We start from the raw sequence: 115,343 nt of genomic DNA, 5'->3' as shown, positions 1-115,343 counted from the left end.
GTTCGAATCCTTCTCCCTCCACCATTTCAAGTGCCACAATCTGTTTGCAATACCCCGTGGAGGGGTTCCCGAGCGGCCAAAGGGATCAGACTGTAAATCTGACGGCTCTGCCTTCGAAGGTTCGAATCCTTCTCCCTCCACCATCATTCAGAAAACCCGGCCTTGCGCCGGGTTTTCGCTTTTCCGGCCCGCCCAATTCTTTCCCTTACACCTCGCAATCAGGATAAAAAACGGGAGGCCAGCGCCTCCCGTTTCGTCAGTCACGGTCGCCCCCGTTAGAGGGTGAAGCGATAGAAGACATCCACCGCCTGGGCGACCCCGCTCATGGCCTGAAGATAGAGTCGCGGCAGCACCTCGTAGCGCAGCTTGAACTCGGCGATCGGGCTGAATACCCCCACCCCGTACTGGAACTGCAAACCGGGCAGCAGATAGGCGGAGAGAGTCACCTGGGTGTCGTCGCCACTGCCGGCGGTATCGAGGGAAACATCGCTCATCCCCAGCGCCTCGCCGATGCTCGACACCACGCCGTTGGCCTGGCTGACCGCGCCGGCTACCAGCAAGCCGTTGAAGCCGCCATCCTCGCCGCCCGTCTGCAGCCCCTTGCCGCGCAGCAGATAGGAGAGCTGTTCGGACTGGGCCATCTGGGGTTCGGAATAGACCTTGATCTCCGGCTTGGTGGCCGGCCCCGTCACCCGTACCCCGACCGTCACCTGATCCTCTATGGTATCCGGGTCACGATAGGCCTCGATATTGAGGAAGGGGCGATCGAGGGGGCCGGAGAAGATGATCCTTCCCTCCTTGATGATGAGGTTCTGGCCATAGGCCTTGAAGCGGCCGTCGGTCAGCACCAGCTGGCCGTTGCCCGCCAGTGGCTTGCCCGGATCCTGATTGATACTGAGCCCACCGGAGACATTGGTCTTGAGCCCCATCGCCTCCAGTTTCACGTCGTCACCGAGCCGGATCGCCACCTTCATCAGCAGTGGCAGGCTGGCCTGGGGAGGCGGTGGCGGCAGATCGTCGTACACCACGGTCACGTCATCGGAGACGGCAACCGCCGAGTCCGGCAAACTCTTGACCAGGATCCGCGCCCAGGGAATATCCACCTTGCCGGTGATGCGGGTCTCCTCCCCCAACGAGATGGCGATGTCCGGGGAGACCCGCACCCGGCCCATGCCCGGGTATTGCGCCTCCAGTTCATCCCCCTGGATGGTCAGGCTGCCACTCACCGGCATCTTGGCCCAGCTGAGCCAGCCGCCGAGGGCCAGCGGCCCCTTGCCCACCAGCATGGAGCCATCCAGCTCGGCGCGGTTGCCCTCGATCTTGAGGCGGGTCACCAGTTTGGAGAGGGTCACCATATCGGAGTGAGTCTGCACTTCGCCATCCAGCAGATTGAGCTGACCGAACAGCAGGGGGGATGCCAGGGTTCCCTCGAAGCGGGCGTTGGCAGAGATCACCCCTTGCAGGGAGCGCACCTCGGGAATGAGGGGGGCAAAGGTGTCGAGCTTGAGATCGTCAAACTTGAGCTGGCCCCCGAGCTGGCCGCGACCGGCGGGCTCCCTGATCAGCAAGTCGGTATCGATATTGCCGATCTGCTGCGAGGCGAAGTCGAGGCGGATCGCCGCCTGCTGGCGCTCGAACTCCACGGCCAGCGCCAACTGCTGATAATCGGTCTTGATCTCGTCAGCCACAAAGCTGCCCGGCGTGGTGCGCACCACCGCATGCAGGGTTGGTTGGCTGCCGCGCCAGCTGGCACGGCCATCGGCGGAGAGCACCGCCTGCCAGCGGAAGTTGTCCGGCAGCCAGGGGCGCAGCCGCTTGAGATCAAACCCGTTGAGGGCAAACTCCAGCGCCCCCTGCTCGGCCGATACCTGACTGCCCTTGATGCAGAGGTTGGCCCCTTGGGAGTCAAGACAGAGATCCCCCATCGCCAAGCGCTGGCGCGGCAGATCGAGATCCAGCGCCCAGGGGTTGGTCAGACTCCAACGCCGCAAGGGGGTCTTGAGCTTGAGCTCGGAGAGGGTCCCGCGCCAGTGATCCCCGCGCACGCCGCCACCCAGCTTGAGATTGGCGGCCACCGGATCGCCCTTCATCGTCAGGGTGAGCTGATGGCGCGCCAGATCCCCGTCGAGGGCCAGAGCCAACTGGCTTAGCTTGGTCTCTCCCTGGGTCAGGCTGGCCACGGTGAGCGCCAGCTCACCCGCAGGCTTGTCACCCACCAGGGCATTGCCCTTGATGGCGATCCCCTTGATGTTGGTGCCCGCATAATAGAGGCGATTGGCCAAAAGCTCAGTGGTCACCCGAGGCGCCTGCTGATTGCCCCCCAGGCGCACCTGCCCCTTGATGTCCCCCTTCAGACCGGGATAGAGCCCCGCCAGATTGGGAGCATCGAGATCGGCCACCAGTTGCCATACCTGCTGGCTGATCTGTCCCTTGGCCTGCAACCGGTTGGGGCCGCTTTGCAGCGACAGCCCGGGAATGCGCCACTCCATCTTGTCATTGCCACTCGCCTCCCCCTTGATGGCCAGCGGATACTGGTTGAGCTTGCCATCCACCCTGAGGATGGGCAGGTTCAGCTCCCAGCGGCCCGCCTCGTTCATCACGAAACGGCTCTCTATCTCTCCGGCCAGGGTGCCCTTGAGCTCCGGCACCAGCTCGGCCGGATTGATCCCCTTGAAGCGGGTGCTCCCTTGCCAGTGGACTCCCTTTTGCCAGGCCAGCTTGCCATCCAGGGTCAACTCCCCCTTGAGAGCCTCGAGCCGCAGGGCCAGTTTGCTCAGCTGTTCGAGATCCCCCTTGCCATCGAGGGCAATCTTGAACGGGGGCACATCCGTCCCCTTGCCCGACGTCTTGAGGGCAAACTGATAGCCGGAGAGCTTGCCCTTGGCGGTCAGGCTCCCCTTGTCCAGCCGGTAATTCGGCTCATCCTTGGCCGGCTTGTGCAAGGGCCAGCCGAGGCTCTTCCAGTCGAGTGCCAGATCAAACTGCAGATCCGGGTCGAGGGCTGCCAGCGACCCCTTGAGGCTGGCGGCTACCGGCCCCTTGGCCTGCAAGGCCAGATCCAGCTTGCCGACCGACCCGCTCAGGGCCAGGGTGGCCTGCTCCCCTTTAAGCTCGCCATCGAGCAAGCCCTTGCGCGCCTTGGCATCCAGGGTCAGATCCAGCGGATAATCATCGCCCAGGCGAATATTCCCCTTGAGGGCGAGATCGGCCATGGCGTGGCGCAGCGAAAGCTCGCGCAGTTCGATGCGATCCTCCTCGGCGCCGGCCGAGAGGTGCAGCTTGTCGACGGCTTCGATCAGATCGCCCTGCTGATAACGAAAACGGGTCAGACTCACTCCTTCCAGCTGGACGGGAAATGGCAGGGAAATGGCGGGCAGCTCGATGGCCGCTGCTTTATCAGCCTGAGTTGACTCGCTGTTGATTGTCCCGCTCGCCTTATCCTGAGCCTTGCCCTGAGCCGTTTTCCCGGCCTTGGCACTCTCTTCGGCCGCTGCTTTGGCTGGCGGCGTGTCAGCCAGGGTGACGCTCAGACCATCCAGCACGGGGCCGCGCACTATCAGCCCCTTGCGATCGAGGGTCGCGCCTATATCCAGCGAGCCCAGGGTCACGGCCACACCGGGCACGGCCAGATCGAGATCGGCCACCTGCAGGGTGTCTACCTGGATTTTGAGGGGCAGTGGTTGCCAGACAAAGGGTTCGGAGGGCTCTGGCGGCGTGGGTTCGGAGTCGGCGACCTTCACCACCGGATGGGTGACCACCAGGGATTTGATCCAGAGCTTGCCCTGCAGGAGCTTGCCCAGATCCCAGTCCAGCACGGCGCGCTCGACCGAAACATCCACCAGCTCATCCTGCCAACCGACCCCTTCCAGGGTCCAGCCATAACCGAGCTGGCCCGCCACCAGCTCCCCCTTGAGGGAAGGGAGAGCGCCCTTGGCCTGTTGCCACAGCCACTTGTTGCCCTGATGGGTGAAGCCCAGCAGGCTGACGCCGATGAGCAGCAGAAAAACGAGGCCCATCAGCCAGAGAAAAAGACGCTTTACCCAGATCATAATTCAGGCCCCAAGGCGAAATGCAGCCGCACGGGCTTATCCTCTTCCGATACTCCGACCGCCAGATCGAGTCTGACCTGACCGATGGGGGTAACCCAGCGCACCCCGATCCCGGTGCCGATTTTCCACGGCTCGCTGTAATCGACGGTGGCGGTACCGCCATCCACGAACAGAGCCCCCAGCCACTTCTCGCTGAAGCGGTAGTTGTACTCCAGGCTGGCCACGCTGGTATAACGGCCCCCGGTCAGCTTGCCATCCGGCCCGGTCGGGGAGATGGTTTCATAGTCAAAACCACGCACCGTCTGATCGCCCCCGGTGAAGAAGCGCAGGGATGGCGGCACCAGGGAGAAGCTGTCCCCTATGATGGCCCCCTGCTCGGCCCGCATCAGGAAGCGATGATCCTCGCCCAGGGTGCGCAGCCACTTGCTGCGGCCCCACACCCGCACGAAGCTGATGTCGGATCCCCAGGTGGGATCGGAAAACTCCAGGGTGAGCTGCTGGCGATCCCCCCAATCGGGCACCAGGCCACCACGCACCCGCAGCCGCGACCAGGAGACGCCGGGGATCACCAGCAAGCTGTTCCCCTCGTCCATGCCCTGGGTATAGACCTCGTTCTCCAGGCGGATGAAGACGTCGCGATCCCAGCTCTCCGGCCGCCGGGTCCAACGGTGCACCCCTATGGTGGTGAGATCGGAGCGGGTGTCGTTGTTGTCCTTGTACTGGTAGCCACTCTGGATGGAGTAGTAGTCCCGCAGCGGGTTGCCCACCGGGATCTGGTAGTCGAAGCTAAGCTCCGCCTCCGGCGCCGACACCTTGGCGGTGGCAAACAGGCGGTGGCCGTAACGGTTGACCCAGGGCTTCTCCCAGGTTGCGCTCATCCGCGGCCCCACGTCAGTGGCATAGCCCAGACCCGCTTCTATTTCGTGGTCGACCCGGTTGGCCAGGGTCACCGAGATGGGCACCCGGTAATCGGTCGCTTCGCTGATCTGGGGCTTGATATCCACCTGACGGAACAGCTTGGTGGAGGAGATATCCTGGGACATCTCGGCCAGGCGGATGGCCAGATAGGGTTCGTCATCCTTGATGGTGATGAGCGGTTTGATCAGCTTGAGCGCTTCGGGGGTGGCGTCATAGCGGATATCGCCAAAACGGTAGCGATGACCGGACTGGAACAGGATGAAGATCTCCGCCGTGCCCTTGTCGGGGAACACCTTGACCTGGCTCTTGCTCAACCTGGCGTCGAAATAGCCGCGCGCCAGCCCCAGACTGCCGAGATCGGCCTTGATGGATTCATATTTGGCATGGTTGAGGGGCTCCCCCTCTTTCAGGGGCAGCTGATCCAGCAGCTCGCTGTAACGCTCGTCACTGCTGGCATCCCCTTCCAGCAAGACGTCGAGACGGGAGACGATGACCGGCTCCCCCTTGTCGATGGTGACGATGACCCGGGATGGCTTCTTCTCGTCGCGGCTGAGGGTGATCTTGGGCTCGTAGTAGCCATACACCTGCAGCGCCTTTTGCACGCTCTCGATGATCTTGGGGCGGGCAGGACGATACTGGCGCTCCTGATAGACGGGCAGGGCGTTCAGATAGGCTTCAACGTTGTCCTTGTTGTCCCCTTTCACTCCCTTGACCTGATAGGTGAGCTTGGCCGCCAGCGCTGGCGCCGCCAGGAGCGACAGAAACAGGCCCAGCGCCAGGATCAGCAGGCCGCGACGACAGGCGGTGCCGGAGAGTAAACGCCCTGCCGGCAGGGATGGATTGCATCCGGTCAAAGGTCGATATTCCTGAAAGTTGGGTAACGAATATAAAGACGCACACAGGCACAGCCCAGTGCAGCTGCTCGCCCGCCAAGCGGGGAACGCAGTCATGCACGGGGTCGGACCAAGAGCGCACCAACATATGGCGAACCCTATCCTAACATAGGCTTTCGCCAACGACAGAGCCGCCGGCCTGGCAAATTCGCCATAGATTTTAAGATGTTGGCCACAAATTGCGCAGCCAGGTGCCCCCTTTGGCCTCGCTCGCCGACCCAGGATACCGCTAGCCATCTGAAACCGGATAAATATCCATCACTCCCGGCCCACGTCGAACAGCGCGTCCGTGGGTGTGCCACGACAAGGCTTGTCGGAACCTGCCGGTCGATTGAACAGCCTGCCTCTCAAACCCCGCTATCCCGCGACAAGGCCCGCGCCACGCGGGATTGAGACTGGCTCGTTCAGTGCAATCGAATTATCCCGCTGCCCTTGTCTGACACCCTCGCGCACACTCAAGCCATCAACCGAAGGAGATCCCATCATGCATGCTCGTAGCGAACAGATGGCTGACTACATTGCCGACCGGCTCGAATTCATCACCTTTCTCGCCTGTTGCAGCGCCCTGCTGGCGCTGCTGACCGGCATGAACGGCCAGCAGGCGCTGGCCTTTACCGCACTCAACCTGCCATTTGGTCTCGCCATCCTGCTGACCATGGCGTTGCTGGCGCCCCTGCCCGCTTACTGGCGCCTGCCCGGCATCACACTGTTGCTGGTGGCAGCTGCCTTGCTGACGATGCAGCTTGGTGGCGAATGGCTCAACCCGCTGGCCATCTGGAGCCTCTATGCCCTGCTGGGACTGGAAATCCTCTGGCAGGCTCGCCCCAGAGCGCAACTGGCCACCAGCAGCCACCCCTGATGGCGGCAAGGCTCTGTCAAGCGTTACCCGGACGGCTGACGCGGAGGGCAATTTGGGGTACCCTTGCGCCCCCGATTTGCCATCCACCCGTTAACCCGAGGAGCGCCCCATGAAAAAAGCCTGTGCCCAGCACATCCTGGTCAAGACAGAGAAACAGTGTCTGGAGATCAAGGAGAAGATCGAGAAGGGCGCCGACTTCGGCCAGATGGCCAAGCGTTTCTCCACCTGCCCCTCCGGCAAGCGCTTCGGCGATCTGGGGGAGTTCTCCAAGGGGGACATGGTCAAATCCTTCGACGATGCCGTCTTCAAGGGGGAGTTGCTCAAGGTATTGGGGCCGGTGCGCACCAAGTTCGGCTTTCACCTGATCAAGGTTCTCTACCGCAACTAAGGGCCGCCGTTTACCCGGTGTCCCCAGCAAACCCGGCACTCAGCTCACGCCTCCCACTTTGAAAGGGGCCAACAACGGCCCCATCCCGATTCCTTTGCTGCGACACGCAGATTGCATTCCCTGTATTGGGCAAGAAAAAGCCTGTGAATAACGGTCGTAGCATCCCCTCAAAAGTGCCGCTGATGGGCAAGGATGCTCGCTGTACACCCACCTCATCAAGTGCGCACGACACCTCTTTTTTTGTCCCGATAAATCGCAGTTTCGTGCTGTACAACGTCAATCCGAAGCATAATCTTCGTGGCCATAAAATGGCACTTGTCAAAAAGCAGATGATTGCTCCGCAATTCATTTCAAAAAGTCTGTTTTATATATTCTTTTTATACTTTCCCAAATGATAAAACCCTTGATTAGCATCAAGGATTTTTAGCTGCCGCCCCCCAAATATAGGGCCAAAAATAATTATTCCAACCATCACATATACGGGGAGTCGCAATGAATGACCAAACCGAGTTAATACCAGTAAAACTGGCCTTTCCGCTATGGAAAGGGATCCTTACCCTTTTGTTCGGTTGCATTATTTGGTTTATTCCCGCACCTGCCGGGCTCGCAGAAAATGCCTGGCATATGTTTGCTATTTTTGCCACCACTATTTTCGCCATCATAATAAAAGTCATGCCAATGGGGGCCGTCACCATGATAGCCCTGATTGTCGCAGCCCTGACGGGGGTGACCCCGCTGACAGTCAAGGGGGATCAGCAGGTTGCCGCCCTGTCCGGCTTCGCCAATGGCACCATCTGGCTGATCGGTATTGCCATGTTCATTTCCCGGGCGGTGATCAAGACCGGTCTGGGCAAGCGCGTCGCCCTCTGGTTTATTTCCAAGTGTGGTTCCAGCATGCTGGGGGTCGCCTACGGGCTGGCACTCTCAGACCTTGTGCTGGGCCCGGGGATCCCGTCGGCATCGGCCCGGGGCGGCGGCATCATGTACCCCATGGCGTTGTTGCCCAAATCGATGAAGCTTGAGTGGAACTAACTGAGGACTCGGTGATCTGATCATCACCATCCTCTTCAAGTCTGCATTATGGGCACGTCGCTTCACCCCATCACCAACTGGCCTAAATACAACAAGTCTTTGATTAATCGTGGTTCACTCACCTTCTGGGTTGATGCCGAGGCCATGAGCAACTGGTTTCACCACGACCATCATGGACGGCGGGGCCGTAGCCAGCTCTACACCGACCAAACCATCGCCACCTTCCTGATGCTCAAGGGGATGTTCAACCTCACTCTGCGGGCAACCCAGGGACTACTAGACTCCCTGTTCGAGTTGATGAATGTGCCGTTGTGTGCACCGGACTATAGCTGTGTCAGCAAGCGAGCACGTACGGTGACAGTGGCCTATCGACAGCCCCCAAAGGGACGCATTACCGACTTGGTTATCGACTCAACCGGGCTGAAGGTGTTTGGTGAAGGCGAGTGGAAGGTCAGAAAACACGGCGCCGAAAAACGGCGAGTCTGGCGCAAGTTGCATCTGGCAGTAGACCCGGTAACCCACGATATCGTGGCGGCGGAGGTGTCATTAGAAAATGTCCATGATGCCGAGGTGTTGCCGACCTTGCTCAATCCACTGCGGCGCAAGCTGGGACGAGTTTATGCAGATGGCGCCTATGACAGCAAAGCCAGCCATCAGCTTATCTCGCGCAAAGGGGCGACAGCCTGTATCCCGCCTCGCAAGAGCGCGGGGTTATGGAAAAAAGGACATCCAAGAAATGACGTTGTGCTGGTGATACGCAAGGAAGGGCTGGCGCACTGGAAGAAGATATCGGGGTATCACCGTCGCTCACTGGCAGAGACGGCGATGTATCGGTTCAAGCAGTTGCTGACGGGGAAAATCAGTCTGCGTAACTACAATGGTCAGGTGGGAGAAGTCATGGCGTATGTCAGCGCCATAAACAAACTGAATACCTTGGAACTACCTGTCAGACAGCCCCGAGTGTAGCGGTCACCCAGGGCAGGCGAAGTCATGACTTTCTGGCTAATTTGGGAAACAACGCCGTTTTGCTCACTAAGAATGTTTCGCCATGGCTCAACTCTATTTTCATAATGAGCCAACACTAAATTATTGCCCGAGATTTTCATAAATAGACAAATTTATAAAACGGACATATTGAAAATATGCCCCCCCTAAACATCAGTAAGGGGAAGCTGTTTCAACGCCCTTACTAACTAAATGGGATTAAAAAATATAGTAATATAATTTCAACAGGAATATATGGACAAACAAATCACTCTTCACCAATAAGTCATCACCTTACTCTAAATAACTATTATCGCCACTGTGCAATCGGTTCGGAAATAATTCCATTTTCAAAATTAATTTCATGCTGCCAAAAACGCTCACCTTTAAATGGAGGTTCGTGTGCAATAACCACCCTTATTACCTCGCCTATCTTACTAAGCTCATTTGCCAAACAATATATATGGTAACTAGGATCTCTAAGTATGAATTGTTTTATAGCAATCAATACTCCATCTTTGCTAAAAAAATGAATACTATCCATACTCAGAGCAACAACACTACCTAATCGCTTATCATAAATCGCATCGATAAAATCACCTAACACTGTAATTTTTTTATTATCCAACACCCAAGAAACATTATCATCATTCAGTTCGATATTCATATTCACTCCTGTGGCAAAGGCACATCTTCAATTATTTTAAGGTATGCTTGTTCTGTATACCTATTTTTTTTGTTAGGAACTGCATTTTCGAAGTCTTTGTATAGAAGTCGTATTTGCTCTCCACCTCCGGGGTAGTATTTGTAAGAGCCATCAGACATTTTTTCTATTTGTGGTCCAACAGGGCCATATTCTATATCAAATGGACGCTGAACTTCATAGGTCACTCTTCTATCAAGAGTTCCTTTCCACTCTTCCTTTATTGCTAAGTTGTCTCTACCAAAACTAGCATTTGGAATTTCATTTGGAGTACCGTATTGCCCTGGGAATTGTGCCCTTCCTTCGTTAGTGATCATATTAAAACGCTCCCCTGGTTGGATAACTCGAGTTTTGGGAGTAAAACCAACTGGCCATGGAGAAGCATTGTCTCTCACATTTTCGAAAGCACTAACCAATTCATGATCATCTTTGAACTGCCCGGCATGATGCTGCTCGAATTGCCTGAATACATCCTGTTGTTCAACCGGGATCCGGGTTCTAGGTATATCCAGAGGACACTGCCCTGGCACATTATTTAACCCCAGCGGGTCCACCCAACCGGTGGGGTTAGGGGCGTACTGGTAGTTGTTGAGTCCACCGGCCAAGCCTATCGGGTCAGGAGTGATAAATCTACCCGTCCCGGGTTGGTAGTAGCGGTGGCGGTTATAGTGGAGGCCCGTCTCGGCATCATAGTACTGCCCTTGAAAACGCAGGGGCGTCTCAACTTCGGCCAGTTCCTGTTTCCATACATTGCCATAAGCGCGATAGCGCACCTGCCAGGCGGTTGCACCATTTTCTCGCGTCAACGCCAGCGGGGTACCAAGGTGATCCAGTTGATAGTGGAATACCTCTGCGCCTTGCCCTTCCCCTTCCAGCTGCACCAGCGGCTTGAAGCTACCGGGCTCGTAGACAAAACTGCGGTAACCACCATCGCTGCAACTTTCGGCAATCAGATTATTGGCCTGCCACAAAAACTCGCTAACCTGGTCGCCCTGTTGCTCATTTTGCCCAACGAGCGTTTTGCGAATACGGCGGCCAAAGGCATCGTAGTCGTAACGGGCGATGCTCCCACCTGGCAACTCGACTCTGATCAGCTGATGCTGACAGTCGTAGTGATAACGGGTAACAAGTGACTGGCCCTTGCCTCGCCGCTCTACCGCCAATCGGCCAAATTCGTCGTATTCGAAGTGGCGATCCCCGCTAAAGAGCAAGCGGTTGCCCTGGGTACTGGCGGCATCAAACCGATTGCCCTGAGTCTGGCTCAACAGGTTTCCTGCCGGATCATGCAGGAATCGCTCGGTCAGCTCACCGCGTACCTCCAGCAAACGGTCCAGCGGATCGTAGCGATAATGCAATTCCCCCTGGGCACTGTCGTTGATGTGCAACAGATTGCCTGTGCCGTCATAGCCATAGCGCCGTTCGCGGGCAATCTGTTGTCCGCGTTGCAATCGCAGAGCTGTCAGACGTCCCTGCTCGTCATATTCGTATTGTTGAGTCAATGCCCCCTGGCTGCGACGCATCTCCAACCCGCCGACTATCTGATGGCGGGTGAGTTCGGCACCATTGAGATCGACACCGCTCAGGGCGCCATGCTGGTAGTGGTAAGCAAGCTGGTTGCCATCGGGCAACTGCCAGCTGGCCAACCGTCCCATCTGATCGTGTTTGAAATAGCTGGAGGCCCATCCCTGATGCTCAGCCAGCAGATTGCCGCCGGCATCGTATTCAAAGGCCAGCGGCCAGGCGCCATCATCGACCCGGATCAACTGGCCATATTGGTCATAGCTGAACTGGATTTCACGGCCGTCTGGCAGGCATTTCTTGAGCAGGCGCCCCATGGCATCACGCTCATAGCGGGTCACCAGTTCGGTGCCCTGCTTGCCAAACTCCACCTTCTCGCCAAGGTGGCCGTTAAGATCGTAACGATAGGCGGTGGTACGGCCATCGAAACCGGTTTCCCGCTCCACCAGACCGTTGGGGTAGTAGTGGATACGGTGCTGCTCACCGTGTTCGTTCTCTATTTCGCTCAAAAAGAGCTTGGCGTTGTCGTAGCGATACTTGAGCTCACTGCCATCCGGGTTGATGCGACGGCTCACCAGATGCAGGCCGGGATGGTATTCGTAGCGCGTCTCGCGGCCCTGCTCATCCCACTGGGCCGTCACCTTGCCGTAGGCGTTGTACTCATAACGGCGCACACCGCCCCCCGGCAGATGCACGGCTTGCAGACGATCGGCGGCATCCCACTCATAACGGGTAATGGCCCCACGGGGATCGCGACGCAGGATCTGACGACCCCGCTCGTCATAACGCCAGCGGGTTACACCGCCATCGGCCCCCTTCTCTTCAATCAGCTGCCCCTGTCGGTTCCAGAGCAGTTCGATACGGCTGCCATCAGGTTGTTCCACCAAACAGAGCTTGCCTTGTGGGGTGTAACCGTAACGGGTCTCGCGCCCCAAGGGATCCCGTCTTGCGATCACATCCCCTTGTACATTGCGCTCAAAACGCCACTCACGCTCCCCTTGTACCACCTTGCGTACTCGCCCATCCCAATATTGATAGGCGGTCTGGTTGCCATCAGGAGCGACCTCGAGAACCAACAGTCCTTCATCGTCATAGTGATACCGGGTCTCTCCACCCAGCGCATCCCGTGCCAGTACCTTCTGGCCCTTGTCGTTATAGACAAACTCGGTGATGGCACCGTCAGGATCCTGCTGACGAACGAGGCGGGCATTGTTGTCATGCTGATACACCTCCTGGCTGCCGTCGGCGTTGATGACCGTCACTTCGCCCTTGTCGTCATCCCAGCCATAGGTGACATCGAAACCGGCCACATCACTCCAGTGACGGATGGCACGCGCCTGAGAGCCTTCCCGCTCCCACTCCCAGAAGAAACCGGCCCCGCCCGCCAGACGGCGCTCCAGGATCACTCCATCATCACGGTAACGGTAACGTTCGCACTCGCCCCCCCCATTTTCAGCGGCAACCAGATGACCGGCATCATCATAGTAATAACGCTGCAGCGTTGCCTGAGGCAGCCAGTTGATCCCGTCAAACCGTTGCAACTCGACAGCGGTCAGGAAAGCCTGTTGATAAACGATGCGAAGAGCCAGCCCACCTTCATTTTCAATCCAGCAAGGGCGCCCCTGGTTATCGGAGCGAACAGTCAATCGATTCCCGTAGGCATCGGAAAGCGCAGTCAAACGACCTGTATTGCCATGCCAGGTAAAGTGCAAGAAGGGGGAGCCCGCCTTGGCCACAATCACCTCGTCGGCGTTATCTCCCAGATAAACCACCGCTTCCGACAACAGGTTGGTGACCATGGGCCTGCTTACCGATGGCAGAGGCAGTTCAGTGGCAAGAGATTCGTCATCCCGCCAGATCAGGATATCGCCGTGACGTTCAAGCCGGTGTGCCAAGGAGTGACTCCAGCCTGGTCCCATACCTGTTGTCTGTGCTATCGCAGAGGTGCGATAGAGGCGGCCAAAGGTGAAGGGCAACAGACCGGGAAGTTGGGCATCCTGCAGCGCCAGCAGCTCTTCGCCCGTCACCATGGAGACCGGACACTTGTTCTTGCACGTCTTTGCTTCCGGCTGATGGGGATGGCCCGCAGGAGTCTCGGCCTGCCTGGAGGCATCCGGTGTCTGGCTACGCTGTTTGATTTCGGCGTGCGGCTGGAACTTGCGCGTGGCCGCCGTCCCCTGCTCAACCAGAGTGTTGGCATTGCCATCTACCAACCTGAGATCGGCTTTCTTGGCCGGGCTCATGGGCGCCGAACCGGTTACCAGCACCTTCTTCGCTTTCTGGGCATGCTGCGCCAGGTTGTGCTTCTTCGACATATTGACCAGGGAGGTGACGAGGCGCATCACCCGGTCGCTGTTTTTCGCCATGGAGGCGGCTTTGGCACCATAGCGGGCTGCCAGGCCGGCCCCACCGGTCAGCACCACACCAATGATGACGTCGATCAGCACCGACGAGATCACCTGCGCCCCAAATTCTGTCTGCTCGTCCGGTGGCAACAACTTGACCCAGCACACCAGGGCATAGGCATAGAGATAGAGCAGCGCCTCATCCTGCAGCACCAGCATGGCCGCCTCCATCTGAGAGACCCCCGCCTGGGCCATGGCCGCAGCATCGACCCCCAGTTCGGCCAGCTTCTTGGCATTACCCACCGGATCGGCCAGCAGGTTGTAGATGGTTTTGAGATCGTCCCACACACCAACCAGCGCCTTGCCAATCCCGCTGGCAGCGGCCAGGGCATGACTCCCGACCCCGCTACCATTGGCGGTATAGCGTCCCCAGGCGGCCTTGTGCTCGCTGTTCCACTCTTTGGTCAGCCAGGCTTCGAGATCTTTTTGTACCGGTGCGTAAGAAGTGAACAACGCATCGAGATCACCCTTCTTCACATTGGGATAAAAGGTCACTCGATAGGACTTGCCCGGAGTGAGCTTGCCCACTTCGGCAATCCCCTTGGCATCCAGCGTTCCCTCCTTGACGACCGCTTCACTGGCAAATTGCCCGCGCATCACCTTGCCCGCCTCCACCTTGTAGGGGGTATTGCCGATGGGGATAAAGCGTACCGATTCAAACATGTGCACCAAACGCAAGGTGCCGCTCTGCGGACATTGGGTCACCACGGACTGCGCCTTGTTGCTGCCCGATGATGCCGTTATCTTCTTGTCACCGACCTTGATGGTCTGTTCCATGTCCATGCCGAGCATGTCGCCCAGAAAGAAACTCTCTGCATCCTGGCGGTACTCTTTGAGGGCATTGCGATAATCGGCAATCACCTGGGTGAAAATGGCCTGGCCGGGATTACTCATGCTTGAACCTCTTTGATCAGCGCAGCTTCCAGCGCCGGGAATAGATCACTGTCAGGGGATGGATGACGGGCAATGAAACGGGCCACCTTGAACCGTAAATTGGCCTCGGGAAAGGACCAGTAAAGCTGACCATTCTGGTCGGCCAGCTGTTGCATCAGGTTATTGATCAGGATCCCCTGATCTTGTTTGGCCAGGGTGCTGGCCACTTGTTCCGGGAGCTCCCACCAGGGGAAGGGACGCGGTTTGCAAGGCTCCGATCCTTCCCAACGAAAGGCGTGCCCATCACACCAGAGCGATTCAAGCTCAGGTAACAGGGTGGTAAAGCGGTCACCAAGCAGCTCGATGATCGAAGCCAGATAAGCACCATCCCAATAGCGAAAAAAAACCGCCTCTCCCTGATGCCAAACCTGGGTCAGCCCTTGCAAATGGCCATAGAGGGTATTAACCGGCTGCGCCGTCGAGATCAGGAATCCCCAGTCACGCGCCCCGGCATTGGCCGCCCACTCGATGAATGGGCTCTCTTCATCCAGTTCAACCAGATAAGGCATGACAGGATGCCAATCCCCATAGACAGTCCCGAGATAAAGACCTCGAGGGGTGTGGCGGCCATCCAGTCGATAGTAATGCTGCAAGGGGGCCGCTTCGCTGGCGCCGGCCAGCACGGCATAGAGAGGTGTGCTACGGGATGAATTGACCCACTCGGTTAATGGCAGCGCCTCAGATTTCACACTCACCCTCCTTGCACTTCTCGCACTCCTCGCAGAAAGGTGCCGCACTCTTCATGGTGGCAAGCTGAGCCTGTGTGAGAGGGACTTTGGGAATGGGGGGGACGGCAACACCATGGGGACCGATGGGAGATTGCCCCGCCCAGCCAGAACCTGAGCCAGGACTGCCGCCCGAGTTCATCTTGATGGTCGGGCCGACCAGGGTAACGCCGCCGCCATCGACCTTGATAAAGCAGCCACCGACCTTGACGGTGAGCTCGCTGCCCGCCTCCAGTACCACCTTGGCACCGGCCTTGACGTGCACCTCCTGCCCGGCCTGGGTTAGCCAGCTCTGCCCCAGTTTCTGGTGCATGCGGGCATCTACCGTCAGCGAGTGGTCACCCTTGATATGGTCACGCTTCTCACCCTCCACCGTCAGGTGGTCATTGGCCTTGATGCGGGTCACCCGCTCGTTGTCGATGTCTCTGTGCTCATCGTGCTTGATGTGCCAGGCCGCATCATTCTCAAGCGCTACGTTCAGGTCTTTCTGCCCGTGCAGATAAATCTCTTCCTGCCCCGCCTGGTCTTCAAAACGCAGCTCGTTGAAGCCCTCACCCTGATGAGTCTCGGTGCGCAGCACGGTGCGGGTCTTGTTGGCCGGTAGCTCATAGGGCGGCCGGTTGGTGGCGTGATAGGTGCGCCCCGTCACAATAGGCTGGTCGGGGTCCCCTTCTAGGAAACTCACAATCACTTCATGGCCGATGCGCGGAATGGCCATCATGCCGTATTGACCACCCGCCCAGCCTTGGCTCACCCGCACCCAACAGGAACTCTGGTCGTTACTCGAACCGTAGCGGTCCCAGGGGAATTGCAGCTTGACCCGGCCGTGCTCGTCGCAGTAAATCTCCTCCCCCTCCGGGCCCACCACCATGGCAATCTGCGGGCCATCCACCATGGGTTTGTGCGGCGCTTGCGGGCTGCCAATACGGGCCCGCCAGGTAGTGCTCGCCTTCACCACACCAAATTCGTTGTGGTAGACGGTCTGGCCGCTGCCCCCCTCCTCTTCCAGCGCCTGCGGCTGTTGGCCGGTGTGACGGATATGGACGATTTGCCAGTCGCTGTTGAGGCTGCCATTGGGGTGTTCGGTGAGTGAGAAGGTCTGCCCCGGCTGCAAAGCTGCACTGTTGGATTTGCCGCTACCGGTCACCGCATCATTGCGCAGGGCATCCAGCCTATGCTGGACAAACGCCTTGCCGCTCGGGTCCTGCTTGTAACGGCCCGGGTAGTCGAAGTGCTGGTAGCTCTGGCGCTGATGCTCAAGCTCGGCCCCCAGTTTCTTGTGGGAGAGCCCATAGGCCGGGGTCTTGAAGCTGTAGTCTTTGAGCTCCACATCCGAGGTGCGCACCGCCTCGCGGTAGTGGAACTGACGCACGTAGGCACCTTGCTCGAGGGAACGGTTGCCAAGGTTGAAGAACAGCTCGGGGCCGCCAGTTAATGCAGCCGCGTCGTCGGCAAACACGAGACGGTGTTTGCCTTGCTCAAACTCAAAGAAGTAGAACATCCCCTCTTCGGCAGCGAGGCGATTGAGGAAGTCGAGGTCGGTTTCCCGGTACTGGACGCAGTATTCGCGCTGGGCATGTTCATTTTTGAGGGCAAAGGCATAGTCGGTGATGCCGTGCTCCTGCAACAGGATGCTGAGGATTTCATCGGGCTTTTGCGCCTGGAAGATGCGCGAGTTGTGGCGAAGCCCCAGCCGCCACAGGGCCGGTTGCACCAGCAGCTGGTAGCGGGTGCGGCGAAAACCGCTATCCCCCTGGGCAAAATCACTGACCACCCCGCACACCCGGCGCTGCAGCTCGCCGTTATACCACACCAGCAACTCGCACGGCTGATCCAGCACGGCGGCAAAATCGATGTCCGACTGGGGGCTTGCCAAATCAAGGCGCAGCTGGAACGGGTCGTTCAGCGCCTCTTCCAGGGCAAACTCGGCCACCACGAAGGTCCCCTCGGGCAGCGCCCCCACCTTGACGGTAAATTGTAATCCTGTGCTATCTGCCATCGGTGAGCGCCCTCAAGAAAGTGTGTTGCCCCGGGTGACGGGGTCGTTGAAGCCGTGCGAGAGAGTCGCAATCGTCCCGATGGCATTGACACCATGGCTACCGCACACCCTTGACGGCGAGCGGCAAGATGCGACCCCATTTTTCTTATGCCTGCACACGAAGCGCAGACAGGCATAAGAAAAATCGTGGGCAAGGGAAATCGGATGCAATGGAGGGCAATTGGCGAGGCAGCATTGCACCTCTGATTTCGGTGGTTCCAAGAGCAAAAGGGCACCGCAAGCAGTGCCCTTGAACATCAGCTTACGCCTCGATCGGAGCACGCCAGTCGTCAGCACCGGAAGTACCGGCAACGGTGTGTTCCCAGTCAATCTTGCGGTATGCCATGGAGACCTGGATCAGCTGGGTGAAGTCAGACTTCGCCGGATCCTGGCAGTGCGGCATCTGGCAGTCGATATCCACGATGGTGGCATCGGTCAGCACGGTAGAGAAGAAGTGCTCCTGCTTGCCCTCAACGGAGGTGCGATACCACTTCAGGGTCACTTTCGGCAGCATCTCACCGGACGCCAGGGCGTTGTACATGAGCGGAACCGCTTTGTTCAGGGCCACGGTGAACTTGAACGGCTTGTGGACACGCTGACCAGCCGGCTGGCCGGATTGCGGGTCGGTCGGTACGGTCACGACGTGCTGGAACTCTTGTACCAGCATCTCGTCTTCGTGGCCTTGCACGAAGATGTTGCCGACGGAGTCAGAGGTGAAGGCACCCGCGGTGATGTTGCCCTGGGTTTTACCTTCGATGCTGATATAACATGGAGTTGGCATGGATATGCTCCTGATAGATTAGTGAAATGAGATAGCACTCGAGCGAATCTGTTAGCAGCGTCCATGCCACCTATAAAAAACATTAATTATCAATTAGTTATAAATCATTCGCGCTAATCACCATGCAACAACAAGCAATTTTTTGCTTTATCTCACTCAATACATCGTCAATCGTTGCCCATCCAGTTTTTAAATCTGGTAAATACGCAATACATTGCGCAGTTCAGAACGATTCACTGCAATGACGATAATTTAGCCACTCGCAATATTGCACCGGCACAGGTGCACGCTTTCCGCGTTGATGCCAGCAGCCCAAATCACCATGATGCGAGTGTCCTCCTCACACCTCAGGACAATCGTGGTGCTGTCACCGTCATAGATACACAAGGGTCAATGAACTGCTTCCGTGACTTTTCCTGCGCCCCCGGAGACCCCCACTGATGAAAAAGAACCGTCACCGAGTGACGCCTGTTTTTCCATCCCAACTGTGAAGTGCATCCGATGAGTCATGGGAAATTGCGTCACGCAAGGGATAGGTCGAGAGGATGCCTACAGCCAGTTACAGAAGCGGGCATGTAGACAACATGAGCCAATCGCAGGAAGCGGGACTATGGGTAGCAAACGCTCACAAGCGCCCGGCGGGATTGGTATGCAACGACCGATACAGGAAGAAAGACCAAGACAATCAAATAAAAAAGCCCACCCCTTAAACAGATCGGGCTTGGAATGTGGCGGAGACATTTCACCAAGCAAGCTCTTGCGCACGCTACCTGGCAATCCCTTCGCGCTTCTCCACCAGAAAGTCCATCAGCGCCCGGATCTTGGCCGGCATCTGGGCCCTCGACGGCACATAGAGATAAAACCCCGGGAAGGGGGGGCACCAGGGTGCGAGTACCCGCACCAGTGAGCCATCATTCAGGTACTGGCGCACCCGCAGATCCAGGTGTTTGACCAGGCCAACTCCCTGCAAGGCAGCCTGCAGCATGCTGTCGTCGTCGTTGAACACGGCGTTACCCTTGGGATCGACGATCTGGGTGTGCAGTTCCTCATCGGGGGAGGTAAACGACCAGCGGTCGATGGTGCTACTGGAGGTAAAGCGGTAGGCCAGGCAGTTGTGCCGGGTGAGATCCCCCGGGGTCTGCGGCGTGCCATGCTGCCTGAAATAGTCGGGGGCGCCGACGATGGCCATGGTCAAAGGAGGAGTGATGGGCACCGCCACCACGTGTTCATCCAGGCTCTCCCCCAGGCGAATCCCGGCATCCATCCCGTCGGCGATGATGTTGGAAAACCCGTCCGCCATCACCAGCTCCAGCCGCAGCTTGGGATGGCGCGCCAGAAACTCCCCCATGTGAGGCTCGATCAGCAGCCTGGCGGCGATGCGCGAACTGTTGATACGAATAAGGCCCGAGGGCTCAAGGTGGGAGTCATTGAGCTCGCTCACCACCCGCTCGATCGCCGTGAGGGAGGGTTGCAGCACGTCCAGCAGGCGCCGTCCCTCATCGGTCAGCGACATGTCGCGGGTAGTGCGGTTGAGCAGCCGTACCTGCAGCTGCTGCTCCAGCCCCTTCAGGTGCTGGGAGAGGGCGGCGCGCGTCACCCCCATCTCGGTGGCGGCCTTGGTGAAGCTGCGGTGACGGGCGATGTGGGCAAACCACGTCAGTGACGCGACGAGTGAAGGTTCTATGGGCATTTGTTTAGTCTAGCTAATCAGTCATGTCTTGATAGGTGCGTATATCTAGCTCAATAGACTTACTACTATTAGCTCGAACTCGCGTCAAGCATGACGACCCTGAACCTAACGGAGAGCCCGACCATGTCCCACGTCACCTTCCCCAATCGCAACGGCCAAGGCATCACTATGGCTGCCATCGTTCACTTCCCGCCGCACTTCGATGAGCGCAAGCAGTACCCGGCGGTCGTGGTCTCCCACCCCGGCGGCGGGGTGAAGGAGCAGACCGCGGGCCTGTACGCCAGCAAGCTGGCCGAGCAGGGGTTTATCGCCATCGCCTTTGACCGCTCCTATCAGGGCGAGAGCTCGGGCGAGCCGCGTCAGCTGGAGAACCCCCATATCAGCACCGAGGACGTCAGCGCCGTGGTGGACTACCTGACCACGCTGCCCTATGTCGATCAGAACCGGATCGGGGCCATGGGTATCTGCGCCGGTGCCGGCTACAGCGCCAATGCCGCCATCCAGGATCGCCGCATCAAGGCGCTCGGCATGGTCAGCGCGGTCAACATCGGCCAGATGTTCCGCAATGGCTGGGACAACAGTGTCAAGGATGCCGATGCCATGGGGTATCTGGCGTTCGGCTCCCAGGCCCGCACCGCGGATGCGGCAGGTAGCGGCTACGCCACCATCCCCTTGGCGCCCCTGCGTGAAGAGGATGCCCCCAACGAGGAGCTGCGCGAAGCCTGGGAGTACTACCACACCCCGCGCTGCGAGCACCCCAACGCGCCGGGCTTTGCCCTGACCCGCAACCTGAACCAGATCATCACCTACGACGCCTATCACAAGGCGGAGGCTTTCCTGACCCAGCCGATCCTGGCGGTGGCAGGCAGTGTGGCCGGCAGCAAGTGGATGAGCGATGACCTGCTGGCGCGCGCCGCGAGCACAGACAAGACCCTGCATGTGGTGGAGGGGGCCAATCACATGTCCCTCTACGACGTTCCCCGCCATGTCGACGAGGCCGTCGCCAAGCTGGCCCCCTTCTTCCTGCGAACCCTGAACTAATCGGCCCGCGAGAGGGGGAGGCCCCTCCCGCTTATCGAGGAGCATCATCATGAGCCATGTATTGAACCTGACCTATCAGAACCTGGGCTGGCAGACGGCGGCCGACCTCTACCTGCCGCCCGATTTCGACGAGCAAAAGCGCTACCCGGCCATCGTCAGCACCCACCCCATCGGCAGCTGCAAGGAGCAGACCGCCGGCAATGTCTACGCCAAGGGGCTGGCCGAGGCGGGATTTGTGGTACTGGTGCCCGACGCCAGCTTCCAGGGCGCCAGCGGCGGTGAGCCGCGCTTTATCGAGGATCCGGCAATTCGGGTCTCCGACATCCGCTTCGCGGTGGACTACCTGCAATCCCTCTCTTATGTGGACAGCGATCGCATCGGCGCCATCGGCGTGTGCGGCGGCGGCGCCTACACCATCCATGCGGGCATCACGGATCACCGCCTCAAGGCGCTGGTCTCCATCACCGGGGTCAACTATGGCCGCCTGATCCGCGAAGGCTTCGCCCAGTTCAAACCTCTTGAGCTGGCCCAGAGCATTGCCCGGATGCGCACGGCACAGGCGCAAGGGGACGCCACAGAGCCCGCCGATCTGCTGCCAGCGTCGGTGGCGGCGGCCACCGCGGCAGGCATCACCGACATCGACGTGCTGGAGGCCACCGAGTACTACAAGACGGCGCGCGGTCAGCAGCCTCATGGCGCGACCCGCCAGCTGATGTCCTTCACCGGCGCCGCCATGGGATGGGATGCCTTCCTCCATGCCGAGGTGCTGCTGACCCAGCCGTTGATGGTGGTCATCGGCGACAAGGCGGGGGGCTTTGGCGCCTATCGGGATGGCTGGGAGATCTACGGCCGCGCCGCCTCCACCGACAAGCACATAGTCGTGGCCGAAGGCTGGTCCCATTACGACCTCTACGACAAAGCCGAGCCGGTGGCCATCGCCATGGCAAGCCTCGTGCCCTTCTTCCAGCGCACTCTGTGATCCCGCGGTGGGGGCATCCCCACCCATTCAAGCAACAAGGTAAACCGATATGCGAAACGTACTGATCCTCGGCGCCAGCGGCCAGATAGCCCGGTGGGTGGTCAAGGGGCTCGCCGGGCAGGGCGACATCCGCCAGACCCTGCTGCTGCGCGACCCAAAGAAGTTGAGCGGCCGTGAGCCGGCCAACGCCAAAGTGGTGATCGGCAGCGTGCTGGACAAGCCGCTGCTCAAGGAGGCGATGGCAGGACAAGAGATCGTCTACGCCAACCTCAGCGGCGACAACCTGGACAAGCAGGCTCAGGCGGTCATCGCCGCCATGCAGGCCGCGGGAGTGAAGCGCCTGGTCTTCGTGCTGTCCCTTGGGATCTACGACGAGGTGCCCGGCAAGTTCGGCCAGTGGAATCGCGGCATCATCGGCGAGGAGCTTAAACCCTACCGCCGTGCGGCAGACGCCATCGAGGCATCGGGGCTGGATTACACCATCTTGCGCCCGGCCTGGCTGACCGATGAGGATGACGTGGACTACGCTCTGACCGCCAAGGGCCAGCCCTTCCAGGGCACTGTGGTGTCGCGCAGGAGCGTGGGGGATCTCATCACCCGGATCCTGGTCTCGCCCGAACTGCATCTGGGGGAGAACCTTGGCATCCACCAACCCGGCAGCGAGGGCGACAAGCCGTACTTTATGTAATGTGAGGTCAAGGATGATGAACTGGGTCTTTATCACCCTTGGTGCGCTGGCCGCCGCCGTGGTGGTCGTGCTGCTGGCGGTCTCTTTTATCGAGCGTCGGCAAGCGAATGAGCTGGCCGGGCTGGAGGCAGAGAGTCAGCAGATGGCGAGCCCCCGCACAGCGGTGGTCTATTTCTCCCGCTCGGGCAATACGGCGCTGGCCGCCCGCCACCTGGCAACTCGACTCGGTGCCCAGATCTTTGCGCTGGATGCCCCCGCCTACCGGCTCGGCCCCAGGGGATTGGTGCAGGCCCTCGGCGATGCCAATACCTTGAAGCGTGCGCCAGAGGCCCTGCCCGATCTCGTGCCGCGAATCCTCGATCTGAGTCCGTTCGATACTGTGTGGCTCGGCTCCCCGGTCTGGCTCTACAGCCCGGCGCCGCCTATCTGGGCCTTCGTCGAGCACAATCGTTTCGATGGCAAGGACGTGGTGCTGTTCAACACCTACAACAGCCATTTCGGCGAGGAGCACATCGCGGCGCTCAAGGCCAAGGTGCTGGCCAGTGGTGCCAGATATTTTACTCATCGCCATGTGCTGCGGGGACGGATGACCCGCCAGCTGACACCCGATCAGATGGTGGCGACAATCGACGACTGGCTGCCCAAGCGCCATCCCTGAGCGCCCGGTGCCTCTAAGGGGCAAGTCGTCGACCCTCATGGGAAGAGGCGGCGGGGAGCCAAGAGGGCCAATGAAAAAGCCCACGCATTGGCGTGGGCTTGGTAAATGGCGGAGAGACAGACCGCCATGAAACAGTCCAACCCAATTCAAACAAACAAGAATAATCATTTAATATCAATGAACTATAACCAAACCCCGTCCAACCCCTTTCAATGCCATACAACAAAAGCACACACTCAATGGCATACTGAATGGCATACTGATTTCAACAAGAGGTGGCATAATGGCAACACTCACCGACACCAAGGCCCGCAGCCTGAAGCCCGAAGAAAACCCCCTCCCCCATGGTGGGGTCACTGGCTTGGCCCTTCATCCATCAACGATAAAAGGAAAGGGAAAATGGGTGCTGCGATATGTCAGTCCCATCACAGGCAAACGCCGTAATGCTGGTTTAGGCTCCTACCCCGATGTCTCGATTTCAGATGCAGGTAACCTGGCTCGTTTAATGCGTGAGCAACTGTCCAAAGGGCTAGACCCCCTAGAAATGAAGAAAGAAGAAGCCACTAAGCCAGCGATACCCTCTGTCGAAATTGCGGCTCGCCAGGTGCACCAACAGCTACTCCCTGGTTGGCGCAATCCCAAACATGGGAAGCAATGGCTCTCGACCCTGGAACAATATGCCTTCCCTGTAATCGGTCGGCAGCCTATCAACACCATCACCCCGGCACATATCGCCAGTGTACTGCAGCCAATCTGGCTGGCGATCCCGGAAACAGCCACCCGCGTAAAGCAACGCCTGCATGCTGTAATGGCTTGGGCGTGGGCTCATGGTTTCTGCCAAGCAAACCCTGTCGATGTCGTGGATAAACTCCTGCCAATGCAGCCCAGTAAAACAATTCGCACTCAGCACCAACCTGCTATGGATTGGCGGATACTGCCAACGTTCTACCAGCAGCACTTGGCAAACGCAGAGCGTTTTGATGTTAGCCGTGCCCTACTTTCATTCGTTATCCTGACAGCCTGCCGCTCTGGCGAGGCCAGGAAAATGCGATGGGATGAGCTCGACCTAAACACAGCAATCTGGACTATTCCGGCTGACAGGATGAAGGCACAAGTCATTCAGCGCATTCCATTATCTCTTCAAACTATGGCCATATTAGGAAAGGTACGGGGTCTACACGGCGAATGGGTTTTCCCCTCTCCACGTAAACAAGTACCGCTGACAGATATGGCCTTGACTACTCTGCTCAGAAGAGTCGAGGCTCCCAGCACGACTCCTGGCCGAATGGCAACTGCTCATGGCTTTCGCTCAAGCTTTCGGGACTGGTGCAGCGAGCAAGGTTATGCGCGTGATCTCGCTGAACGGGCATTAGCTCACAAAGTTCAAAATAAGGTCGAAGCGGCCTACCATCGGACTGACTTGCTGGACCAGCGACGTCCTATGATGGATGCATGGGCCAAGTTTGTAGCTGGCGAACAACCGGCCAAATCGGAGACGCGGCCTTGATAGGCTGTAGGAGATTGTATTCACCTGACAATTGCCCATAAAAGGGCCTGGTCATATGGCTTCGAACCGAATAACTAAACGGTATCTCTGCAGGATGAACACTTTCGTATCAAGGGGAGGACAACCTGGTATGAGTCGGTAGAGCAGATGCAGACAGACCTCGATAGCTACCTGGAGCACTACAACACCCAGCGGCCACATCAAGGCAGGATGATGGAGGGTCAGACCCCCTACAACATGTTCAAGAAGGGTCTGAAATTGATACCGATGGGAGTATGCATTAACGTAGCGTAAACAAGACACCGGTTTGAGGCTGGGGTCAGTTGATAACTAGATCTGTACAGCAAATAACTTGCTAGTACGAGTAGACAACTTGATACTAGATGTGCACATATTTTGGGTGTGTGATGGAGACGATATGTTACAACTGGACGTTGTTTCAGGAGAGTTAACCTGGCATGGCAAACAACTGGCGCGATTGAGTCGGAGTGAGACTCTACTTCTTGAACATTTTATTACACATGCAGAATTATTATTATCTCAAGATAACTTACTAGATGCAGGTTGGCCACAGACTATTGTGGCGCCAAATACGCTAGTCGTCGCAATAAAAAACATTAGAAAGCACATATCAAAAACCAAGGCATCCATTGAAACAATTCACCGTCGGGGATATATATTTCACACTGGAGATTGCACTGTTTGTGTTATAAACACCATGAGCAATCCAGTAAACGCAGAAACGGTAATGAGCCCCCCAGGTACATTAGGGCTACACCATCACAAGAATATAAATGAAGATTACAATCCCCATATAAATATCCTAGAGGATACGAAAAAAGACTCCGTTATCGAAACAGAGCATTTAGAATCATTTAAAAAAAAGTCAAAAATATTGTTCCAGTCATTTTCATTAAAATTGAGGAGGGGCATTTTTTACATTGTACTTGCAGTAACAATTATTGGCTGCTTAACTATACGCAGCCTAAAACATGAATGGTTTTGCTACAGGTTAGATAATGCTAATGTTTGTGGGATTTTCAAGCTAAGTGATTCTCAAATATCAACAATTAAAAATGAAACAAATAATTCCGATGGGGATTTTCTATATGGATATGAAAATGACTTCACCACCATTAAAATATATAAAATATATTAGCATCGCTTGTTTACTAACATACTCAACCCATCCATTTATCAATGGCATAGGATGTAATTTTCACGCACAATCCAATGAAGCGAAAATTAGTTTTTACACAACCTGTAAATTTGGACTAATTGATAGCGTAGTGCAAAACAATCTAACAAAAAAATCTGTCAAATTGAAAGGGCTATATGGCAAAAGTGGTAATACCATTTTTTTTGTCACGTATAAAACAGAAATTTTCCCACAGCAGAAAGAAGAATTTACTGATATAACAGAATTATATACAACCAATCGCTTTTTTGTTTCGAAAATAATTAGAAACAGCGATGGCACTGACTGGGTCTTACTGCAATATCCTTATTTTACAATACATAAGTCAAAACATATTGGTTCTCTATCATTTCTATAAGTGATAACGGCTCTCATTAGTTTAAGAATATAAACGCCATCATATTTTCTATAAGAATAGATACTTAGCAAAAGTTAAAGCTCAGCCTCTTCCATAGCTTTATATTGATGGTTGTTCCTATACTCCCCTTCCTGTTATGGACGATATACGCCAGCATGTCGTCCTCTTCTATAATAACTTATGTAGGCTGCCATCCAACACTGATAAAATGACTTTTATTATGATACACCATAAAGACATACCTGATTACCCATGATCAGCAGTCACCACGAACTATACTGATCTTACTCACAGTGGACTGACCCCGCCCCAGTAGACGATCCTGCCCTAGAGTTTGAGCATAGGAGGATCTTATGGGCACACCACGATTTACACCTGAGTTTAAAGAGGAAGCAGTGCGTCAGATCACTGAGCGTGGTTATTCAGTGGCAGAGGTGTCTGACCGGCTGGGGGTTTCTGCTCACAGTCTCTATAAATGGCTGAGGGCCATCAAACCGGATAATTGCGAGCAGCATGCCCGCGATTTACTGGAAGCAAAAAGTGAGATCCTGAAGATACGGGCGCTGTTAAAACGCACCGAAGAAGTGCGGGATATTCTGAAAAAGGCCGCGCGGTACTTTGCAAGGGAGCACGACTGAAGTACCACTTTATTAATGAGCACCGTTCTGTATGGGGTGTCATGACAATGTGTCGGGTACTGAATGTCGCCCGGGCCGGATTTTATGCATGGCTGCATAATCCGGTCTGTGCACGTAATAAAGACAACCAGCGTCTGCTGACACTCATCCGCGATTCATATGCTCTGAGCGGCGGCGTGTATGGCTATCGCCGGGTTCATGGTGACCTGAATGAGATCGGCGAAACCTGCGGTAAAAATCGGGTGGGACGGCTTATGCAACTAAACCGGATCAAAGCAGTTCGCGGCTATAAAGCGCCACGCAGGGTATCCGGTAGACCTTCCGTCGTAGCGCCTAATCGTATCAGCGACAATTTACTGTTAGCCTGGCCAATCAGGTTTGGGTGACCGATATCACCTATATCCGCACTTGGCAGGGTTGGCTGTATCTAGCTGTGGTCATCGATCTTTTCGCTCGTAACGTGGTGGGCTGGTCGATGCAACCGACCCTTTCACGCGAGCTCGCGTTGTATGCACTGATGATGGCCGTATGGCGACGTAAACCAGAAACAGAGGTCATCGTGCACTCGAACCAGGGTAGCCAATATGGTAGTGACGTGACGACTGGCAGCGTTTCTGCCGGGCCAACAACCTGGCACGTAAGTATTCACCGGAACAGTATTGACACAGGAAAAATGAGACGATCGTCTCTTGATCCCACTTTCCTGCTTGCTTGATCCTGCTCCTTAGATACGCTCCCCCCATGAGCAAAAACACCATGCATTCCGCGGGAATGCCCACCACTCTGGAGCAGGCCAACGAGCTGATTTATAAGCTCCTCGACCGCATCGCCGAGCTGGAGGACCGCCTCAATCAGCACAGCGGCAACTCCTCCAAGCCGCCTTCCAGCGACGGCCCCGGTGCACCGCCGCCGGCCCGCAAGCGTCCGGCGTCCGGCAAGCAACGGGGGGCGCAGCCCGGTCACAAGGGACATCGCCGCGAGCGGCATCCGCTTGATGCCCGCCTGACCCTGGTCCCGCATTACCCTGCCGCCGATTGCGCTTGCTGTGGCGGGGACATGGTGGCCCATGCCAAACCCTATCAGGTTCATCAGGTGTTCGAGCTGCCCGAGGTGAGCTATCTCGTCACCGAACACCAACTGTATCGTGCGACCTGCTCACGGTGTATCGGCACGACCCAGGCCGCACTGCCAGACAACGTCAGCAGCAGCCAGATGGGGGCCAATCTGCTCAGCTACATCGCGCTGCAAAGCGGCCAGTTTCACCAGAGCGTCAGCCAGATACAGCAGCAGCTCAAACAGCATTTCGGCCTGAGTTTTAGCCGGGGCGCCATCAGTGAGGCGCAGGGGCGGGTGAGTGCCATGCTCACCCCGACCTACCAGGCCATCAAGCAGCAGGTGCAGACGGCCACCCACGTTCATGCCGATGAGACCCGGCATCAGCGGGGTGGAGAGCGCCGCTGGATGTGGCTGGCGCTGAGCAAGATAGCCGTCTGCTTCATGACGGCCTATGGCCGTGGTCAGGAGGCGGCCAAGCGGCTGCTGGGCGCCGAGTTTGACGGGGTGCTGGTGACCGACCAGTACGCCGGCTACCGGTTTATCGACGCCGACCAGCGGCAACTGTGCTGGGCCCACGTGGCCCGCAATCTCGTGGCCATCGCCGAGAGTAGCGAGCAGTGCAACCAGCCCATCGGTGCCCGGTTGGTCTTGCTGGCGGATGCGGTGTTTCGTACCCGGCACCGTTGGGAAAGCGGTGCGTTGAGCAAGCAGAAATACCTGCGCAGGCTCGCGCGTTACCGGCAAAGCTGGCGAAGCCAGTTGGAGCGCGGCGCCCTGTTGTGCAGCAAACGCTACCGTGGACGATGCCAGTTGCTGCTGCGGGATGACGAGATGCTGTGGCGGTTTATGACTGACGACGAAATAGCGCTGACCAACAACGAGGCGGAGCGGGCGCTGCGTGGCTATGTGCTCTGGCGCAAGGGTAGCTACGGCGTGTGGTCTCACCGGGGCGAGCTGTTTCGCCAGCGCATCCTGTCGTTGGTGGAGACCGGCAAGCGATTGGGCCGCTGCCCACAGGAGTGGTTGAGGGCCGTGGTCAGGGCGTGCATCGAGAAGACAGATTATCCCATCCCGGCAGAACTGATGCCGTCAACCCCGTCCTGGTGAATAGATACCCTGGCACCAAGTATGAGCCGACGTGGCAACTGCTGGGATAATGCGGTTGCCGAATCGTTCTTCAGTTCGCTGAAAAAAGAGCGCATCAGAAAACGGATCTACAAAACCCGTGATCTGGCCCGCGCTGATATCTTTGATTACATTGACGCGTTCTATAACAGGATCCGACGCCACAGCCACCTTGGTGGCGTCAGTCCGGAGGCCTTCGAACAGGCCTCGTCGTGAGGACAGAATATGTCTACCGTCGTGGGGTCAGTCCAGTACTGCCGTTTTTCGAAGCCCACGAGGCACGGGTCTATACCATCCTGTCGGAAAATGGACGCGAGTTCTGTGGGCACCCAGACCATCATCCCTACGAGCTGTTCCTGCAACTGGAGGGGATTGAGCACCGGACAACCAAGGTACGCAGGCCGCAGAGCAACGGCATTATCGAGCGACTGCATCGCACACTGCTGATGAACACTTCCGTATCAAGGGGAGGACGACCAGGTATGAGTCGGTAGAGCAGATGCAGACAGACCTGGATAGCTACCTGGAGCACTACAACACCCAGCGGCCACATCAAGGCAGGATGATGGAGGGTCAGACCCCCTACAACATGTTCAAGAAGGGTCTGAAATTGATACCGAAGGAAGTGCGCACTAAAGTAGCGTAAACAAGACACCGGTTTGAGGCCGGTGTCAGGTGATAACTAGATCTGTACATATAAAGTATTTCAATAAACTTCCATGGCTTTAGATCATTAAAAACCATATACACTATTATATAAAAAGACACCGGTATGACTCCGGTGCTTAACCATATATTAAGTGATATCACCTATGACTCATACGCAAGCTTATTGGTTTTTGAGTACATACTTATAATTGATTCTTTTAATAGCGGCTTTGAAAAATAAAAGCCTTGCACAAGTCTAACCCCTATTGATTGTAAAATTTCTAATTCATCCTTTGTTTCACACCCTTCAGCGACAAGAAACATATTAGTCCCCGAGGCATAGTTTATGATGGAGGATAATAGTCGTCTCATTGATGGATAGTCAGTAACTTTATTAACTATATTTTTATCAATTTTTATGGCATCAAAAACACCCGTACTTAAAGTGGAGAAAAAGGCATAGCCTGTGCCGAAGTCATCCAGATAGACCCTAACCCCCAGAGACTTTATTCTATTTATCACTAGCAAAAAAGACTCTTGATCTAAGATAGGAACTGATTCTGTTATCTCTACATTCAAATAATAAGGTGGAACTCCAACACTTTCAATAATATCACTAAGTAAGTGCTCTATATACTCGCCATTAAAAATTAATTGTGAAGGAGAAATGTTTACCGCAATAGGTAACCCAATTTCTATAACAACTTGAGCGGCATTCTTAACCATAAATTCGAAGATTTCATTCATATATCCATATTCTTCAGCCCAATTTATAATATCCATGGTACTGAGACTTGGGTACCTCAACAATGATTCAAAGGAAACAACCTCATGTGAATGGATGTCAAAGATTGGTTGATAAACTGGATAACAATCTGCTAGGATTTGCTCAATACTAAAAGAGCGATGTAGGTTATATACCTCTTGACTTTTTCGATGATCCATAGTTTTTTCATAGCATACCGGATGCTTGGCATGTGAGCGCTTTGCGAAAAACATTGCAACATCAGCCTTATCCAATAAAAGGTCAATTTTTTTCTCTTGATTTGGATGTAGGCAAAAACCAATAGACATTCCTATAGAAAACTCCTTATCACTAATACGCATTGGTTTTCTGACTTTATCCATTACAGTTTGGCATTTTTCAATGGTTGATAACTTATCACCTGTAATAATAAATGCAAATTCATCACCACCTAATCTTGCCACATCGGGCATATCAGAAAGAACCGACTTAATCCGTGAAGCGACAATTTGCAATACCAAATCGCCACAAGTATGTCCCATCATATCATTTATTTCTTTAAATTTGTCAAGGTCAGCATATGCAACTAAACACTCTACATTGCTGTCGATCTTGCGTTTAAGTGCTCGAATAAAACCCTCCCTATTCAATACCATTGTCAATGGGTCTATCAAACGACTCTGTTCTAATTTTAGAACTGATACCTTCAAGCTATCAACATAATCGGCCTCTTGTCTACGCATAATTAAAATGATACTAGTGCTGATGCATATACTATAAAACAAAATAAATTCGTAAAATGATAAATCCAAAGCAACATTAACGGCTGCAAACAATGCGGAAACCATTGATACAATAACTATTTTAAAATAAATATGGCTTTGAATAAAAAGACATATAAATGATGCCATCATAACAAGTGCAAAGTTTTCCTTAGAAAGATCATGAAAATAAACATTAACAATGTAGAATACCCCTGATGATAAAAACACTAAAAGACTGAAGTTCATCATCTTTATTCTTTTGTCGTTTGGGATAAACATATCAGACAAAAATAAATATGATGTAAAGAAAGTAAATGCCATCATATTTGCAGCGAAAAATTGATAAATTAAAGATAGGGAGGAACTAGGAAACACTAATGCCGATAGACTTGCAATTGATGTACATAACGCACCACCAATATGTAGTAATATGTATGATATAACCGCACCATACTTAGTGTAAATTGAGGTCATATCAAATAGTTTAAGCAAAAAATAGAAACCAAAGATAAACATTCCATTATTCAATGCATACATTAATAGTGATACATAATAGCTTCCCATACCAACTGGATAATTTTCGAAGCTGAAAAAAACCAAATTAAATCCGATGACTGTCATAAACGCAGTTAAAAAAGTCACTATTTTTGGCACAATGGAATAAAATGCCCATAAAAAGAATACCATATAAGCATTTGGAGCCCAAATTATACTGTATTCTGAATGATGATGACCGTCTGTTGATAATATATGGAAAACATTCTGGTATATTAAATTACAAATAACCAATGAACTGATAGATAATGATATAACTTTCCATGATACATTATTCATAGCATCACCTTTATGTCAGAGCTATCAATATCTTTGGCTAAAAATGTTGGGTATATATAATCACCCATTAAAGCGTAGTAAGGAACCCTACACGCTGTCTCAAGATCAGTTTTACTCTGCAACCTCTCAACAATAAGCGATGATTTCTTTCTTTCAACAATATAAAAGCAAGTGTCTACAAAATGATTTACCTCAGCAATATTGGCTGGTGGTGGACCCAATCGTACGTAATCGAAGAGATCATTTATAATATCGATATTTTCCGGAACATTTTGTTTCCAATCAAACCCACCCACGCTCAAATGATATCCACTATCCACAATCTTATATAACTCTTTATATAATCTTGAGTCCAATTTCCTTTTGGAAAATTCATTCTCTTGAAAGTTCATGTCGAGCACCAATTCTATTCTCTTGTCTCTCAATTTTTTTATGCTCGCTAGCAAATACTCGATCACAAAAGGTATTATTCTTGGTTCGACTTTAAAAAAAATCTGACTGGGTCGTCTCCCTGATTTGTGATAAGCTATACAACAATCATCGATTAAAGACAACTGTACGTGGGTAATTCTTTCCAGCATAGTTAAGTCACATGAACGATAAAAATGTGAGGCATCAACATTGTGTGGTCTAAAATAGAGAGCGGCAATACGAGTTCTGGGATCTTTACAATACATCTCTTGTGTATATAGTTTTGAGTAGCTACTAATCCAATCATAAGCTTCGCCATCCAAATAGAAGTCATCATTAAAGCTCATATCAGCCACCACCTTAAATAAGAGTTAACGCTTGACTCATGCTTAATATAGATTAAATCTATTTTAAACATAAATATCATCCACGTGTTTTTCCTTCTCTAATCTAAACCCTGATTTAGCTGGATTGAATATATAACCAGAACCAGAGACATTAGTTAGACAGGAACAATCTTCATCTGCTTTTTTCAAGAATTTACGAATATTAGATAATGAAACGGCGACCGTGTTATCGCACACAATTCTGTTTGACCAGACATTTTCTAAAATTTCATCTTTAGATATTAATCGACCAACATTACGAATAAGAAAGTTCAAAACATCTTTGTCTTTCTTTCCTAAACGTGAACACATCAGGTTCCCATTAGACACTTTATACTCTACAATTCCCGTTTGAAGATCAAACGAGACGCACATACTTTTATTTATCATTTTACTGTACATCTAATTACTCCTACTAGCTCGATGGTCGTCAGATATACAGCTATAATCTATTTTTTTTAACCTAATGTAATGATAGTAAAATAATAAATTAATAATTAAAAAAGTTCTTTAAGATCAATACCTTAAGATTAAAATCATAGTTTTATCACATATCAAAAATGATTATAATTGATGATTAAAAAGCCATTCAATGGAAAATGTTAAGTCAACATCGTCCCTGTATAACAGACACGTAACAATTATTAGTTAGAGTTGAAATGACATAATTAGTTAGGAGTGGCGTCTGTCGTTCGTAGATTAAGGTTAGTATATGGTGTTATATGTTTAACCAAAAAACATATCTTGACAAAGATATACAAAATCATTTTTCTGATACCAAGCATGCCTTACTTAACCAGGATTAAGACCCCATCATAATTATTTTAGAGAACATTTAAGGAATGTTCGGCATCATCACAGCCTAAAATTAATTAGGTTAGAGAAATGATTGATGCTGAGTGCTGTTGACAATACAAAAGATATTGAAGGAATGAGTGGACGTTTGTTAAGTTATGGATTTTATTTTGGCTTACACTGTTTAGTATGTTTATCGTAAATTTATACCTTACTAAATATTAAGGCATACCTACCGTATCGTGTGGTGAAATAAAAGGTATGAGACAAGATCATTACATGAGGTTGAAGGAGTGAGGCTTCAATAAGAGTGACCTCTAAAACTCTAAGCCCTCTTGTTTTAATAAATACCACGTTTTACTTCAACATCTAGCTTTCTGATTGTTTTAACCGCAATATATTCATCTTTTATTATATTTTCTTTTGTCAGATGCATTCTAATCAAACAATCATCGATTGACTGATGGAGTCGTTCAAGTGTGTGTATATAAATTTTATTATTCACATCGCACGCACCATTATTGTGGTCTTTAAGTAGTAACCCTATCCTCGAAAGATCCCCTCTAACAGTCATCAACTCCTTTATAGATATATCAATTGAATATAGTTCATCTCGATACCTATGAATGTTTCGCTGAATCAATACCGTCACGATGGAAATAATTGCAATAAAACAATCTCTGACTTTTCTCAATGGAACACCTATGTATACGTATAACATAAACAGTTCTTTGAGATGATTTTGCCCAAGGTTTAAAAGTGAAAGGTGAATGCCGGATGAGAAAAAAATGAAATCAAAAAACAATCTATATATCAGTATATTACATAGCAACCACTGATAATTATGATTACATGGCATTACATGCAGATCTGTTCACACGTTGCACGTGATATGCGGAAAATTTCAGAGCGATTTACAACACAGTCAGTCACATAGGAGATAAACACCCATTAAATGAATCAAGGAGTAAACTAACGAACTTCATATTTACTAAAAATCAAAATAGAAAAATCATAGCCTCTTCCAATACTACAATGCGATCACATTATCAATTCGCCATGAGTATAAGCAGTCGACAATACCTTGACAATCTGTATCGAATAGCACTACCCATTTATTATCCTTTTTTGACCATCCATAGATGGATATACTCGCATCATGCTTTCTAAGCGCATAATTACAATCCAAATACCAGCCACGCGCCAATAAAACCTGCTCAAGTTCGAAAGGAGAGGCAAAATGACAAATGAATCGCATGATAATGTCGTACCGTGTGATAATAACATCACATAATTATCCCTCTTTCACAAAGCGATAAACTAATAATAAAATTAAATTTCCCTTAAAGATGGTGCTCAATATGGTTTTAAATTAAGAATTAACTATCATGTATACGGAGCTTTTTATCCAACAAGTTCCAACATATCATTGTCTGGTATGGGAGTACCCTGTGGTACTTTTGATGTGCTCTTTCAGGTCGCGTTGCTTACGCGACCTTTTTTTATGCCATTGATAGCATGCGGAGTAACCTCAAGGTAATCGCAGAGTTATTCATACTACCCCCCACTATTAAGCCACCTATCATTAAAGCCAAGAAATAATGAGCAATGTTAGCCTCCACTATTTCACTGTAGCAATATAAGTCTCTCCCATTCTCGTTAATTACTGCTCTTTCAATTGAGGCCATCCATCACCAGTATGAGCGCAAGTGGCATAGCTGTGATGGCAAACCTCGTTGTTGGGGCGTATTGGATGATGTTACCAATTTGCGCATCGCTTCATCCAGCAACGCAATATATTGCTCTGCTAAAGTATCGCGCCCCTTAGGACCCTCTACGGCTCGCCATGCATAACAAGCAATTGTCTGGGTCTATCTGGTCGCCACGCATCAATAGCGGCCTGTAATCTTGAGTCGCCCTCTCTGGTATTAACTCTCACCCCTTTTTTACGCGGCATACTGTCGCTCCATCATCCACAGATATCCTCTCGCAAGTTAATTGGTTAGCTACTGTTATCCCCCATTGATCAGTATCATCACAATCACCTATCTCTGAAGAAGAGAAGATTTCACATACTTAACAGATACTGGCTGATTAATAAATTAATTAAAACTAAGGATCATATCGAATCCAGATTTATTTATTTTATTTTTACCCGGCCACACCTAAAAAATGATAATGTTGCTTTGTGGCAACGGATTGCCATATTGCCTTCCTGGGCAATCAAAAAGCCGCACTTCATGTGCGGCTTTTTTTCTTTGCATTAACACTGCGTTGTTAATGGGATGTTCGCCCCAGTTTGCCAAGCCTTCAATCGATGATGGTAAGTTAGGTTGAAATTTCAGCCATAGATCCGGATTTCACCGAGGCAACAGTCTCTATACCTGAACCTGATGAAATTCGCTGACAGCCTCCTCTATCAGCTTAACGCACTAATGTGTGCCCTGTGTCCGTCGGTTTTGCTAGCCACGGTCTGACCTGTCTAGCCATCACGTCATGATCGCCCATGCAATCGGTGCCACTTTCTAACTCTGGTTGTTAACTCGATACTTTGTCACGCTTGCTATAAAAAACTGTTCCTAAGTGGATTTGACCCCATAGATCCAGACACTTTTTCCCACTTAGGGTTGTGATATCCGGCTGCGCAAAAATTCCCGGGGTGAACGGTATCCCAAGGCGCTGTGCGGGTGGTGCTCGTTATAATGCTCAAACGCGATAGCTAAATTGCCTACTGCTGTTCGACTATCCGATCTTGGCATCATCTCGATATAGTCTCGCTTCATCGTCTTCACGAAGCTCTCCGCTATACCGTTGCTCTGTGGGCTTCTCACCGCTGTCGTTCTGGGCTGGATACGCCGAGCCATTATCGGCCACCAGCCACTCTACCGGTAATGCCGGCAACGAATCCCCGAAGCGACGTTCGACAGAACTCAGCATAACATCTTGCACAGTGTCATTGTCGTAACCCCCGGCACTGGTAGCCCAGTCCAAGGTTTCCCTGTCACAGCAGTCCATGACGAGCGTGACTCGTAGTTTTTCACCATTACGTTATCGCAGCGAAACTCGAAGCCATCTGAGCACCAACGTCGCTTGCTCTCTTTGACGGCAACATGCCCCTTATGTGCCCGCAGGGTCAATGGTGCAGCCGGTTTTCTTTCCAGCAGCAGGCCATGATCGCGCATGACACGATATACACGCTTGGCGTTTACCACAGGCTGTCGTGTTGCCTCTGACTGACGCCGTAACAGCGCCCAGACTCGGCAATAGCCATGGGAGGGAAGCTCTGCTATCGCCTCCATGATCCGGCCAGCTAAAGCAACATCATCGTACTGGCGATGATGACGACCATCTCGCCAACCCGGTTTTCGATGAACACGAACGGATAGCTGCGCACGCGATACATTAAGGGCCTGGCTCACAACCCTTAATCGTCGCCCCCCGGCAACAATGGCGCATGCGCAATCCATTTTTTTACTCGACCATACTCCACGGCTTCTTTGAGGATCTCGAGCTCCATGGTCTTCTTCCCGAGCAGACGCTGGAGCTCTCGGATCTGCTTGATGGCAGCAGCCAACTCGGAGGCTGGAACAACATCCTCACCGACGGAGACCGCCGTGAGCGACCATTCCTGGAATTGCTTACGTCATTCGAAAAGCTGGTTGGCGTTGACGTCGAGCAAGCGAGCGACATGAGAGACGGTCATACCGGGCTCACAGGTCTGCTGCACAATGGTGATCTTTTCCTGTGGAGTCCGGCGTCGACGCCGCTCAGCCTCTGTTAACACTTCGACCATCTTCTCGTTGCGAATAGTACTGAAAATAGTTTCAAGACTACCTCTTAAGTTAAGAGGGGCGAAGTGTCTGGATCTTCAAGGGGCGGTAATCCCCCCATTTTTAGGGGCATTCAAAAGTAGAGGTCATGCGGCCTGTGCCAGACGCTGTTTCGGCGTGTAGCCACCCAGCGCCATATTGGGCCGCTCATGGTTATAAACCCACAGCCAGTTCGTGGCAAACTCCTGTAGTTCATTCAGTGACTCAAACAGGTAATGGCCCAGCCAGTCGTAGCGCACCGTGCGGTTAAACCGTTCGATGTAGGCATTCTGCTGCGGATTTCCTGGCTGGATATAGCCCAGGGTTATCCCCTCCTGTTTCGCCCATCGCTTGAGCTCTTCGCTGATGTATTCCGGGCCATTGTCACATCGGATAATGGCGGGCTTACCTCGCCACGTGATCACCTGCTCCAGCGCCCGTTTGACTCGTGAGGCGGGTAAGGAGAAATCCACCTCGATGCACAGCGCTTCACGATTGAAGTCATCGATCACATTAAACAGCCGCACCGAGCGGCCATCGCTGAGCTGGTCATGCATAAAGTCCATCGACCAGCACTGATTAGGCTGGTCGGGAACCGCCAACGGCTCTGGCTTAGCCCGAACCAACCGTTTCCTGGGTTTTATCCGCAGATTGAGCTCCAGCGCCCGATAGATCCGGTATACCCGTTTGTGATTCCAGCCAAAGCCTTGGACGTTGCGCAGGTACAAAAAGCATAACCCGAAGCCCCAGTTGCGCTGGCTGGCCGTGATACGTAGCAGCCAATCGGCAATTTCCTGGTTTTCATCGACCAGCACGGGCTGATAGCGATAGCAGCTTTCACTGACCTTGAAGATCCGGCAAGCCAGACGGATGGATATGGCGTAGTGAGTCACGGCTTTGGTCGCCATCTCCCGGCGGGCAGATGGCGTTACCACTTTTTTGCCATGGCCTCGGTGATGATCTCTGCCTTGAGGCGCTCCTCGGCGTACATCTTCTTGAGGCGGCGGTTTTCGTCCTCCAGCTCCTTGAGTCGAGCCATGAGGGAGGCATCCATCCCCCCGAATTTGGAACGCCACTTGTAGAAGGTGGTCGTGCTGATGCCATGCTCGCGGCAGAGCTCCGGGACGGGAGCTCCAGCCTCAGCTTGTTTGAGGATGGCGATGATCTGGGTATCGCTAAAGCGTGATGTTTTCATGTAGAACCTCCTGCGTTCAAGGTACGGGAAAATTCTACTTATGAGCACCCTGGTTTTTCGGGGGGATTACCCCACCATGTTTTGCCATGGCAGAATCTGCTCCATACGGGACAAGAAAATCTCTTTTCTGGTCTGACGGCGCTTACTGCTGAATTCACTGTCGGCGAAGGTAAGTTGATGACTCATGATGAACCCTGTTCCATGGCTCCAGATGACAAACATGATCTCATATCAGGGACTTGTTCGCACCTTCCCTAGTTATTAGCACACAAAATGATTGACTTATGCCGCGGGGAAAACTAACAAGTTGTCATTCCGACATAGGACGAGCGACTGACTGACGATTTATTAGAAGTGGTGTATATATACGAGAGTGCTCGGGTGAAGACTCCCCACGAATCAAGGCAAGTGATAACCTTGTGGCCTGAGCTGCCATCAACTCAATAGGGTAACGCATAGTCGTTAGTTTAGGACGCAAATATCGAGCATAGATAATGTCATCAAAGCCTATCACGGACACTTCTTCCGGAACTTTGACTCCATTATCAGCCAGTACAGAGAGGGCGCCTGCCGCCATAGCATCATTGTAGGTTACTATAGCTGTAAGCTTTGCTCCTTTGGCGAGTAGGTTCAGCGTCGCCTGCTCCCCCCCTTCTTCATTTGGTTGGGCAAATTCAATCAACTCATCACTTGGCGCAATCCCTGCGCATATCAATGCATCCCGATAACCATTCAAGCGTGACTCTGCATCCTCGATAGGTCGATTTGAACCCAGATAAGCAATTTTGACATGTCCCTGCGCCAATACATGCCGAGTGGCTAACGTGGTTCCTTGCTGGTTATTCAATGCGATACAACGCACCTGAAGAGCTGGAATGTAACGATTAATCAATACCAAACCAGGAATGCGCTCAGCATATTGCAGCAATTCGTCATCAGATAATGCCTTGCTATGTACAACAAGCCCTTCACAACGGCGAGCAATCAACAACTCTATTGCTTCCCGTTCAGCGTCTGCTGTATGTCGTCCATTTCCCATCAACAAATGCAGCCCCTGCTCCGTAGTAACAGTGCCTACACCTTTCACCAATGCCCCAAAGAAGGGATCCGCCACGTCCCCAACAACAACACCAAAGGTATCACAACACTGGTTAGCTAGGGCCCTGGCATTTGCATTAGGAGTGTAACCAAGCTCAGTTATTGCTCTCTGCACTGCGACCCGGGACGCTGCGCTGGCTTTTGGCGAATTGTTCATCACTCGTGAGACCGTTGCCACCGATACATTGGCTAACCGAGCGACGTCCTTGATGGTACTCATACTGTTTTCACTCATTTTCACATTATAGTTAAACACTATTATACCCTTGAAAGTAATTGAAAAAAATAGAGAAAAATGATCTTGCAATGTAGTCTCACACTAAATTAGTGTAACCGCTTACACTGATTTGTAGATGAGCTCACAGTTTACGTCGAGGCCTCTCGTTTAGACTGTTACCAATGTTTTTATATGGAGAGCAAGATGAATGTTCTAGTCACCGGCGGTTGCGGATATATCGGCAGCCACACCTGTCTGGCCCTGCAAGCGGCAGGCATGAATCCCGTGGTGGTCGACAACCTCGGCAACAGCAAGCGCAGCGTGCTGGCCCGAGTCGCCGCCATCAGCGGCCAGCAACCCCAGTTCTATCAAGGGGATATTCGCGATGCCGCCCTGCTGGAGCGGATCTTCGCCGAGCAACAGATCGATGCAGTGATCCACTTTGCCGCCCTCAAAGCGGTCGGTGAATCGACCCGCATTCCACTGGATTACTACGAAAACAACCTCGGCGGCACCCTCACCCTGCTGCAGGCGATGAAGCGGGCCAATGTGCACAATCTGGTGTTCAGCTCCTCGGCCACCGTCTACGGCGATCCCGCTAGCCTGCCGATCCGCGAGGATTTCCCTCGCTGCGCCACCAACCCCTACGGGCGATCCAAGCTGCTCATCGAGGAGATCCTCGAAGATCTGCAGCTGGCCGAGCCCCACTGGAGCATGACCCTGCTGCGCTACTTCAATCCGGTCGGCGCCCACGACTCGGGCACTATGGGTGAAGACCCGCAAGGGATCCCCAACAATCTGATGCCCTATATCACCCAGGTGGCCATCGGCCGTCGCGACTGCCTGTCGGTCTTTGGAAACGATTACCCCACGCCGGACGGCACCGGCGTGCGCGACTACATCCACGTGATGGATCTCGCCGAGGGGCACGTCAAGGCACTGCAACACTGCGCCGGCAAGGGTGGTGTACACACCTACAACCTGGGCACCGGCCAGGGCCAGAGTGTGTTGCAGCTGGTCACCGCTTTCTCTGCCGCCTGTGGCAAGCCGCTGCCATTTCGCATCGAACCGCGCCGCCCGGGCGATATCTCCGCCTGCTGGGCCGATCCGGCCAAGGCGCAGCGTGAGCTGGGCTGGCAGGCGACCCGGGACATAGACGCTATGTGCGCCGACAGCTGGCGCTGGCAATCCGCCAATCCGAACGGTTACGAAGAGTAGGTCTGCCTGCTCCCCGGTAATAAACGACTTTATTTTTCAATACATTATTCAGGAGAGATGATGTTCAACCCCGTCGATCATCCCCATCGCCGCTTCAACCCGCTGACCGGCCAGTATGTGCTGGTCTCCCCCCACCGGGCCAAACGCCCCTGGCAGGGACAGGTGGAGAAGGTGAGTCAGGCCCCCAAGCAAGCCCACGATCCCGACTGCTTCCTCTGCGCGGGCAACACCCGGGTCACTGGCGACATCAACCCCGACTACAAGAGCACTTTTGTCTTTACCAACGACTTCGCCGCCCTGATGCAGGATACCCCGGCCGCCGATAGCGCCAGCGATCCCCTGCTGAAGCTGGAAGCCGCCCGCGGCACCAGCCGGGTCATCTGCTTCTCGCCGGACCACGGCAAGACCCTGCCCGAGCTGCCGCTGCCCGCCATCGAGGGGGTGATCACCACCTGGATGGATCAGGTCGCCGAGCTGTCGGCCCAGTGGCAGTGGGTGCAGGTCTTTGAAAACAAAGGGGCCGTCATGGGCTGCTCCAACCCTCACCCCCACGGCCAGATCTGGGGCAGCGACTTCCTGCCCAACGAGATCGCCCGCGAAGAGCAGCACCAGCGTGACTGGCTGGCCGAGCATGGCCGCCCCATGCTGCTGGAGTATGTGGAGCGGGAGTTGGCGGATCGCTCGCGCATCGTGGTGGAGACCGAGCACTGGCTCGCCGTGGTTCCCTTCTGGGCCGCCTGGCCGTTCGAAACCCTGCTGCTGCCCAAGGCGCACGTCCCCTCCATGCTCAACCTGACCAAGGCCCAGCAACAGGATCTGGCAGTGGCGCTCAAGGAGCTCACCAGCCGCTACGATAATCTGTTCGAGTGCAGCTTCCCCTACTCCATGGGCTGGCACTTTGCACCGCCCAAATCGGATTGCCCCGAGGCGTGGCAACTGCATGCCCACTTCTATCCGCCACTGCTGCGTTCCGCCACCGTGCGCAAATTCATGGTCGGCTTCGAGATGCTGGCCGAAACCCAGCGCGACCTTACCCCCGAGCAGGCTGCCGAGCGGCTGCGCGCTCTGAGCCCCATTCACTACACCCAGACCAGCCACACCAATGAGGAGGCCCTATGACCCCCAACCAACGTGTCAGCACCGTTTTTGCCGAGCAATTTGCCAAAGCGCCCGATCTGCTGGTGCGCGCCCCCGGCCGCGTCAACCTCATCGGTGAACATACCGACTACAACGACGGCTTCGTGCTGCCCTGCGCCATCGACTACGAGACCTGCGTTGCCATCGGCCTGCGCGATGACCGGCAAGTACAGGTGATCGCCGCCGACTACGACAATCAGCGCGACCAGTTCGACCTCGACCAGCCCATCGAGCACCACCCCAGCCAGCGCTGGAGCGACTACATCCGCGGCGTGGTGAAATATCTGCAGGAGCGCGGCTATACCCTGCGCGGCCTCGATCTGGTGGTCTCCGGCAACGTGCCGCAGGGGGCGGGACTCTCCTCCTCCGCCTCGCTGGAAGTGGCGATCGGTCAGGCCTTCAAAGAGGCGCTGGGGCTCGACATCAGTCAGGCCGAGATCGCCCTCAATGGCCAGCAGGCGGAGAACAAGTTCGTCGGCTGCAACTGCGGCATCATGGATCAGATGATCTCCGCCAGCGGCAAAACCGATCATTCCCTGCTGCTCGACTGCCGCTCGCTGGAGACTCGCCTCATCCCCATGCCGGCGGATCTGGCGGTGCTGATCGTCAACTCCAATGTGCGCCGCGGTCTGGTGGACAGCGAATACAACACCCGTCGCCAGCAGTGCGAAGAGGCCGCCCGTCACTACGGGGTCAAGGCGCTGCGCGACCTCGATCTGGCCGGACTGGAAGCGGGCAAAGCCGGGCTGGATGAGGCCTGCTATCGCCGTGCCCGCCACATCGTCGGTGAAAACGCCCGCACCCTGGCGGCCGCCGATGCGCTGGCGAGCCACGATCTGACCCGCCTCGGCGAGCTGATGGCCGAGTCGCACGCCGCCATGCGCGATGACTTCGAGATCACAGTGCCCGCCATCGACGGTCTGGTGGAGATCATCAAGGCCAGGATCGGCACAGATGGCGGCGTGCGGATGACCGGCGGCGGCTTCGGCGGCTGCGTGGTCGCCCTGCTGCGCCCGGAGAAAGTGGCCGAGGTGATCGCAGCAGTCGAAGCCGAGTATCCGACAGTCTCTGGCTTAAAGGCTGATTGTTATGTTTGTCGGTCAACTGATGGTGCTTGTAGAAATTAAATAAAACTAGGAACTCAAAAATGAAAAAGACCAAAATTGTCTGCACCATCGGTCCGAAGACCGAATCCAAAGAAATGCTGGCCAAAATGCTGGACGCCGGCATGAACGTCATGCGCCTGAACTTCTCCCACGGTGACTACGCCGAGCACGGCAGCCGCATCAGCAACCTGCGCGCTGTAATGGCCGAGACCGGCAAGCACGCAGCTATCCTGCTGGACACCAAGGGTCCGGAAATCCGTACCATGAAGCTGGAAGGCGGCAACGACGTCGCGCTGGTCGCTGGCCAGACTTTCACCTTCACCACCGACCAGACCGTGGTTGGCAACAAAGACAAAGTGGCGGTGACCTATGCAGGTTTCGCCAACGATCTGCGCGTCGGCAACCGCATCCTGGTTGATGACGGCCTGATCGGTCTGGACGTCATCGAAATCACCGGGCGCGAAGTTATCTGTAAAGTGCTGAACAACGGTGACCTGGGCGAGAACAAAGGCGTTAACCTGCCGGGCGTCTCCATCAAGCTGCCGGCCCTGGCCGAGAAAGACAAGCGCGACCTGATCTTCGGTTGCGAGCAAGGCGTTGATTTCGTTGCTGCTTCTTTCATCCGTAAGAAAGAAGACGTTCTGGAAATCCGTGAGCACCTGAAAGCCCACGGTGGCGAGAACATCCAGATCATCTCCAAGATCGAAAACCAGGAAGGTCTGGACAACTTCGACGAGATCCTGGCTGTTTCCGACGGCATCATGGTTGCTCGTGGCGACATGGGTGTAGAGATCCCGGTTGAAGAAGTTATCTTCGCCCAGAAGATGATCATCGCCAAGTGCAACAAAGCCCGCAAAGTGGTTATCACTGCCACCCAGATGCTGGACTCCATGATCAAGAACCCGCGTCCGACCCGCGCCGAAGCTGGTGACGTGGCCAACGCCATCCTGGACGGTACCGACGCAGTGATGCTGTCCGGTGAATCCGCCAAGGGTAAGTACCCGCTGGAAGCCGTGACCATCATGGCCACCATCTGCGAGCGTACCGATGCCGTGATGCCGTCCAACCTGTCTGCTGCCAACGACAGCAACAAGCTGCGCATCACCGAAGCCGTATGTAAAGGCGCCGTAGAGACCTCCGAGAAGCTGGACGCCCCGCTGATCGTGGTTGCTACCGAAGGCGGCAAGTCTGCCAAGGCCATTCGCAAGTACTTCCCGAAAGCCTGGATCCTGGCGATCACCACCAACAAGAAAACTGCTGCCCAGCTGGTGCTGACCAAGGGTGTGGTTGCTCACGTGGTTGACAGCATCGCCTCTACCGACGATTTCTATCGCATCGGTAAAGAAGCCGCGCTGGAAATCGGCATGGGTCTGAAAGGTGACGTGGTTGTGATGGTCTCCGGTGCTCTGGTACCGAGCGGCACCACCAACACCGCTTCTGTTCACGTTCTGTAACGACTGGCTGTTATAATCCAAACCATTTCTGTAGATATTGGTTGAAGAGACCCCGTTCCATTATCTCCTGAAGCTACTGCTGCATTTGATAAGGTTCGGGATCTGTTAGTGAATACTTTGCCATTTGGCATGTACAATTCTAGTTATCACCCGACACTGGTTTGAGGCCAGTGTCTCTTTTAGACTGCTTTCTCCTTCAGCATCAATTTTCATCTCTTGTTGAACATGCAGTGGGGACTCTTTCTTCCCATCATCCTGATCTTGATACAATTTGTTCATCCAATAAGGTTCTACGCTGCAACTTGATAGAACAATTATTCTGTTGTCTATGCCACCTATTAATCCGAAATAAAATCCATTCCAGCAGCATTTGCTGCTGTCATCCAGCGAGTAACGTCATCTGGAGTGAATTTTCTGTATCCGAACTGCAATCGCCCTCCCTATTTTCTCTAGCGAAAAGGCCTTGGCGGGTTCTCAAGATAGCAAGGCCCTTTACATTAATTATTGACTGCCAGATGAAGCTACATTGCTAGGGTGTAAAGATGCTCGACCTGTTTGGCATCAGCAGTTCTGGGATTACCTGGCGCACAGGGGTCCGCCAATGCTTTGTTGATCCAGCCATCGATATCACTCTCCTTGATCCCCAGCAGACCGAATCCGGCAGGGATCCCAACCTTGGCAGAGAGTGCCTTGATGGCATCAATGGCCGCCATGCTCGCGGCTTCTTCACTCATCTGCCGGGTATCAACCCCCATGGCCTGAGCAATACGGGCGAAGCGAGCAACACAAACAGGCCGATTGAACTCGCAAATTACAGGTAGCAATATCGCATTGCAGACGCCATGGGGCAGGTTGTGGGTGGCTCCAGGCTGATGGGCCAGCGCATGTACCAATCCCAGCCCGGCACTGTTGAACGCCATGCCAGCCAGATATTGTCCAAACGCCATCATTTCACGCCCTTCGATATCATCGCCATGCATGACCGCCTGAGGCAGGTAGCGACTGATCAGACGGATCGCTTCCAGTGCAGAATGGTCGGTCAGGGGATGAGCCCCTTTTGCCACATAAGCCTCTATCGCGTGGGTCAGCGCATCCATGCCGGTTGCCGCCGTCACCGACTGTGGGATGTTGAGCATGATGGCCGGATCATCCACTGCGATATCCGCAATGATCCGGGTATCGATGATCACCTCTTTCACTTGGCGTACCGGATCGGTAATGACGGCATTGCTGGTGACTTCTGCCGCTGTTCCCGCGGTGGTATTGATCGCCACCAGAAACGCGCCTTCACGCTCAACCTTGCTCACCCCGCTGTAGCGGGTAATGGGACCCGGATTGGCGGTCAGGATCTTGATCCCCTTGGCCGCATCAATGGCGCTGCCACCACCGATAGCGATCAGGTAATCGCAGCCATTCTCACGAAATGCCTGATACCCGGCATCGACCACGGCCACTGTCGGATTGGGCATCACCTCGTGGTAGAGGGCATAATCCATCTCCTTCGCTGCCAGCACCTCGAGCAAGGGGTCTAGCAGACCGAGACGATATAGATCGCGGTCTGTCACGACCAACGCCTTGCTCAAGTTGTGTTGCTGCATATAGGTCATGGCATCTGCAATCGCACCTTGACCATGAAAACTGATTTTTGGCATTGCCAGCATAAAGCTCATCTTGATTCCCTCAATGTTGTATCGATAGCTAAGAGCAGGCGTCTCTTAGCTATCCACACATCCGTGCGAAAAATGGGGCGGCGCGGTCAACTACGCCGCTTCCCGAGGTCAACTTGCAGGGGTGACCCCTTTTTTAAGCAGGATGTTGCCGTACTTGGCGCACTCGCCAGTGACGACGATGGCAAACGCCTTGCTGGCTCGTTCATAAAAGGCAAACCGTTCGATCCGCTCGACCTGCAGACCGACACGAGCATCGGCCAAGGCAGCGAGATAGCGTCGCTCAACATTCGGGTCTAACTCATCCCCCGTGACAGCTGCCATCATCACCAGCGGCGGCGCATAACTGTCGAGCTCAAAGAGTGGCGCCATGGCCTTGAGCAAATGATCGACACCCAGGCCATCCATCCGGATCACCAGTGGTCCCATGCTGTGGGCCGGAAAGTGGGCATCCGCCAGAATGATTTCATCGCCATGTCCCATCTGGGCCAATACCTTCAGCAGCTCAGGACTAATGAGGGAGGAAATACCTTTCAACATCTTGGTTCCTTAGCGGGTCTGTAACGGGCGACCGGCAAACTCGTTGGCATTGAACAGCTTATCGTCACTGCGTTTGGCTCGCGCATCAGGCATGCCAAGGGCGAGCCGGATATTGATGAAGTCTCGCATTGAGGCGCCATCCACCCGGGTAATAGGCTTTTGCAGTTCGGTAGCCAGCAGCAGAATGCGGCAATAGGCATCGACGTTTTCCAGCTTCCAATAAGCATCTTCCACATGGTCACCCCAGACGATGACACCATGGTTCTCCATGAAAATGCATTGATGGTCGAGGGAAGTCTCACCCACGTTATGGGCATTCTGCTCGCTACCTGGCGTGGCATAGGCTGCCAGCCCTACCTCACCGAAGAAGATGTCAGGTTCAGGCATGATGCCGGTGGGAGGCACAGACCCGGTGATCAAAAAGGCATTGGCATTGGCCGGATGGGCATGAACACAAGAGCGGGCTCCGCTGGTTTTCATGATGGCAAGATGGGTCTTGATCTCGCTGGTTGATGGACGAATTCCTGCTTTTTGGCGACCGTCCATATCAACCAGACAGATATCTTCCGGTGTCATAAACCCTTTGCTGATAAGGGTTGGGGTACAGAGCACCAAATTGTCACCGACCCTGACCGAGATATTGCCGCCATTGCCATCGACATACTCTTTTTGCCACAAGCGGCGGCCGATATCGCAAATACGCTGCTTGATGAGCTCGATAGTGTCGCTGTAGAAAAAGGCATGTACCTCCTCTTGCGTGACGGGATCCGCCCCCTCCTCCCAGTGGTAGATGAAATTGGGTAAGGGAGGGTTAATGCTCCACTCCTGACGAGTATCGTTATGTGCGTTCATAATGTGGATTCCTTATAGATGGCTTGATAGCGCGCACTGTCTGCTGCGGGCTCAAAAGTAATGAAATTGGTAATGATGGCTTGGCGGGCAGCATCAACATGGGGGTGTACGCCAGAGCCAGCCATCGCATAAATGGCAGCCCCTAGGACGGTGGTTTCTGGCTCATCAATGGCAAGGACTGGGAGTCCGAGCACATCAGCCTTGATTTGGTTCCAAAGCGGGTTGCGTGAACCGCCCCCTACCAGCAGCAGGCGATCGGTATTGAACTGGCCTATTTGTTCGAGTTGGCCCAACTGTTTTTTCAGCACCATAGCCAACGCTTCCAGGGCTGCGCGATAAAAGTGACCACGAGTGGTATCCAGCGACAAACCCGAAAAGGTTCCCTGACCAATCCCCTCGGCATTGGCCAGCAGATTGGGGGCCATTCGCACGCCGTCACAACCTGCAGGAATTGCCGTGGCTTCGTCGATCATCTGTTGATAATCGCTGACCCCCGGCCAATAGAGCTGACGAACCCACTCCAACACGCCGGATGCCAGCCATTGCAAACCAGGATTGAACAGACCGGTCTGGGCATCCAGTTCACAGGTTGAACCCGCAATGGCTGGCAGGGTCGCAGTATCGACGGCTTGGCTGCGGACCATCAGGATCTCCCAGGTCCCGGATGAGAGAACCGGTTGGTTGACGGCGGCCCCTGAACCTACCAGCGCAAACTGGGTGTCATGGCCTGCTGCAATGACCGGGATACCCTCAGGCAGCCCCAAGAAGGTCGCCAACGTACCTTGCAACGGGCCAATCACCTCACCCGCCTCAACCATGGTCGGAAACAGGCTGGCAGGCACATCGATGGCATCCAAAATGGTGGAGCTAAAGCACTCCCGCTTGAGATCAAGCAGTTGGCTGGTGCCCGCCATGGTCCGGTCCGTTGTAAAACGGCCGGTCAATCTGTGATTGATCAGAGAAGAGATAAACAGCCAGGCATGAGCCTGTGCAAACAGCTCGGGCTGATGCTCTTTAAGCCAGATCAGTTTGTAGAGCGTATTGAAACTGAAATGGCCGATACCGGACTCCCGTTGCAATAGCTCGGGGTCAAGATAGCGATGGACTTGCTCCATCACCGCCACGGTGCGTGGGCATTTCCAGCTGATAACGGGGTAAAGCAACTGTCCCTGACGATCGACCAGCGCTCCGTCGACGCCAAATGTGGTGACCGTGACGGCCCGGATAGTGAAGTCCGCCAATTGGGGGACAAGCTGCTCACAGCAAACTTGAAAGCGTTGCAGAATTTCATCAAGTGACCATTGGTGCCAATGGCTATCCTCGACAGCCGCCTGAGTGGCATTTGCAACTGCAGCCTTGGCGATAATCTGGCCTTGATTTCCTACCGCAATGGCCCTGACGTTGGTCGCACCACAGTCGAGAACAATGACAACATCTTGTGACATAACAGATCCTTACAACGAATCCCCAAAGGATGGGGGTGGTGACAAGCCACCCCCTGCCACGGGGCATTAACGGTAGAGCGGGCCGTAATTCTGGCAAGCGCGGTAGTCCTGACCCTCGACATCCATGCCATGTGCTCCCCAGGCGGATGGGCGCAGCAAGGCCGCCTCGTCCAGGTTGTGCATGCAGACAGGGATGCGCAGCATGGCTGCCAGGGTGACCAATTCATGACCCACATGACCAATGGTCAGTACGCCGTGGTTGGCTCCCCAGTTGGCCATGACCGAATAGACATCACGGAAGGGGCCCTTGCCGGTCAGGCGAGGAGCAAACCAGGTAGTGGGCCAGGTTGAGTTGGTACGCGCATCCAGGGTGTTATGCACATCGGTGGGCAGTTCGACACTCCACCCCTCGGCGATCTGCAAGACCGGACCGATCCCCTTGATTAGATTGATGCGGCTCATGGTGAAGGGCATGCCACCCTTGGTCAGATAACGGGTGGAGAAACCACTGCCCCGAAAGTATTCGTCGATAGCCGGGCACCACTGGGTGGCTCGTAAGCAGGCCTTGATATCCTCAGGGGTGACTTCCCAGTGAGGTTTGATGGTGGGCATACCTTTGGCATCTTTCTGCTGGCCAGTGCCATCGAGCGCGGCAGAGCCGGAGTTAATCATGTGAATAATGCCGTGCTCTGCGGCACCTGCGAGCTGATGGCCAGTGACGCGCTGTACGGCATCTGGTGACCAGTAGGTGCGCACGTCACAGAAGATCTGGGCCGTGCCGGTCAGGCCATAACCCAGTAGCATAGTCATGGCGTTGAGGCTGTCGTTTTCGGTGCCCATGATGAGTGGTGCGCGGGCACCATTCCAATCGAAAGAGCTGTTGAGCAAGGTCTCCGCGGTATCCCCGTTGGGATATTGATCCGTCCAGTGACGCTGGCCCTGGAAGCCACCCACAATTGCGTTGTAACCCAGCGCTTCTTCACCAAACCCTAGCTCCGCCAGTTTGGAATTGCCCTGCATCATGTCGCGCATACAGATCGCCATCAGCAGGCTCTCGCGCAATACGCCCTTCTTCTGCTGCGGCGAACACTGCCGCTCCTGCGGGTTGAGATCAGGCCCTTCATTGAAGTGTTGGCCAGCCCATTCCATGGCGAGATCCAGCTCCTGCGGATCATATATTCCCTTGTCCATCCGGCGTCGCAGCTCAGTCATATCGACGGCCTGTACCTTCATGCCGAAATACTCTTCAAAGAAGGTGTGATCCACGATAGAGCCGGCAATCCCCATGGAAACGCCACCAAGGGAGAGGTAGCTTTTTCCACGCAGGGTTGCAACTACCAGACCGGCGCGGGCAAAGCGCAACAACTTATCCTGCACATCTTGCGGTATGGTTTTGCAATCTGCGTCTTGTACATCCTGTCCATAGATGGAGAAAGCTGGGAGCCCCTTCTGGTTATGACCGGCCAATGCCGCCGCCAGATAAACAGCACCCGGTCGTTCGGTGCCGTTGAAACCCCAGATGGCTTTCGGGCGGAACGGATCCATATCGATGGTCTCACTTCCATAACACCAGCAAGGGGTCACTGTGATGGTGATGCCAACATTGTGTGCCTTGAACTTCTCTTCACAGGCGGCGGACTCTGCCATGCCGCCAATAGTGCTGTCGGCAATGACGCAAGTTACACGTTCACCACTGGGGTGGCGCAGATGCTCGCTGAGGAAATCAGCTGTCATGCGAGCCATTGTCATAGTCTGCTCTTCAAGGGATTCACGAACCCCCATGCGACGACCATCAATGGTGGGCCGAATGCCGATAGTGGGTAATGCGCCAATTAATTTGTTCATGTCTGATCCTTATGCCTTGTGACCTTTGAAACCGAAGTGGATGAGGTAGATAAAACCGATAAGTGGAATAATGAATGCCATGCGTATGCCAGCCATGTCTGATATTTGACCCATGATGGCTGTCAAAACTGCGCCCCCCAGGATGGCCATGATGAGACAGCTGCCACCAAATTGGGTGTCCTTGCCAAGACCATGTACCGAGAGGCCAAAAATGGTGGGGAACATCAGCGACATACAAGCCGATACGCCAATCAGGCCATAGACTCCGGCCATACCGCCGATCATCATTACCACCAGCAGACAAAGCACTGCGCCAGCGGCAAGCAGCCCCAGCAACCGAGCGGGAGAAATGAATTTCATCAGTGCGGTACAGACGAATCGGCATGCCGAGAAGATCACAATGGAGGCCAGTAGATAGGTAGACGCGTCGGCTTCATTGCCGCCGACTTCTGTCATGACATAGCGGATGGTGTAAGACCAGCAACCGATTTGGGCACCGACATAGAAGAATTGACCAAGTACCCCGCGTACAAAGTGCCGCTTGGCTAACAGGCGGGCAAAACTCCCCTTGAGATCTAGACCGTTGTTATTGGCATCATGGGCAACAGGCATTCGAGTGAAGGCGATCGCCAGCCAGACAGCAACGATAACCAACGCCACGACTACATAAGGCCCCATCACTGCCGCCAGCTCACCGGTTTGAATTTGACCAAGCTCATCGGCTGACATCAGTGCTCGTTCTGCATCGGTGGCTGGATTGAGTTGCGAGAGAATATAGAACTTGCCGATCAGGACCCCGGTAATAGAACCGATGGGGTTAAACGATTGCGCGAGGTTCAGGCGACGGGTTGCTGTATCCTGTGGGCCCATCGCGATGATATAAGGGTTGGCGCTGGTTTCCAGAATGGAAAGCCCACCAGCCAGTACGAAAAGAGACGCAAGGAAGGGACCATATGTCATTATCTGACTGGCTGGGTAGAACATCAGTGCGCCAGTGCAAAACAACCCTAATCCTAATAATACTCCAGCCTTGTAACTAAATCGTTTAATGAAAAGTGCGGCAGGTAATGCTAAACAAAAATAAGCACCATAAAAAGCAGTTTGTACCAAGCCAGATTGCATATCCGTCAAGGTAAATACCTTTTTGAATTGTGCAATCAAAACATCCGTCATGTTATTTGCCAATCCCCATAGCGCAAAACAACTGGTCAGCAGTATGAACGGTATCAATATGCTCCTGGGTACCACCTGATGAGATATACCCATGCTTTCGGGCACAATATCATCGCGACTGTTTTCACAAACAGCGGCTTGGGATGTATTAGCCATAATGTAAACTCCATGTATTTTATTGCGTAGGATATGAGGTTCTATTTTTTGTTGTATCTGTTTAACTGCCTTACATTACTTTCGTTTTTTTCTGTCAGGACTACATCTAGGTCGCTAAATTGACAGATCCTGACAATTCCGGAACGATTTTCTTTATGGGAATCGGCTAGCAATACCTTCTGCTTCGCGGAAGCTAGCATCACTTTCTTGGTCGAGGCATTAATCTCATTGTTTTCCCAAATACCGCTGGTAGCGCTGTATGCTGAGCAGGAGAGAAACAGTGTATCCACCCGGTACTGGCTGATATTGCCACTGGCAATTGTGCCTACAAAGGCTGCATATTTTTCTGAGTATTCACCACCGATGGCGATGGTTTTGATGTTTCTCTTTACTGCAAGGCTCAACACATTTCTAAATGAATTCGTGATCACCGTTAGTGATATATCTGGTAGCGCCTCTGCCAAATACCAACAAGTAGAGCTGGCATCAAGCATGATCATGTCACCTGGTTTAATCAGTGCCAATGCTTTATAGGCAATCAACTTTTTTTCTATAGAACGTTCATGTTTACGTTTATTAAATGCCAAGCCAGCATCTGCATTATCAAGAGATATTGCTCCACCATGCACTCTTTTTACGGAGCCATTGGATTCCAATTCTTGCAAGTCACGTCTAATTGTTTCCGGTGATACAGAAAAACGTTCTGAAAGTTCCTTAACTGTGACTGAACCAGCCTGAACAACATATTTTTCTATATCAACAACGCGAGGTGACAACATAATTAGCCTTGGTTTGTTATGGTGCACTAATTATAAGGGCATGACTCTTGGCATATATGTGATCTGGCGCAGACTTTCCCGGTTGTGAAACGGGCAAGATCCAGACAAAACGGGCACAAAGCCACAAACAAGATGACCATATCTTATTGAAAAATATATATTTGAATGAAAATAGAGCACGCCCAATCATCGTCAATCAACCCACAAACAGGCAGTTTTCAAACGCAGAATATTGAAATAGCTCACAACGAAAAAAGTATGAGAATCCACAGATAACTAAAGAGGCAAGGCTCGCCCTATTGACTTATTGGCTAATATTCTATCTGAAGGATACGCACCTGCCCCCCAAAGACTCGAGGACACTCCATCCAGATCTGTTTATGCTATGACTGTGCAGCCCGTCATTCTTAAAGCCTGCATCGCCTAGCAACAGTGATACGAAGTGCTGTCTTAATTGTTTCCGTGAGTCAGATAGGGTCACTCATCTATGGCTTCATACCTACCAGAATTGATAACTGCCAATGCCAGCCGTAGGTATCCCAGTCCGTACGAACATGGGTATTTGACTTTTACATAACAGAAGTGGTGAATCCCTATCATCTGTATTATTGGGTATAAACATTGGTGTTGTGATGGGATTGATTATCGGTAGTACGGGAGCGAGCTTGGCAAAGGTGAGCCTGCTCAAGTTAATCTTCATAACACCGATGATAAAGGCATACCTCACCGTGAGGTGAGGGGATAGCACTGATTACCTCACCCACTACTGCTTTTATTAATATCAAAAGGGCTTCTGGAAAGAAGCCCCTTAATACGGTAGAAATGAATAAGCTCAAGCTCCTTGAGCTGCTGCATGCAAATCCCCAACAATCTACATCAGTTAGATAAGAAACTCATCCAGCTGACGACCTTGTTCCAATTGTTGCACCAAGAACTTGGGGGTACGACCCTGACCGGTCCAGGTTTTCTCTACACCATTTTCGACATAACAGTATTTCGGGGGCCGAGGTGCTCGCTTGGTTTTAGTCGCAACCGCTGCTGCCGGGGTACTCCCCACCAACTCAGTCGGGTCGATACCAGCTTGAGCCAGCATTGCTTGGAACTCAGCCAGTTTTTGCTGGTGCTCAGCTTGGACTGCTTGCTCTTTCTCTGCCTGCTCCAACCGTTCCAGATAAATCGCTTCAATCTTCTCGTGGGCTTCTTTGACTTGTTCCAGAGACAGCTCACGCAGTGCGGCTCGCAAGCTACGGATGTTCAATAAAACTTTCAAAAATTCACTCATCAATAGCCTCTCGTTCAATAGTTCGAATAATCGTGAAAACACTATTAGTTTCCATAATACAGTATATCAAGCTTACAGATATAAGAACCAGCAATACTGCAGATAACATTTTAATCACACGAATGAATTTTTATCCGCTGTGTAAACATTACACCTGTTAGATAAATAGTACAGTCGCGATGCCATCACGCTGTACCAAGGTCCCTACCGATACAGGCCTTGTATACACTCAAGCGCGAACAAACAATCCCCCTCGTTCTTCCCTATGATGCCGATGTCATCAATGCTCCTGACACATTACAGCACGATTGGCAAAGATGCCTTGATGTCACTCTTTGTGTGTTGCAATGCAGGCTGCAGCCTGGCAATAAATTACGCCATTTCAATGAAATCAAGCGAGATACCCAAAACATACTATTGACTATCAAACACTTTCCTACACTAATGCTGCGCTCGCAGTGATATCGTAGTATGACCTACTACTGGTCATTCCTCCTGCATGAATAACCGCAACAACCTTGTGTGCAAAATTCTTGCCCGTTGCCCAAGAGGCTGAAGGTCTACTTTCTTGACATTACCTATCGCTTGACTACAACTGAAACTACGTGTACTCAGCAATTTAGAATGCAGCTTAAAGAAATATGCAATTCTGAGCAAAAATGCATAATAATTTTCATTGTCCAGCGTAGCATCAACACGAGTAAGCCAATACTGGTTAGCGGGGAAATGTACCAGGGCTTGGTATGCAGAAGGTGAAAGCTGTAAGGCGCTGCACCAGGCTTTACGAATACGTCCCACCATGTTATTTGCATCCGAGCTAGCATAACTGCCAAGAAAGGCATAGTCATCTTTATTAAAAAGTAGAATCAAGTGGTAATGAGGAAAGTCACTTGCATCCTGCTCTTTTACCCAGATATATCCGAAGGGCGCTGGAGTACCCTGCTTACCTTTACGGCGATGTTCTGCTAGCAACTGACTCTCAAGAGACGCAAAGAAGCGCGTAATCGCTTTGGCGTCAGCTCTGGGAAAGCAAGTTGGCATGTCTGGCGCATCCACTGAAACCATCTGAGGGAAATGCAAATCAACACGAATAGCAAAAACGCGTGGAAATACTCTCAAGAAGTCATCAATAACCTCTATTGCCCTTTTCAGCTGTACCGATGAGATCTCACCATACTTGGCATTAGCCTCGGCGAGCAACAGCTCAAACTTATCAGACATAATAATACTCATATTGTAAACGCATAGTCATTCTTGGGAAGGTATGGTTATCCCATGCCAATTAAATGAAAGTGAGTGGTATTTAACTCTCATGAATGAGATGGACATGTAAAATTTTACCGTAGATTATTACTCCCTGTTGTGCATATAGCTAATCGTTTGTACGTCAGATACAAGCCTGATGCATATCTGATTGGTATACACTTCGTCTATATATCACATGCTCTCGTTGGTATACTCTGTGATACACTCTGGTTGTGTATCACTCTCTCCCTCGATATATCTCCTATACCCTCTACCTTGGTATACACCTTGTGTGTATATATATTACTATTACCGAACTTAGCGACCTCCTAAATCACCAGGGAACACGTGATTATTTTAAATAAAACCACAGTAATACCGGATGTTAAGGCAAGAAAGTTACTCTGAACTTAGCTTGCCCTCTAATTTCTGGTTGCAGCCATAAAACCACGCAGATTATTGCAAAGTGACCGTGATAGATATAGCAAGAGCTAGACCCTTATTTTCAGCTTAAATTCCGGTCACGATGCCGTTATTCTGGCTGATGTGGACGAACCAAGTTCTTTTGATTTTATAAACTTGGACCTTCCCCTTCATCTGCAAGCGCTCCAGCGTTCGAGTCAGACGCTGACTATTCCGGAGTCGATTCGGGCCATACTGGCGAATATAATTCTTAGGGATTGATTGGGCATTAAATAGGCAATGATCTTTATGCAGCCATGTCTCTAACTCCAGTTCATCCTCCATCTCTTCGGGCAACGTATCATCAGCCATCAGGTGAATAAATGAATCCAGATAGTAACTAGCCAACTGAATAGCGGCGTACATGGTATGGTCCGACACAATATCATTACCGGTGACAAATGCCTCCAGTACTCCCGCGATCCTCGCCACGTGCTCAAGTTGCTTGGATGCGTAATCACGATATTCATACAAAGCGCCGGATGGACCACTCATTGATTCAATGCGGTTGTATTCAAGTGCCCATCTGTGGGCAGCCTCTGGAGAAAGCGTCAGGCAAACTCGTTCAGCATTTTTATCACGACGTTGAATGCTTTCGTTCAGACGCGTCATTACCCGTGTATGGAACCAGACTAAAGGATTGCTGGTCGCCGTTTTCGTTATCGCCCCACGTTCAAACCGCGAACCGATAGTGGAACTCGGCTGACACAACAGTGTTCTGGCAAAAAAACCGGATGCCCGTGCTCGCAGCCCCTGACGGGCGACATACTCTTTGAACAGCGCAGGTTGTACCATTAGCATCGTGCCAAAACGTGCATCGGTGATGCGGAACATCTCCCCGTTCGCACGATCTACCTCGATTGGTTGAGCGCTCCATAGAGAGTTCAACAAAGGCGTATCATGGAGTAGCTCACCATTGAGGATGCTGCCTGCCTCGTCCGAGAGCAAAACAAGAGACGGATTGCTCTTCCCCAAAGCCTGCTTGACTGCTGCTCTGGTGACATCACTCACTAACAGACGCTTACGCTGCGGTGGGAGCGGTTGCTGAAGCAGGCAATTTTCCAATTGCTGTTTAGCCAACTTCGAAGTCTCTCCTTTGGTCACAGCCTGTTGGAAGGCTTTCTCCAATGCCTTTTGTTCACTTTGCCAGAGACGCTGTGCCACATCGTACTGCTTTTTTTCCTCTTGGTACTGCAACTCCAACTCAGCTTCGAGGTCACGAATAGGCTTCATTAGCAGTTTATCGACCGTGGACTTACGCTCCCCGGATTCCGCCAGCACAACCTGATACAGGGATATGGGAAAGCGCAGGGGGGCCTTAGGTGAGATATCAAACAAGTCCTGACAGCACAGTGCCATCCCACCGAGCAACGAGGAGGCAAGCAAATCCGGCGATGCTTGTGTCTCCTGTTGCAGATAAGCAATGACCTCGCGTAACTCGTTCGGCAGTACGAAGACAGGGAAAGTGAGTAAAGGCAAGCGCAGTGGCTTTGCCTCAACTATCAGCTGAGGTATCTGCAGAGGGGCAATTTGCGGCGTAATGGGCCCTAGCGCTATGGGTTTAAAAGACAGCTGATTACTCATCATGCTTGGTCCTCCTGTGCCGACATCGGATTAGCTTGGGGGCGAGAATCAATCCAGGCCTGAACCGCGCGCGAGCTCCAGCCAACCGAGGCTGCGCCCAATCGGATTGCTCGAGGGAAGCTGGGGTCAAAACGAGGCGACTTCTCGTTCATCCAGTCGTAGAGGGTAGATGGACTCACACCGGTGGTCTTGCTCAGTTCCTTCATTCGTAAAATCCGGTCAATAAGCTCGGCATGGGAAATTACTTCTGATTTGTTCATTACATTGCGCATCTGTGACTCCAGTCGCTGGGGGGTTGAGCGGCACAATGTATAAAATCATTATCAAATTAATGACGGCAGTTTTGCAGAGGCAAGGGAACCATGTCTTTAAAGGAAGTAAAAACAATCGGTTATGATTTTTTTGTGGATCATTTGCTATGGGCGTTAGATCTGTACGATGGCGATAGAAATGCTCGGTTGAAGGAGAAACGAAGCTACACCAGCAAACAAGACATCTACATTGATGAACTTCACGAGAAGCTCATGCAAGCCCTTTGCACCCAAGGCGAAAGCACCACCATACTCGTTAATGGTTTGTTGGATTTTAGTGAGGTGGCCGCCTCCTATTTACTCTCGAAGCCCGTCATTGCGCCCTTAAGTAAAGAACAGATAAACCAGCGCTATGCCAAGCACATCTTGTGCCCACTACTGGTCGCCTATATGGAAATCTTCAGTGAGTTTCATGATGAGTCTCCGTTCATGCGGCATCTAGATGCTCTGCTGTCATCAACAAATGAGAAGGGAGTTGCCTTCGCTGCTCGCAAGATGTTGCTGTCTATCCTCGCGGCTCCGGAATGCGAACATTATCGTGAAGAATTGACGGAGTTTATCCGAGATATCCGGCCAGATAGGACACAACGACGTGCGACCATCGACCAAAAAATTCGCTTAGCCAAAACCACTTGCAATGGCATTGACAAGCCAGAAGAAAAGCAAAAAAGCGTGAGACGACTTACAACGCTTCAGGAAGCGTATACAGCATGCATGGCTGCAATTTATTTTGACATGAAGACTGGATTGGGTTGCCATCTCGCTAATCTGCATAAAATTTCATTAACTGAAAAAATGGCGATTTCTGACATCCGTGTTAGTTCATTAAGCAGTAGCATAATAAAATTCATTGCGACCAAAAAACATATTGAAAGCGCACTACCAAAAGAAACCAAAGTGCATCTCGATAGATTATGGGAAACTGCTGTAAAAGGCGTTCCACTGATAACGAACCTGTACACAATACAAAACATCAACACAATATTTTACTTACTAGGAAAACCAAGATCTTCAATAGGCATAATAACAGACCACAAAAAATCAGAAAAATTCTTTGACCGTGTCGTGACACAAGAAAAAATGTACTATCTCAAGCCGTACGCGTTGATGCTACAGGTGCTATACCACATAAAAAATGAGCGAGTGCAAGAAGCACTGGATTTATTAGAAAGTGAAGGCACATCTTTACTTGATGGTTTGATAGGCTTCCCAGCTTATTATGCCGCTGTTTTATATCTTGGTTTAAAAATAAAAACAAATCCTCTTAAACTGAAAAATGGAAACCTTAATGAATTAATAAAAATCATTCTCGACACACAGGCACTATATTCTGACATTCGGATCGATTCAGCATACCTGCTTGACATGGAGTTTGAATCATTTTTTTCTGATAGTTACACTCACACAATCCTTCGCAGCATAAAAGCATACAACTCAATTATATCAACTAACCTGGGGTCGCACCAAAACCGCTCTCGTTTATCGATTGTTGACACATGGGATGGCGTGGAAGCCTGGTTAGAAAAAACACACGTCAATTTAATTGATGTGCCCACTGAGGAGAGAGCAGATGTTATGAAGTCACTTTTCACAAAAGCGGACAAAGAAAAATCATTCATCACCTACCTGTCCAACTCCACTTTGTATCACTGTGTGAGAGAATTGGATGGTTTTCTCTTCTACCTACCAATTTCGGCTGAAAATCACCCTTACACTCATCGAGTTCGTCAGGATATAGAGTACAGAAAAGATTTACTGCTGGCACTCAACCCTGAGCAATATGCAAAAGATTCAATACACGAACTGGCATGATTTTCTGCTATCCCGCTACTAGTAGCAACTGTAGCGGGAAATATCGCATATCAAATGTATTGACTTTTTGTCATTCATGCGCCCCTCCTGTGTTATCAATTCCAAAATTTCTCACACCTATATTCCATTATTGAATCGATACAATATAGGATGAAAATATGGCTCACTTAATTGACACCATGGCCTACACCGGCCAAACCCCCTGGCATGGCCTTGGCAATCTTTTGCCCCCGCAACAGTCCCTCGATATCTGGCTACAGGCAGCTGGGATGAATTGGACTATCGAGCAGAGTGACGTGATGTTTAACGTCGCCTCCGATGCACTCCATATTCGTCCTTATTCAGGCAGCAAGGTTTTGTACCGCTCTGATAATCTGGAACCTCTGTCGGTTGTTTCACGGAGATATAATGTGGTCCAGCCTCATGAGGTGCTGCATTTTTATCAAGATCTGGTAGAGGTGGGCGGCTTTGAGTTGGAAACAGCGGGCTCGCTCAAGGGCGGCCGCAAATTATGGGCACTGGCTAAAACGGGTCAAGATATGACGCTGAATGGTGGAGACAGGGTGAAATCCTACCTGCTGCTCGCCACCAGTTGTGATGGTACGCTGTGCACCACAGCACAATTTACCTCGTTACGAGTTGTCTGTAATAACACCTTGCAAATGGCATTACGGGATAATAATGGTGCGATCAAGGTTCCCCATTCCACTCAATTTAATGCAGCTGCCGTCAAAGAGGCATTGGGCCTTGGTATGGCAAATTGGGATCGTTTCCAACAAGAGATGACATCGTTGAGCAATCGTCCGGTATCACCCGTGGAAGCCCTTAATTTCTTCGGTGAACTACTCAATGATCCGGCTGGCGATGATGAGAATATTATTCTCAGCCGTCCCGCCCAAAAACTACACGAGCTGTATATGGGCGCAGGTATGGGCTCAGAGCTTGCCAGTTCCCGTAATACCGCCTGGGGGTTGGTTAATGCGGTCACCGAATACGTGGATCACCACCGCCGTGCCCGCAGCCAGGATCACCGGCTCGACTCCGCTTGGTTCGGTCAGGGCGCCCAACTCAAATCCCAAGCCCTGAATCAGGCACTCACTCTGCTGCAGTAATTCCGCTTCCCCATTCAAACCGCATAACGACCTCACCCGGACTGGCGCAAGCCAATCCGGGCGTCGCCATTTATGCCGTCAACAAGGAGTCGTCATGAAAGCAAAAGCCAAATACGGCCAAGCCCTGCGGCTGGCCTCCACTACCCAATTAACCCGCGAGCAGTGGCTCGCTATCCGCAAACTAGGGATCGGCTCCTCCGATGCTGCCGTGGCTGTCGGGCTCTCCCCCTACAAATGCCCGCTCAGCCTGTGGCTGGAGAAGACCGGTCGCAAGGAGCCGGAGGATATCTCCCATAAGGAAGCGGTGTTGTGGGGCATTGAGCTAGAGCCCGTGTTGGCACAGGTCTATGCCAAACGCACAGGCTACAAGGTGCGCCGGGTCAATGCGGTACTGCAACACCCCGAACAACCGTTCATGCTCGCCAACCTCGACCGGGAGGTAGTCGGCCATCCCGATGGGCCGGGCATTCTGGAGATCAAGACCGCCAGCTATCACAGCGCCCCCCAGTGGGAGGAAGGAGTGCCGGTGGCTTACCAGTGTCAGGTACTCCATCAACTGGCTGTTACCGGCCATGCCTGGGCCGAAGTGGCAGTGCTGATCGGCGGCCAGGATTTTCGGATTTACCGCATCGAGCGCGATGAGGAGAAGATCCAGGATCTAACCGAGCGGGAAGCGCTGTTCTGGCAGATGGTGCAACAAGATCAGCAGCCCGAGCCTGACGGCTCCAGTGATGCCGCCAATGCCCTGAGCTGGCTGTTTCCGCGTGACGATGGCCAGACGGTGGATCTCTCCGATTCTCCCGAGTTCAATCAGCTGTTTGGGGAGCTACTGCGCTTGCGTCAGCAAAAGGAAGCTGTCGAGCAACAAGAGTCACAACTCAAACAGCGGCTGCAAGCGACCTTGGGTGAAGCGACAGCCGGGCTGTTTGCCGATGGCAAGATCACCTGGAAGCGCAGTAAAGACCGGCTAGCACCGGATCTCGAAAAGCTCGGTCAGGATCATCCCGACCTGCTCACCCGTTACGTCAAACCGGTACCCGGCGTGCGCCGTTTCACCATTCAACCCTTGAGGCAAACACCATGATCAAAGGACTGGCGATCACCCCGCCCGTGATAGGGCGGATCTCCATCGGCAAGCTGGTGCAAAAACAAGATAAGTGGGTGCCGGAGAAGGACGACAGCTTCACCCTCACCACTCAGGTACAACAAAAAGGGGGATGGTTGCTCCATCCCCTGCATCAACACTACTCATCACAAATGAGTGGTCAAGGGCAGGAGCAAACCAAGATCCGCGCCATTCCAGTGAGGGTGCTGTTCAACGACAGCGACTTGAATCTGCGGGCGGAATACAGCGCCTTTGACCGGCAAACCGGCAGGCCGCTGTGTGTCGGGAATGGGGAGGTGGCAAGACGCGTGGGGGCACAAGGCATGGAGGAGGTCTGCTGCCCTGGACCCGAGCGCTGCGCCTTTGCAGGGCAACAGGGCTGCAAGCTTTACGGGCGACTGAACCTGTTTGTGGAGGGGCAAGGGGATGAGCTGGGCAGCTTTATCTTCCGAACCACCGGCTACAACTCGGTGCGCACTCTGTCGGCTCGACTGAAATACCTGGAGGCCGTGAGCGGTGGTCACACCCGTTATTTGCCGCTCACCCTGCGGTTGCGAGCCAAAAGCACCACCCAGTCCTACCGCACACCGGTCTACTACGTGGATTTGACCTTGCGGGAAGAGACCAACCTGACCGAGGCAATCAGACAGGCACACGAGGCCGCCCAGCGTGACCAAGAGGCGGGACTCGCCATCGACCAGATGGAGCAGGCCGCTCGTGAGTTGCTGCGTAACGGCCAGTTTGAGGATATCGATGAAGAGGTGCCGATGTTGCTGGAGGAGTTCTATCCCGAAGCAAACAGCGACGATACGGCGAATGGAAACGTAGGGGCAGTGGAGGTTGCCTCACACAACGCACCGCAAAGCCAAGTAACCAGAATGCCGCAGAGGCCACAACCAAGAAGGAGTCCACTCACCAACAAATTGGGGAAAGGGAGCCCATCCTCTCCCCAGTGAATGGCGGGTGATCAGCGGAGACGCGCCAACCGCTCCACCAACCGTTCTACCGTTTCCAGCAACAGGGTTCGGTCAGCATCATCGAGCCGAGCCAGTTGCTGGCTCAGCACAATGCCCTGCTCGGTTGGGCGGTTGCTGGTCTCGCGCAGAAAGTCCGCTAGCTCACAACCAAACAGTTGAGCGAGCTCCGCCAGCCGCACCACGGTCGGTACCACAATCCCTCGCTCCATTCGAGAGACAGCTTCCATCCCGATATTGAGGTGTTCCGCCACTTGCTCTTGCGTGAATCCAGCCTGAGTTCGCTTGTGGCTAATCGCCTTGCCGACGCTCTTAGCTAACAGCTCAAGGTTGATGTCTGTCATGGTTCCTCCAGTCAACCTATATGGTTGACCATGGACCCATTGACGATAAGGACTCAAAAAGGCGAGTATCAACTCAGTTGGTTGCAATTGGTCGTAAATCGATGATCGCTACGCTGACCGACTCACCGACAACAAACATCAATCCTCGTTTGTGGCATCCCCTCCCATCTCGGGTAAAGCGCTTTTACGCGAGCGGTTAGGGCGACTGCCATTGTTACTATTGCTCTGTTACATAAGGAAAAGTACATGGCTCGTTATCCCGTTATTGCCTCCCTCTTTTTTCTCGTCGTCACCATTTATTCACTCTGGACCGGTAGCTCCCCGCAGCTCGGGTTCTGGGGCCATATCTGGCACTTTGTCTTTGGCTCTCTGTTTACCTCACTTGGCCTGATGGGAGGGGAATTGTTCCGCCGATTTACCCAACCAGACATGCTGTTTGCTGATGGCGCACAGGAGATGTTCAAGAAGAAGCTGTTTTGGAAAGTTGGTCCCCAGCTCATCGGGGGCGTGGTGGGCTACATCGCGGCAGGTGGCTTTTTACAAAACGTGTTGGGTTACTACGTTGGATAAGGAGAGTTAACCATGAACAAATGTTGGATCACGTTGACGGCCATCCTGCTATGCAACAACGCCCTGGCCTATGGCGAGGCCGGACGCTGGAGCAGCGGCTGGGGTCAGGGCACCAGTGAATACACGGCGGTGGTCAACGAACAGAACCATCTCTATATCGCCTGTAATGACACCCGCAAAGTCAGCATGACGGCCACAGTGCAGGGCAAGGAGTACGGCTCTTATGCTGGGCAGGCTTTCTCCATCATCGTCGATGGCAGCCAATACGATGCGCCCTATGAGACCGAGTCCCGTGTCGGTGAGAACAATTTCTTCAACATGTGGGACAAGCTACGCAAGGCCAAGTCGATCCGCATTTTGACGGCTGACGGCAAGCAGCTGGCACTGCCGACCCAAGAGGTAGCCGCTGTACTGCCCGCCACCAATACCCCCGAGTTTGACTGCTTGATGTGGGACCAATAGTTCACACCCATTCCCATCCAAGAGGAGGCATTTGCCTCCTCTTTTCATTTCTTCCATTCACCGACTCTTGAAGGAGACACACTATGCCCCCCTGTATTCCCCCTGAATGCGAGCCGTTCGATCACCAAGGCTTTTGGCACAAACTCTGGGCCTTTGCCAAACGTGCCGGTCGGCCCTTTATCGAGACCTGCTTGCTGCTCTACTACACCAGCCAGAAGGATGACTTACCGCTCTGGGCCAAACTGCTGATCTACAGTGCGCTGGCCTACTTTATATCACCGATCGATGCGATCCCGGACGTGTTGCCGATGGGGCTCACCGATGACATCGCGGTACTGAGTGCAGCACTCGCCAGCATTGCCGCCTTTATTGATGAACAGATCCGTGCCCTTGTGGCCAGAAAAATGCGCGAGCTGTTCGGACAAGATTAACCCCCACAAGGAGTACATCATGACTATTCCCTTTTTCCGGGACGGCTTTGCCCTGCCCGTAGCCCAAGCATTGCTAGTTCTGCTCAACCAGGAAATTGCTAAAACCGAGCTCAATATCGATCGCTTAACCCAACTGACCTTCAACTTTCGCAATCCCGGCTACAGCGCCGAGCAAGGCGGCGTACACCCGGTCGAGATCCGACTGATCCGTGGGCTAGATGGCTGGCTGTTCGATTACGTCACCGACTTCAGCTACCAGGGGCAGGGCCAAGATGCTGAGCTCTGCAAGGAGCTCGATTTCAACTTCCTTGATGGGGAACACACCATGTTGGGCTGGGGACCGCTGCGGCTGGCCGAAGCGCGGGAATTGTTCGACATCTGGCAAAGCAACTTCATTGCCTACTGCCGGTTGGAATGCTTCAGCGTCACGGTCGCAGGAGATTAGGAGGTCACGATGAGCCAAGAATTAGCGCTCTCCCACTACTCACGCCAGTGGCTGGGACGAGTCGCCACAAGCGCCAAGCTAACCCCCATCCGCAGTGGTCAACGCTGGCTGCTGCACCTGACCCCGGATAACCCACCAGCCCGCACAGTCACCTTGCAAGTGCGTTGGTCTGGCGTGCAGTGGCAACTGCTCTCCCTCACTAATGCTGAGGACTGGCACACCATGAGCCAGCCGAGGGATGAGATCTGCATCGACCCCAAGCGAAGTTGTTTTTGGCGTTGCCAGGCAGGGCCGGTACCGCTCACCGATCAACCCCGCGTACTGGCCAACTTTCTGGCTGACCTGCAGCGTACATGCATTCATCACGGTTATTGCGTGGAGAGTGACCCCTTACCCCAAGAGGAGGCTAGCGATGTCCAAACAACCGATAGCCGTTGAGCTCGAAGCAATTAATCGAGATGGCGAGACGCAGGTGGTGCGTGACACGGGCCTACCCGTGCAGGGCTACAGCGTCTATCTGCGGGCTGTGGAGGCCAGTGGATTGGCGCTGGCCACCTGGGTCGCTGACTACGACACCATAGGACCGGCCTACCAACTGGCGGAACGGCTGAGTATTGCACTCGCTATCCCGCTCGCTGTGCTGGTCCCCGGAGCACTGATACCGGTACAGAGTGGCCCCGCAGCCACGGGCAACTGAACTACCCTCAAAGTGAACCAACAACATCTCTACCTTTGACCCCGACATACTTCATGCGTGCCGGGGTTTTGTTTATTTGGAGAATTCCACCATGCGTTACCACAAACTGAAAACCGGGGAATGCCCCGGCACCTATGTCATCACCGAGCCAGTGACCGAGCAAGACTTGCTGCGCATCGCCAACCAGATTGCCCGCAAGCGTTTGGCAAAAGGTACTGCCATCACCAGCACCACTGAGGCTGCAGAGCGGCTGCAAACCCTTCTGCAGGACCGGGAGCATGAAGTGTTCGGCGCCCTATTCCTCGACGCCCAACACAGGGTGATTGCCTTTGAGGAGCTGTTTCGCGGCACCTTGGACAGCGCCAGCATCTACCCACGGGAAGTGGTCAAGCGGGCCATACTGCTCAACAGTGGGGCCATCATCGCGGTGCACAATCACCCCAGCGGTGACCCTGAACCCAGTCAATCTGACCGGGTCTTCACCCAAGCCCTCAAAGAGGCCTTGGCGCTGGTCGATGTCCGGCTACTCGACCATCTGGTGGTCGGTGCTGAGGGCGTGGTATCCCTGGCCGAAAGAGGTCAGTTATGACTCTAAGCCCAGGTAAGTCATACCTCACCGCCTTCGATATCCTCCTCGAATTGCGCTGCTGGCTTGCTGACAGCCTCGAGATGCAGGCAGAGCCCGCCATCGTGGCTCACCTGCCGAGCGGCTACCAACTCACCCAGAGCGATTGTGTCGAAGCCATCGATGCGCTGCTGCATCAGCTGCGCCATTAGCCAACCCAAGAAGGGACACGCACCATGCGATTACCCAATCCCTATGCCCTTGAGAAAACGCTCGGGAAGCTACGCCATGGCCTGGCAGCCGTCAGCAACGAGGAGGCGCTGGCATTACTGGAAAAAGCCGTCACCAAGGCGCGTGATGACCGGCGTTATGCCAAGCAGCTTGAAGAGACCTTACTACGGGGATCCTCCATCGAGATACGCGAGTGTCTCAACTGCTTTGGCGACTACTTCGAGCGCTCCCGAGACAAACCGCCTTATTACCCGCACCACGATGCCGTCAATAGTATTGATTGTGCGCTCTACGCCATCCTGTTTGATGCGGCTCTCCCCGACACACTCCAGGATCACCAATAACGAACCGTCGATCGCCCAATAACATACATGCCGATCACGTTTCCACCCGATCACCCGGATCATCCGCGCCAACACCATGATCCGGATATTCCGATCCCCCAGCAAGGCCACCTCACCAAAGGTGGCCTTTTGCATTTCAAGGAGCTATTCCCATGCCTGCCTTCATGATCGATCGCAAGGACTACCTTGCCTTTGCCGTACAGCTACACCGCTTTTGCAATGCCCCGATGCCACCGCACTACACCCTTGAGTTGCTGCGCACTCTCTGGTGGATACCGCCAGCAGACACGACCAGTACCTGGACGTGGCGGGTAGACCGGTTAGCACGGCTGATGATGCTCGCCAACCGCCGGGCAGTCTGGCATCGCTATCAGTTAGGACGCCATCAAGAGCAGAAGGAACCACGCCAGCACTGCTCGACCAAGCTGGGACAGATTAAACCTGCTCACCGTTACCACCAGGCACCACTCACCGATAGCGAGCTGGTGGCGCTGTACAAATTCACCTGCTGCGCCCTGTACCAGTCGAGTGAATGGAGTGGGAGCCCCGAGCAGGCACCTCGGTTGGTCAAGGTAATACAGCAGTTGCAGCAGGCGCTTGCGCAAGACGTGCTGACCCGGCTGTCACTGTGGGAGCAAGCCCCTTGGGGAGAGATGTGATGAATATATCCATCACCCTGACCATGACGACTTCACCACCGGACGGTACAGCCCATATAGCCCAACGCATTGCCGATGACATGGCTCACCTGCATCACCATCTAGGGGATGGGGTCAGCGATGAACTGGGCATCAGCATCAGTTACCTCGTCGAACAGTTTGCGCTACTGGCAACGGCTTACCGTTTATCTGCAGAAAGGGAGAAACACCCATGATCGAATTTACCGACAGTTTTAGCCAGGCCGCAGTCGCGGAAGGCATATGTGCCCATCCAGCACTCGCCAAGCTCATCAGTCAGCAGTTGATGCTGCCGGGCTTTGCCTATGCCCACGATGTAGAGGGGCGGCGTATTGGTGGCCCGCTGGTGGCCCCCAACCCGGTGCTGCACAAAACCTCGCTCTTTGTCAGCCCACGGGATATGCGTGAGCACCTGCCACGTGAGATTAATTTCGCCCGATTTCGCTGCGCTTGTAATGCAGCGGGTCAACCGGTCGGTGAGTGGCAACAGGTAATTGTCGGGGCCTACGTCAACCACGGTAGTAATGACAAGCCGGATTGGAGTAGTCACACCTGAGCCACGGCCACCAGCACAAACAAGACCTTTAACCACCTCTCACACCGAGGGGCCGTTTGCATTTGAAGGACGCCCAACCATGCATGACTTGCGTGATTACAACACCCTCTCCGACCGACAGATAACCGCCGCCATTGGCCAGCTCAACCACAATACCGCGCCGAAGATAATGACCCACCTCGCATTGCGGGCCAGACAACCGCACCCGCTCGGCAATAGTCGCAGTCGAGCCAAGGCGCTCAAGCTGCTGCGCCGAGTCAAGAAAGCCCACAAGGCAGGCCGTATTCCGTTCGAGCTCACAGTGACCGGCTGCCGACTCGACCGGGGGAGCCATCAGGCTGACCGTTACTACTACGACCGCATGCTACTGGCTCAAGGTTGGCAGCAATACGATACCGAGGAAGATACCTTGTATTTCGGCATCTGGATTCACACAGAGAAGCTGGAAACCTTTACCTACGCCGAGGGGGATACCAGCCATGTGATTGCACCGAACGTCGAGACATTTCGTGCCGAACTGGCGCGGCTTTACCAGTACCACCCGCAAACCCCGGCGTTTATCAGCATTGACCCGGAAGCAGGCGTTGTGACCCGCCATTTTGAAGCCAAACCGGAGGTGTGACATGGCGAAAAACATCACCATCAAGGTGCCCGGCAAACATCCGCGAACCGGCAAGCTCACCACCTTTGAGCTAAAGGGCCAACGCATGGATATCGACATCGGCGGCCAAGCCGTGCCTTTCCTTATTAACGGGAGGGGCATCGGCACCTCGCTCACCCATATCCCGAGTGGCTACCGGATTGCCCTGCTCGGCGGTTGGCTCACCGCGCGTTACGCAATACCTGAGAATAAGCCCAATAGAACTGCCTGTGCCCAGATGGCCATAGACCGGCTGGTAGCCCAATACGGCTCGCTGCACCTGTTGGACCGACTCAATTGCAAGTCGGTTATCAATCAGATGTAACGCACTGTCCGTGCGCCCCTTCTCGCCAATGCCCTGAGGGCACGATAGCCCAGACAACAAGGAACGATGCAATGACCAACCCCCTACCTGTTTGTACCGATGCAACACCTAACCCACTGGCAGGCCATTCGGTGATGCAGATGCTGGATGTCGCCATGAGTTCCATCATCGGCGACTACGATGACGCAGACCTGGTACCAGAATGGCAATGGGTCAAGCGTATGGCCTCCCATGAACATGTCGGTGTGAAGGATGACTCTGCCTATGAGTTCACCCTGAACCTGGCCATGGATCTCGATACGATCCCGCCAGCGCTGCAACCCTTGATCACTGCCGCCCAGCTGATCGGTGTGAACTACATCCTGTTTTACAACGGCTAGCCACCGCGACCTGGTAGCGGTCAACAACCACAACAAGCCAGCCCCGCTCATCAACAAACAACATAAAGGGCCAGCCCTCACAGGCTGGCCCTTTGCATCATTGGAATCACCGAACATGACCCGTCTTATCACCGGGCTCGAGGTGCATCGCTATGCCCCCGAGCTTAACAAGCTGCATCTGTGCAATCGTCAGACGTTGCCAGCACCCGGCATCACCACCATCAGGCAAGCCAAAGCACGTCTGTTTGGCCGCTGGCTACCGGGGCATCAGGTAACCATCACCGTGAGTCATCCCAACTACGTAAATCTCTCCCGGCTCTACCGGGGGGGTAATCCCCCCGAAAAACTGAGGTGCTCATAAGTAGAATTTTCTCGTATCTTGAACGCAGGAGGTTCTACATGAAAACATCACGCTTTAGCGATGCACAGATCATCGCCATCCTCAAGCAGGCCGAGTCTGGTTCACCCGTCCCTGAGCTCTGCCGTGAGCATGGCATCAGCTCCGCCACCTTCTACAAGTGGCGCTCCAAATTCGGTGGCATGGATGCCTCTCTCATGGCGCGCCTCAAAGAGCTGGAAGAGGAAAATCGTCGCCTTAAGAAGATGTATGCCGAGGAGCGCCTAAAGGCTGAGATCATCTCCGAGGCGATGGCAAAAAAGTGGTGACGCCATCTGCCCGCAGGGAGATGGCGACCAAGGCTGTGGCTCATTACGCCATTTCTATCCGTCTGGCTTGCCAGGTGTTCAAGGTGAGCGAGGGTTGCTACCGTTATCAGCCCGTGCTGGCTGATGAAAACCAGGAAATTGCCGACTGGCTGCTGCGCCTCACCGCCAACCAGCGCAACTGGGGTTTCGGACTGTGCTTCCTGTACCTGCGTAACGTCAAAGGCTTTGGCTGGAACCACAAGCGGGTCTACCGGATCTATCGGGCGCTAGAGCTCAATCTGCGGATAAAACCCAAGAAGCGGCTAGTGCGGGCCAAGCCGGAGCCGTTGGCAGTCCCTGACCAACCGAATCACTGTTGGTCGATGGACTTTATGCATGACCAGCTCAGCGATGGTCGTTCGGTGCGGTTGTTTAATGTGATCGATGACTTCAATCGCGAAGCACTGTGCATCGAGGTGGATTTTTCCTTGCCTGCCTCGCGAGTCAAACGGGTGCTGGAGCAGGTTATCGAGTGGCGGGGCAAACCAGCCGCAATCCGCTGTGATAATGGTCCGGAATACATCAGCGAAGAGCTCAAGCAATGGGCGCAGCAGAAGAGGATTGCGCTGAGGTATATCCAGCCAGGCAACCCGCAGCAGAATGCCTACATAGAGCGATTTAACCGCACTGTGCGTTACGACTGGTTGGGCCATTACCTGTTTGAGTCACTGAATGAGTTACAGGAATTTGCCACGAACTGGCTGTGGGTTTATAACCATGAGCGGCCCAATATGGCGCTGGGCGGCTACACGCCGAAACAGCGCTTGGCACAGGCCGCATGACCTCTACTTTTGAGTGCTCCAAAAAATGGGGGGATTACCGAGCAGCCATGGGTATCTCTATATCGCTCTCTATGTCTCGTAAAAACGGGATGATAAATTCTACGAACGCTGCAGGATACAAATGAACGATATCGGTATCTCTTGGAAGACAGGGAATATGGTTCTCCCTACGGCGATGGCAGTACGTTCTGCGGTCCGTTATAGATCGCCATTCGGCTAATTGGACTGGGACATGAACACTTTGGGCTAAGCACAATTGAGAGATTGTATTGACAGCAACCATTAAGGTTAATCAACGTATAATTTCATTTCACACCTTCAATACGGAGTCATTTGATGCGCAACACCACACTTCTTGGCTTGGGTCTACTAATAACAAGTAATGCATATGCTAACTTGGGGGACATTCCAAAAGAGTCTGGCTGGTCTGGCTTTTTGCTGGGGGGCGTTAACACGCTCAATTATAAGTCCAACTTTTATAGTGGCGACGACAGTAAAGAACACATTGATAGCTTAGGTAACGCTGACAGCACCTCTACCGTCACCCCTCTGCTCAATGCCGACATTCGCTACACCTTCGCAGACACCCGGACCCAGGTATTTTTGGGGAACCTGATCCAGGATGCCATTCGCTTCGACTTTACTCAGCAACTGGGTATTCGTCAGGAGATGAGTGATAAAGGGATAGTGGCAGGCTCTGTGGTGTTCAATGCAATGCCCATTGAGCAGTGGAGCGATCCTTTTGCAATCGGAGTAACGCGCCAATCCACCGATATCAAATCCAAAGGTGTTCGGTTTGCTTGGGACAAGATTTGGGGTAGTAACTTCTACGGTAGCCTCACCACACGTAACATCGAGGTTGATGAGGAACGTAGTGGTAGTCAATTCGACGCCGCAACAGCAGCCAAGCTGGATCGTAACGGGAAAATGCATGCCATGGAGCTTTCTTACCAGTGGCATTTCGCCCCTGGTTACCTTCTGGAACCTGCGTTTATCTACCGCCAAGCAGACCTCGATGGCAGCGCACAGAGTTACGAGAGCAATGGCATGCAATTGACCTTTGCCAAGCGTGCTTCTCAGTGGTCGTTTGTCAGCAACGTCTATATGGGCCAAACCAAATATGATGAGGCAAATCCGATCTTCAATCAGCAGGCCGACTCGGACGAATTTGCTATCAATGGCACCTTCTTCTGGCATCGACTCTTTGGGATTGCCCCCCTTTCCGCAACGTTGACCGCAGGCTATGCCAAGTCTGATTCTGAGGTAGGTTTCTATGACACCGAATCGACTGTCCTCAGCACTGGTTTGCTCTATAATTTTTAATCCATCATATCGATAACGATATGTGCCACAGCGCTGAAGAAACGAGAGAATAAAAACCTCTCGTTTCTTACTTACGAAGACACTACACCTGAGGCATTACAGAATAATTACTAAAGAAATAATTACAATTAGATTTAAATACAATGAAGGTGGGTGCTGTAATGGACAAAAAAATATGATAAAAAACTAAACTATTTTTTGGTTAAATTCTCCATATTAATAGGCGCGTTAACCATATTTTTGTCAGCATATATGGCATTTTCAAGTTATCAAGGCACCGTTAAAGTGCGCCTTGATGGCTACGATAGAATGTTAAAAACACTAGATGCTTCGTATTTATTGAAGTTAGTGAGTGAAAACGAGCGTGAACTGGATATTCTGGTAAATAGTCTAGATGAAAACGCGATCAAGCAAGGTGCCTCAGCCATTAATTCACTATGGCCAATCGCGCATCGCATAAAAATGGAAGAGAATCACTTTATCTACTTCTATGGGATTGCTGAAAATAGAATAGATAGCTATCCGGCTTGGACACCTGGTTACGGTTTTGATGCCACTGAACGTCCATGGCATAAAATATTAGATGGTAGTACTGATGACTCTCAATGGATTGGGCCCTATCCTGAATTTGGTAGTGGTGAGTTAGTTTTAACTTTGGGGAAGAAAATAGTTGATTCAAGTGGAGGGGTACTAGGTCTGCTACTTGTTGACATGCCACTAGACAAGATTAATCAGACTTTAAAACATGCTCTAGGTGATCTCGATACCTCATTGTTTTTGCAAAATATAAAGACAGGGGGAATGTTGTCGATAGCAAACCCTGAATTATATAAACCAGAAGACATTAGCGGTTACAATAAAGACATATCTTTCAGTGGCTTAATAAATGGCGCAACTATAACTCACCCACTAGAATATGTCGAATGGCAACTAGGCATGTATATTCCGCAGAAACGCTTTGTGGCGGCACTTCAAACAGAATTGAGCAAAGTGCTACTCCCTATTTGCATAGTGGCTCTAATTGTTTGGCTAGGTGTTTTTTCTTTAATTCGTGTTGTTCGTCAAGAACAAACAGTTCTTCTTGAACGACTCAGGCGGATTGATGAGGACTCTTGTGTATTGCAGCCTCATGATGTTATAAATATATCATGGTTCATCGGTAAAAGTTTATCCGAAATAGATAAAATTAAAAACCGATATAATCAAAACAGGCAAGAATTAAGGTTAGATCCACTCACGGGAATTTTAAACCGCAGAGCATTTGAGCAGGATGTAGAGTCCCTGAGAAACGAATCACTACCACATTCGCTACTCTTAATTGATCTCGATAAATTCAAATCAATAAATGATAATTTGGGACATCAGGTTGGAGACTTAGTTTTATGCCGAGTAGCCGATAGCTTAGTTTCAACTCTTGGCTTGGAGAGAGTATATCGTATTGGTGGTGATGAGTTTGCAGCTTTACTTCCCATGGGAAAAGATAATGTTACGACGCAAGTAGAATTGTTAATGCATCATGTTAGACATCTTAAATGGCGTGAGCATGATTGCTCTGTAACACTTAGTATCGGTATAGCAAGTGGCCCTGGGGATCCTGCAAAGATATTTTCAGATGCGGACTCCGCTCTTTATCGTAGTAAGAAGGATGGGCGTGATTGCTGGAGCTTTGCCTGATATACGGCGTTGTTAATGGAATGGTCGCCCCTACCCAAAACGGCATCTGAAGTGCCACAGTGGCGAGTGTACGTTCCCACTGATGAGAGAGGCGACCACCATGATGGCGACGACAATCGGCATAGATTTGGCAAAAGAGGTGTTCCAGGTGGACGGGCACGGTAAGCGGTTGTTCAACAAGCAACTCAAGCGTTCACAAATAGCCTCCTTTTTTGCCAATATCCCACCCTGCTTGATCGGCATGGAGGCGTGTGCCTCCTCTCACTACTGGGCCAGCACCCTGATGTTGTTAGGGCATACTGTCAAACTGATGACACCCCAGTTCGTCAAACCCTATGTCAAAACCAACAAGCACGATGCTGCGGACGCAGAAGCTATCTGCAAAGCCGTGACTCGACCTAACATGCGGTTCGTCCCTGTCAAATCCCCGGAGCAACAAGCCGTGCTGGCACTGCATCGTCAGCAAGCGATCACGCACAGTGACGGTCGCTTATCGACAACCCCCAAAGGGACGCATTACCGACTGGGTTATCGACTCAACTGAGCTGAAGGTATTTAGTGAAGGCGAATGGAAGGTCAGAAAACACGGCGCTGAAACCGTAATAGGCGGAGTGGCTGGCGCAAGTTACATCTGGCGGTAGACCCAGTGACCTACGATATCGTGGCGACGATTCAGATAGTTGAACCGCTGGAGACCATGCCTACCTCGCTGAAGCGCTTAGCAATGAGTATCTGCAATAGCATGCCACCAAAAACCTATCTTTGCTTGCATGCCCACTTTCTGGCGTAACATAGCGAGCAACCGGCACGTGCTCAACTCGTGGTAGCGCCAATCAAGATTGGCAGCAACGGGCCGTGTCCTTCGGCAGCGGCAAGAAGTACAAACAGTGTGGTTTGCACGGAGCAACAACATAGATAACAAGAGAGGGCCAATGGCCCTCTCTTGTTTTGGGTAACTTGAAGGGAATAGTGGTTATGACCTGTCCAAAGGAGTGCTATCGAGGAGTAAGACAACCAACACTGAATGGCATACTGAATGGCATACCAGAAAAACAATTAAATAAAAAAACCAACAAAATCAATGGCTTTAACTTGATGTATGGCGGAGAGACAGGGATTCGAACCCTGGGTGGTATTGCTACCACAATTGATTTCGAGTCAATCCCGTTCGGCCACTCCGGCATCTCTCCGTGAGGAGAGTTTTTACCCAAGGTGCCCGGAGAATGCAATAAAAATATCTTTAATATCAAACGACTGAACATAAAAGGAGCGCCAGGCTTTCTCTCGGTGTGTTCCGGACGAAAACCCATTTTGTCTTCATATTGCCGGCAACATGACAGAAATGACCGCGTTCAGGCCGGTTACGCCCCCTCTACAGCATGGAACCCAGTAGGCAGACTGGAAATCCTCGGCCGATTCAGGAACAATCGGCGTCCCTCCTTGGCGAAATGACGACATGTCCGCCCCGATATAAAGACGTGAATTGATGGAAAGCCTCATGCCGATAAAATCTGCTCTCTCCTTCCTGCTGACCATGACCATGCTCTGCACCACTCAGGTGCTGGCCCAGACCTACCCGCTCCCGCCCGCCAACAGCCGTCTGATCGGCGAGCTGGAAGACTACATAGTCCAACCCAACGATCATCTGGAACTGGTCGGGAAAAATACCCACACCGGTTTTTTGGCACTGCTTGAGGCCAACCCGGGTGTTGATCCCTATCTGCCCACCCCGGGCACCCGGCTGACCCTGCCCACCCAGATGCTGCTGCCCGATGTGCCCCGGGAGGGCATAGTCATCAACCTGCCCGAGCTGCGTCTCTACTACTTCCCCAAGGGGAAGGACGAGGTGATCGTGCTGCCCATCGGGATTGGCGATGTCGGCCGTGAAACCCCGGAGATGACGACTACCATCATCGAGAAAAAGCCGAACCCGACCTGGGTGCCCGGCCCCATGGTGCGCAAGTCCTGGCTGGAACAAAAAGGGATCTCCCTGCCGGCAGTCGTTCCCCCCGGCCCTGAAAACCCCCTTGGCAAATTCGCCATGCGGCTGGGCTATGGCAACCGGGATTATCTGATCCACGGCACCAACAAGGAGTTTGGCGTCGGTTTGCGGGTCAGCGCCGGCTGCATCCGTCTGCGTCCGGATGACATAGAGTCGCTGTTCAAGATAGTGCCCGTCGGCACACCGGTACGGGTCATCAACCAGCCGGTCAAGGTCGCCATCGAACCCGATGGCCGGCGCTGGCTGGAGGTGCACTCGCCCCTGTCCCGTACCGAGGAAGAACTCGAAAATGGCGCCCCTCTGGTTCTGTCACCAGCCATCGAGCAATTTATCAGCGCGCCCGAGGTCACTCAGGCCGATGTCACCGCCGCACTGGACAGCAAGAACGGGCTGCCCCGACCCATCAGCGGCTAAGTACCGGAGTCATCATTGCTCATGAGATACCTGCTCCTCCTGTTCATGCTGGCAAGCCCCCCCTCATGGGCCAAGGACATTCTCTGGATGCGCAACGGCGATCGCCTGACCGGAACCATAGAGGAGATCACCGATGAGTCGGTGCGCATCGCCCTGCCCTATAGCCAGGCCGTGACGATCAAACGGGAAGCAGTCAAACGCTGGCGGCTGGAGAAGCAGGACAAACCCAGAGCCACGGCCAAGGGGGGCATACCGCTGTTTCAGGGGGATGAGGATGAGCGCAATGCCTGGCTCTGGACCGGTAATGGCGATCTCAATATCAAGCTCAAGGAGAACGAGACCCGCACCAACGACATCAACATCAAGGGCAAGACGGAGGTCGCCAACCTCGACTGGCGTTACAGCCTGTCAGGGGAGTACAACTACGAAACCGCCAATGGCGAGACCAACAGTCACGACTATAAACTCAACCCGACCCTGGACTTTTTCTTCAACAATCACTGGTTTGTCCGCAACTCCCTCAATGCCGAGTACGACATGCTGGATGAGAACTACCTCCAATTGGACTTCAGCTCGGGCCCCGGTTACCGTTTCTGGAACGACAAGCGCAGGCGGCTCGAACTGATTGCCCAGGCGGGCATACAGCGCACCTATTTTCGCGACGGCAGCTGGACAGGCCTGCGTCTGTTTGATTCCCGCATCATCAGCTACCCCATCGGCAGCCTGGGCTGGGATTACCGTCAGCCATTCTCGCTCTGGCAACAGCAGTTAGAACTGTTCAGCAAGGGGACTTATTTGAAGTATCTGTCACAGCCGTCCCCCTATGTCACCCTGGAGCAGGATATCAATGGCAGCATAGGATTACGTTACTACCTCAACGACAATATCCGCCTCTCCTGGTCGAGTGAGCTCGACTGGCAGGATGGGGATATCCGGTATGAGGGGGTAGAGCAAAGCCTCAAGGAGAGCGAGATCCGCCACCTGATCAGCCTGGGTGCCAGTTTCTAGGCAAGCGACTGTCAAATACAGCCATATAAAGAAGGGGAGCCGTGATGGCTCCCCTTTACTATTGCATGACCCGGGTTCAAATCAGACCCCAGGCGGCAATCTGGTAGATCCACACCATGGCCAGAACAGTGCCAACCAACCCCATGATGACGCCGATCCGCACCATCTGGTGGCTCTCCACCAGACCGGTCGCGTGGGCCAGCGCATTGGGGGGCGTACTGATCGGCAAGGACATGCCAAGGGATACCGAAATGGTGACTGCCAGGATCAGGGTGTGGCTGCCCCCCCACTCGGCCAGTCCCGGCATGCTGACGGCCAGCGCCGCCACCAGTGGCAACAGCAGGTTGGCCGTCGCCGTATTGGACATGAAGTTGGCCATCACTACCGCCAGCAGACAGGCCCCTACCAGCACCACCAAAGTAGAGTATTCATGGAACGGGATATGGGTGATCAGCCGCTCCGCCAATCCGGAATCCTCCAGCGCCAGACCCAGCGCGATACCGCCCGATACCAGCCACAACACGTCCAGAGAGATCCTGTGCAAATCCTCCTTGGTGATAATGCCCGTGATGAGGAATACCGCCACCGGGATCATGGCGACCACATAGGAGCTCATGCCGTGCAGGTCACCCATCAGCCACAACACTATGGTGAGGATAAAAGTGAGGTAAACCACCCAGGCCCGGGGCGTTTGCATGAAGCGCCCCTCAATCTTGAGATCCATCTGCTTGAGCTGGCTGGGATAGAAACGCCCAAGCAGGAACCAGCCAAGCAGCAGCAACAGCACCACGAAGGGCACCGCAAATCCCATCCACTGACCAAAGGAGATGGCATGCTCACCGGTCAGGTACTTGAGAGCTACGGCGTTGGGGGGCGTGCCAATTGGTGTGCCTATCCCCCCCAGGTTGGCCGCCAGGGGAATCGCCAGCACAAACCCGATCTTGGCGGGATCCTTGTCGGGAAACACCGCCAATACCGGCGCCAGGATCGCCAGCATCATGGCCGTGGTCGCGGTATTGCTCATGAACATGGAGAAGGTCGCGGTGATCAGCATGAGACCCAGCATGACGACACGCGGATTGCGCCCGAAGGGGCGCAGCAGCACCCGGGCCAGGTTCACGTCCAGATGATATTTGGTCGCGGCGATGGCCAGAAAGAAGCCACCGAGAAACAGCATGATGACCGGGGAGGCGAAGGTGGCCATGATCTCGGTCGAGGTCAGCAAGGTGCCAAAGCCGGTCTCGCCCTTGTCGGCCGTCATGAACCAGAGCCCCTTGTCAGAGAGCAGCAGCAGCTCCAGCACTATGATCAGGACCGAGGTGGCGAAGATGGGAATGGGCTCGAGGATCCAGCACAGTGCGGCCAGCACGAAGATGGCGACAACCCGCTGCTCCACCACTGTGATCCCCTCCAACGGGATCCAATGGGTCGGGATCAGCAGGATAAACAGACTGAGCAGCACAGGCAGAATAATCTTGTGATTAATTGGCACTATTTTCTCCAGGATAGGGAGCAAGGATTCAATAGTGGCATAAAATGCTATCTCATCAGTTCGCCGTCTTATCAAAATGAGAGCTGGCTAACTGCGACGACACCGTTTTTGTGAGTCATATCAAGCTGTTCATGACACTGGCTGTCATGGGCAGATCACCCTCTCTTCGCTGGATACAAAAACGGACCCGACAAAGCGGGCCCGTTCAACGATTCACTGCGAAGACGTGATTAAAAATAGATGCGGGTCACCGACTCGATGACGCAGCCGGGACGGCGGATCCCTTCGATCTCCACCTTGATCTCCTTGAGCAGCTCCAGCCCGCCCTTGATGGGGATGACGCGAGCCAGTTTGGTGCGCGCGCGGATATTGCTCTCCACCTTGATGGGATAGGGGAAACGCACCTGGTCGAGGCCAAAGTTCACCACCATGCGAGCGGTGGGAAACTCGGGAGTGCTCTCGTCGACCGAACCGGTCAACTGCGGCAGCAACGCCAAAGTCAGGAAGCCGTGGGCGATGGTGGTCTTGAAGGGCGACTCGGCGGCGGCACGCTCGGGATTGGTGTGGATCCACTGGTGATCCCCCGTCACCGCAGCAAACTGATCGATCATCTGCTGGCTGACATGGAGCCATTCACCGACGTGAGTCTCTTCACCGATACGGCCCTGCAACTCGGCATAGAGTGCGGCAGCGGCCTCGTCCAGCTCGATGGCCGGCTCCTGCACCATGGCAGGCTGGCCATTGGCAACCTGGGCGACGGCGACGGACTCTTGCTGCTGGCCGTGCTGGGTTTCACCGTGAGGATCGAGCACGCGCCCCAGCAAAGGATGCAGGTGTGCCTTTTGCTGAAACTCACGCCAGTAGTCGCGGATCGCCGGAGAGAGCCAATCCTTGAGCTCAAAGGGGTGCTGCGCCAAAATTTCGCGCTTGTGCTTCAGAAAATCGACAACTTTCATCTACCGATCCCTATTCGATTCAATGCCTATAAGAGGTCTAACCAGTCCTATTTTATTAAAGTTACAGGTGAAAGTGCAAAAAAATCTCGGCGTACAACTGTACCAAGGCGAAAGTGACTACTTACAGGCCCTAAATAAAGATAATCTGCCAAGCTGGGTTCGGATGGCAAAACGCCTTGATTTAGCTAAAAAACAACCAAAAAAATCATCAAAAAAGGCCCTGTCGGGCCTTGTGAAAAACAACTCATCGGGTTCTGGACCACCAGGCTGTTCGAGCGGCCTTGTCGAGGAACGTCCAGGCCAATACCCGGCTGATCTTGTTCCCCTGTGCCATGTCGATGACCCGCACGTCGACGGCGCCGACCCGACCCAACGCTTTTTTCGCCGCAGGCAAGTTCTCTTTCTTCGAAACCAGGGAGCTGAACCAGAGGCACTGGCCGGCAAACTCCCTGCTTTGACCAATCATGTTGGCCAGAAAGGCCGCCTCGCCTCCCTCGCACCAGAGCTCGGCCTTCTGACCGCCGAAATTGAGCACCGGCTTGCCCGCCTCTCCTTTGCCCAGATTGCGCAGCTTGCGCTCGGTTCCCTTGCTCGCCTCCTCCAGCGAGGCGTGAAACGGCGGGTTGCAAAGGGTCAGCGAAAACTGCTCCCTGGGCCCAATGATGCCGCGAAAAACCTGCCTGGCATTGGTCTGCAGGCGACATTCGATCTGTTTGCCGAGGCCATTGCTGGCGGCCAGCAGGGTCGCTGCCTTGACCGATACGGGATCGATATCCGCCCCCACGAAGCGCCAGCCATACTCTCGAGCCCCCAGCAGTGGATAAATGCAGTTCGCACCGACCCCGATATCCAGCACCCGTACCTGTTTGCCGGTGGGCACCTCCCCTGCACTCTCGGCCAGAAGATCCGCCACTCGATGCAGATAGTCGACGCGCCCCGGGATGGGCGGGCAAAGATAACCGGCGGGCAGATCCCAATGAGCAATGCCATAGTGACGTGCCAGCAGCGCCTTGTTCAGCGCCTTGACGGCCAACGGATCGGCAAAGTCGATGGTGCGTTTGCCATAGTCGTTGGTGAACACATGGGCTGCCAGCTCGGGAGTCACCAGACAGAGTGCCTCAAGGTCGTAACCCTCCTGATGACGGTTGCGGGGATGGAGTCCGGATTTGCGGTCACTGTGCGATGTCATATTGGGTCTGCCGAGGAAAAACGGGGGCCACACTATAGTGACTTGAGGCGGTAAAGTCTAAATGATGGCCATAAAAAACCGGGCTGCGAGAGCCCGGTTCAAGTGAGGTTGGAAAAACAGTCCGTACCGCGAGCCGTTTGTCCAGCCTGACTCAGATATCGATCCGGCGTGCCTGCCAGAACTTGCTGCGCCAGTAGGCACTGTCGAGCTTGGAGCGCGTTACCCCGGCTCGGGTGGAGGCGTGGATGAACTCGCCATTGCCCACATAGATGCCGACATGATTGAGGCGACGATTGATCTTGAAGAAGACCAGATCCCCTTCGACCAGATCCTGCTTGGCGACGCGAGCGCCTTCATGAACCTGGGAGCGGGTATCCCGGGGCAATTCGATGCCGATGGCATTGCGGAATACTTCGCGGGTGAATGCCGAGCAATCGATACCACGTTCAGTGGTGCCACCATAACGGTAGGGCGTACCGCGCCACTCTTTGTACACGGTCAGAATTTCGTTCACATCCGGTGTTTGCGACGGTTCCGGTTCGACAACGGGTTCCATCATGGCAACTTCAATCTTGCTCGCGACCTCGGGCTGGGGTGCCGAAGCACAACCCACCATACCGAGCGCGACCAGCAGTAGCATCAGGTGGCGCAATCCTTTATCCCCGTAAAAACGTAAATCTTGTTAAAATACGGCCCCAAAGGGCAATTCATAAGGCAACAGCACTCGACTATATCCAAGAATTCTATCGAGGCAAGTGAAAATCCCTATCGAGGTCACATTTTTGCAAGTAAATGCGTTGTTTTTCATAATTAATGTGATCATGAACAAACAATATACAATCCCCGAAATGGCCTCGGGCCTCATAGAAAACTGACTTTTATCCCTGTTTCAGCCCCTTTTTAAAGTGAAAAATTATGACCGCCACGGATCTTTTCTTGTTAAGACCGGCAAACATCCATGAAGCCCAGCTCACCCGGCTGACCACCCTGTTATCCGCCGAAGAGAGAGATATCTGGCACTCGATAACGCTGCCGGCGCGGCGCCAGGAGTACCTGGTCAGCCGAGGCCTGTTGCGCCAGCTTCTGGCCGAACGGCTGCAGCAGCCAGCCAGTGAATTGCACTTTGGCCAGGGGGAGCATGGCAAGCCACGGCTGCAGGATGATGCCTGGCATTTCAACCTCAGCCACAGCGGTCCCTGGCTGGTGCTGGCCCTGAGCGCGCAGGGGCCGCTCGGGGTCGATCTCGAGCTGGGCATGCGCCGCCGCAGTCCCCTGCCCCTTGCCCGGCGCTTCTATGCCAAGAGCGAATACAACTGGCTCAGTCAGCTGCCAGACACTCAGCAGGAGAGTGCCTTTTACCGGCTCTGGTCACGCAAGGAAGCGGTGCTCAAAGCCCATGGTGGCGGCATCGCCGCCGGGCTTGAGAAGATCTGTTTCCTCCCGGAAGAGGGGTGGCGTCTCGACAACCGGCTGGATAACACGTGCTACCAGGTGCAGGACTGGCCATTTGCCAGCGGCTGGTTGAGCATTGCGGCCAGCCATTCTCTGGTTCACTGCTATCGGCTGGATGAGCGCTTGAATTGCCATGCCATCAGCCCCATCTTGTTCAACACCCTCTCTGAAGAGTCCAACTCATGATCGTCGACATTACTCCCCAGAATTTTCACGCCGAACTGATCGATGCCTCCATGAAGAAGCCGGTCGTCATCTACTTCCATGCGCCGCAGATGCCGGAATGCCAGGGAATGACCCCGCTGGTCGAATCTCTGGTCGGCCCTGCCAACCCGCAGGTGACCCTGGCCAAAGTGGACATGAACGACCCCCAGCTGCAGCCGCTGGCCAGCCAGCTCGGGCTGCGCGCCCTGCCCGCCCTGGTGCTGTTCCATCAGGGCCGCCCCGACGAACAGGCGATCATCGAAGGCCCGCAGGATGAGGCCACCCTGCGCCAGTACTTTGCCGCCTTCGCACCCAAGGAGGAGGAAGAGTTGCTGGCCAAGGCCCAGCAGGCGCTGGCCGACGAGCAGCCCAGCACCGCCTATGCCCATCTTGGCAAGGCCCACCAGCTGGCTCCTGAACGTCACGATATCAGCCTGTGGCTCATTCAGGCGGCGCTCGACCTCAATCTGCTGGATGAAGCGCAGGAGCGCCTCGGTCAGATCCCCATGGCGGCGCAGGATGGTCACTACCAGGCCCTGAGTTCACGGCTTGCCCTGGCGCTGCAAGCTGCCGACAGCCCGGAGCTGCGGGCACTGGAGGCGCGCTACGCCGAACATCCGGATGATTTTGCCCTGGCTCAGGATCTGGCGGTGCAATACAACCAGGCGGGACGTCAGGAAGAGGCGCTGGGGCTGCTGCTGAGCATTCTCAAGCGGGATCTGGCGTTTGGCGATGCCAGAAAAACTTATCTCGATATTCTGGCGACCATGGGCAGTACGCCGGCGGCGCAAAACTATCGTCGCAAACTCTACAGCCTGCTCTATTGAGAGACGCGAAATAACGTGTGGAATTACGTGGGGGAGTGCCGGGAAACCGGCATGACCTCATGGGTCAGGAAGTGAACGTCAGGTAAAGAATTGGTGAATTTCAGACATAAAAAAATGGCGCATTGCTGCGCCATTTTTTTGCATGGATTACTTCTTGTAGGAAGTAGCCATGTTGTCGATGCGCTGGTTAGCACGCATAGCTTCTTGCTTGGCTTCAGCAACATCAGCAGCGATCTTGGACTGATCAGCACGAACTGCGCTAACATCTTGAGCCAGCTGGTCAACTTTGTTAGACAGATTCTGAACGGAGGTTTCTAGTTCGCTGGTGTTAGCGCAACCACCCAGCAGAGCGGACAGACCAACAACACCTACCAACAACAATTTTTTCATTTTTAAAGCTCCCTTGAACTCGCCAGACGTTTAGCAAGCGGCGTGATTATGGCACAAAAAAATCATACTTTGCATAGCCCCCAGCACAGATAAATGCATTAAAACCCTCATTTTTTTTCGACCGAGCATTTTTTACCCAGAATCGACCAAAAATGAGTGTCACGTAACCGGGGTACGCACAAAGACTAACCAAAAACTTCCCTTATTACAATTTCGTATGAGCCTCAGGCGGTTTGTTCTGACAACAATTGGCGATATTGCACCAAATCCTCAATGGTCAAGACCGGCATCTGATGCTTGCGACCAAAAGTGACCAGATCCGGCAGCCGCGCCATGGAGCCATCCTCCCGAGTCAACTCACACAATACGCCGAACGGTTTGAGCCCGGCAAGCTGCATCAGATCGACTGTCGCCTCGGTGTGACCGCGACGGGTCAAGACCCCGCCGGTGCGGGCTCGCAGCGGGAAGACATGGCCCGGACGATGCAGATCTCCCGGCTTGGCGCCATCGGCAATGGCGGCGCGGATGGTGGTGATGCGATCGGCGGCGGAAACACCGGTGGTGACCCCTTGCGCCGCCTCGATGGTGACGGTGAATGCGGTCTGATAGTGGCTGGAGTTGGCCTCCACCATCATGGGCAATTCGAGCTGGCGCACCCGCTCATCGGTCAGGCAGAGACAGACGATGCCGGAGCACTCGCGGATCATCAGCGCCATCTGTTCGTTGGTCATGGACTGCGCGGCGAAAATGAGGTCGCCCTCGTTCTCCCGATCTTCATCGTCGGCAACCAGAACGCCACGACCGGCACGCAAGGCCTCGAGCGCTGCTTCGACACGGGCAACGGGATCACCGAATTCACTGAGTAGAGACTGATTCATGGTAAAACTCCTAAACAAGACAAGGACCAGAATCAGGGCACGGAAAGGCAGACAGAGATAGGCATGCAGCGGCTGGCCCGCGCGGGGCTTGCCTGCAAAAGTCTGTCTTATCCTCTTTCATCCGGACTGTAACCGTCGGCTCCGGCATCTCACCGGATCTGCTGACCCCGACCCGGTGTCAAACCGGGGTCGGGCGCTCGCGGGCTCCCCGAGTCAATCGGGATACCGCCGGTGGGGAATTTCACCCCGCCCTGAGAATAAGCCCCGACAGCCTAAAGAAAAACGGTTGCAGATACCAGCCCAAATCCCTGTCAACGCGAAAACCGACCATGGAAGGACTCGTATGTTGCAGACTCAGACCGCCCTGACCCAGAAGACCATGACGAGCCGCCGAATTTCTTTATGGCCTCAATTTGTTTGTGGCATAGTGCCTGAAAAAACGCGCCGCCTGCGCAGCCCGACAGGCGCCAACACCACAAACGGAAAATGACAGAGATGGAAAAGAAAATACTGTTGACGGACTGCCCGGACGCCAAGGGCCTCATCGCCAAGATCACCAACATCTGCTACAAGCATCAGCTCAATATCATCAAGAACGATGAGTTCGTTGACCACGAGAATGGCCGTTTCTTCATGCGCACCGAGCTGGAGGGGCGTTTCAACGACGAGACCCTGCTGGCCGACCTCGATGATGCATTGCCGATTGGTGCCCTGCGCCGCCTGGTCAAGGCTGGCAAGAAACGCATCGTCATCTTGGTGACCAAGGAGGCTCACTGCCTCGGCGATATCCTGATGAAGAACTACGCCGGCGCGCTGGACATGGACATAGTCGCCGTCATCGGCAACTACGACACCCTGGCCGAGCTTACCGGCAAGTTCGATATCCCGTTTCATACCGTCAGCCACGACGAGCTGAGCCGCACCGAGCACGAGGAGCAGGTGCGCGCCATCATCGACAGCTATGATCCCGATTACGTGATCCTGGCCAAATACATGCGGGTACTGACCCCAAGCTTTGTCGCCGCCTACCCGCGCAAACTCATCAACATCCACCACTCCTTCCTGCCCGCCTTCATCGGTGCCCGCCCCTATCGCCAGGCATTCGATCGCGGAGTCAAGCTGATCGGCGCCACCGCCCATTTCGTTACCGACGATCTGGATGAAGGCCCCATCGTCGAGCAGGACGTGATCCACGTGGATCACACCTTCACCGCCGATGACATGGCCAAGGCCGGACGGGATGTGGAAAAGTCGGTACTGAGCCGCGCCCTGGAGCTGGTCTTGCACGAGCGGGTGTTCGTCTACGGCAACAAGACGGTGGTGTTCAAGTAATGCCACCTCAAACAACAAAGGCTCCCAAGGGAGCCTTTGTTGTATTACGGCGATGTCAGAGCGGCAGCTCGTTGACCGTCACGCCCTCTTTGGTGAGCTTGAGCTCGGCGTTGAGGTGAGGCGGCTGCGCCTTCAGATAACCCATCAGGGTCAACTGATCGAGCATAGGTGCCAGCTGTGGTACCGCCTTGCCCAGCTTGTCGCCAAGGCTGGCGTGCAGCACCCCGGTCAGCGCCTGCATCCCCTGCTCGCTGTTGAACAGTTGCTCCAGCGAGGTCGGGGCCAGGGTCGCCTCCCCCTTCATGGTGACGGGCTCGCCATTGAGCTTGGCACTCAGATCCGTCAGCTCTAGGCTGGCACCACGTTTGAGCATCTTGTCCAGTGCCTGCTGGACCGCCACTTCGTCGATCCCCTGGCCACCGGCTGCCTGCAACCCCTGGTAGCCCTCCAGATCCAGGCCATTGAGGCTGACTGCCAGCGAGGCGTCGGTCACCGCCAGGGCATCAGACTCGTTCTCCAGATTGAGCTTGGCAATTTTCATCTGATAGGTGCTGGAGAGAGTCAGGGCATCGTTGCCCTTGATCTGGGTCTGGGTGCTCATCCCCTGCAGGACAATCCTGGCACTATCGGGCAATTGCAGCGTCAGCGCCGCCAGGGTCATCTCGCTCTGGGGCGCCAGCAGGATGCCGCTGATCTCGGCCAGATCGGCACTCCCCCTCATGTCTGCCAACACCAGATCGAGCTTGTTCTGCTCTTCGTGCACCGTCATCCCCTGCCAGCTCATAGTGATATGGCCGTTGCCGTCCAGATCCCCGTGATACTCGCCATTGAGCGGCAGGAAGCTGAATTCATCCAGCCCCTGTTTGACCTTGAACTCGTTGGCCCAGAAACGGCTGCTGTTGCTCATGGTCCAGAGGCTGCTCAACGACTCCATGCCAAACTGCCACTGCTCCATTTTGAGAGCGCTGAATACAGGGGCCAGCGACCCCTGCCGGGTATCGAGCAGGGCATGGCTCTTGATATAGAGCGGCAGGATGCGGCTGTTGACCGTAAATTGCAGCTCCAGCGGCTGATCGCCCCCCATGCCACCGTCAAACGCCGCCATCTCCTGGGGCGAGATCACCAGCTTGAGCACGCCGTCCCGGGTGAACAGATTGCTGCTACCAGGCACCCAGGCGAGATCGAGGCCACTGTCATGCTTGACCTTGGCAATCTGCTCCGTCATGAGGCGATCGAAGCTGTTGCCGGTATACCAGCACGCCGCCAAACCACCACCTACCAGTGCCGCGCCGACGGCCAGGGCCACTATTTTTTTCATATGTTGATGAGTCTCCAGGGATTGTCACTGCACTCTACGGGGCCAGCTCCCGACCAGGCAAGCCCAATGAACGGAAATCCCGTGCCAGAGCTCGTCATGCTGGTCACAGCAGGGGACTGAAAAGATAGAAGATATTCTCCATCACCTTCTTGTACCAGGGACGGGCACGCCACTGGGCCAGGGTCATGGGGGTGGCTTCCGCCATATACCCCTGCACCAGCTGGTTCATCTGGGCGACAAAGGCCGGATTGTCTACCAGCAGGGTCACTTCGAAGTTGAGCCAGAGGCTGCGGCGATCCAGGTTGACCGTGCCCACCAGCGCGAAATCGTCGTCCACCAGCACACTCTTGGTGTGGAGCAGGCCGGCGTCGTAGCGATAGATCTCCACCCCCGCCTCCAGCAGCTCCTCCATAAAGGCATTGCAGGCGTAGTTGGCCATGATGGAGTCGTTGCGCGCCGGCAGCACCAGTTGCACCTGCACGCCACGGGCTGCCGCCGAGCTGAGGGCCGCCGCCAGGGGATCGTCCGGTACGAAATAGGGGGTGGTGAGCACCAGGTGACTATGAGCCTGATAGATGGCCAGCAGCAGGCTCTGCTGGATGCAGTCTCCCCCGACGAAGGGACCGGAGGGGATCAGCTGGGCGCGATAATCGGTCTGGGGCCAGGCTTCGGGTTCGTGCTGCAGGCTGTCGAGTAAGCGCTCGCCGGTTTCCATCTCCCAGTCCCAGACGAAGATGGACCACATCAGGGGCACCATGGGGCCCTGCACCCGGATCATGATGTCGACCCACTGGCCGACCCCGGCATCCTGCTTGAAGAAACGGGGATCCACCATGTTCATGGAGCCGGTGTAGCCAACCCTGTCGTCGATCACCACCAGCTTGCGGTGCATCCGCAGATCCTGGCGCTGGAACGGAATGCGCCAGGCACCGACGGGCAACACCTCCACCAGCTTGACCCCCGCCTTGCGCAGCTTCTTGGGCCAGGGGGAGCGGAAAAACTGCGAGCTGCCCACCGAGTCGAGCAACAAACGACAATCCACGCCGCGCTGTGCCACTTCCATCAGGGCCTCGCACACCATGTCAGCATCGCCACCAGGGTGCCAGATATAGAACTCCAGATAGCAGGAAAGCGTAGAGCGGCGGATATCCTGGGCGATCTCCCGCAGGATCCAGTCCGGTTTGTTGAGCAGGGTCATGCGGTTGCCGGAGAGCATGGGCATGGCCAGGCGGCCCTGGATCAGATCATGAAGCGGCTGGGCCTTGGCCCCCACCTCGCAGCAGTGCTGGGGAAACAGGCGGGCCAACTGACGGATCCAGATGGCATAAGGGCGGTACATGGCCTGGGCACGCTCGGCGCGGCGACGGCCGAGCCGGATCTCGCCAAACAGGACGTAGAACCCCACCCCGGCAAACGGGATGGCATAAATGAGAGCCAGCCAGGCCAGCGACACCCCGATGGGACGGCGCTTCATCACCACCCTAAGCGACACACCGGCCACGATGACGGTGTGAAATAACAGCAGCAGCCAACCCAGAAAACGGGAAAACAGCAGTTGGAGATCGTGTTCCAGACCGTTAAACAACGGGAACTCCTCTTCTAATCGACAAACAGAACGGTGGGCAGACCCCATCAGGCCAGAATGGTATGCTGTAGGGCACATCCATTCAATCAGGTCTCATCCATGATCCTGCAATCTATGCTGCTCAGCCTGGCCATGCTAGGTCAAGGCTCATATGACATCAATGAACAACAGATAAACCAGTACCTGCAATCCCAGGTCAAGGTCGACAAACAGCTGGAACTGCCCGGCATCATCAAGGCCCATGTACTGCTGGAGCAGAGCGACGTCCAGATCGGACGCCAGCAGCCCGATACCGCCCGGGTCTATGGCAAGGGGAAGCTGAAAATAGCGCTGCCGGACAACACCGAATATGACGCCAGCCTGCAGATGACCTACGAGGCGAGGCCCCGCTACGACAAGAGCCAGAGTGCCCTGTTTCTCGACAATATGAAGCTGGTGGAGTACAAGCTGGAGCCTGAAGCCGCCCAGCAAAAATTCGGACTCATGCTCGGCATGCTGCTGCAGAGCATGGAAAAACGCCTGGAGACCCAGCCCGTCTATCGGCTTGACGACAAGGATCCGCAGCAGGCCTGGCTCAAGGAGAACCTGCTGGGGGTGGAGCTGTCACCGGGCAAAATCCACTTGCTGACTAATCCCCGCTAACCAGGCCATCTCTGCTGGTGCGCTCTGTCGCACCAGCAACTCCACCTGATAACCCTGCTGCAACTGCCGCTCATAGAGGGAGTGAAGGGCGCCTCTCAGACGGTCGAGCCGCATATCGACAAAGCCAGCCTTGAGGTAAAAGGGTTTCTCGAAGGGCAGTGCCTGGCACACCACCGGCTTGTCAGCCAGGCCGTCGCAGGCATATTGCAGCAGCCGTGAGCCCAGCCCCAAGGACTGGTAATGAGGCAGCAAGCGAAACCCGCACAGGTGATAGAACTCGTCTTCGTCCCGCAACCTGACCGCTCCTACCAGCCAGTGAGCATCACGCACGACAAAGATCCGCTCGGCCAGATCCGGCACATAGTGGGAGAAGGTCGTTTCGTAATAATCCCTGATAAGAGAGAGGTCGGCGTCGCAGTACTCTTCGAAGGTAAGCTCCATTGCCGGCGTGCGAGTCACAAACAAATCCTTTGCTAATCAATTGGTAATGTCAGATATTGTGGACTAATCCGACCAGATTGACCCAGCAAGATAGCACGCCTGCCCGCGACAAAAAAGCGTCGGCGCGGGCAAAGCCGCACCTCTGCCCCATCCGGTGTCACAGGCTGTGACCCGCCTCACCCAATCGGCCCCGGCCTGCCCTTCAGCGCTTGTCCCGATCTGGCCATGATGCTTTACTCAAGCAGTTGTACACGACAAGGAGCACGCACTTGAAAGCATGGATGCTGGCGAGCCATCTACTGTTGATCCCCATCCCGGGCTGGAGCCAGACACCTCTCCCCGCAGAGGTGGTCTTTGTGACCTCCGAGCCACAGCCCGTCGCGCAAATGGAACCCGCCCCCCAACCGGCCCCTCCCGCCGGCAGCAAGCAGATCCATGTCTATAAATCGGTGCAGCAAAATGGAGTAACCCGCTACTCCGATATGATCCCGGAGCAGGGCCATTATGAGTTGCTGCTGTTCAATGACTGCTTCGCCTGCAATCCCGACTCTCGCGTCAACTGGCAGACCACGGGACTGTTTCTCTACGACTATGCCAGCACCATCAAGGCAGCCGCCAAGGCCTATCAGGTGGAGCCAGCCCTGATCCGTGCCCTGATCCATGCCGAGTCAGCCTTCAACCCGCTGGCCATTTCCCGCAAGGGGGCCATGGGGCTGACCCAGCTGATGCCTGCCACCGCGCGGGAGCTCGGGGTTGGCAACGCCTTGCTGGCGGAGCAGAACATCTTTGGCGGGGTGAAATACCTGGCGGGGCTGCTCAAACTGTACGATGGCAACGTGGCACTGGCGACGGCCGCCTACAACGCCGGCGCAGGCGCCGTGCAAAAGCATGGCGGGATCCCCCCCTATGCCGAAACCCGGGCCTATGTAGAACGCGTCCAGCTGCTCCACCAGCGCTACAAAGAGATGCTGCAGGCCAAGGGGCTCTAGTCCTCGTCGTTTCTCGTTCTCACCAACCCTGCAAAAACAAAAAACACGCCCGCAGGCGTGTCGAGACCACACATGTTATGGCGAGCGCTTACTTCTGCTCGTCAGCCACCAGACGATAGGCCAGTGCCCCCAGAATGCCCCCGACAATCGGCGCAACCCAGAACAGCCACAGTTGGCTGGTCGCCCAGTCGCCGACAAACAGGGCCACACCGGTACTGCGGGCCGGGTTGACCGAGGTGTTGGTCACCGGAATACTGATGAGGTGGATCAGAGTCAGGCACAGGCCGATGGCGATCGGTGCAAAACCGGCCGGCGCGCGGCTGTCGGTCGCCCCCATGATGACGAACAGGAAGACAGCCGTCATCACCACTTCGCACACCAGCGCAGCCGTCAGGGTGTAGCCACCCGGCGAGTGTTCGCCATACCCGTTGGAGGCAAACCCGGCGGAGAGATCAAATCCGGCCTGGCCGCTGGCAATCACATAGAGCACGCCGGCTGCAACAATGCCACCCAGCACCTGGGCCACGATGTAAGGCACGACCCCGGTCGCCGGGAAACGGCCACCCGCCCACAATCCCACGGTGACCGCCGGATTGAGGTGGCAACCCGAGATATGACCGATGGCAAAAGCCATGGTCAGTACCGTCAGGCCGAAGGCCAGGGCGACCCCCAGCAGACCGATCCCGACATCCGGAAAGGCCGCCGCCAATACGGCGCTTCCACATCCCCCCAGCACCAGCCAGAAGGTTCCAATAAACTCGGCAGCAACAGGTCTCACGCGATTTCTCCCCATAAAGTGACACTAAAAAGCTCCGTACAGAGCCCATGATTTAACAGGTGCGACATTATGGGAGTGTGAATCCGGGATGCGAACCCTGCCCGGGATGTTCAAAAATTGTGACCCATATCACAAAGCATTGATTAGATAAGGCATTTATCAGTAGTGTCGCGAAATGCCAGCCTCATGAGGATAAGTTTCATGCGACAACTTATGACCATTTTGACTCCATCAGACCGCTTGCCCACTTCCGGGGATGCGCTTCCCCCTCACTCCCCGACCGGTGTGAAGCGGCTCACCACCTCTCCCTGATGTTCAATCCACTCCATGAACATGGCCATGGGACGGGCATAGACCTCGCCATCCTGCTCGGAGCGATAGATCACCAGCTGCTCCCCGGTTTCAGTGTGCAAGGCCAAGGTGAGGACTTGGTAAAGCCCCCCCTTGAAGTGACGATAACGGCCGGGTACGGGTGCATGCATGGAGATCCCTCCTGGGATTGAACGAGATGAAACGATGACACCGGCGAGCATGGGCTGGCTCACGCCATCCCGCCGGTTTGCTGTCAAAAACGGGGAGTGGAAGACGAATTTTTCCGCAAGCCAATCGTGCCAGAGAGCGTGATAATTTCAACACAGTCAGGTAGCTTTGTTAATCAACCCATCATCTTTCACTGGCGATCCCGATATCACACAAACGATCATGCTGAATTTAACTTTTTGATAACCCTGTTTTGGAGCTAAAAATCAGGGATTTCTACTAAAAAGAAGATTGTTCTAGCATTCAATTCTGTGAAGAATAGGGGAAGAGAAATTTGATACTAAAAACCGCCTTTTTCGCCAACGCGTCCCCACGGGGAAGGAATCACAGTCACCATGTTCACTATCGACAAGTCGCACAAGCTCGACGATGTCTGCTATGACATCCGCGGCCCGGTGCATAAAGAGGCTCGCCGTCTCGAAGACGAAGGACACCGCATCCTCAAGCTCAACATCGGCAACCCGGCGCCGTTTGGTTTCGATGCACCGGAAGAGATCATCAAGGATGTCATCCTCAACATGCCCCAGAGCCAGGGCTACTGCGATTCCAAGGGGCTCTTCTCGGCCCGCAAGGCGGTGATGCAGTACTACCAGCAAAAAGGGATGCGCAAGGTAGATATCGACGACATCTACATCGGCAACGGCGCGAGCGAATTGATCGTGATGGCGATGCAGGCATTGCTCAACAACGGCGACGAGATGCTGGTGCCCTCCCCCGACTACCCGCTGTGGACTGCGGCCGTCACCCTCTCCGGTGGCCACGCGGTGCACTATCGTTGCGATGAAGGGGCCGACTGGTACCCGGATCTCGACGACATCCGTGCCCGCATCACCCCGCGCACCCGCGGCCTGGTGCTGATCAACCCCAACAACCCGACCGGCGCCGTCTACGGCAGCGAGTTTTTGCTGGAGGTGATCGAGATCGCCCGCCAGCACAACCTCATCATCTTCGCCGACGAGATCTACGACAAGATCCTCTACGACGACATCTCCCACACCAGCGTCTGCACCCTGTGTGACGATGTGATGGTAGTGACCTTCAATGGCCTCTCCAAGGCCTATCGCGCCTGCGGCTTCCGCCAGGGCTGGATGGTCATTACCGGGCCCAAGGGGCGCGCCCGCGGCTATATCGAGGGGCTGGAGATGCTGGCCTCCATGCGCCTGTGCGCCAATGTGCCCATGCAGCACGCCATTCAGACCGCCCTTGGCGGCTACCAGAGCATCAACGAACTGATCCTGCCGGGCGGTCGCCTGCGCCGCCAGCGCGACAAGGCCTGGGAGCTCTTGAACGAGATCCCCGGGGTCTCCTGCGTCAAGCCCAAGGGGGCGCTCTACATGTTCCCGCGCCTGGATCCCAAGGTGTATGACATTCGCGACGACCAGAAGATGGTGTTCGACCTGCTGCAGCAAGAAAAGTTGCTGCTGGTGCAGGGCACCGGCTTCAACTGGCCGGCGCCGGATCACTTCCGCCTGGTGTTCCTGCCCCGGGAAGAGGAGCTGGAGGACGCCATCGGTCGTCTCGCCCGTTTCCTCAAGGGCTACAAGCAGTAGACACTGCTCGGCTCCTGCCCCGGCCTGTTACCCATCTCAGATAGCAGGCCAAGCATAAAAAATCCGAAGCGGCCTGCACCGCTTCGGATTTTTTTATGGCGGGAGGCTCGCACTGCGAGGCCCGCTTTGTGAGTTATTTCTTCCCTTTCTCCCCGGTTGCCACCTCGGCGGGCGGCACTGCAGGGGCCTGATACCAATTCTCCCGGGGTACCAGCACCGCTTGCTCCGGCTGGGCGACGAAATTGGGGGACATAATCTGCACCCCGAACTCGTTGAACACATCCTGGATGTGGCCGTGCAACTCTGTTCTGACCGGGCCGGGCAAGAGCCCCTCTTTCATCCGCACCTGTAGCTCGTACTCCACATACCAGTCCTGCAGATTGAGCTGGCGCACCAGAGGCGCCTCTTCCTGATTGATCAACTGGCAGCGCCTGGCCGCCAGCTCCAGCATGGCATGCACCTGGCGCCAGGGAGTGTCATAGCCGATGGTGACCTTGGTGAGCAGGGCGATACCCTTGTCGCTCGATAACCGGCTCAGGTTGGTCACCTTGCCCCCTACCACCACGGCGTTGGGCAGGGTCACCTCGTGATCATGACGGGTCACCAGCTTGGTCGAGAGGGCGCTCAGCTCGGTAACGACCCCTTCCACCTCCCCTATCTGCACCAAATCCCCCGGCCGCAGGGCCCGCGAGTAGATCAGCACCAGGCCACTCATGGCATGGTTCATGATCCCGGCCGAGCCCAGGGTCACCATCAGACCGAAGAAGACGCTCACCCCCTTGAAGGCGTCCGAATCCGCCCCCGGCAGATAGGGGTAAGCGACGGTCAGGGCAAACAGCCAGATCACCACAGAGAGCAGACGGCGGGTCGCCCCAATCGTCTCGGAGTGCAACCCCTGCACCCGGAACTGGCCGCGCTCGATGCGCTCGAAGATGACGGCCAGCATGCGGATGAAGAGCTTGGTCAGCACGAATATGACCAGCACGGTCGCAAGCCCCGGCATGGCGGCGATGATCCCGCTCAGGATGTCGCTGCACAGCCCCAGCAGGGAGGAGCCCAACTGCTCGCTCCAGACCCGGGTATGGGGAAACAGTCCCAGCACATAGGTGAGCCAGCCATAGGTGAGCAGCAGGATCACCAGCAAGGTGAATACGCCGATGACGCGGATCTCCAGATCGCCGAGCACCTGACGCCATTGATGGGGGATCAGCCCCTTTTGCTGCAGCAGGTTGTTGGCAAACCAGCGGCGCGCCCGCAGGTGACCCCGCCGCAGCAGCTGGACCACCACCAGAAAAATCAGGGTCACCAGCACCGTCTTGCCCGCGGCCTTGATCAGATAGGCGTTGGAGTGCAGCTCCAGCACCTTGATCCGCACATTCTCCAGCCTCGCCCGCACCCGCTCGGCAGCCTGATCCAGGGTCAGCTCATCGAGCCACTCCAGATCCTTTTCCAGCAGCACCAGCAGGTGCTTGTCATGGATCCTGAACTCCCTGGCCTCCTGGCCGAGTCGGGTCGAGCTGACCACGGTCACAGGATGGGTCAAATCTTCGGGCTGTAGCTGCCTTACTCGCTCCTTGACGATCCGCACCCGGGCCGCCCCGTCAAGGCGGCCGAATTTCGCTTGCAGCATCACGATGGGCTCGTGAAACAGGGTCAGGGTCTGAGCCCGCTCCTGCTCGGTCGGCTCCAGTCTCGGCTCCGCCGCCCACCCGCTATTGACCATGAGCAGGGCCAGCAGTATCCCTGCCAGCCTGATGATCCCTCTATGCCCCATAACCTCTCCCTATTGACCGCCAGGTCCCATCATGATGGCCACGCCCTGTCACGGGATTGGGTCAACCGCCCCCAATCCAGATCTTGCCGTCATCCGTGACACGCCGGAACACCGTCCGTTTTTTGCAAAAAACCGAGTTATAACAAAGATTACCAGCAGTAATAGCACCGCGGCGATGGCGGCGAAAGAGGCCGCCACACCATTTTGCAACCTAACTCACAGGCATCTGGGCACACCATCAACAAGGACTCGTACTGATTCGATAAAATCGGTAGACGGCCATAAAAAAACAGGGCCCCGCAGGGCCCTGTTTTCACGAACAACCGGTTTACAGCTCGACCACGTCGAACTGCACGTCCGGGTTCACATCCGCATCGTAATCCACCTCGTCCAGGCCGAAACCGAACAGACGCAGGAACTCCTGCTTGTAGCCGGTGTAGTCGGTCAGATCGGAGAGGTTCTCGCTGGTGATAGACGGCCACAGATCGCGGCAGGTCTGCTGCACATCTTCACGCAGCTCCCAGTCATCCATGCGAATGCGGGCCTGTTCGTCCAGCGCCAGATCAGCACCATACAGACGGGTGCGCATCATGCGATCCACCTGCTCCATGCAGCCCTCGTGAATGCCCTTCTCCTTCATGATCTTGAAGGCCATGGAGATGTAGAGCGGCATCACAGGAATGGCGCTTGATGCCTGGGTCACCACGGATTTGAGCACGGCCACGTGGGCGGTGCCGCCCTTGGCAGCCAGATCGCCACGGATGGCGCTGGCGGCGCGGTCCAGATCTTCCTTGGCGCGGCCCAGGGTGCCATGCCAGTAGATGGGCCAGGTCAGATCGGTACCGATGTAGGAGTAGGCCACAGACTTGGCGCCATCGGCCAGCACGCCCGCATCGCGCAGGGCAGCCATCCACAGCTCCCAGTCCTGACCACCCATGACGGTGATGGTGTTCTGGATCTCTTCCTCATTCGCCGGCTCGACGGTGGCGGTGATGATCTGATCCTTGTTGGTGTCGATGGCGGTGGTGGTGTAAACCTCGCCGATGGGTTTCAGGGCAGAGCGTACCACTTCGCCGGTTTCCGGCATCTTGCGCACCGGAGAGGCCAGGGAGTAGACCACCAGGTCAACCTGACCCAGATCCTGCTTGATGAGTTCGATCACCTTGGCACGGCACTCGTTGGAGAAGGCATCGCCGTTGACGCTTTTCGCATACAGGCCCGCTTCCTTGGCGGCCTTGTCAAAGGCGGCGGAGTTGTACCAGCCGGCGGTGCCCGGCTTGGTCTCGGTGCCGGCTTTTTCGAAGAAGACGCCGAGGGTGGCGGCGCCGGAGCCAAAGGCGGCGGCAATGCGAGACGCCAGGCCATAACCGGTGGAGGCGCCGATCACCAGCACCTTCTTGGGACCATTCTCGATGGTGCCCTTGGCCTGGGTATAGGCAATCTGACGACGAACATTGGCTTCGCACCCGACCGGGTGAGTGGTGGTGCAGATAAAGCCGCGAACCTTGGGTTTGATGATCATGTGTTGTCTCTTATCCGTTTGATGGATGAAATCGGGGCATAAGATACCTCATCTTGCCGGGATTAGGTGCTCTGATGTGTTGAACTGCGGCAAAAACGGGCATCTCGCAGGCTACCTGCTACCCAAAACAGAACCCTTGCGGATGAAATGAAGCGCAACTCGCAGACCCCTTGCTCACAACTCAATCGAACGGCAGTTATCGGGGACTAACAACATCAAAGGGAGGCATCAGCCTCCCTTTGATGTTTTATCACGCCGGCAGGCGGCGATTATTTGGTGGTCGGGGCTACCTTGACGGCCGGCGCCTTGGCATGAGCTGCTTTATGGTGTTTTTTCACCACCTTGGTCTGGGTGGTTTGCGGCGCCGCAGACGTGGTCGGGGTGGCCGCCATGGTGAAACCGGAGGTGAGGGCGAAAACGGCGGCCAGGGTCAGGGGAATGATCTTTTTCATCTTCATTTTCCTTATTCAGGTGGGTGTCATGGAGCCTTCTCCATGACTTCATCCTAAAGGGAGGACGGCCGCGCTTCCGTGAGTGGTTGGTGACGGTTTGTATCCAAATGTACAGGCAGGGTGAGGCAGAAACGGGCACCGCCGTCACCGGGCAGCAGGGCCACCTCTCCCCCGTGATGGCGGGCAATGCTGCGCACTATGGCCAGCCCGAGGCCGCTGCCACCGGTGCGGCGGTCACGACTCTTGTCCAACCTGACAAACGGCTCGAATATTTGCGAGGCCAGCTGCGGATCGATACCGGGCCCGTCGTCGCTCACCTCCAGCAGGTAACGATCCTGCAAGCGCGAGACGGTGAAGACGACCCTGTGCTCGGCATAGCGCAGGGCATTGCCGATGAGATTCTCCACGGCACGGGCCAGCAGGCGTTGATCGCCGCACCAGGGCATGTCGATAGGCTGAAGCTCAAAAACCAGCTCTTTATCGGGCCGCAGTGCCTGCCAGTCGGCGCTGTGCTGCCGTGCCCATGCCCCCAGCTCGATCTCGTCGCACTGCAACGGCATCTCGGGCCTGTCCAGCCTGGCGTAGGTGAGCATCTCCTCGATCAGGGCATCCAGCGCCCCCAGATCACGCTCCAGCGCTTGCTGATCCGGCGCGGCCGGCTGGGGCTCCAGCATCGCAAGGCGATAGCGCAACCTGACCAGCGGGGTACGCAACTCATGGGCGATGGCATCGGTCAGTTGCTTGCGACTGGCCAGCATGGCCTGCAGCTGGGCGGCCATCTCATCGAAGGTTCGCCCCACGTGCGCCAGGCTGCTCCCCGCCGGCAGATTGGTGCGACGGGAGAGATCGCCGTCGCCAACCAGACGGGCCGTGCGTTCCAGCTGTTGCAAACCGCGCCAGTGGGGACGCAGCCAGAGCAGGATGGGCACCCCGAGGGAGAGCCCGATCAGCAGCAGCAACCCCACATCAACCCAGTGAAGTTCATGAAGATAAGAGAGATAGGGTACGGGGCCGACGATCAGCACCTGTTCGGTACCCGGGATGCGCTGCAAGAAGGTGTCATCTTCTTCGACGATCACGATATTGCCCGCGGCAAGAAAGGCCTGATCCTCCCGTGCCAGCGGTTGCTGTGCCAGCGCCCCGACCTTGAGCGGCAGGGTGAGCTGACGGCTCTGCACCCGCAGGCGCTCTGGCCAGAGTTCGGGGGAGAGCTTGGCCAGCTCCCCCGTCAACAGGCCCAGAGAGCCTTGCATCATCCGCTCCAGATAGCGATCCCCCGCCCGCTCGGCGGTGACCTGATAGACCATGCCCACCAGCAAGATCGCCAGGGTGAAGCAGCCCATCAGCAACAGATAAAACTGGATAAAGAGGCGGCGCATGATGCTCCTTGCTGCTCCCGGTTATTCCCAGGCGTGGGGCACGAACAGATAGCCTTTCTGGCGGACCGTCTTGATGCGCACCGGGTTATTGGTGTCATCGCCGAGCCGGCGCCGCAAGCGGGAGATGGCGACATCCATGCTGCGATCCAGCCCGTCATACTCCCGGCCCCGCAGGCTTTGGAACAGGGCTTCCCGCCCCAGGATCTGGCCGGCGTGACAGGCCAGCTCCCACAACAGATCGAAATCGGCGGTGGAGAGGGCAATGCTCTGACCGTCGAGCCGCACATCCCGCCCCGCCCCATCGACGCACAGACGGCCAAATTGCAGAGTCTGGGGCGCCGAGGTCACCGCCACCGGCTGCAGCGTCTGCTGGTGATGTCGAAACTGCACCCGCAACCTGGCCAGCAGCACGGACGGGGGCGTGGTCTTGAGGATATAGTCGTTCGCCCCCAGCTCCAGGCTCAGGATCTGGTTCATGTCGCTGTCGAGGGAGGTGAGCATGACGATAGGGCCGCCAAAGCGCGGTCGCAATGCCCTGCACAGGGACATGCCATCGAGCCCCGGCAACATGATATCGAGCAGTACCAGATCAGGCCGTTCGGCCTCGACCCTGGCCAGCGCCCTGTCTCCCCTGCTCTCCAGGATCACTTCCATCTCGTGACGTCCGAGCCAGTTGCTGATCAGCTCGCCAATCTCGGGGTCATCCTCAACAAACAGAATACGTTGCATAAAAAGCGCTCGTTGGCAGCAAGGGAAAACCCATTCGGGATGTCACGCGGCCACTTTTGACGTTGTGGACCCAGATTACCCCTTCTTGATCTCCCGCAGGTAGCGGTAGATGGAGTGCACCGAGATACCAAGCTGGCGGGCGGCGATCTGGGCGCTGTCTTTGAGCTCGAAGATCCCCATGTCGTGCAGCTGGTTGACGATGACCCGGGTCTTCTGGGATGGCGGTACCGCCTCGTTGCCACGCACCTCGCTGCTGATGGTGTCGATGGTGCTGTTGAGGGCCTCGTCGATGTTGCGGGCGAACACCTCGGGGGTGGTGGAATGCTCGTGGGTGTGCATGCACTCGGGCATCATGGCCCGCAGTACGGATTGCAGCGGAGCATCCATGTCGGTGTTGATGCACAGCATGCCGATCGGCTGGTGCTCGCCATTGCGAATGATGGTGGTGAGGGAGCGCAGCGTCTTGCCGGTGGCGCACTTGGTCAGGTAGGGGCTGGAGATATCCTGCCCGCTCTTGAGCTTCATCAGCGCCAGGTTGGTGATGGGAGCACCGACGCTACGGCCCGTGATATGACCGTTGGCAATCTTGATGATCGAGGGGTTGCGCGCATCCAGACTGTGGAGCAATACCTCCGTATGCTGGCCATACATGGCGGCGATGCCATCCACTATGTTTTCCATCGCCTTGAGGATCTCGAAATCACTCGGACTCAACTCTTGCAGCTTCACATTGGGACCTTAATGCAGGGGCTGCTGCGCCGGACTCGGGGCGCCGGGCAGCAGCCGACAGGGACACTCAGGCGGACATGATATCAATAATGGTGCTGTCTGTGGCAGCCATGCCGTCCTTGACCATCTGACCGACGTTGCGGATGGTTTGTTCCACGTTGCCTGCGACGATCCCCTGCCCCGAAACCGAGTGGCTGTTGAGGGCCATCAGGAAGCCGCGCACCGCCGCACTGGAGGAAGTACTCACCTTCATGGCGCAGGAGGCTTTCGCCCCATCACACACCATGCCGGCACTGTCGCTCAGCACGTTCTGGATGGCATGACAGGATTGCTCGAAGCTCCCCCCCGCCAGATAGACCATGGCCATGGCAGCGGCGGCACTGGTGACCGTGTTGCCGCAAAATGCCGACAGCGGCGGATAGTGGGATTTGATATAGATGGCGCCCAGATGGCTCATGATGAGGGCGCGAGCCAGCTGCTCTTCGCTTGCGCCATAGCGCTCGGCAATCACCACCACGGGAATGGTGGCGGCAATACCCTGATTGCCGCTGCCGAAGTTGCTCATGGCGGGCAGACTGGCGCCCCCCATGCGGGCGTCGGAGGCGGCGGCGGTGCGCATCACAATGCGGTTCATCACATCCTCGCCGATGAGGCCAGCCTGGATGTTCTGCTGCATGGTGCGCCCGATCTCGAGGCCATAGGGATTGCTCATCCCCTCGTCGGAGAGCCGGCCGTTGAGTTCGGAGGCCTGGAGAATGAAGCGGATCTGCTCGAACTCCACCTGGGTGGCGAATTCGTGGATGGCAGCGATGCTGATGTCGACCCCGTCGCAGATGGCCCCGGTGGCGCCACTCTGGGCCGGGTCCGCCGCGAAGGTGACCTCGCCATCCCGACGCTGCTCGACGATGCGGGTATGCCCCCCGCACAGGGTCACCTCGGCGCTGTGCTCCTCACCCTGCTCATCATGACCGGACACTGTCACCCGGCAGTAGATGAACTCAGGGGCCTCGGTGCGACTGACCAGCACGGCACCTGCGTCGATCAGGACCTGGGCACGAGCCACCTGCTCCGGGGTAATGGCAGCCAGCACCTCGAGCCCGGCATCAGCCTTGCCGCCGATGGCGCCGGCAGCTGCGGCGATGGCCAGCCCTATCCTGCCGGTGCCGGGTACATAGACCCCCATGGAGTTCTTGTAGAGATTGTCCGAGACCACCACCGACAGACGCTCGGGCTCACACCCCAGCGCCCTGGCGGCGACGGCCGCGGCATAAGCGGCGGCGATGGGCTCGGTACAGCCCAGCGCCGGTTTGACAACCTGTTGAATAATCTTCAGATACTGCTGCCATGCTTGTTTCATTGCGAGAACCTTTCTGTGTGCATTAACGGGCGATATGGGCGATGGCTTCGACTTCCACCCTGACCCCCATGGGCAGATCTTTCACCGCGAAACAGCTGCGCGCCGGACAATCCTGCTGGAAATAGCGTTTATAAACCGCGTTGAATGCGGCAAAATCGCTGATCTCCGCCAGGTAACAGGTGGTCTTGAGCACGGTATCGAGCGAGCCGCCACCCGCCTCCAGCACGGATTTCAGGTTTTCCAGCGCCTGCTGGCTCTGGGCCGTGATGCCCCCTTCCACCACGCCCCCTTGCTGCTTGCAGACCGGCAACTGACCGGAGGTAAAGATGAGATCGCCATAGGCAGTGCCATGGCTGTAGGGGCCGATGGCATCGGGTGCGGCATTCGCCACTATGACCTGTTTCTTCATATCGCCACTCCTTAATATGCAATTATTTTTGCAAACGTTGTTTTGCTTTCACTCAACATTATTTGCTTATTAATTGAGTTATTCAACTAAAAACTAAAAACCTAGTCATGAATTCCATTTTATTGTAAACAAAAAGCGTGATCGACCTCCTTCTTTGGATAAAAGAGCATTGTCCGCCAACTTTTTATTCAACTATATTTGCACCGAATTCATTGCCATTACAAAAACAAGGGACTCTAGATATGTACACAACGGCAACCACCCAGCCCGCCACGGGCACGGGTAGCGCAATACACAAGGGCCCGCTGATGGGCACACTGGAATGGAAAGAGGCGGTTCGTTTTGACAGCACCGACTGGGGCTGGATCATCATGAGCATCGGCATGGCCATCGGGGCGGGGATCGTTTTCCTGCCGGTACAGGTGGGGCTGATGGGGTTGTGGGTCTTCCTGCTGTCGGCGGTGATCGGTTACCCGGCCATGTACATGTTCCAGCGCCTCTTCATCAATACCCTGGCCACCTCCCCCGAGTGCAAGGATTACCCCAGCGTCATCACGGGTTACCTGGGCAAGAACTGGGGCATGCTGCTCGGCGCCCTCTACTTCGTGATGCTGGTGATCTGGGTGTTTGTCTACTCCACCGCCATCACCAATGACAGCGCCTCCTTCCTCCACAGTTTCGGCATCACCGACACCCTGCTCTCGAAAAACCCGCTCTACGGTCTGGTACTGATCTGCGCCCTGGTGGCGCTGGCATCCCGCGGCGAGAACCTCTTGTTCAAGATCTCCAGCTTCATGGTACTGACCAAGATCAGCGTGGTAGCCCTGCTCGGTCTGATGATGGTGGACAAATGGGATGCGGCCAATATCACCGCCATGCCCACCGTCGGTCACTGGATGAAGGATGCCGTCATCATGCTCCCCTTCACCCTGACCTCCATCCTCTTTATCCAAAGCCTGAGCCCCATGGTGATCTCCTACCGTTCGCGGGAAAAATCCCTGGAGGTGGCCCGCTTCAAGGCCATGCGTGCCATGAACATCGCCTTCGGCATCCTGTTCGTGGTGGTCTTCTTCTACGCCATCTCCTTCACCCTGGCCATGGGCCACGAGCAGGCAGTCAGGGCCTCCGAGGAGAACATCTCGGCGCTGGCCATGGTGGCACAGGGCGTGCCGGGCCAGACCCTCAAACTCTTGAGCCTGACTCTCAACATCTTCGCGGTGATGACCGCCTACTTCGGCGTCTATCTCGGTTTTCGGGAAGCCTGCCAGGGGCTGACCATGAACCTGCTGCGCCGCGTCATGCCCGATGAGCGCATCAACCGGGATCTGGTAGGCAAAGGGATCATGTTGTTTACCGTCATGCTCTCCTGGGGCGCCATCGTGCTCAACGCCCCCGTGCTGAGTTTTACCTCCATCTGCAGCCCCATCTTCGGCATGGTGGGCTGCCTCATCCCGGCTTATCTGGTCTATCAGGTGCCAGCGCTGCACAAGTACAAGGGCACTTCCCTCTACATCATCATCATCACCGGTCTGCTGCTCTGCGTATCGCCCTTCCTGGCGTTCAATTAACTCGCGGTGACGACACAACAAAAGGGCCACCCCAGGTGGCCCTTTTTCTGGATAGCGACTTCGCCTGGCAACTCGCCGCCATCAAGGCCCGGATGAGAGCCAGCTCAACCTCCCTGCACAAAAACAACTACCCCGTCTTGCTTGGCTGGGGACAAAGACGTAGTCTCGAACGAAAACAAAACATGGCCAACCCGCTCTCCCGAATCAGGGAGTTCGAGGCAAGGGCCAGATACGACAGATTGAAAGAGCCACCCTCTATCACCTCGTTCAGGCAAGGAATTTCAGATGGCGAGATACCAGTTTTTCAGCATTCCGGCATCCAGCCGGCAGCAATACACCTTTATCGACATGGCCTCCCCCACTTTTTTGATTGAGAAAGAGGCGTTATTGGCCCAGGGATTCGAGGTCCAAGAGGATTTTATCGATGCCCAAAGCCCGACAGAGGCGGTGGAGAAGTACCAGTCCGGCTTTCTCTATGTGGCTGACGAAATAGGCAAATCAGACGAAGCCTATGCCGCGGCGACGGCACTGCTGGAAGCTGGCAAGGGATTATTCGATCGAAAAGCGGGCCATTGACGAGGAAAGAAGATGGCCATCGCGACAAGGCGTCCGATGGCCAACAGGATAGTCAGATGCAGGCAAGCTGGCGGAGCATCTCCACCAGCTCCTCTTCGCTGCTCGGCTCATAGGCCAATTGCAGGCTTGGGGCGGCGCCGCCCATCAGCATGTAGACGTTCGTGCTGCAGTGGTCATAGTGATACCACTTACCGTCGATACAGACATCGGTATAGCATCTCGGGTCCCTTTTGAGTTCCATACAAGCTTCCTTTTGTGTCATACCACCAACATCATTTTCGACCGTAAAGTAACCAGAGCGTTACAAACTTGATACAGATCAAGTCCGGGTGGCGACACCGCGATTTGTCGGCAAAAAAGTTCCGATAGACACTGTTTATCGCCCATTGAAGGCCATCTGCTTCCTGTTAAGTTCTCAGTCAGCCATGTCCGCCACAATGACATCGGGCTGAATGGAAGATGAGCAATCTCCTGGGCACCCTTCACATCATGGGCAGCCTCACCGGCATGAGGCGCCTGCGCCATATCGACCAGGCAAGCAGAGGATGCATAAATGTCCTACCCGCACATAGATCTGAACCTGTTTCGCATCTTCGATCGCGTCATGACCGAGAAGGGGGTATCGGCCGCCGCCGCCAGCCTGGAGATGACCCCCGCCGCCATCAGTCAGGCCATTCGCAGGCTCAGCGATCTCATCGGCGAGCCCCTGTTTCGCCGCGAGGGACGCGGGATCATCCCCACCAGCCGCGCCCTCGGACTGCACAGAGAGATCCGCACCGCCCTGCACACCCTGGAGCGATCCCTGTTGCTCAACCAGGAGTTTGATCCACTCACCAGCCAGCGCATTTTTCGCATCGCCAGCCACCCGGATCTCGATCTCCTGCTGTTGCCGGCGCTGCTCGCCCATCTGGCCAGGGTGGCGCCCCATTGCCGGGTGGAGTCGGTGCCCGGCATGTTTGAAGAGCACCTGCGTCAGCAGGCGCTGCGCCTTCGCAATATCGACCTGGTGCTGGCCAGCACGGCGGTGGAGGAGCCCGGCTTTTGCAACGAATCCCTGCTGACCCTGGAGCTCAGGGTGGCCTGTCGCGCCGATCATCCGCGCATCGGGGAGAGTCTCGACTTCGAAACCTTCTTTGCCGAGGAGCAGGTGGTCTGGGATGTGCGCCGCAAGGATGACTGGGTCATCCGCAGCCTCAGCGAGCAGGCCCTGCCTCCCCGCAAGATTGCCTATGAGAGCAACGCCCTGCTCACCGCCCTCTCCCTGGTCAGCCAGACCGAGTGGCTCTGCGTGGTCAGCCAGTGGCATGTCACACAGGTGCGCGACACCCTGCGGCTCAAGGATTTTCCGCTGCCCTGGGCCTCCAGCCACTGCCCCGTTTATCTCAGCTGGCACCAGGCGCAGGGCCGGGATCCCGGCCTCCAGTGGTTTATCCGCCAACTGCACCTGATTGCCGCAAGCTGCCCCCCTCATTTAACGGCTGCTTAACTGTCGTTTATTGCCGGCTGCCATGATTGCTGCCGCCGGCCTCGCTACTCTGGTGCCTAACCCATTGCCGTGCCCTCGGCGCAATGCCGCAACGCCCGACTAACAGAGCGATGCTGACCATGTTGATGGGACATGTCGTCAGGCGCCATCTCGGCTACCCGTCACTCACCCTGTTTACCGGGAGGCATCAGAGTCTGACTACACTTGGTCCTGCCTACCCACCACAATCTGGAGAAAGACAAATGAAGCTCAAGTTCTCGACACACACCATTGTCACCCTATGCCTCTCCGGCTCCCTGCTGTTGCAGCCGGCCTGGGCCGTCATCAACCCCAAGCCGGCCACCGAATTTACCATTCAGGCCAACCAGAATGTGCTGCACACCCTGCCATTCAACGACAAGCAGGATTTCGAGGACGCCCGGCGCGGCTTCATCGCCAAACCGGATACCCTCACCATCAAGGATGACAAGGGCAACGTGGTATGGGATCTGGAGCAATACAAGACCTATATCGGCCTGGACAAGACGGCGCCGGATACCGTCAACCCGAGCCTGTGGCGCAATGCCCAGCTGAACATGGAGTACGGCTTGTTCAAGGTGACCGACAAGATTTACCAGATCCGCGGCTTCGATCTTTCCAACATCACCTTCATCCAGGGTGACAAGGGGTGGATCGTCTTCGACCCGCTGATCTCGCCGCAGACCGCCAAGGCGGCCCTCGCCTTCATCAACAAGACCCTGGGCGAGCGGCCGGTCAGCGCCGTGGTTTACAGCCACTCCCACGTGGATCACTACGGCGGGGCAGCCGGCCTCTTCAACTCGCAGGATGAGGTGAAAAAGAACGGGGTTCAGATCATCGCCCCCGAAGGGTTCACCGAGCATGCGGTCTCGGAAAACGTCATCGCCGGCAATGCCATGGCCCGCCGCGCCGTCTACATGTATGGCGCCCTGCTGCCGCGCAATGCCCAGGGAGGCGTGAATGGCGGCCTGGGGCAGACCACCTCCACCGGCGTTCCCTCCCTGCTGCTGCCAACCCGCTTCATCACCAAGACCGGGGAAGAGGTCACCCTGGATGGCGTGCGGATGGTCTTCCAGATGACTCCGGGCACCGAAGCGCCGGCCGAGATGAACACCTGGTTCCCGGACAGCAAGGCGCTCTGGATGGCCGAGAATACCACCAATACCATGCACAACATCCTCACCCTGCGCGGCGCCCAGGTGCGCGATGCCCTCAAGTGGTCCAGCTTCCTCAACGAGACCATCGAAACCTGGGGCGACCAGGCCCAGGTCAAGTTCCAGAGCCACCACTGGCCGCGCTGGGGCAATGCCAGCATCGTCGACTACTTCAAGAAGCAGCGGGATCTCTACAAGTACATCCACGATCAGTCGGTGCGCCTGATGAACATGGGCTACACGGGTGAGGAGATCTCGGAGAAGATTGCCCTGCCCCCCGAGCTCAACGACTTCTGGCCGAACCGCGGTTACTACGGCACCCTGCGCCACAACAGCCGGGCCGTCTATCAGCGCTACATGGGCTGGTACTCCGGCAACCCCTCCGATCTGGACAACCTGCCACCCGAGATGGTCGGCCCCAAATACGTCGAGTTCATGGGTGGTGAGCAAGCGCTCCTGAAGAAAGCCAAGGCGTCGTTCGACAAGGGGGAATATCGCTGGGTAGCGGAAGTGCTCAAGCATCTGGTATTCGCCAACCCCAACAACCAGGAGGGCAAGCTGCTGCTGGCCGACGCGCTCGAACAGTTGGGTTATCAGGCCGAGTCCGGCCCATGGCGCTCCGTCTATCTGCAGGGGGCCTATGAGCTGCGCAACGGCGTGCCCACTGCTGGCGGTACCGTTACCGCCTCGCCGGATACCATTCGCGCCATGAGTCCCAGCATGCTGTTCGACTATCTGGCGGTACGCATCAATCCGGAGAAAGCGGCCGGCAAGAAGATGGTCATCAACATGGACTTCACCGACATCGGGGAGAAACACACCCTGAGCCTGGAGAACGCCGTACTCAACCACACCACCCGCTATGCCGCCAAGCCGGATGTTACCCTCACCTTGAGCAAGCAGACCCTGGACGACATCCAGCTGGGCCAGGGCACGCTGGAGCAGAAGATCGCCAGCGGCGAGATCAAGGTTCAGGGCGACCAGCAGACCTTCAGTGACTTCGTCGGCCTGCTCGACAAGTTCAACTTCTGGTTCAACATAGTGACCCCATGATGCGACGCACCCTGCGCGTGTGCATGACCCTGCTCTGCCTCATCCCCGGGATGGGGCAGACTTGCGGTTATGACGCACTCTACCCCAATCCGTTTGAACAGAGCTGGCCCGGTACGCTCGACGTCGCCATGGCGACCGCGGCGGCGGTCAATGATGACAGACTGACCCGTCTGCCCCCCCTCACCGGCGAGGCGGGGTTTACCCGCAGCCAGGCCTGGCTGCAGGCCCTGAAGAGCCGCTTCCAGCAGGCCGGCGTCAGGGGCGGCGTCTCCATCCTGCTGGTCGATTCCGGGCTCTGGTCGAGGCTGCGTGGCAAGGAGTCGCTGCTGCTGCAGTTGCACACCCCCGGGCCTCATGCGGATGACAGGGTGATGCTGCTGAGCGAGGCCGCCCTCGACGCCCTGCTGGCCGGCACCCTCACCATAGAGGAGGCGCTGCGGCTGGGAGTGGTTGCCTTGCCGGGCGAGGATGGCCGGCAATTGCAGCATGACTTGCACCTGGCCCTGGGCTCATGACCGCTCAGATATGAAAAAAGGGAGGCATCTGCCTCCCTTTTCTTTGCTGCCATCGGGGCAACGAACCAGCGCGGGCGCTTATTCGTCTTCCAGGTAGGCGTAGCCTTGCAGACCCAGCTCCAGCTCGTCGAGCAGGGCCTTGCGGGTCGCGTCGTCCAGTGCCGGGTGGGAGACGATCCGCTGGTAGTTCTCGCGGATCACGGACGGGTCGATGTTGACGTAACGCAGCAGCTGGTCGACGGTGTCGCCACGCACCACGTTGCGGATGTCCATCTTGCCTTCCTCGTCCAGCCACACTTCCGCGCAGTGGGTGTCACCGAACAGGTTATGCAGATCGCCGAGGATCTCCTGATAGGCGCCCACCAGGAAGAAGCCGACGTGGCACTCTTCGTTCTGGCCATACACCGGCATCGGCAGGGTGCTTTCCACACCCAGACCGTCGACGTAGTGCTCCACCTGACCGTCGGAGTCGCAGGTGATGTCCATCAGGATGCCGCGGCGGGTGAGCGGACGCTCGAGGCCGGAGAGCGGCATCACCGGGAACACCTGACCGATACCCCAGGCATCCGGCAGGGACTGGAACAGGGAGAAGTTCGCAAAGCACTTGTCCGCCAACTTCTCGGAGAGCTCGTCAGCCAGCGCACGGTGGTTGCGGTTGACCGGGTTGAGCAGCTCTTTCAGTGCCAGACAGGTGTTCTGGTGCAGCATCTCGGCCCAGGCGCGCTGCTCGAGATTGAGCAGGCCCATGGTGTACTGGGTGTTGACGTCTGCCAGATCCGCCACCGAATCGTGGAAGATCTCCAGCAGGGAGGGATCTTCCCCGCGCAGATCCAGCCAGCCTTTCCACATGTTTTGCAAAATGGTGGGCGCGTCTTCATCCGGGGCACTGATGTCGTTCACCTCGACCCCTTCGGCACCAATGATGTTGGTTACCAGCACGGCGTGGTGCGCAGTCAGGGCTCGGCCGGACTCGCTGATGATGGTCGGGTGCGGCAGGTCGAACTCGCGGCACACGTCGCCAATGCCCCACACCACGTTGTTGGCGTACTCGGAGAGGCTGTAGTTGGCGGAGCAGTGGCTCTGGGAGCGGGTACCCTCATAGTCCACACCCAGGCCACCGCCTACGTCAACGACTTCGATGTTGGCACCGAGGCGACGCAGTTCGGCGTAGAAACGGCCGCACTCGCGGATGCCACCCTGGATGTCGCGGATGTTGGCGATCTGGGAGCCCAGGTGGAAGTGCAGCAGTTGCAGGCAGTCCAGCTTGCCGACGCTGCGCAGACGCTCGATCAGCGCCAGGATCTGGGAGGCGGACAGGCCAAATTTGGACATGGAGCCGCCGCTCGATTCCCACATGCCGGAGCCGGTGGAAGCGAGCTTGGCACGCACCCCGATGTTGGGCTTGATGTTGAGACGAGCTGACTCGTCCAGCACCATTTCCAGCTCGGAGGGTTTCTCCACCACGATGTAGACCTTGTGGCCCATCAGGTTGCCCAGCAGGGCGTGGCGGACATATTCGCGATCTTTGTAACCGTTGCAGACGATCACCGAGCCTTGCTCATGGTGATGGGACAACACGGCAAGCAGTTCCGGTTTGGAACCAGCTTCCAGGCCAAGCCGGGGCTTGTCACTGTAGGACTGGCTGATGGTCTCGATGACGCGGCGCTGCTGGTTTACCTTGATCGGGTAAACGCACAGGTAGTCCCCTTCATAGCCTGACTTCTCGATGGCCTGACCGAAGGCGTTGAACAGCGCATCGACCCGGCTCTTGAGGATGTCGGGGAAACGCAGCAGCACAGGGGTGGTCAGCCCGGATTGACGCAGTTGTTCGATGGCGTCGGAGAGCACGATCTGTGCATCAGGGCGTGATTTGTCGGGAGCAACGGTCACATGACCGGCGTCATTGATATTGAAAAAACCCGCACCCCAGTAGGGAACGTTGTAGACCTTCAAGGAGTCCTTGCTGGACCAGTTAGTCATGGGCTATGCCTCGCAAATGAGCGGCCGGTGGCCGCCTTCGTTACCCTCAATCACATCCAGACCATTTGCGGCAAGCCAAGGCTGCCTGGTGGATTTTGGGAAGTAACGAGTCTTGATGTGGGGCTGGTGGCTTTACATCAAGCTCAACGGTATGCGGTGCTACGATGCCGTAGTACCGCGGTACTTTGATGACAGACAGCATCAGCCACGCAGTCTGTTCATCATTCGGCAGCCATCACGACAGCAGGAGAGAGGTTCAAGGAAGAGATGCGAAGGCGCCAGCACGCATGCGTGTTGATAGACGACAACAACCACAGCCAACCCATTTCCAGTGACCGCCCATGACAAGGGAAGATGATGAGCCGTCGGCTCACTCGGTCAAATGCAAAATGAGAGTCTGTTGTTCTCCCTGATACCGGAGCCTAACCGGTATTAAAGAAACCATTCCCCAGCAGTGTCTGTCGTTTCTGCGTGCCTCGCCCTATAGGCGTGTGATCGTCCGGGTGTCTGGCGGCCTCTGCCTGCGTCAGGGTTACCCTTGGATCGGCGCGGAGTGTACACACTTAAGGCCGGCCGTGACAATAAAAAATCGCGTTGCAAATCCCCTTTTTTTCACCCGTGTGAATATCGCTGCCAGGCAGGCGCCATCAGGGATAGCGCCTCATTCGCTCCCCCTCCTTTACCCCTGAAAAGAGTCACGTTTTTCCGCCATGACGGGCAGCCCTGACCAGGCGGGCCTTGCAGCCAAAAAGCAGCTCTTTGCCGGCGCCTAAAAATCCTGAAACCCCTTCGCTTTATGCAGAGCGGGCCCACCCGCGTCAGGGAGTGACGCCCCGACATAAAAAATGGAGAAAACCTGCGCTGACGCAATGAGCGAGAAAACGGGATTGGCCACAATGACCCTTCATTACCGGAGGCTACTAATGGATACCCTGCTTGAGCGTTTCTTGCGTTACGTGACTTTTCATACCCGCTCTGACGAGACCAATCCCGCCTGTCCCAGCAGTGAAGGCCAGCTGGTCTTTGCCCGAGTCCTCAAGGAAGAGATGGAAGCCCTGGGGCTGACCCGGGTCACCCTGGACGAACACGGCTACCTCACCGCCTGCCTGCCGGGCAACCAGCCAGAGGCTCCCGCCATCGGTCTTATCGCCCACATGGATACCGCCGATTACGAGGCCGAGCACGTGGAGCCCCAGATCATCGAGAACTACCAGGGTGGGGATATCTGCCTTGGCAAGGGTGACGAGGTGCTGACCATCCGCGACTACCGTTTCCTGAAAAACTACCTGGGCCAGGATCTCATTACCACGGACGGCACTACCCTGCTCGGTGCCGACGACAAGGCGGGCATCGCCGAGATCCTTACCGCCATCGATCATCTGCTGGCTCACCCCGAGATCCCTCGCGGCGATATCTGGGTCGGCTTCACCCCGGACGAGGAGATAGGCCGCGGCGCCAACCTCTTCCCACTGGACAGATTTCCGGCCAAGTGGGCCTATACCGTCGATGGCGGCGAACTGGGAGAGCTCGAATACGAGAACTTCAACGCCGCCAGCGCCACCATCCGTTTTGTCGGCAACAACGTGCACCCGGGTACCGCCAAGGGCAGCATGATCAACAGCCAGACTCTGGCCGCCCGCTTCCAAGCCGCCATGCCGGCCGAGCAGACGCCCGAGTGTACCGAGGGCTACGAAGGCTTCTTCCACCTGGCCCAGATGAACGGCACTGTGGAGGAGTGCACCCTGCACTACATCATCCGTGACTTCGACGACGAGGGGTTTGCCAGTCGCAAGGCCGAGATGGAGCGACGGGTCGCCGCCATGCAGGCCGAGTACCCCAAGGCCCGCATCGAGCTCACCCTGACCGACAGCTATCGCAACATGCGCAGCCAGATTGAGCCGCATATGCATATTGTGGAGCTGGCCAAGGCGGCGATGATCGCGGCCGACGTGAGCCCCAGGGTCAAGCCGATCCGCGGTGGCACCGACGGTGCCCGCCTCTCCTTTATGGGACTGCCTTGTCCCAACCTGTTTACCGGTGGCCACAACTTCCACGGCAAGCACGAGTTCATCCCGCTGCAATCCATGGAAAAAGCGGTCGCTACCCTGGTGGAACTGGTTCGCCTGACGGCCGCCTGGCGCGGCTGATCCTCGCCGATAACCCGCAGGGCGACTCCCTTCGCCCTGCCATCAAACTGTCATCCCGCTGCCACACGGCGGGAACAGATCACCCTCATGATGGGGCAAATCCTCGCCGGAGCGCCCCAGATGTTCAGTGTCGATACCCTGCTTGCCCAGCACTTTCCCCGCCTGCATGGCTCCCCCGCACTCGCCCCGCTCAGCAAGCGGGCCTTGGCCTGGCTCTTCAACGAGCAGGTCTTCCAGCAGTTTGCCAGCCGCTACCCTCACCTGCGCGGACTCGATTTTGTCGAACAGGTGCTGGCCCAGCTCGACTTCGACTACCGGGTCAGCGAGGCGCAGCTGGAACACATCCCCGCCAGTGGCCGGGTGATCATCGTCGCCAACCACCCCATAGGGTCTCTCGACGGGCTGGCACTACTGCGCCTGCTCGGCCGCATCCGCCCCGATGTGAAAATCGTGGCCAACCAGCTGCTGGCCCAGCTTGCGCCGCTACGCTCCCTGTTGCTGCCGGTGGACAACCTGGGAGGCAAGACGGACAGGCGCGCCATTCTGGCGATGGGGGAGCACCTGGCGGGGGAAGGGGCGCTGGTGATCTTCCCCGCCGGCGAGGTATCGCGCCTCGGTCCCAAGGGAGTAAAAGATGGCCCCTGGCAGGGAGGCTTCATCAAGCTGGCCCAGCGTACCCGCACTCCGCTGGTGCCCGTCCATCTGGGGGGGCACAACAGCCTCGGCTTTTACCTTCTCTCCTGGCTCAGCAAACCGGCCTCCGGCCTGCTGCTGGTTCGCCAGCTGTTCCGCCAGCAGGGGCAGACACTGCCGATGACCATCGGGGCCAGGATCCCCTCCTCCAGCCTTGGCGATCTGCCCGCCAAAACGGCGGCACGGCTGGTGCGAAGCCACCTCTATCGCATCGGGCGAGGACAGGCGGGCAAGCTTGCGACCGAGGCCCCCATCGCCCTGCCGGAGGATCGCCGCCTGCTCAAGCAGGCCATCGATCGCAGCGAGGTGCTCGGCCACACTCCGGATGGCCAATCCATCCTGCTCTATCGCCGCCATGAGACGGGTCATTCGGTGATCCTGCGCGAGCTGGGTCGATTGCGGGAGATCGCCTTTCGAGCGGTGGGGGAAGGCTCGGGCAAGCGGCGGGATCTCGACGGCTTTGACGATGACTATTACCACCTCATCCTCTGGGATCCGGCCAGGCTCGACATCATAGGCGCCTACCGTTTCGCCCCGGTGGCCGAGCTGCTGGCAAGCAAGGGATTGGCCGGCCTCTACAGCCACACCCTGTTCGGCTTCGAGGAGAAGCTGTTGCCTCGGCTGGAGCAGGCCATTGAACTGGGCCGCAGCTTTATCCAGCCCGCCTACTGGGGCAAGCGGGGTCTGGATTACCTTTGGTTCGGCATCGGCGCCTATCTGGCCCGCTATCCCGACTACCGCTATCTGTTTGGCCCGGTGTCACTGTCCGGCAGCCTGCCGCCGGCGGCCAAGGATCTACTGGTAAGCTTCTATCGCCAGCACTTTGCCCCCACGCTTGCGCTCGCCCCGTCGCGTCGCCCCTACCCCATGACGCCGCCGCTGTTCGCGGGCACGGATTACAGCGCCGATCTCAGGGAGCTCAAGGGCCGTCTCGACAACCTGGGCTGCGCCATTCCCACCCTCTACAAGCAGTATTCCGAGCTGTGCGAGCCGGGGGGCGTGCAGTTTATGGACTTTGGCATCGACCCCGACTTCAATCACTGCATCGACGGCCTGGTGTGGGTGGATGTGAGCCGCATCAAGCCCCACAAGCGGGCCCGCTATATCGGCAACCCACAGGACGTGGAGCTGGCCCCTGGCGAGGGGCGAACGCCACAATAGAGGTGCGCTGCAATAACAGAGGGAGGCCACGGCCTCCCTCTTGGTATGTTTCTATTGTCTCTGGCACTTGCCCTTGTCAGGACCAGCGTCCCCTTACTCGGCAGCCGGCTTGCGATCGGCGTGGCCAAGGTCGCGCTCGGGGGCGATGATGTCGCGCACCCGCTGCTTGATCTCCTTG

102 protein-coding genes, 3 tRNA genes, 8 pseudogenes and 1 riboswitch (2 of these 114 running past the window's edge) are annotated in these 115,343 nt (G+C 55.3%); of the genes and pseudogenes, 62 read left to right on the top strand and 51 right to left on the bottom strand.

The annotated features are described in order from the left end of the window. Together I6L37_RS12370 and I6L37_RS12365 are read left to right on the top strand one after the other, a co-directional pair. Positions 1 to 24, top strand: a tRNA-Tyr gene (locus I6L37_RS12370) (it extends 61 nt beyond the left edge of the window). 34 nt (positions 25 to 58) lie between these two features. Continuing rightward, positions 59 to 143 (top strand) — tRNA-Tyr (locus I6L37_RS12365). A gap of 132 nt (positions 144 to 275) precedes the next feature. Here the strand turns inward: I6L37_RS12365 and I6L37_RS12360 are convergent. Together I6L37_RS12360 and I6L37_RS12355 are read right to left on the bottom strand one after the other, a co-directional pair. Next, entirely contained in the window at positions 276 to 4,049 is a 3,774-nt protein-coding gene (locus I6L37_RS12360) for a translocation/assembly module TamB domain-containing protein (protein WP_216991979.1), read from the bottom strand. Next, positions 4,046 to 5,821 carry an autotransporter assembly complex family protein gene (locus tag I6L37_RS12355; RefSeq protein ID WP_216991978.1) on the bottom strand — a complete coding sequence of 592 codons (1,776 nt, stop codon included), beginning with the start codon at positions 5,819 to 5,821 and terminating at the stop codon, positions 4,046 to 4,048. Before I6L37_RS12355 ends, I6L37_RS12360 begins: the two co-directional genes overlap by 4 nt. 523 nt (positions 5,822 to 6,344) lie before the next feature. Between I6L37_RS12355 and I6L37_RS12350 the strand changes: the two genes are divergently transcribed. The 4 genes from I6L37_RS12350 (at position 6,345) to I6L37_RS12335 (ending at position 9,105) form a co-directional block, all read left to right on the top strand. Continuing rightward, positions 6,345 to 6,719: a hypothetical protein gene (locus I6L37_RS12350; RefSeq protein WP_216991977.1), complete on the top strand. Its 375-nt coding sequence runs from the start codon at positions 6,345 to 6,347 to the stop codon at positions 6,717 to 6,719. 109 nt (positions 6,720 to 6,828) lie between these two features. Next, positions 6,829 to 7,107: a peptidylprolyl isomerase gene (locus I6L37_RS12345; RefSeq protein ID WP_026457964.1), complete on the top strand. Its 279-nt coding sequence runs from the start codon at positions 6,829 to 6,831 to the stop codon at positions 7,105 to 7,107. A 492-nt stretch (positions 7,108 to 7,599) separates the two neighbouring features. After that, the gene (locus tag I6L37_RS12340) at positions 7,600 to 8,139 is read left to right on the top strand and encodes an SLC13 family permease (protein ID WP_216991976.1); all 540 of its coding nucleotides are present in this window, start codon (positions 7,600 to 7,602) and stop codon (positions 8,137 to 8,139) included. A 48-nt stretch (positions 8,140 to 8,187) separates the two neighbouring features. Continuing rightward, positions 8,188 to 9,105, top strand: a complete 918-nt coding sequence (locus I6L37_RS12335; protein ID WP_216991975.1) for an IS5 family transposase — start codon at positions 8,188 to 8,190, stop codon at positions 9,103 to 9,105. Positions 9,106 to 9,433: 328 nt separating this feature from the next. Here the strand turns inward: I6L37_RS12335 and I6L37_RS12330 are convergent, their stop codons facing one another. The 6 genes from I6L37_RS12330 to I6L37_RS12305 all read right to left on the bottom strand — a co-directional run bounded on the left by I6L37_RS12330 (position 9,434) and on the right by I6L37_RS12305 (position 19,916). After that, on the bottom strand, positions 9,434 to 9,790 hold the full coding sequence (locus I6L37_RS12330; RefSeq protein WP_216991974.1) for a hypothetical protein: 357 nt from the start codon (positions 9,788 to 9,790) through the stop codon (positions 9,434 to 9,436). Positions 9,791 to 9,792: 2 nt separating this feature from the next. Continuing rightward, positions 9,793 to 14,643: an RHS repeat-associated core domain-containing protein gene (locus tag I6L37_RS12325; RefSeq protein WP_216991973.1), complete on the bottom strand. Its 4,851-nt coding sequence runs from the start codon at positions 14,641 to 14,643 to the stop codon at positions 9,793 to 9,795. After that, positions 14,640 to 15,371, bottom strand: a complete 732-nt coding sequence (locus I6L37_RS12320; RefSeq protein WP_216991972.1) for a DUF4123 domain-containing protein — start codon at positions 15,369 to 15,371, stop codon at positions 14,640 to 14,642. Before I6L37_RS12320 ends, I6L37_RS12325 begins: the two co-directional genes overlap by 4 nt. Next, positions 15,361 to 17,406 carry a type VI secretion system tip protein VgrG gene (locus I6L37_RS12315; protein WP_216991971.1) on the bottom strand — a complete coding sequence of 682 codons (2,046 nt, stop codon included), beginning with the start codon at positions 17,404 to 17,406 and terminating at the stop codon, positions 15,361 to 15,363. Before I6L37_RS12315 ends, I6L37_RS12320 begins: the two co-directional genes overlap by 11 nt. A 301-nt stretch (positions 17,407 to 17,707) precedes the next feature. Next, entirely contained in the window at positions 17,708 to 18,226 is a 519-nt protein-coding gene (gene hcp1 / locus I6L37_RS12310) for a type VI secretion system effector Hcp1 (protein WP_010634242.1), read from the bottom strand. A gap of 766 nt (positions 18,227 to 18,992) precedes the next feature. Further along, positions 18,993 to 19,916 (bottom strand): LysR family transcriptional regulator, encoded by a 924-nt coding sequence (locus tag I6L37_RS12305; protein ID WP_216991970.1) that lies wholly within the window; start codon positions 19,914 to 19,916, stop codon positions 18,993 to 18,995. Positions 19,917 to 20,039: 123 nt separating this feature from the next. Here I6L37_RS12305 and I6L37_RS12300 point away from each other — a divergent pair, with 123 nt between their 5' ends. The 12 genes and pseudogenes from I6L37_RS12300 to I6L37_RS12245 all read left to right on the top strand — a co-directional run. Continuing rightward, complete coding sequence (locus tag I6L37_RS12300; protein WP_216991969.1) at positions 20,040 to 20,957, top strand: alpha/beta hydrolase; 918 nt, start codon at positions 20,040 to 20,042, stop codon at positions 20,955 to 20,957. 49 nt (positions 20,958 to 21,006) lie between these two features. Further along, a complete protein-coding gene (locus I6L37_RS12295) occupies positions 21,007 to 21,936 on the top strand; it encodes an alpha/beta hydrolase (protein WP_216991968.1) in 930 nt (309 codons plus the stop codon). A 49-nt stretch (positions 21,937 to 21,985) separates the two neighbouring features. Continuing rightward, the gene (locus tag I6L37_RS12290) at positions 21,986 to 22,624 is read left to right on the top strand and encodes an SDR family oxidoreductase (RefSeq protein WP_216991967.1); all 639 of its coding nucleotides are present in this window, start codon (positions 21,986 to 21,988) and stop codon (positions 22,622 to 22,624) included. Positions 22,625 to 22,637: 13 nt separating this feature from the next. Continuing rightward, positions 22,638 to 23,282 carry a flavodoxin gene (locus I6L37_RS12285; RefSeq protein ID WP_216991966.1) on the top strand — a complete coding sequence of 215 codons (645 nt, stop codon included), beginning with the start codon at positions 22,638 to 22,640 and terminating at the stop codon, positions 23,280 to 23,282. 283 nt (positions 23,283 to 23,565) lie between these two features. Beyond that, entirely contained in the window at positions 23,566 to 24,789 is a 1,224-nt protein-coding gene (locus tag I6L37_RS12280) for an integrase arm-type DNA-binding domain-containing protein (protein WP_216991965.1), read from the top strand. Between the two features lie 93 nt (positions 24,790 to 24,882). Further along, a pseudogene (locus I6L37_RS12275) lies at positions 24,883 to 25,083 on the top strand (integrase core domain-containing protein); the annotation flags it as partial. A gap of 124 nt (positions 25,084 to 25,207) precedes the next feature. Next, positions 25,208 to 25,948: a winged helix-turn-helix domain-containing protein gene (locus I6L37_RS12270; protein WP_216991964.1), complete on the top strand. Its 741-nt coding sequence runs from the start codon at positions 25,208 to 25,210 to the stop codon at positions 25,946 to 25,948. Beyond that, entirely contained in the window at positions 25,911 to 26,345 is a 435-nt protein-coding gene (locus I6L37_RS12265; protein ID WP_216991963.1) for a hypothetical protein, read from the top strand. The genes I6L37_RS12270 and I6L37_RS12265 overlap by 38 nt, the downstream gene beginning before the upstream one ends. Before the next feature lie 353 nt (positions 26,346 to 26,698). After that, positions 26,699 to 27,619 (top strand): annotated as a pseudogene (locus I6L37_RS12260) (IS3 family transposase); the annotation flags it as partial. A gap of 105 nt (positions 27,620 to 27,724) precedes the next feature. Continuing rightward, positions 27,725 to 29,146, top strand: a complete 1,422-nt coding sequence (locus I6L37_RS12255; protein ID WP_032495448.1) for an IS66-like element ISKpn15 family transposase — start codon at positions 27,725 to 27,727, stop codon at positions 29,144 to 29,146. Positions 29,147 to 29,155: 9 nt separating this feature from the next. Then, positions 29,156 to 29,380: pseudogene (locus I6L37_RS12250) on the top strand (IS3 family transposase); the annotation flags it as partial. A gap of 35 nt (positions 29,381 to 29,415) precedes the next feature. Next, positions 29,416 to 29,810: pseudogene (locus I6L37_RS12245) on the top strand (integrase core domain-containing protein); the annotation flags it as partial. A 164-nt stretch (positions 29,811 to 29,974) separates the two neighbouring features. Here the strand turns inward: I6L37_RS12245 and I6L37_RS12240 are convergent. The 8 genes and pseudogenes from I6L37_RS12240 to I6L37_RS12205 all read right to left on the bottom strand — a co-directional run bounded on the left by I6L37_RS12240 (position 29,975) and on the right by I6L37_RS12205 (position 40,069). Then, positions 29,975 to 32,155 carry a bifunctional diguanylate cyclase/phosphodiesterase gene (locus I6L37_RS12240; protein ID WP_216991962.1) on the bottom strand — a complete coding sequence of 727 codons (2,181 nt, stop codon included), beginning with the start codon at positions 32,153 to 32,155 and terminating at the stop codon, positions 29,975 to 29,977. Continuing rightward, entirely contained in the window at positions 32,152 to 32,913 is a 762-nt protein-coding gene (locus tag I6L37_RS12235) for a hypothetical protein (protein WP_216991961.1), read from the bottom strand. The genes I6L37_RS12240 and I6L37_RS12235 overlap by 4 nt, the downstream gene beginning before the upstream one ends. 63 nt (positions 32,914 to 32,976) lie before the next feature. Beyond that, positions 32,977 to 33,354, bottom strand: a complete 378-nt coding sequence (locus I6L37_RS12230; protein ID WP_216991960.1) for a winged helix-turn-helix domain-containing protein — start codon at positions 33,352 to 33,354, stop codon at positions 32,977 to 32,979. A gap of 733 nt (positions 33,355 to 34,087) precedes the next feature. After that, complete coding sequence (locus I6L37_RS12225; protein WP_216991959.1) at positions 34,088 to 34,468, bottom strand: hypothetical protein; 381 nt, start codon at positions 34,466 to 34,468, stop codon at positions 34,088 to 34,090. A 1,900-nt stretch (positions 34,469 to 36,368) separates the two neighbouring features. After that, positions 36,369 to 37,540 (bottom strand): annotated as a pseudogene (locus tag I6L37_RS12220) (IS3 family transposase). A gap of 123 nt (positions 37,541 to 37,663) precedes the next feature. Continuing rightward, positions 37,664 to 38,751 (bottom strand): IS3-like element ISKpn10 family transposase gene (locus tag I6L37_RS12215; RefSeq protein ID WP_099368947.1). Its coding sequence is split into 2 segments (ribosomal slippage): positions 37,664 to 38,499 and positions 38,499 to 38,751, totalling 1,089 coding nucleotides; the frame shifts between segments, so codons are not numbered across the junction. A gap of 72 nt (positions 38,752 to 38,823) precedes the next feature. After that, positions 38,824 to 38,937 (bottom strand): annotated as a pseudogene (locus I6L37_RS12210) (IS5/IS1182 family transposase); the annotation flags it as partial. Positions 38,938 to 39,061: 124 nt separating this feature from the next. Then, entirely contained in the window at positions 39,062 to 40,069 is a 1,008-nt protein-coding gene (locus tag I6L37_RS12205) for a substrate-binding domain-containing protein (RefSeq protein WP_082030023.1), read from the bottom strand. Positions 40,070 to 40,270: 201 nt separating this feature from the next. Here I6L37_RS12205 and galE point away from each other — a divergent pair, with 201 nt between their 5' ends. The 4 genes from galE to pykF are packed head-to-tail and all read left to right on the top strand — an operon-like array spanning position 40,271 to position 44,981. After that, positions 40,271 to 41,284, top strand: a complete 1,014-nt coding sequence (gene galE / locus I6L37_RS12200; RefSeq protein ID WP_021141160.1) for a UDP-glucose 4-epimerase GalE — start codon at positions 40,271 to 40,273, stop codon at positions 41,282 to 41,284. Positions 41,285 to 41,344: 60 nt separating this feature from the next. Beyond that, positions 41,345 to 42,403, top strand: a complete 1,059-nt coding sequence (locus I6L37_RS12195) for a UDP-glucose--hexose-1-phosphate uridylyltransferase (protein ID WP_021141161.1) — start codon at positions 41,345 to 41,347, stop codon at positions 42,401 to 42,403. Further along, entirely contained in the window at positions 42,400 to 43,548 is a 1,149-nt protein-coding gene (gene galK, locus I6L37_RS12190) for a galactokinase (protein WP_021141162.1), read from the top strand. The genes I6L37_RS12195 and galK overlap by 4 nt, the downstream gene beginning before the upstream one ends. A gap of 20 nt (positions 43,549 to 43,568) precedes the next feature. Next, positions 43,569 to 44,981, top strand: a complete 1,413-nt coding sequence (gene pykF / locus I6L37_RS12185; protein WP_042649215.1) for a pyruvate kinase PykF — start codon at positions 43,569 to 43,571, stop codon at positions 44,979 to 44,981. Between the two features lie 521 nt (positions 44,982 to 45,502). Here the strand turns inward: pykF and fucO are convergent. The 11 genes from fucO to I6L37_RS12130 form a co-directional block, all read right to left on the bottom strand. Then, positions 45,503 to 46,651: a lactaldehyde reductase gene (fucO, locus tag I6L37_RS12180; protein WP_216991958.1), complete on the bottom strand. Its 1,149-nt coding sequence runs from the start codon at positions 46,649 to 46,651 to the stop codon at positions 45,503 to 45,505. 108 nt (positions 46,652 to 46,759) lie between these two features. Beyond that, the gene (gene fucU, locus I6L37_RS12175) at positions 46,760 to 47,188 is read right to left on the bottom strand and encodes an L-fucose mutarotase (RefSeq protein ID WP_157160518.1); all 429 of its coding nucleotides are present in this window, start codon (positions 47,186 to 47,188) and stop codon (positions 46,760 to 46,762) included. A 9-nt stretch (positions 47,189 to 47,197) separates the two neighbouring features. Beyond that, complete coding sequence (locus tag I6L37_RS12170) at positions 47,198 to 48,040, bottom strand: class II aldolase/adducin family protein (protein WP_216991957.1); 843 nt, start codon at positions 48,038 to 48,040, stop codon at positions 47,198 to 47,200. After that, on the bottom strand, positions 48,037 to 49,485 hold the full coding sequence (gene fucK, locus I6L37_RS12165) for an L-fuculokinase (RefSeq protein WP_216991956.1): 1,449 nt from the start codon (positions 49,483 to 49,485) through the stop codon (positions 48,037 to 48,039). The genes I6L37_RS12170 and fucK overlap by 4 nt, the downstream gene beginning before the upstream one ends. Positions 49,486 to 49,551: 66 nt before the next feature. Further along, on the bottom strand, positions 49,552 to 51,330 hold the full coding sequence (locus tag I6L37_RS12160; protein ID WP_216991955.1) for an L-fucose isomerase: 1,779 nt from the start codon (positions 51,328 to 51,330) through the stop codon (positions 49,552 to 49,554). Between the two features lie 9 nt (positions 51,331 to 51,339). Then, positions 51,340 to 52,659 carry an L-fucose:H+ symporter permease gene (gene fucP / locus I6L37_RS12155; RefSeq protein WP_254203486.1) on the bottom strand — a complete coding sequence of 440 codons (1,320 nt, stop codon included), beginning with the start codon at positions 52,657 to 52,659 and terminating at the stop codon, positions 51,340 to 51,342. 41 nt (positions 52,660 to 52,700) lie between these two features. After that, a complete protein-coding gene (locus tag I6L37_RS12150; protein WP_216991954.1) occupies positions 52,701 to 53,438 on the bottom strand; it encodes a DeoR/GlpR family DNA-binding transcription regulator in 738 nt (245 codons plus the stop codon). Positions 53,439 to 54,318: 880 nt separating this feature from the next. Continuing rightward, positions 54,319 to 54,720, bottom strand: coding sequence for an H-NS family nucleoid-associated regulatory protein (locus I6L37_RS12145; RefSeq protein WP_216991953.1), 402 nt, complete (start codon positions 54,718 to 54,720; stop codon positions 54,319 to 54,321). A gap of 486 nt (positions 54,721 to 55,206) precedes the next feature. Beyond that, on the bottom strand, positions 55,207 to 55,941 hold the full coding sequence (locus I6L37_RS12140) for an inovirus Gp2 family protein (protein ID WP_216991952.1): 735 nt from the start codon (positions 55,939 to 55,941) through the stop codon (positions 55,207 to 55,209). A 534-nt stretch (positions 55,942 to 56,475) separates the two neighbouring features. After that, positions 56,476 to 58,014, bottom strand: coding sequence for a YfjI family protein (locus tag I6L37_RS12135; protein WP_216991951.1), 1,539 nt, complete (start codon positions 58,012 to 58,014; stop codon positions 56,476 to 56,478). Further along, on the bottom strand, positions 58,011 to 58,283 hold the full coding sequence (locus tag I6L37_RS12130; RefSeq protein WP_254203485.1) for an AlpA family transcriptional regulator: 273 nt from the start codon (positions 58,281 to 58,283) through the stop codon (positions 58,011 to 58,013). Before I6L37_RS12130 ends, I6L37_RS12135 begins: the two co-directional genes overlap by 4 nt. 90 nt (positions 58,284 to 58,373) lie before the next feature. On the opposite strand from I6L37_RS12130, the gene I6L37_RS12125 reads away from it, so the two are divergent. The 4 genes from I6L37_RS12125 (at position 58,374) to I6L37_RS12110 (ending at position 63,307) form a co-directional block, all read left to right on the top strand. Beyond that, positions 58,374 to 60,134, top strand: a complete 1,761-nt coding sequence (locus tag I6L37_RS12125) for a hypothetical protein (RefSeq protein ID WP_216991950.1) — start codon at positions 58,374 to 58,376, stop codon at positions 60,132 to 60,134. Positions 60,135 to 60,292: 158 nt separating this feature from the next. Continuing rightward, entirely contained in the window at positions 60,293 to 61,246 is a 954-nt protein-coding gene (locus I6L37_RS12120; RefSeq protein ID WP_216991949.1) for a DUF932 domain-containing protein, read from the top strand. A gap of 94 nt (positions 61,247 to 61,340) precedes the next feature. After that, complete coding sequence (locus I6L37_RS12115; RefSeq protein ID WP_216991948.1) at positions 61,341 to 62,330, top strand: YqaJ viral recombinase family protein; 990 nt, start codon at positions 61,341 to 61,343, stop codon at positions 62,328 to 62,330. After that, positions 62,327 to 63,307: a hypothetical protein gene (locus tag I6L37_RS12110; RefSeq protein WP_216991947.1), complete on the top strand. Its 981-nt coding sequence runs from the start codon at positions 62,327 to 62,329 to the stop codon at positions 63,305 to 63,307. The genes I6L37_RS12115 and I6L37_RS12110 overlap by 4 nt, the downstream gene beginning before the upstream one ends. An 11-nt stretch (positions 63,308 to 63,318) precedes the next feature. Here I6L37_RS12110 and I6L37_RS12105 read toward each other — a convergent pair whose 3' ends face one another. Then, the gene (locus I6L37_RS12105) at positions 63,319 to 63,669 is read right to left on the bottom strand and encodes a helix-turn-helix domain-containing protein (protein ID WP_076362329.1); all 351 of its coding nucleotides are present in this window, start codon (positions 63,667 to 63,669) and stop codon (positions 63,319 to 63,321) included. Positions 63,670 to 63,915: 246 nt separating this feature from the next. On the opposite strand from I6L37_RS12105, the gene I6L37_RS12100 reads away from it, so the two are divergent. From I6L37_RS12100 to I6L37_RS12000, 21 genes and pseudogenes are all read left to right on the top strand, one after another. After that, the gene (locus tag I6L37_RS12100; protein WP_123173866.1) at positions 63,916 to 64,239 is read left to right on the top strand and encodes a hypothetical protein; all 324 of its coding nucleotides are present in this window, start codon (positions 63,916 to 63,918) and stop codon (positions 64,237 to 64,239) included. Positions 64,240 to 64,251: 12 nt separating this feature from the next. Next, positions 64,252 to 64,701 carry a hypothetical protein gene (locus tag I6L37_RS12095; protein WP_216991946.1) on the top strand — a complete coding sequence of 150 codons (450 nt, stop codon included), beginning with the start codon at positions 64,252 to 64,254 and terminating at the stop codon, positions 64,699 to 64,701. Positions 64,702 to 64,784: 83 nt separating this feature from the next. Next, positions 64,785 to 65,132 (top strand): YkvA family protein, encoded by a 348-nt coding sequence (locus I6L37_RS12090; RefSeq protein WP_216991945.1) that lies wholly within the window; start codon positions 64,785 to 64,787, stop codon positions 65,130 to 65,132. A gap of 19 nt (positions 65,133 to 65,151) precedes the next feature. After that, entirely contained in the window at positions 65,152 to 65,577 is a 426-nt protein-coding gene (locus tag I6L37_RS12085; RefSeq protein ID WP_068982272.1) for a DUF2787 domain-containing protein, read from the top strand. 9 nt (positions 65,578 to 65,586) lie between these two features. Further along, on the top strand, positions 65,587 to 66,015 hold the full coding sequence (locus I6L37_RS12080) for a hypothetical protein (RefSeq protein WP_216991944.1): 429 nt from the start codon (positions 65,587 to 65,589) through the stop codon (positions 66,013 to 66,015). Then, the gene (locus I6L37_RS12075) at positions 65,990 to 66,274 is read left to right on the top strand and encodes a hypothetical protein (RefSeq protein ID WP_216991943.1); all 285 of its coding nucleotides are present in this window, start codon (positions 65,990 to 65,992) and stop codon (positions 66,272 to 66,274) included. The genes I6L37_RS12080 and I6L37_RS12075 overlap by 26 nt, the downstream gene beginning before the upstream one ends. A gap of 91 nt (positions 66,275 to 66,365) precedes the next feature. Further along, the gene (radC, locus tag I6L37_RS12070) at positions 66,366 to 66,863 is read left to right on the top strand and encodes a DNA repair protein RadC (RefSeq protein WP_216991942.1); all 498 of its coding nucleotides are present in this window, start codon (positions 66,366 to 66,368) and stop codon (positions 66,861 to 66,863) included. Beyond that, complete coding sequence (locus tag I6L37_RS12065; protein ID WP_216991941.1) at positions 66,860 to 67,051, top strand: hypothetical protein; 192 nt, start codon at positions 66,860 to 66,862, stop codon at positions 67,049 to 67,051. Before radC ends, I6L37_RS12065 begins: the two co-directional genes overlap by 4 nt. A gap of 24 nt (positions 67,052 to 67,075) precedes the next feature. Further along, complete coding sequence (locus I6L37_RS12060; RefSeq protein WP_216991940.1) at positions 67,076 to 67,414, top strand: hypothetical protein; 339 nt, start codon at positions 67,076 to 67,078, stop codon at positions 67,412 to 67,414. 152 nt (positions 67,415 to 67,566) lie between these two features. After that, positions 67,567 to 68,073, top strand: coding sequence for a hypothetical protein (locus I6L37_RS12055; protein ID WP_216991939.1), 507 nt, complete (start codon positions 67,567 to 67,569; stop codon positions 68,071 to 68,073). After that, the gene (locus I6L37_RS12050; protein WP_216991938.1) at positions 68,073 to 68,288 is read left to right on the top strand and encodes a hypothetical protein; all 216 of its coding nucleotides are present in this window, start codon (positions 68,073 to 68,075) and stop codon (positions 68,286 to 68,288) included. The genes I6L37_RS12055 and I6L37_RS12050 overlap by 1 nt, the downstream gene beginning before the upstream one ends. After that, the gene (locus I6L37_RS12045; RefSeq protein ID WP_216991937.1) at positions 68,285 to 68,647 is read left to right on the top strand and encodes a hypothetical protein; all 363 of its coding nucleotides are present in this window, start codon (positions 68,285 to 68,287) and stop codon (positions 68,645 to 68,647) included. The genes I6L37_RS12050 and I6L37_RS12045 overlap by 4 nt, the downstream gene beginning before the upstream one ends. A gap of 79 nt (positions 68,648 to 68,726) precedes the next feature. Next, complete coding sequence (locus I6L37_RS12040; RefSeq protein WP_216991936.1) at positions 68,727 to 69,269, top strand: hypothetical protein; 543 nt, start codon at positions 68,727 to 68,729, stop codon at positions 69,267 to 69,269. A 1-nt stretch (position 69,270) separates the two neighbouring features. Next, a complete protein-coding gene (locus tag I6L37_RS12035; RefSeq protein ID WP_216991935.1) occupies positions 69,271 to 69,612 on the top strand; it encodes a hypothetical protein in 342 nt (113 codons plus the stop codon). Between the two features lie 71 nt (positions 69,613 to 69,683). After that, a complete protein-coding gene (locus I6L37_RS12030; RefSeq protein ID WP_216991934.1) occupies positions 69,684 to 69,992 on the top strand; it encodes a hypothetical protein in 309 nt (102 codons plus the stop codon). A gap of 115 nt (positions 69,993 to 70,107) precedes the next feature. After that, positions 70,108 to 70,353, top strand: coding sequence for a hypothetical protein (locus I6L37_RS12025; protein ID WP_254203484.1), 246 nt, complete (start codon positions 70,108 to 70,110; stop codon positions 70,351 to 70,353). 38 nt (positions 70,354 to 70,391) lie between these two features. Continuing rightward, positions 70,392 to 71,479 (top strand): IS3-like element ISAs22 family transposase gene (locus I6L37_RS12020; RefSeq protein ID WP_088821966.1). Its coding sequence is split into 2 segments (ribosomal slippage): positions 70,392 to 70,644 and positions 70,644 to 71,479, totalling 1,089 coding nucleotides; the frame shifts between segments, so codons are not numbered across the junction. Positions 71,480 to 71,815: 336 nt separating this feature from the next. Continuing rightward, complete coding sequence (locus I6L37_RS12015; RefSeq protein ID WP_216991933.1) at positions 71,816 to 72,802, top strand: DUF2860 family protein; 987 nt, start codon at positions 71,816 to 71,818, stop codon at positions 72,800 to 72,802. 252 nt (positions 72,803 to 73,054) lie between these two features. Continuing rightward, on the top strand, positions 73,055 to 74,476 hold the full coding sequence (locus I6L37_RS12010) for a sensor domain-containing diguanylate cyclase (protein WP_216991932.1): 1,422 nt from the start codon (positions 73,055 to 73,057) through the stop codon (positions 74,474 to 74,476). Positions 74,477 to 74,576: 100 nt separating this feature from the next. Next, positions 74,577 to 74,936, top strand: a pseudogene (locus I6L37_RS12005) (transposase); the annotation flags it as partial. Further along, positions 74,917 to 75,188: pseudogene (locus I6L37_RS12000) on the top strand (IS5/IS1182 family transposase); the annotation flags it as partial. The pseudogenes I6L37_RS12005 and I6L37_RS12000, both read left to right, overlap by 20 nt. Before the next feature lie 388 nt (positions 75,189 to 75,576). On the opposite strand, the gene I6L37_RS11995 reads toward I6L37_RS12000, so the two are convergent. Continuing rightward, positions 75,577 to 75,666, bottom strand: a tRNA-Ser gene (locus I6L37_RS11995). Between the two features lie 344 nt (positions 75,667 to 76,010). Here I6L37_RS11995 and I6L37_RS11990 point away from each other — a divergent pair. Both I6L37_RS11990 and I6L37_RS11985 read left to right on the top strand, forming a co-directional pair. Further along, the gene (locus tag I6L37_RS11990; RefSeq protein ID WP_224212280.1) at positions 76,011 to 76,892 is read left to right on the top strand and encodes a L,D-transpeptidase family protein; all 882 of its coding nucleotides are present in this window, start codon (positions 76,011 to 76,013) and stop codon (positions 76,890 to 76,892) included. A 21-nt stretch (positions 76,893 to 76,913) separates the two neighbouring features. Beyond that, on the top strand, positions 76,914 to 77,900 hold the full coding sequence (locus I6L37_RS11985; RefSeq protein WP_216991931.1) for a DUF481 domain-containing protein: 987 nt from the start codon (positions 76,914 to 76,916) through the stop codon (positions 77,898 to 77,900). 76 nt (positions 77,901 to 77,976) lie between these two features. On the opposite strand, the gene I6L37_RS11980 is transcribed toward I6L37_RS11985, so the two are convergent. The 4 genes from I6L37_RS11980 to I6L37_RS11965 form a co-directional block, all read right to left on the bottom strand. After that, complete coding sequence (locus tag I6L37_RS11980) at positions 77,977 to 79,392, bottom strand: DASS family sodium-coupled anion symporter (RefSeq protein ID WP_061475767.1); 1,416 nt, start codon at positions 79,390 to 79,392, stop codon at positions 77,977 to 77,979. 230 nt (positions 79,393 to 79,622) lie between these two features. Next, entirely contained in the window at positions 79,623 to 80,348 is a 726-nt protein-coding gene (locus tag I6L37_RS11975) for a MaoC family dehydratase (protein ID WP_216991930.1), read from the bottom strand. Positions 80,349 to 80,592: 244 nt separating this feature from the next. Beyond that, positions 80,593 to 81,537: a 23S rRNA (adenine(1618)-N(6))-methyltransferase RlmF gene (gene rlmF / locus I6L37_RS11970; protein ID WP_216991929.1), complete on the bottom strand. Its 945-nt coding sequence runs from the start codon at positions 81,535 to 81,537 to the stop codon at positions 80,593 to 80,595. Between the two features lie 151 nt (positions 81,538 to 81,688). Then, positions 81,689 to 82,177: a C40 family peptidase gene (locus I6L37_RS11965; RefSeq protein ID WP_042027399.1), complete on the bottom strand. Its 489-nt coding sequence runs from the start codon at positions 82,175 to 82,177 to the stop codon at positions 81,689 to 81,691. Positions 82,178 to 82,452: 275 nt separating this feature from the next. Between I6L37_RS11965 and I6L37_RS11960 the strand changes: the two genes are divergently transcribed. Both I6L37_RS11960 and I6L37_RS11955 read left to right on the top strand, forming a co-directional pair. Further along, positions 82,453 to 83,175 (top strand): 4'-phosphopantetheinyl transferase superfamily protein, encoded by a 723-nt coding sequence (locus tag I6L37_RS11960; RefSeq protein ID WP_216991928.1) that lies wholly within the window; start codon positions 82,453 to 82,455, stop codon positions 83,173 to 83,175. Beyond that, on the top strand, positions 83,172 to 84,020 hold the full coding sequence (locus I6L37_RS11955; protein WP_216991927.1) for a tetratricopeptide repeat protein: 849 nt from the start codon (positions 83,172 to 83,174) through the stop codon (positions 84,018 to 84,020). Before I6L37_RS11960 ends, I6L37_RS11955 begins: the two co-directional genes overlap by 4 nt. Before the next feature lie 147 nt (positions 84,021 to 84,167). Here the strand turns inward: I6L37_RS11955 and I6L37_RS11950 are convergent, their stop codons facing one another. Together I6L37_RS11950 and ribB are read right to left on the bottom strand one after the other, a co-directional pair. Continuing rightward, positions 84,168 to 84,410 carry an Lpp/OprI family alanine-zipper lipoprotein gene (locus I6L37_RS11950; RefSeq protein WP_005334342.1) on the bottom strand — a complete coding sequence of 81 codons (243 nt, stop codon included), beginning with the start codon at positions 84,408 to 84,410 and terminating at the stop codon, positions 84,168 to 84,170. 224 nt (positions 84,411 to 84,634) lie between these two features. Further along, on the bottom strand, positions 84,635 to 85,288 hold the full coding sequence (ribB, locus tag I6L37_RS11945; RefSeq protein WP_042027402.1) for a 3,4-dihydroxy-2-butanone-4-phosphate synthase: 654 nt from the start codon (positions 85,286 to 85,288) through the stop codon (positions 84,635 to 84,637). A 105-nt stretch (positions 85,289 to 85,393) separates the two neighbouring features. Next, positions 85,394 to 85,551, bottom strand: a riboswitch (FMN riboswitch). A 232-nt stretch (positions 85,552 to 85,783) separates the two neighbouring features. Between ribB and purU the strand changes: the two genes are divergently transcribed. Continuing rightward, positions 85,784 to 86,620 carry a formyltetrahydrofolate deformylase gene (purU, locus tag I6L37_RS11940; RefSeq protein ID WP_042072786.1) on the top strand — a complete coding sequence of 279 codons (837 nt, stop codon included), beginning with the start codon at positions 85,784 to 85,786 and terminating at the stop codon, positions 86,618 to 86,620. Positions 86,621 to 86,675: 55 nt separating this feature from the next. Here purU and I6L37_RS11935 read toward each other — a convergent pair whose 3' ends face one another. Both I6L37_RS11935 and cls read right to left on the bottom strand, forming a co-directional pair. Then, a complete protein-coding gene (locus I6L37_RS11935) occupies positions 86,676 to 87,938 on the bottom strand; it encodes a DUF945 family protein (protein ID WP_216991926.1) in 1,263 nt (420 codons plus the stop codon). 103 nt (positions 87,939 to 88,041) lie between these two features. Further along, complete coding sequence (gene cls, locus I6L37_RS11930; protein ID WP_042072789.1) at positions 88,042 to 89,523, bottom strand: cardiolipin synthase; 1,482 nt, start codon at positions 89,521 to 89,523, stop codon at positions 88,042 to 88,044. Between the two features lie 99 nt (positions 89,524 to 89,622). Between cls and I6L37_RS11925 the strand changes: the two genes are divergently transcribed. After that, on the top strand, positions 89,623 to 90,165 hold the full coding sequence (locus tag I6L37_RS11925) for a DUF1439 domain-containing protein (protein WP_042072791.1): 543 nt from the start codon (positions 89,623 to 89,625) through the stop codon (positions 90,163 to 90,165). Here the strand turns inward: I6L37_RS11925 and I6L37_RS11920 are convergent. Further along, positions 90,127 to 90,606 (bottom strand): GNAT family N-acetyltransferase, encoded by a 480-nt coding sequence (locus I6L37_RS11920; protein ID WP_216994161.1) that lies wholly within the window; start codon positions 90,604 to 90,606, stop codon positions 90,127 to 90,129. The genes I6L37_RS11925 and I6L37_RS11920 overlap by 39 nt on opposite strands. Before the next feature lie 281 nt (positions 90,607 to 90,887). Between I6L37_RS11920 and I6L37_RS11915 the strand changes: the two genes are divergently transcribed. Further along, positions 90,888 to 91,595 carry a lytic transglycosylase domain-containing protein gene (locus tag I6L37_RS11915; RefSeq protein WP_042027416.1) on the top strand — a complete coding sequence of 236 codons (708 nt, stop codon included), beginning with the start codon at positions 90,888 to 90,890 and terminating at the stop codon, positions 91,593 to 91,595. 88 nt (positions 91,596 to 91,683) lie between these two features. Here I6L37_RS11915 and aqpZ read toward each other — a convergent pair whose 3' ends face one another. Both aqpZ and I6L37_RS11905 read right to left on the bottom strand, forming a co-directional pair. Then, positions 91,684 to 92,373, bottom strand: a complete 690-nt coding sequence (gene aqpZ, locus I6L37_RS11910) for an aquaporin Z (protein ID WP_042027418.1) — start codon at positions 92,371 to 92,373, stop codon at positions 91,684 to 91,686. A gap of 269 nt (positions 92,374 to 92,642) precedes the next feature. Next, positions 92,643 to 92,855: a DUF1653 domain-containing protein gene (locus I6L37_RS11905; protein ID WP_216991925.1), complete on the bottom strand. Its 213-nt coding sequence runs from the start codon at positions 92,853 to 92,855 to the stop codon at positions 92,643 to 92,645. Positions 92,856 to 93,248: 393 nt separating this feature from the next. Here I6L37_RS11905 and I6L37_RS11900 point away from each other — a divergent pair, with 393 nt between their 5' ends. Continuing rightward, the gene (locus I6L37_RS11900; protein ID WP_216991924.1) at positions 93,249 to 94,463 is read left to right on the top strand and encodes a pyridoxal phosphate-dependent aminotransferase; all 1,215 of its coding nucleotides are present in this window, start codon (positions 93,249 to 93,251) and stop codon (positions 94,461 to 94,463) included. 133 nt (positions 94,464 to 94,596) lie between these two features. On the opposite strand, the gene I6L37_RS11895 is transcribed toward I6L37_RS11900, so the two are convergent. The 8 genes from I6L37_RS11895 to I6L37_RS11860 all read right to left on the bottom strand — a co-directional run bounded on the left by I6L37_RS11895 (position 94,597) and on the right by I6L37_RS11860 (position 102,814). After that, positions 94,597 to 96,237, bottom strand: a complete 1,641-nt coding sequence (locus I6L37_RS11895) for a mechanosensitive ion channel family protein (protein ID WP_216991923.1) — start codon at positions 96,235 to 96,237, stop codon at positions 94,597 to 94,599. Between the two features lie 328 nt (positions 96,238 to 96,565). Continuing rightward, a complete protein-coding gene (gene fabV, locus I6L37_RS11890) occupies positions 96,566 to 97,759 on the bottom strand; it encodes an enoyl-ACP reductase FabV (RefSeq protein WP_042027424.1) in 1,194 nt (397 codons plus the stop codon). A 269-nt stretch (positions 97,760 to 98,028) separates the two neighbouring features. Beyond that, complete coding sequence (locus I6L37_RS11885) at positions 98,029 to 98,211, bottom strand: hypothetical protein (RefSeq protein ID WP_216991922.1); 183 nt, start codon at positions 98,209 to 98,211, stop codon at positions 98,029 to 98,031. Between the two features lie 53 nt (positions 98,212 to 98,264). Next, the gene (rstB, locus tag I6L37_RS11880) at positions 98,265 to 99,590 is read right to left on the bottom strand and encodes a two-component system sensor histidine kinase RstB (protein ID WP_216991921.1); all 1,326 of its coding nucleotides are present in this window, start codon (positions 99,588 to 99,590) and stop codon (positions 98,265 to 98,267) included. Between the two features lie 21 nt (positions 99,591 to 99,611). Beyond that, complete coding sequence (rstA, locus tag I6L37_RS11875) at positions 99,612 to 100,319, bottom strand: two-component system response regulator RstA (RefSeq protein WP_216991920.1); 708 nt, start codon at positions 100,317 to 100,319, stop codon at positions 99,612 to 99,614. A 75-nt stretch (positions 100,320 to 100,394) separates the two neighbouring features. Beyond that, the gene (locus I6L37_RS11870; RefSeq protein ID WP_026456447.1) at positions 100,395 to 101,048 is read right to left on the bottom strand and encodes a transcriptional regulator; all 654 of its coding nucleotides are present in this window, start codon (positions 101,046 to 101,048) and stop codon (positions 100,395 to 100,397) included. A gap of 67 nt (positions 101,049 to 101,115) precedes the next feature. Continuing rightward, positions 101,116 to 102,405, bottom strand: a complete 1,290-nt coding sequence (locus I6L37_RS11865; RefSeq protein WP_216991919.1) for a serine dehydratase subunit alpha family protein — start codon at positions 102,403 to 102,405, stop codon at positions 101,116 to 101,118. 22 nt (positions 102,406 to 102,427) lie between these two features. Next, a complete protein-coding gene (locus I6L37_RS11860) occupies positions 102,428 to 102,814 on the bottom strand; it encodes a Rid family detoxifying hydrolase (protein WP_042027430.1) in 387 nt (128 codons plus the stop codon). 308 nt (positions 102,815 to 103,122) lie between these two features. On the opposite strand from I6L37_RS11860, the gene I6L37_RS11855 reads away from it, so the two are divergent. Together I6L37_RS11855 and I6L37_RS11850 are read left to right on the top strand one after the other, a co-directional pair. After that, complete coding sequence (locus I6L37_RS11855) at positions 103,123 to 104,382, top strand: amino acid permease (RefSeq protein WP_216994160.1); 1,260 nt, start codon at positions 103,123 to 103,125, stop codon at positions 104,380 to 104,382. Between the two features lie 285 nt (positions 104,383 to 104,667). Next, a complete protein-coding gene (locus I6L37_RS11850) occupies positions 104,668 to 104,958 on the top strand; it encodes a hypothetical protein (protein WP_026456537.1) in 291 nt (96 codons plus the stop codon). A 52-nt stretch (positions 104,959 to 105,010) separates the two neighbouring features. Here the strand turns inward: I6L37_RS11850 and I6L37_RS11845 are convergent, their stop codons facing one another. After that, a complete protein-coding gene (locus I6L37_RS11845) occupies positions 105,011 to 105,199 on the bottom strand; it encodes a hypothetical protein (RefSeq protein WP_216991918.1) in 189 nt (62 codons plus the stop codon). Positions 105,200 to 105,511: 312 nt separating this feature from the next. On the opposite strand from I6L37_RS11845, the gene I6L37_RS11840 reads away from it, so the two are divergent. From I6L37_RS11840 to I6L37_RS11830, 3 genes are all read left to right on the top strand, one after another. Next, entirely contained in the window at positions 105,512 to 106,444 is a 933-nt protein-coding gene (locus tag I6L37_RS11840) for a LysR substrate-binding domain-containing protein (protein WP_216991917.1), read from the top strand. Between the two features lie 242 nt (positions 106,445 to 106,686). After that, positions 106,687 to 108,669 carry an alkyl/aryl-sulfatase gene (locus I6L37_RS11835; protein ID WP_216991916.1) on the top strand — a complete coding sequence of 661 codons (1,983 nt, stop codon included), beginning with the start codon at positions 106,687 to 106,689 and terminating at the stop codon, positions 108,667 to 108,669. Then, a complete protein-coding gene (locus I6L37_RS11830) occupies positions 108,666 to 109,184 on the top strand; it encodes a hypothetical protein (RefSeq protein ID WP_216991915.1) in 519 nt (172 codons plus the stop codon). The genes I6L37_RS11835 and I6L37_RS11830 overlap by 4 nt, the downstream gene beginning before the upstream one ends. A 78-nt stretch (positions 109,185 to 109,262) precedes the next feature. Here I6L37_RS11830 and speA read toward each other — a convergent pair whose 3' ends face one another. Then, on the bottom strand, positions 109,263 to 111,164 hold the full coding sequence (gene speA, locus I6L37_RS11825) for a biosynthetic arginine decarboxylase (RefSeq protein ID WP_216991914.1): 1,902 nt from the start codon (positions 111,162 to 111,164) through the stop codon (positions 109,263 to 109,265). A 923-nt stretch (positions 111,165 to 112,087) separates the two neighbouring features. Here speA and pepT point away from each other — a divergent pair. Continuing rightward, entirely contained in the window at positions 112,088 to 113,311 is a 1,224-nt protein-coding gene (gene pepT / locus I6L37_RS11820; protein ID WP_216991913.1) for a peptidase T, read from the top strand. 120 nt (positions 113,312 to 113,431) lie between these two features. After that, positions 113,432 to 115,165 (top strand): lysophospholipid acyltransferase family protein, encoded by a 1,734-nt coding sequence (locus tag I6L37_RS11815; protein WP_216994159.1) that lies wholly within the window; start codon positions 113,432 to 113,434, stop codon positions 115,163 to 115,165. Positions 115,166 to 115,258: 93 nt separating this feature from the next. Here I6L37_RS11815 and I6L37_RS11810 read toward each other — a convergent pair whose 3' ends face one another. After that, a protein-coding gene (locus tag I6L37_RS11810) for a SelT/SelW/SelH family protein (protein ID WP_216991912.1) crosses the window boundary here: on the bottom strand, positions 115,259 to 115,343 show its 3' end. 227 nt of this gene lie beyond the right edge of the window; 85 of the gene's 312 nt are visible here — the last part of the coding sequence; its start codon lies off the right edge, out of view; it ends in the stop codon at positions 115,259 to 115,261.

This window comes from Aeromonas sp. FDAARGOS 1407 (assembly GCF_019048725.1).
Classification (GTDB): domain Bacteria; phylum Pseudomonadota; class Gammaproteobacteria; order Enterobacterales; family Aeromonadaceae; genus Aeromonas; species Aeromonas enteropelogenes.
Note: the sequence above shows the minus strand (reverse complement) of the source record. Positions and strands in the feature narration are given on the sequence as shown.

Bases quoted from the DNA above. Each gene is read 5' to 3' on its own strand.
- rstA (WP_216991920.1), bottom strand. From the start codon at position 100,319: ATGCAACGTATTCTGTTTGTTGAGGATGACCCCGAGATTGGCGAGCTG.
- I6L37_RS12105 (WP_076362329.1), bottom strand. From the start codon at position 63,669: ATGACAGACATCAACCTTGAGCTGTTAGCTAAGAGCGTCGGCAAGGCG.
- I6L37_RS12120 (WP_216991949.1), top strand. From the start codon at position 60,293: ATGGCTCACTTAATTGACACCATGGCCTACACCGGCCAAACCCCCTGG.
- rstB (WP_216991921.1), bottom strand. From the start codon at position 99,590: ATGCGCCGCCTCTTTATCCAGTTTTATCTGTTGCTGATGGGCTGCTTC.
- I6L37_RS12270 (WP_216991964.1), top strand. From the start codon at position 25,208: ATGTTACAACTGGACGTTGTTTCAGGAGAGTTAACCTGGCATGGCAAA.
- galK (WP_021141162.1), top strand. From the start codon at position 42,400: ATGACCCCCAACCAACGTGTCAGCACCGTTTTTGCCGAGCAATTTGCC.
- I6L37_RS12235 (WP_216991961.1), bottom strand. From the start codon at position 32,913: ATGAGCTTTAATGATGACTTCTATTTGGATGGCGAAGCTTATGATTGG.
- I6L37_RS12160 (WP_216991955.1), bottom strand. From the start codon at position 51,330: ATGAACAAATTAATTGGCGCATTACCCACTATCGGCATTCGGCCCACC.
- I6L37_RS12050 (WP_216991938.1), top strand. From the start codon at position 68,073: ATGAATATATCCATCACCCTGACCATGACGACTTCACCACCGGACGGT.
- I6L37_RS12130 (WP_254203485.1), bottom strand. From the start codon at position 58,283: ATGCGCAATGTAATGAACAAATCAGAAGTAATTTCCCATGCCGAGCTT.
- fucP (WP_254203486.1), bottom strand. From the start codon at position 52,659: ATGGCTAATACATCCCAAGCCGCTGTTTGTGAAAACAGTCGCGATGAT.
- I6L37_RS12330 (WP_216991974.1), bottom strand. From the start codon at position 9,790: ATGAATATCGAACTGAATGATGATAATGTTTCTTGGGTGTTGGATAAT.
- galE (WP_021141160.1), top strand. From the start codon at position 40,271: ATGAATGTTCTAGTCACCGGCGGTTGCGGATATATCGGCAGCCACACC.
- I6L37_RS11815 (WP_216994159.1), top strand. From the start codon at position 113,432: ATGTTCAGTGTCGATACCCTGCTTGCCCAGCACTTTCCCCGCCTGCAT.
- I6L37_RS12065 (WP_216991941.1), top strand. From the start codon at position 66,860: ATGACTCTAAGCCCAGGTAAGTCATACCTCACCGCCTTCGATATCCTC.
- I6L37_RS12045 (WP_216991937.1), top strand. From the start codon at position 68,285: ATGATCGAATTTACCGACAGTTTTAGCCAGGCCGCAGTCGCGGAAGGC.
- I6L37_RS12080 (WP_216991944.1), top strand. From the start codon at position 65,587: ATGAGCCAAGAATTAGCGCTCTCCCACTACTCACGCCAGTGGCTGGGA.
- I6L37_RS12125 (WP_216991950.1), top strand. From the start codon at position 58,374: ATGTCTTTAAAGGAAGTAAAAACAATCGGTTATGATTTTTTTGTGGAT.
- I6L37_RS12035 (WP_216991935.1), top strand. From the start codon at position 69,271: ATGGCGAAAAACATCACCATCAAGGTGCCCGGCAAACATCCGCGAACC.
- I6L37_RS12075 (WP_216991943.1), top strand. From the start codon at position 65,990: ATGTCCAAACAACCGATAGCCGTTGAGCTCGAAGCAATTAATCGAGAT.
- I6L37_RS12295 (WP_216991968.1), top strand. From the start codon at position 21,007: ATGAGCCATGTATTGAACCTGACCTATCAGAACCTGGGCTGGCAGACG.
- I6L37_RS12195 (WP_021141161.1), top strand. From the start codon at position 41,345: ATGTTCAACCCCGTCGATCATCCCCATCGCCGCTTCAACCCGCTGACC.
- I6L37_RS12055 (WP_216991939.1), top strand. From the start codon at position 67,567: ATGCCTGCCTTCATGATCGATCGCAAGGACTACCTTGCCTTTGCCGTA.
- I6L37_RS12030 (WP_216991934.1), top strand. From the start codon at position 69,684: ATGACCAACCCCCTACCTGTTTGTACCGATGCAACACCTAACCCACTG.
- I6L37_RS11905 (WP_216991925.1), bottom strand. From the start codon at position 92,855: ATGCATGCACCCGTACCCGGCCGTTATCGTCACTTCAAGGGGGGGCTT.
- speA (WP_216991914.1), bottom strand. From the start codon at position 111,164: ATGACTAACTGGTCCAGCAAGGACTCCTTGAAGGTCTACAACGTTCCC.
- I6L37_RS12230 (WP_216991960.1), bottom strand. From the start codon at position 33,354: ATGTACAGTAAAATGATAAATAAAAGTATGTGCGTCTCGTTTGATCTT.
- I6L37_RS12305 (WP_216991970.1), bottom strand. From the start codon at position 19,916: ATGCCCATAGAACCTTCACTCGTCGCGTCACTGACGTGGTTTGCCCAC.
- I6L37_RS11990 (WP_224212280.1), top strand. From the start codon at position 76,011: ATGACCATGCTCTGCACCACTCAGGTGCTGGCCCAGACCTACCCGCTC.
- I6L37_RS12345 (WP_026457964.1), top strand. From the start codon at position 6,829: ATGAAAAAAGCCTGTGCCCAGCACATCCTGGTCAAGACAGAGAAACAG.
- I6L37_RS11920 (WP_216994161.1), bottom strand. From the start codon at position 90,606: ATGGAGCTTACCTTCGAAGAGTACTGCGACGCCGACCTCTCTCTTATC.
- I6L37_RS11965 (WP_042027399.1), bottom strand. From the start codon at position 82,177: ATGCTACTGCTGGTCGCGCTCGGTATGGTGGGTTGTGCTTCGGCACCC.
- fucK (WP_216991956.1), bottom strand. From the start codon at position 49,485: ATGTCACAAGATGTTGTCATTGTTCTCGACTGTGGTGCGACCAACGTC.
- I6L37_RS12040 (WP_216991936.1), top strand. From the start codon at position 68,727: ATGCATGACTTGCGTGATTACAACACCCTCTCCGACCGACAGATAACC.
- I6L37_RS12280 (WP_216991965.1), top strand. From the start codon at position 23,566: ATGGCAACACTCACCGACACCAAGGCCCGCAGCCTGAAGCCCGAAGAA.
- I6L37_RS11960 (WP_216991928.1), top strand. From the start codon at position 82,453: ATGACCGCCACGGATCTTTTCTTGTTAAGACCGGCAAACATCCATGAA.
- I6L37_RS12095 (WP_216991946.1), top strand. From the start codon at position 64,252: ATGAACAAATGTTGGATCACGTTGACGGCCATCCTGCTATGCAACAAC.
- I6L37_RS11830 (WP_216991915.1), top strand. From the start codon at position 108,666: ATGATGCGACGCACCCTGCGCGTGTGCATGACCCTGCTCTGCCTCATC.
- I6L37_RS11900 (WP_216991924.1), top strand. From the start codon at position 93,249: ATGTTCACTATCGACAAGTCGCACAAGCTCGACGATGTCTGCTATGAC.
- I6L37_RS12265 (WP_216991963.1), top strand. From the start codon at position 25,911: ATGACTTCACCACCATTAAAATATATAAAATATATTAGCATCGCTTGT.
- I6L37_RS11865 (WP_216991919.1), bottom strand. From the start codon at position 102,405: ATGAAACAAGCATGGCAGCAGTATCTGAAGATTATTCAACAGGTTGTC.
- I6L37_RS11850 (WP_026456537.1), top strand. From the start codon at position 104,668: ATGGCGAGATACCAGTTTTTCAGCATTCCGGCATCCAGCCGGCAGCAA.
- I6L37_RS12110 (WP_216991947.1), top strand. From the start codon at position 62,327: ATGATCAAAGGACTGGCGATCACCCCGCCCGTGATAGGGCGGATCTCC.
- fucO (WP_216991958.1), bottom strand. From the start codon at position 46,651: ATGAGCTTTATGCTGGCAATGCCAAAAATCAGTTTTCATGGTCAAGGT.
- I6L37_RS11840 (WP_216991917.1), top strand. From the start codon at position 105,512: ATGTCCTACCCGCACATAGATCTGAACCTGTTTCGCATCTTCGATCGC.
- I6L37_RS12100 (WP_123173866.1), top strand. From the start codon at position 63,916: ATGGCTCGTTATCCCGTTATTGCCTCCCTCTTTTTTCTCGTCGTCACC.
- I6L37_RS11950 (WP_005334342.1), bottom strand. From the start codon at position 84,410: ATGAAAAAATTGTTGTTGGTAGGTGTTGTTGGTCTGTCCGCTCTGCTG.
- I6L37_RS12090 (WP_216991945.1), top strand. From the start codon at position 64,785: ATGCCCCCCTGTATTCCCCCTGAATGCGAGCCGTTCGATCACCAAGGC.
- I6L37_RS12145 (WP_216991953.1), bottom strand. From the start codon at position 54,720: ATGAGTGAATTTTTGAAAGTTTTATTGAACATCCGTAGCTTGCGAGCC.
- I6L37_RS12350 (WP_216991977.1), top strand. From the start codon at position 6,345: ATGCATGCTCGTAGCGAACAGATGGCTGACTACATTGCCGACCGGCTC.
- I6L37_RS11955 (WP_216991927.1), top strand. From the start codon at position 83,172: ATGATCGTCGACATTACTCCCCAGAATTTTCACGCCGAACTGATCGAT.
- I6L37_RS12205 (WP_082030023.1), bottom strand. From the start codon at position 40,069: ATGAGTACCATCAAGGACGTCGCTCGGTTAGCCAATGTATCGGTGGCA.
- I6L37_RS11915 (WP_042027416.1), top strand. From the start codon at position 90,888: ATGCTGGCGAGCCATCTACTGTTGATCCCCATCCCGGGCTGGAGCCAG.
- I6L37_RS12300 (WP_216991969.1), top strand. From the start codon at position 20,040: ATGTCCCACGTCACCTTCCCCAATCGCAACGGCCAAGGCATCACTATG.
- I6L37_RS12340 (WP_216991976.1), top strand. From the start codon at position 7,600: ATGAATGACCAAACCGAGTTAATACCAGTAAAACTGGCCTTTCCGCTA.
- I6L37_RS12240 (WP_216991962.1), bottom strand. From the start codon at position 32,155: ATGAATAATGTATCATGGAAAGTTATATCATTATCTATCAGTTCATTG.
- I6L37_RS11860 (WP_042027430.1), bottom strand. From the start codon at position 102,814: ATGAAGAAACAGGTCATAGTGGCGAATGCCGCACCCGATGCCATCGGC.
- hcp1 (WP_010634242.1), bottom strand. From the start codon at position 18,226: ATGCCAACTCCATGTTATATCAGCATCGAAGGTAAAACCCAGGGCAAC.
- I6L37_RS12150 (WP_216991954.1), bottom strand. From the start codon at position 53,438: ATGTTGTCACCTCGCGTTGTTGATATAGAAAAATATGTTGTTCAGGCT.
- fabV (WP_042027424.1), bottom strand. From the start codon at position 97,759: ATGATCATCAAACCCAAGGTTCGCGGCTTTATCTGCACCACCACTCAC.
- I6L37_RS11975 (WP_216991930.1), bottom strand. From the start codon at position 80,348: ATGAAAGTTGTCGATTTTCTGAAGCACAAGCGCGAAATTTTGGCGCAG.
- I6L37_RS12290 (WP_216991967.1), top strand. From the start codon at position 21,986: ATGCGAAACGTACTGATCCTCGGCGCCAGCGGCCAGATAGCCCGGTGG.
- I6L37_RS12140 (WP_216991952.1), bottom strand. From the start codon at position 55,941: ATGTCTGATAAGTTTGAGCTGTTGCTCGCCGAGGCTAATGCCAAGTAT.
- I6L37_RS12360 (WP_216991979.1), bottom strand. From the start codon at position 4,049: ATGATCTGGGTAAAGCGTCTTTTTCTCTGGCTGATGGGCCTCGTTTTT.
- I6L37_RS12135 (WP_216991951.1), bottom strand. From the start codon at position 58,014: ATGATGAGTAATCAGCTGTCTTTTAAACCCATAGCGCTAGGGCCCATT.
- rlmF (WP_216991929.1), bottom strand. From the start codon at position 81,537: ATGACATCGCACAGTGACCGCAAATCCGGACTCCATCCCCGCAACCGT.
- purU (WP_042072786.1), top strand. From the start codon at position 85,784: ATGGAAAAGAAAATACTGTTGACGGACTGCCCGGACGCCAAGGGCCTC.
- I6L37_RS11925 (WP_042072791.1), top strand. From the start codon at position 89,623: ATGATCCTGCAATCTATGCTGCTCAGCCTGGCCATGCTAGGTCAAGGC.
- I6L37_RS12010 (WP_216991932.1), top strand. From the start codon at position 73,055: ATGGCATTTTCAAGTTATCAAGGCACCGTTAAAGTGCGCCTTGATGGC.
- I6L37_RS11935 (WP_216991926.1), bottom strand. From the start codon at position 87,938: ATGAAAAAAATAGTGGCCCTGGCCGTCGGCGCGGCACTGGTAGGTGGT.
- pepT (WP_216991913.1), top strand. From the start codon at position 112,088: ATGGATACCCTGCTTGAGCGTTTCTTGCGTTACGTGACTTTTCATACC.
- I6L37_RS12060 (WP_216991940.1), top strand. From the start codon at position 67,076: ATGCGATTACCCAATCCCTATGCCCTTGAGAAAACGCTCGGGAAGCTA.
- pykF (WP_042649215.1), top strand. From the start codon at position 43,569: ATGAAAAAGACCAAAATTGTCTGCACCATCGGTCCGAAGACCGAATCC.
- I6L37_RS12170 (WP_216991957.1), bottom strand. From the start codon at position 48,040: ATGAACGCACATAACGATACTCGTCAGGAGTGGAGCATTAACCCTCCC.
- radC (WP_216991942.1), top strand. From the start codon at position 66,366: ATGCGTTACCACAAACTGAAAACCGGGGAATGCCCCGGCACCTATGTC.
- I6L37_RS12085 (WP_068982272.1), top strand. From the start codon at position 65,152: ATGACTATTCCCTTTTTCCGGGACGGCTTTGCCCTGCCCGTAGCCCAA.
- I6L37_RS12025 (WP_254203484.1), top strand. From the start codon at position 70,108: ATGACCCGTCTTATCACCGGGCTCGAGGTGCATCGCTATGCCCCCGAG.
- I6L37_RS12115 (WP_216991948.1), top strand. From the start codon at position 61,341: ATGAAAGCAAAAGCCAAATACGGCCAAGCCCTGCGGCTGGCCTCCACT.
- ribB (WP_042027402.1), bottom strand. From the start codon at position 85,288: ATGAATCAGTCTCTACTCAGTGAATTCGGTGATCCCGTTGCCCGTGTC.
- I6L37_RS11855 (WP_216994160.1), top strand. From the start codon at position 103,123: ATGGGCACACTGGAATGGAAAGAGGCGGTTCGTTTTGACAGCACCGAC.
- I6L37_RS12325 (WP_216991973.1), bottom strand. From the start codon at position 14,643: ATGAGTAATCCCGGCCAGGCCATTTTCACCCAGGTGATTGCCGATTAT.
- I6L37_RS12285 (WP_216991966.1), top strand. From the start codon at position 22,638: ATGATGAACTGGGTCTTTATCACCCTTGGTGCGCTGGCCGCCGCCGTG.
- I6L37_RS12335 (WP_216991975.1), top strand. From the start codon at position 8,188: ATGGGCACGTCGCTTCACCCCATCACCAACTGGCCTAAATACAACAAG.
- I6L37_RS11985 (WP_216991931.1), top strand. From the start codon at position 76,914: ATGAGATACCTGCTCCTCCTGTTCATGCTGGCAAGCCCCCCCTCATGG.
- I6L37_RS12015 (WP_216991933.1), top strand. From the start codon at position 71,816: ATGCGCAACACCACACTTCTTGGCTTGGGTCTACTAATAACAAGTAAT.
- I6L37_RS11895 (WP_216991923.1), bottom strand. From the start codon at position 96,237: ATGGGGCATAGAGGGATCATCAGGCTGGCAGGGATACTGCTGGCCCTG.
- I6L37_RS12315 (WP_216991971.1), bottom strand. From the start codon at position 17,406: ATGGCAGATAGCACAGGATTACAATTTACCGTCAAGGTGGGGGCGCTG.
- I6L37_RS12225 (WP_216991959.1), bottom strand. From the start codon at position 34,468: ATGTTATACGTATACATAGGTGTTCCATTGAGAAAAGTCAGAGATTGT.
- I6L37_RS11885 (WP_216991922.1), bottom strand. From the start codon at position 98,211: ATGAAAAAGATCATTCCCCTGACCCTGGCCGCCGTTTTCGCCCTCACC.
- I6L37_RS11845 (WP_216991918.1), bottom strand. From the start codon at position 105,199: ATGGAACTCAAAAGGGACCCGAGATGCTATACCGATGTCTGTATCGAC.
- I6L37_RS12255 (WP_032495448.1), top strand. From the start codon at position 27,725: ATGAGCAAAAACACCATGCATTCCGCGGGAATGCCCACCACTCTGGAG.
- I6L37_RS11835 (WP_216991916.1), top strand. From the start codon at position 106,687: ATGAAGCTCAAGTTCTCGACACACACCATTGTCACCCTATGCCTCTCC.
- fucU (WP_157160518.1), bottom strand. From the start codon at position 47,188: ATGTTGAAAGGTATTTCCTCCCTCATTAGTCCTGAGCTGCTGAAGGTA.